The sequence below is a fragment of the Bacillus sp. UNC41MFS5 genome (genome assembly GCF_000686805.1).
On the sequence record NZ_KK366017.1, the window covers coordinates 230,687 to 346,029 of the forward strand.

The following is a 115,343-nucleotide window of genomic DNA, read 5'->3' on the forward strand; positions in this document are numbered from 1 at the left end:
TGCCATGTTTTTATCTGAATTTTCTAGTATTATACTTGAATAGGTTCTTTTCTTTTAATATAATATGTTTAGAAAATTGTTGCAATTTTGTGAATGAACATTCATTCAACTAAGGGGGAGAAATATGAATCTTTTATCAAAGTTTGAAGAATCAGCGAAGAACTTTGCTACTAAACCAGCCTATTATTTTATGAACCAAACATGTACTTATGCTGAATTAGATGGTGTGATTAGTAAATTTGCATCCGGTTTAGAAAAATTAGGGGTAAAGCAAGGGGATCATATTGCATTATTGCTGGGGAACTCGCCGCACTTTGTAATCAGCTTATATGGGGCATTACGATTGGGGGCAACTGTTATTCCCGTGAATCCCATATATACTGCTGATGAGATTGGCTACATATTAAATAATGGTGACGTTAAAGTAGTTATCGGGCTTGACCTGGCAATCCCATTAGTTGAAAAAATCCACACCTCCCTTCCCAAAATAGAGCATTATATTTTTTGTGAAACAGCACCAAATAGCAATGTAGAACCGAAGATTGAAAACCTATCATGCTCCCCAAAAATGAAATCGTTTTCAATGATAATTGCTGCTGGAGACTTAACCTTTAAGGGACCTGAGCTTCAGGACGATGGTACTGCTGTCATTCTTTATACATCTGGTACGACAGGCCAACCAAAGGGTGCAATGTTAACCCATAAAAATTTATATAGTAATGCTAAAGATGTTAGCGAATATTTGAAAATGAATTCCGAAGATAAGGTGGTAACGGTTCTTCCTATGTTCCATGTTTTCTGCTTGACTGTTGCCTTAAATGCACCACTATTAAGTGGGGCAACGCTATTAATAGCACCAAAATTTAGTCCAAAAGAAATTTTTGAACTAGTTAAAGAAAATAGGGCAACTGTTTTTGCAGGTGTCCCAACCATGTATAATTTCCTCCTTCAATATCCTGATGGAAATCCAGAAGACTTAAAATCTTTACGTCTATGTATTTCAGGAGGGGCTTCCTTACCTGTAGCCCTCTTAAAGAATTTTGAACAAAAATTTAGTGTTGTCATTTCTGAAGGCTATGGGTTGTCTGAGGCTTCTCCTGTTACATGTTTTAATCCGCTTGACCGCCCGCGTAAGCCAGGGTCAATCGGGACATCCATCCTCCGTGTTGAAAATAAAATCCTGAATGAGCTTGGTGAAGAAGTCGCTATTGGTGAGGTAGGAGAATTGGTTGTGAGAGGTCCTAATGTCATGAAAGGTTACTATAAAATGCCAGAGGAAACAATAGCGACTATTCGAAATGGCTGGCTTCATACCGGGGACCTTGCCAGAATGGATGAAGATGGGTACTTTTATATTGTCGATCGAAAAAAGGATCTCATCCTAGTGGGCGGCTATAATGTCTATCCGCGGGAAGTGGAAGAGGTTATTTATAACCAGTCAGATGTTGTCGAAGTGGCTGTTCTCGGCGTTCCAGACCCAAATCTTGGGGAGGCTGTAAAAGCCTTTGTTGTCAGCAAGAACCCTGAGTTAACAACAGAACAATTACTAGATTATTGTAAGGAGCACTTAGCTAGATATAAAATTCCATCTTCGATTGAATTCATTGATGAACTTCCAAAGAATACAACCGGTAAAATCTTAAGAAGGGTCCTAAAGACACAACTAGCCCAAACTGTCAGTAACTAATATTTATTTCGGAGGGCAGGTCGTGTTAAACTGCCCTTTTAAGGGGGATTATGGTGGAGCCAATTTTGCTGGAGTTTAATAATCATGTGGCAGTTGTCACAATTAATCGGGCCGATTCTTTAAATGCGTTTAATTATGAGACCTTACTCGACTTACAGAAAACGGTTGAAGAAATTCGAATAAATCCAAAAGTTCGGGCTGTTCTTTTTATTGGTGCCGGTGAAAAGGCATTTAGTGTGGGGGCAGACTTAAAGGAACGAAAAACATTAACGGATGAAGAAGTGAAGCGAAATCTTTATAAAATTAATGAGGTCTTTACAGCGATTGATAGTCTGCCCCAACCGACTATTGCCGCAATAAATGGGTTTGCATTTGGTGGAGGTATGGAGCTAGCTTTGGCTTGTGATTTCCGCTTTGCAGCAAGAGAAGCACTAATGGGGTTAACGGAAACGAGTCTTGCCATCATTCCTGGTGCAGGGGGGACACAACGTCTACCACGTTTGATTGGTCAGGCGAAGGCTTTAGAACTCATTTTGACAGCAAGGCGCTTGTCCGCTGATGAGGCTTTTATCTATGGAATGCTAACAAAAGTTGTGGAGCAGAAGGAATTAATGTCAGAATGTTTAGCTTTTTGTTCGCAATTACTTGCAAATGGCCCGATTGCAGTACAACAGGCAAAGTTTGCCATAAAAAATGGGATGAATACGGATCTAAACACAGGATTACAAATTGAACGAAAGGCATATGAAGTAACACTCCCAACAGAAGATCGAATCGAAGCATTGCAGGCCTTCGCTGAAAAAAGAAAGCCCGCCTTTAAAGGGAAATAACGAACATGGTGCTTGCGCCATGTTTTTTTTGTAGCAATCACTGATATTTAATTCAATTTTTACCATTAGTTCTAATTTGTCCTTTTTTAACTAAACTAAATATAGAGAGTCTGTACACAAAGGGGGACAAATCATGGCGAGAAAAATGGGAGTCTATGCGGTTGTGGGCTACATTCTATATGGATTGATTATTTATTGGTATTTATTCTATTTTGCTGATTCGAGCCTTCCGTTTGAATATGAAGGATCGAAGGCGGACCCGGCCACCTTTTTGAATGGCAGGGAACTTATGTTGAGTGAGGAGTACTCCAAAATAAGAAATTTATTATTTTTCTTATCTACTCCCTTAGAATGGCTCATTTACTTCTTGATATTATTATTCGGCTTATCTAAAGCATTCAAGAATTGGGCTGAAAACTCCTCTAAGTATAAAATGCTGCAAACAGCCATTTATCTAATTTGGTTATCTGTTTTCGCTTATTTGGCAACATTTCCATTAAGCTATATTAGTTTTAAATTATCTAAAACCTATAATATTTCGACCCAGTCGTTTGCTTCCTGGATGAAAGATGAGTTAATCGATTTTTGGATTAATTATGGGACATGGCTGATCATTGTCCCTGTATTATACTGGTTGATGAAGAAAAGTCAGAAACGCTGGTGGCTGTATGGGTGGCTTTTATCTATTCCGTTTACATTATTTATGATGTTTCTCCAGCCAGTTGTGATTGACCCGTTATATAATGACTTTTATCCTTTAAAAAATAAAGCATTGGAAACAAAAATCCTGACACTGGCCGAAAAGGCTCAAATTCCAGCCACTCATGTATTTGAAGTGAATAAGTCAGAAGAAACCAATGCTTTAAATGCCTATGTCACGGGGATTGGTTCTAATGCTCGGATTGTCCTGTGGGATACTACCTTAAATAAACTATCGGATAATCAAATCTTATTTATAATGGCTCATGAAATGTGCCATTATGTTGAAAAACATATTTATTTTGGAATAGCTGGTTACTTGCTGATTTCACTCCTCGGTTTGTATTTGACCTATAGGATAATGAATTGGGCAACCAAACGATGGGGCAACGAATTGAAAATCTCAGATGTAAGAGATATCCGCTCCCTTCCATTATTTTTTATGATCCTTTCGATGCTCCTGTTTGCTGCCAGTCCATTTACCAATTTTACTTCCCGTTATCAGGAAACACGCGCCGACAAATATGCGATTGAAATGACCAAAAATCCAAAAGCAGCGATTACTTCTTTTCAGGAATTAACTCGTTCTGGTTTAAGTCAAGTAAATCCGCCGTTATTAGTAAAAATCTTCAGGTATACCCATCCTTCGATGCTTGATCGGATATCGATGCTTGAAGAGTACGAGGTGAACCACAGAAATAAATAGGTATAAACTACAAAAAAGGCTAAGACATTGTTATATGTCTCCAGCCTTTTTTGTTACATAAAATTACACAACAAGCATTTGATGAACTAAAAAAGCCGTCAGTCATGACGGCAGTTAAAAATTATTTACGTTCCAAACTTTTTGTTAATTTCCGTTAGTTGCCCCGATAACAGTAGAAATGACTTTTTGTCTCGAGAATCAATGGCCGCATCGATTTTTTGCAGTAATTTTTCTCTTTCGACTGTTAGCTGAATTTCGGACAGCAGCATGTCGATGTATAAATCCTGGACAAAGTTCTCTTTCAAGCGATTGCGTTTCATGGCACCAAGTTTCATTAATTCCGTGTATGATTTTTCATTCATGAAAATCACCTCTGATGCTTTTTAAAATTATATGGTTTTTTTTGAAGAATATCATTAGTTTTTAAATTTTCAGATAAATATTTATTTAGCCTAAATTTTGTGAATAATTTAGGAACAGTTTAGAAAAGTAAGGGAATATAAAACAAGGAGTGTTAAGATATGATGGATAAGATGAAAAAGGAGTTGAATAGATTGAAACAAACCGAGATCGAAGATTATGAAATCAATTCACGTACGATGTTTGTAGAACCAGTGGCATATGGAAGTAAAAGTTACTCACGTGTAGTGGAAGTAGAAGATGAATTCTTGCTACCCGTTAAGCCTTTGGATCTAATTAAAAAAAGTTGCAATTATTATGGTGTTGATTACGAAAGCAGGAAAAGAGGAACACGGCAACTAATTGGTTATTTTCGAAAACTCCCAATCATCATTGAACCAACTTACCACATCTATTTTTTTCCTACAGTTTCGCCGCTAAAACCTGAGTGTATTTGGATAGCATTTGAACATGTAGAATGTTATCGACGCGTAGCCGCACAAAAGACAATGATCATTTTCCGCAACAAAAAATCACATATATTTCCTGTTCCGGTTAGTACAATAGAAGGACAGATGTTAAGAACTTCATTATTAAAAACAAAGCTCATGCAAAGAATAGAAAGTAATGGGAGAAAAATCTTTAATAAGGCAAATGGACCCCAGTTAATAAATGCACTGGAAAGCTCCCTAGAATACGATGCCCATTCGAAGGATCCAAAATAAGGTTGATTATTTCTATACAATTAACGGGACAGATGTTTTTTTAATAAATAGGCCTCCATTAATTCTTGGACCTTATTACGTATCCTTGGGTTAAAGTAATTATGGTTTTCTTCGTAGCCTTTATAAATAAACCTGTATAAAGTAAAAGCATCGTCCCGTTTTGTTTTAATTACCTGAAGTTTATTTTTTTTCATATATTGTTTTACTTCCGCCAATTCCTTCTGTATTTCCTTCATCGTTTCCTCAATCAAATCTAAATAGGGTTGTTTTAATTTAAAAGGGCTCTTTTCGACAACGGTTAAATCCCGGTTTAAGATAATTAGAACCATTGGCAAATACATTGCCTTCTCCATTATGTCTCGATCATCTTCGGGGATTCTGGTCATTTTTTCAGTCACACCTTTCGTTACAATAAGAACAAACGTTCTTCTATATTTTACAAAAAAGGAACATCAAAAGCAATAGGACTTTACATAAACAAAACTCGTCATTTGGCGAGTTTTATTTATTGAAAATTGCAGTTGTTATATGAGAAAGTTTTTATTAATAGAAGGATATCTGATGGGGGAAAATGAATTAAATGAAGAAACCCCTAAAGAGAAAAAACAGTCATATAAATAGGAGCATAAAAAACGTGGATGAATAGGTGATAAACAATGAGATCTGATAAACATCAAGTGAAGAAAAAGAAACGATGGCCATCTGTTTTACTGATATTCTTACTGTTAATTGGGGCAGTGGCAGGCTATGCTTTTTTTCAGTACAAGCAGGGCGTTAACCAATCATTAAAAAAAATTGATAAAAACGCATCAAATGTTGCCTATACTTTCGAAGGGCAAAAAGATCAGTATGGGGGGACGAATATCCTTGTGCTTGGAAGTGATGCAAGAGGTAAAGAAAAGTCTCGCGCAGATACAATCATGATTGTTCATTATAATGAAGACAAAGGAACCTTTAAACTAACTTCAATCATGAGGGACAGTTACCTCGAGATACCGGGGCATGGTAAACATAAGGTTAATTCTGCATTTGCACGCGGTGGACCAGAATTAATGAGGCAAACCATTAAGCAAAATTTTGATATTGATCTTCAATACTATGTCATTGTCGATTTTCAAGGTTTTGTCCAGCTTATTGACGAAGCATTCCCTAATGGTGTAGAAATCGATGTAGAGAAAAAAATGTCAAAAAATATTGATGTAACTTTAGAGCCAGGTCTGCAAAAATTAAATGGAGAGGAAATGCTTGGTTACGTCCGCTACCGTCATGATGCCATAGGCGATTTTGGAAGGGTGGAACGTCAACAAAAGGCGGTTAAGGCCATTGGAGACCAATTGATGGGTCTGCAAACGATTCCTAAGCTCCCTAAACTTATTGGCGTAGTATCGCCTTATGTTAATACAAATATGGATACGGGAGACATAACATTTATGGCGAAGGATTTCTTTTCAAATGATCGTGGAAATATTGATACGTTACGAATTCCAGTCGAAAATAGCTATTCTAATGCGCGAATAGCTGGAGAGGGAGCTGTATTAGATATCAATGTCGAAAAAAATAAAGAGGCACTTCATCAATTTATCACAAAGTAATTATTGGCACTGCTAATTCGTAAAAAAATGAGGAGAAATAGGATGGACATTGAATCATTAAGAGCATGGTTTACGCTTGAACATATAATGAATCTAATTCGGGAATATCGAGCCCTTGGCCCCATACCTGGCATAATGCTTATTGTCATTGAAGCATTTTTGCCTTTTCTCCCATTGTTTTTATTTGTAATGGCTAATGCCAGTGCTTTTGGACTTTGGTTAGGATTTTTATACTCATGGCTCGGAGCCTGTATGGGGGCCATGCTCGTATTTTTACTAGTCAGAAGGTATGGGCAGCAAAAGTTATTATCTTTTTTGTCCAAGCACCCTCAGGTTCGTAAATTGATGGATTGGCTGGATCGTCATGGATTCGGCCCCCTCTTTTTAATGCTATGTTTTCCATTTACCCCCTCAGCTGTAGTGAATATAGTTGCAGGTCTTTCTAAAATACGCCTTTCCCAATACATGTTAGCTGTGGTAATCGGGAAGATGGTGATGATATTCACAATTAGTTTTGTGGGCTATGATATCCAGTCATTGCTGACGAAGCCGCTTCGGACTGTTGTAGTACTGCTTATTATATTCATTCTTTGGTTTGTTGGTAAAAGAATTGAAGGCAGAATGAATAAGAGCATAGAAACTGACCATAATGGTGAAATAGATAGAAACTATAAACAGGAGAGACGGAGGAGCGTTAATGAAGATTGAATGGAAAAAGGAAGGCATGGAATGGGCTAAGGCTTTTGCGATTGGAATCATTATTTTTGCTTTTATTCGTACATTTTTCTTTTCAAATTATGTAGTAGAAGGCGAATCAATGATGCCAACGCTTCAGGATGGGAACAAGCTGGTAGTTAATAAGCTTGGTTATCAAGTGGGGGAATTAAATCGATTTGATGTAATTGTTTTTCATGCCAATAAAAAAGAGGATTTTGTCAAACGAATCATCGGCCTGCCAGGTGATAAAATCGAATATCGTGATGATCTGTTGTATATTAATGGTCATAAGTATGAAGAGCCATTTTTAAATGTGTATAAACAAAAATCTCCTGGAATAAGGATTACTGGTGATTTCAGCTTAAAAGAAATTACCGGTGAAAATACAGTCCCTGACGGAAAATTATTTGTTCTTGGTGATAATCGATTAGGAAGTTGGGACAGCCGGCAATTCGGTTTTATAAAAGCTAGTCAAGTAGTAGGCAAAGTAGATTTACGCTACTGGCCATTAAATGAAATGGATGTCCATTTTTAAATAAAGAGATTAAGGCACTATACACGATGAACAATCGTGTTTTTTTTGTTTAAAACCGTAGAATTTACCATTTATGGCTTGAATCTGTACACTGGTATTCCAAACGTTTGTGCTTATTTTGTGATAGAATGAGAGATATAAAGTTTAAGAGTGGTTGTGGAAAGCGGGGTTTTTACATGTCATTAAGAATGGTAATTGGTCGGTCAGGAAGCGGCAAAACAGCTATGTTCCTTGAAGAAATAAAGGAGCGGCTTCAGGAAAAACCAGAGGGTACACCGATTATTTATATCGTTCCAGAACAGATGACCTTTTTATCTGAATATCGCTTGGCAACAGACCCGGCAATCGGTGGAATGATCCGCGCTCAAGTATATAGTTTTTCACGACTAGCGTGGCGGATTTTGCAAGAAACAGGCGGGATTAGCCGAATCCATTTAAGCAGTGTAGGGATGAGCATGCTCATTCGCAAAATTATTGAAGAGCAAAAGGAACAGCTAGGACTTTTTCAGCGTGCTGCTGATAAAACTGGATTTATCAAACAGCTTGAGCAAATGATAACTGAATTTAAACGATATTGTATAAGACCAGAGGAGTTAATTCAGAACGGATTTCAATCAAATGGTGATACAACGGCTGCCAATGCCTTAAATGATAAAATCAAAGATTTAGAAATTATTTATAAAAAGTTCGAGGACGAAATTTTTGGTAAATATATTGATTCAGAGGATTACTTTACACTATTAGCGGAGAAAGTGTCTCATTCAACCTATTTAAAAGATGCAGAAATATATATCGATGGTTTTGATAGTTTTTCACCCCAGGAATATCGGGTAATGGTGGAATTAATGAAGCATTGCCAAACTGTTTCAATTGCACTAACCACCGAGCACTTGTCCGTTGGTTCAGCTCCTGATGAACTAGACTTATTTCGCTTATCCGGTGGAACTTGTTTTTCCATTTATGATTTAGCTAAAGCAAACGGTATCGAGATGGAACAGCCTGTCATTTTAAAAGAGCAAAAAAAATGGACTGAGCCATCATTGCGTCACCTGGAAGAAAAATTTGATACGCGGCCTGTAGTACCATATTTGGATAAGTCCCAAATTAATATTTGCCAAGCAGTAAATCGTAGAGCCGAGATAGAAGGGATCGCCAGAGAGATTCGTGATTTTGTCAGAGCAAAGGGTTTCAGGTACCGGGATATCGCTTTGTTAATCAGAAATGGGGGGGACTATCATGAGATTGTTGAACCAGTTTTCAACGATTATCAGATTCCCTATTTTATTGACCAAAAAAGGACGATGCTTAACCATCCTTTAATTGAATTAATCCGATCAAGTCTTGAGGTGATTAATTCTTATTGGCGCTATGAACCGGTATTTAGAGTGATTAAGACAGAATTATTATTCCCCATTCAGGAAAATACCGCTAAAATGCGAGAGAAAATGGACAAACTAGAAAATTATTGTCTAGCATACGGAATAAACGGAAGTAAGTGGACAAAAAAAGATCGTTGGAGCTATCGACGCATTAGAGGGCTGGAATTAGAAGTTAATTCTCAAACCGATGCAGAAAAAGAAATGGAACAAGAGTTAAATGAATTAAAACTGATGATAACAGCGCCGTTATTACGATTATCTAGAAGATTGAAAAAAGCGGATTCAGGACGAAAACTCTGCGAAGCTATCTATTTATTGCTAGAGGAATTGGATGTCCCAGCAAAACTTGAAAAGTGGAAGGCAGATGCCGAGGAAAAGGGTAATCTTGTAAAAATGCGTGAGCACGAACAAGTCTGGAATGCTGTCATTGATCTGCTCGATCAATATGTTGAAATACTCGGGGATGAGCCAGTCCCATTAAAGGCATTCGCGGCGGTGTTAGAGTCAGGTTTTGAATCCTTACATTTTTCACTTATTCCACCTGCACTTGACCAGGTTTTGGTTGGGGATTTAGAAAAATCAAGGCTGAATGAAATAAAAATTGTCTTTGTGGTGGGTGTCACTGAAGGAATATTGCCTGCGAAAATATCGGATGAAGGGATTCTTTCAGATGAAGACAGGGAAATGCTTTTGGCAGCTGGGGTCAATATCGCACTTAGCAGCAGGACACGGTTGCTCGATGAAAACTATCTAGCCTATAAGGCTTTTACCGCACCATCTGAAGCCCTTTTTGTGTGTTATCCACTTGCGAATGATGAAGGAAAAGCGTTAATTCCTTCCTCGTATATTAAGAGACTAAAAGATATGTTTCCAGATGCTAATGAGCTTTTCTACGTTTCAGATCCATCACAAGTTTCGGAACGGAGCCAACTAAGTTTTATTTCAAATTTTACAACTACGTTGTCTTACCTCAATTCCCAACTGCAATGGAAAAAACGAGGATATCCCATTTCTGATCTTTGGTGGGATGTTTATAACTACTATCTTGAGAGTTCAGGGAAGGACAAGGCCCAAAAAGTGTTTTCAAGCCTGTTTTATTCGAACCCAGCCGTAAAACTTTCTACAGAGACAGCAGATGAATTATATGGCGAAGCCATTCAAGCTAGTGTTTCTAGAATGGAACTATATAACTCCTGTGCTTTTTCTCATTTCGCTCAGCACGGTTTAAAGCTCCGGGACCGCCAAGTATATCGATTAGAGGCTCCTGATATCGGGGAGTTGTTTCATGCGGCCCTAAAACAGATAGCGGATATTGTCAATGAACAAAACCTTTCTTGGGCAGAGCTTTCAAGGAAACAATGTGAAGAGCTCTCGAAGGAAGCAGTCATGACATTAGCTCCTAAACTGCAAAACGAAATATTATTAAGTTCAGAGAGACATCATTATATAAAACGGAAATTGGAGCAAATTATTACCCGAGCCTCTGTAGTTTTAAGTGAGCATGCTAAAGTGAGTGGTTTTTCACCTATTGGTTTGGAATTAGGATTTGGACCAAATGGAAAACTGCCGCCATTATCATTCTCACTGAAAAATGGGAAAAGAATGGAGTTAGCTGGTAGAATTGATCGAGTCGATCAGGCAAAAGCTGCAGATGACAGCGTCTTTTTACGAGTTATTGATTACAAGTCGAGTGAAAAGGATGTCAATTTTAGTGAAGTGTATTATGGGCTTGCACTGCAAATGTTAACCTACCTTGATATTGTCATGACACATTCGAATGAATTGGTAGAGATGAAAGCCAGTCCTGCAGGTGTTCTCTATTTCCATGTTCATAATCCTTTTATTAATACAACCAAAATGTTGACGATTGATGAAATCGAAAAGGAAATGATGAAAAAATTTAAGATGAATGGATTAATGGTAAGTGATCAAAATGTAATCCGGCTTATGGACAAAACACTTGAATCGGGTGATTCACAAATTATTGCGGCTGGTATAAAAAAAGATGGGAATTTATCTAAAAAATCAAAGGTTGCCAGTCTATCAGAGTTTGATGACCTGAAAACTTATGTCCGTAAATTATATCTAAAAACAGGTAACGCTATAATCGATGGACAGATTGATATAGCACCATATAAATTAAAGGATAAAACACCTTGTACATTTTGTTCTTATAAATCAGTTTGTCAATTTGACGAGGCCATTGAGACTAATCAATTCCGGGTTCTCACACCGCACTCGAAAGAAGATGTACTAGAATTGATTAGGAAGGAGGTTCGAGAATCATGAGTAAGGTTGCTATTCCGCCCAAGCCAGAAAATGTAACATGGACTGATGACCAATGGAAGGCAATAATGGCAAAGGATAGAGATATACTCGTCGCGGCAGCGGCTGGTTCGGGAAAGACGGCTGTCCTCGTGGAAAGAATCATTCAAAAAATTCTTTCAAAGGAAGGTCCGATTGATGTTGATGAATTATTAGTAGTGACCTTTACGAATGCATCGGCAGCTGAGATGCGGCATCGAATAGGGGAGGCACTAGAAAAAGCTATTGATGCTGACCCAAGGTCTCGCCATTTAAGAAAACAGCTCAGCTTATTAAACAAAGCATCCATTTCAACGCTCCACTCCTTTTGTATGGAAGTCATCCGAAAATATTATTACTTAATCGACGTAGATCCAGGGTTTCGAATTGCTGATGAAACAGAGGCGCAATTAATCCGCGATGAAGTGATGGACGAGTTATTTGAAGAAGAATATGGCCAAAAAGATAATGAAGCCTTTTTTAACCTAGTGGATTCATTCACTAATGACCGCAGCGATGCTGCCTTAATGGATATTGTTCGGTCTATTTACGATTTTGCTAGCTCAAATCCAGAGCCAGATCAATATTTACGGTCAATAATAAATATGTATGATGTTTCATCGATTCAAAATATAGAGGACCTTCCCTTTATACAGGACCTGCTATTTGATATTGAACTACAATTAGAAGCGGCTAGAGAAATGATAAACCGGGGGCTGGAAGTAACGAAGCTCCCAGGCGGACCAGCACCTAGAGCTGAAAATTTTCTAGATGATTTAATGGTAATTGATACTCTTCTACTTGCCAAAAAGGACTCTTGGGAAACACTTTATCAAGCATTAATGACCTGGTCTTTTTCACGGGCAAAACAAGTGAAAGGTGATCACTTTGATAAAGAACTAACGGAGAAGGCCCAAAAACTCCGCGATAAAGCAAAGAAAAAAATTCAAGATATAAAAGGGGAATTATTCTCTCGAAAACCTGAGAGCTTTTTACGTGATATGGAAGAGATGCGGCCATTAATAGAAACATTGATTCATCTTGTGAAGGAATTTTCTCAGCGGTTTGCAAAGGTGAAAAGAGAAAAAGGACTTGTCGATTATGCTGATTTAGAACATTACTGCCTTGGCATTTTGACAAAGGAAATCTCAACTGAGGGTGAATTTCTTCCATCGGAAGCGGCCCTTGCATACCAAAGGCATTTTAAAGAAGTCTATTGTGATGAATATCAAGACACAAATATGGTGCAGGAAACCATCCTGAAACTTGTAACGAAGAAAGAAGAGCACAATGGAAATATGTTTATGGTCGGAGATGTTAAACAGTCCATTTACCGCTTTCGATTGGCTGAGCCAAACCTTTTCTTAGGCAAGTATACCCGCTTTAAAGTTGATGGAGAGTCAACGGGATTACGTATTGATTTAGCACGAAATTTCCGAAGCAGAAGTGAAGTGCTCGATGCTACCAATTATTTATTTAAACAAATTATGGGTGTCAAGGTTGGCGAAATCGAATATGACGAGGCGGCAGAGTTACGTGCTGGTGCACCCTATCCAGAAGATGAGACCTTTCCGGTTGAACTTCTGCTTATTAACCAAAACGTTGAAGAAAAGGAATCATCAACTGCGACATCTGAAGGTGAGGCAGGGGCAGAGGCGGAACTAGAAGAATTTGATGCAGTTGGACTGGAACAATCCCAACTCGAAGCAAGGGTTATTGCTTCTAAAATTAAGGAATTAGTAGCTACTGGAGCACCAGTATATAATCCAAAAACGAAATCTACTCGGCCGCTCATGTATCGGGATACAGTTATTCTGCTCCGTTCGATGACATGGGCACCGCAGATTATGGAAGAATTCAAGCAGCAAGGGATTCCCATTTATGCCAGCCTCTCAACGGGGTACTTTAACGCAACGGAAGTAGCCATTATGATTTCACTCCTGCGTGTTATTGATAATCCATTCCAAGACATCCCCCTTGCCGCTGTATTACGGTCCCCCATCGTCGGGTTGAACGAGGAGGAACTATCAATAATCCGCATTCAACAGAAACGAGGCTCATTTTGGGAAGCAGTTTCTGCCTTTTGTAAGAGTAAACAAGCTGAAAATACGGCTGCATTTTACGAAAAACTGCGCCGCTTTTATGACTTTTTGACAGAATGGCGCTCTATGGCAAGACAGGGATCTTTGTTTGAGTTAATATGGCAGTTATACAGAGATACCCAGTTTTATGATTTTGTCGGAGGCCTACCGGGAGGAAAGCAGCGTCAGGCAAACCTGCGTGCATTATATGATAGAGCACGGCAATATGAACATACTTCTTTCCGTGGTTTGTTCCGGTTCCTGCGGTTTATTGAACGAATGATGGAAAGAGGAGACGATCTCGGGGCAGCAAGGGCACTTGGAGAGCAAGAGGACGTTGTCCGAATTATGACTATTCATAGCAGCAAAGGGCTTGAATTTCCTGTCGTATTTATGGCGGGAATGGCCCGAACCTTTAATATGGCTGATATACGTAAACCATATATGCTTGATAAAGAATATGGATTTGCTTCTAAGTATGTAAATGCAGAAAAAAGGATTTCGTACCCTTCCTTACCACAAATTGCATTTAAGCGAAAAAAGAAAATGGAAATGCTCGCCGAAGAAATGCGTGTCTTATATGTAGCGATGACTAGGGCTAAGGAAAAACTTTACCTGACGGCAACATTAAAAGATGCGCTGAAAAAAATTGACCAATGGAATGATGTTGCAGCTAATACAGATTGGCTGTTGAAAGATTACGAACGGGCAGCCGTTTCAAGCTATATTGATTGGATTGGTCCGGCCCTTGTTCGCCATCAAAACAGTAACGAATTAAGGATTAATGAAACGATAAATCCCCTTATACCTGAGGAAATCACAAATCACCCTTCCGTATGGAAAATTTCTTTGCTAAGTGCTGAAGAGGTGAAGCAGAATGAAACAGAAGAAGATATAGAAGAAAATCAACTTCTTGAACGTGTGCAAAAAGGTGAACTTGTCGAGACTACGTCACCTTTTGCAGAAGAAATTAAGTCCCGCTTAGATTGGGAATATTCTTTTTCGAATGCTGCGAGCCATCGTTCGAAACAATCCGTTTCTGAAATAAAACGCCAAAGGGAAATGGCGGATGAACAAAGTGGGACCGACCTTGTAAATCACTTTAAAAAATCAATAGTAAAACGTCCTAAATTTATGCAGGAAAAGCAATTAAGCCCAGCCGAACGAGGCTCTGCTATGCATATGGTCATGCAGCACGTCGATTTAACTAAACCAGTGAATCAAGAATCTCTTCAGGAACAATTAACATGGATGGTCAATAATGAATTATTAACCCCCGAACAGGCTGCAGTAATTGATAAAAATTTGATTATTCAATTTTTTGATTCCAATTTGGGGCGAAGGTACTTTAATGCTAAAACAATCAACAGAGAAGTTCCATTTACACTTTCCATGCATGCTCGTGATGTGTATCCTAATTGGAACGAGGAAGATGAATCTGTGTTTGTGCAAGGGATTATTGACTGCATCTTTGAGGATGAAGATGGGCTGGTTTTAGTGGATTATAAGTCAGATCGAATAACTGATCGCTATAAAGGTGGGTTTGACCAAGCCAAGACAATTCTTGAGAACCGCTACAAGATGCAAATTAACTTATATACCCGTGCAATTGAGCAAATCTGGAAAAAAAAGGTCAATGAGAGGTATTTGTTTTTCTTTGACGGTGCTCATATTTTAAAGGTTGAGAAGGATTAAATTCAATAAAAAATGACATAGACCATCTTATGGTTTATGTCATTTTTTTAATTATTACCCACAATTGGCTGATCGATTACTTTCGTATCAAGTACATTTGTACCACTTAATCCTGAATTCGTCACGATGAATCCACCGGTATTAAATGCACCTGAGCCTGCATTAGTCTTAGAGGCACTCTTTGGAGAAATATACACCGTATCGCCGAATTGCACAATACCGCCACCTACGTTAACGATTTGGACAGGACCAATAATCGCTGGCATACCAAACATCCTTTTTAGTAAACTTAGTTATATCCTTAAGAGTAACTTATGCATTTATTGTTGTCCTTGTTCTCCTTCGTTTTCTACATTTCTAGGACTTGGTTGTAAGTGTCGAATATGCTTAATTCTAGCCTCCATGGAAACATGGCTGCTGTTCCCAACGTGTAAGAGGGAAGCTGAAGATATCCCAATAATATCAATTCGGCCAACCTTAATTAAAGGGTTTGGATTTTGTCGGGAGTATGTGAAAGGTTCATTAATAGGTAGAAAAGGAATAGGTTCGGAATAGACTGGGTAATAGGATAAATTCCCTTCATTTCCATAAAACACTTCGACTTCCCTTTGGACCGCGAGTGCTCTAGAAAGACCATTTATAATACAGGAATCCCCTAACTGTACCGTAGAGGAAAAAGAGACGATTTTAATATTAATCGTGTCTACACAAGAGGTTCTCTGCAGCATGTTGTTCACTCCAGTGATAGCGGAACAAAAGGACTTATAATTAATGATTCCGCAGGGGTATCAAAAGTAGAGGCCAACTGGATTGAATCTGTATCGCCTACCATTACTAACGAGGAACTTGACACCCCAGTGATTTTTATGTTTTGGACAAAGAGTTCGCGGTTATAAACTACAAAGTTCATTCTGTTTGCATCCCTTTCAGGTTATCAGGTAAATTACTGAAAAAAACCATTACCCCATTTTGTATTTCCTTTTTTAATGCTTCAATAATTAAATCATCTGACGGGGCATCTTCAATCGTGCGATTGTCCGCAGATTTGGTGTTTAAATGATGTTCGATCCTACTCGGAAGCTGTTTAATGATGTCTTGTTTTATGAATGCTAAATACTCGTCATTTGGTAGAACGTTCAATTCTCTCTGAGTAGCTTCCACGATCGGAGGTAAATCTGATTCTAAATATCTATAAATGGCTTCCTCGATTTTCATTGATCTTTGCATTTGATCTTTTGGTGACATTGGGGTGGATAAGGATTGATTTTGAACTGCAAAATCTTCAATTCCTGCTAATTCGGATGGATTTAGACCAATGTTTAACGTTCCTTCAAGAGTCTCTACCTTTAGTTGATCAAATTTATATTCGATTTTGTCTACATGGATGGCCTGTTTTTCATATAATTGTTTGATTTCTGCTTGCATTTTTTGGAGAGTACTCTCTAAAGACAGAATTCTCTTCTCCTGAGCTTGAATACACATCTGCAGCCATTGAAGATATTGGGAATAATCCTGATACATGTAATCACCTCACAATTATTTCGCCAATAAACGTATCGTTTTTCATAAGATAGGCGGCTTATTTATCCGGTTTTCTTACCGCGGCTTGTAGGGGGACTGCTGGTGTCCCTAATAAAGAGCCTGAAGATTTGACTGTTTGTGGTGCAGGTCCAGTAAATCCGCCAGTGTTATATAAATGAGCCGTGGGTTTAATAATCCCAGCACTGCCTATTTGTAAAACTGAGGAATTGGTAATCCCGCCAATTTTAATGAAATTAATCTGAATGGACTGCTGGATATAAAAGTTCATTTAAAATCACCCATTCATTAAGCATTAAGTGCAATCCCTTGATCGTAAACATCTGAATCAGTTGTATTGGTGGAACTTACATTATTTTGAAGCTGTAAGCTTTCCCCAGTGTTAAAGGAACCAGCGCCAGAAAATGTTTTTGCGGTAGAAAATGGCATGATTTTATATACATCGCCAATATGGAAGACCGAACTGCTGCCAAGTGTAATGACCTGTGCAACTCCAACAATTGCTGGCATTTTCAACACCCTTTTTTTCATAGTATCTTCTACATCCTATGTATGGGCAAAGGTAATGTGATTGATACGCCCAAAATTATTGAAATCAAGAATCGTATACGCTTTTTAATATTCATTTGTAGAGTTATAAATTAAAAATAATAATAATTACCTACTTGTTTGTGCGAAAAATGGTAAATAAGAAGGGTTTTCGATTATTCGAAAAGGGACTATTATATGAGTAAGAGATCAGTCGGAAATAAACACTGTTTCTCGATAAAGGCAAACCTGATGAAAATCAGAGACGCAAAGCTACAGGGGCTAAGGTGCATTTGCACTAGGCCAGCCAGTTACCGAAAGATTAGGGTGTTTCATAATGAATATTCTATGTCTGCATAGGTGTTCTATGTATCTATGGATATTCTATGAATTTTATCCCCCCTTTGGTAAAGGCGGGGCTATTTCTATTTCACGGAGGTGAAAACTAATCAGCTACTTAACCTGTTTTGGACCCATAAATCCCCTTATTTTAGATGAAGATGTTTCAGAGGTTATGGTAAATGGACCTAACCAGGTGTACTGTGAACGAAAAGGAAAATTGGTATTAACGTCAGTACAATTCCGTGACAATGAACATGTCATGACTATGATCGACAAAATTCTTACCCCACTTGGATGGAGAATCAATGAAAGTTCGCCAATGGTAGATGCTAGGCTGCCTGATGGCTTACGTGTTAATGCCATCATTCCTCCCCTTGCATTAAATGGACCAGCCATTACAATCAGGAAATTTTCAAAGGAACCCTACGAGATTGAAGATTTAATCGACTTTGGAACAATGACAGAGGAAGTCGCCATCTTTTTGGATGCATGTGTGAAAACCCGATTAAATATGTTTGTCAGTGGAGGAGCGGGTTCTGGTAAAACAACCACTCTCAATGCCCTTTCCAATTTTATCCCTGATGAAGAAAGAATCGTAACTGTTGAGGATGCAGCTGAGATTCAGTTGGGACAGGATCAAGTAATATCACTAGAGCTTCAACCTTCCGAAATAAAAGGTAAAAGAGCCATTTCGATTCGGGATCTTCTCAAGAAATCGTTACGAATGAGACCTGACCGTGTTATTATCGGAGAAGTCCGAGGTGGAGAAGCGCTTGATATGCTTCAGGCAATGAATTCAGGCCATGATGGTTCACTTGCTACAGGGCACTCATATAGTCCAAGGGATATGATTAGCCGTTTGGAAACAATGGTCCTTTTAGCCGGAGTGAATAATTCTATTAATGCCATACGAGAGCAAATTGCAAGTGCAATCGATGTGATTATACAGCAAACTCGTTTAATGGATGGAACAAGGAAAATTATCAATATTACTGAAGTTCAAGGAATGGAAGGAGAAAATATCGTTCTGCAAGACATCTTTTCCTTTAAACAAAAAGGACTTAATTCTGAGGGGAAAATTATTGGACAACTTATACCGACTGGTGTCCGCCCTAAATTTTATGAACGCCTTGAGGCATCAGGGATTCATATTCCGGCGACATTGTTTAAAGAAAATAAAGTCCAGTGGCATTAATTTATGAATACTAAAGGGCTGATTTCCTAGTAGATTTAGGGTTCGGCCTTTTTTAATAAAGATGAATCCATAATTGATAGATTGTATTCCTATGTTTGTTACTATATTTGACTTACTTTTTTTCGTGTTTATTAACTGTTTATGGTATGATAAGGTTCGAATTAAAAGAAATTTCATACATAAGGAGGAACTATATTGATTCACGGACATATCACGGCTTGGCTTTTAGCATTAATCTTATTTATTGTGGCACTTTTTTTACATAAGGGTGGAAAAGAAAAAGGTGCAAAAATTGTTAAAATGATTTTACGAGTATTATATTTGCTTATTATCGCAACAGGTGTAGGACTCCTATTTTCGGTTTACAAAATTGATGTATGGTATGTTTTAAAAGCGGTTGTCGGACTGTGGGTAATCGGATTATTCGAAATGATTCTTAGCCGTGTGGCTAATAACAGAAGGACTTCTGTATTTTGGATTCAGTTTGTCGTTGCATGGATCCTTGTTTTATATCTAGGTGGAAGATTGCCAATGTCATTTTTACACCCATAATTTTAAAGTTATCTAGTAAAGGCTGTCGAACACTGAGGCAGCCTTTTTATATTTGAGAAAATGATAAACAACGTGACAACTGCTTAGTTTGGTTTTAATATTGAAATAAGTAGAGAGGAGAGGGACCATATGCTCGTAAAAGTGTTTGCTAATCTCCGGCAAATATGTGGAGGGGTAACGGTAGACGTTCAGCCAGATGGTGAACGAGTGATAGATGTACTGGATAAAATGATTGAAATGTTTCCACCTTTAAGAGATGAAATCTTTACAGCAGAAAAGGAACTGCTTCCATTTGTTCATGTCTATGTAAATGGGAGAAATATTATCCATCTCGATGACTTAGACACGAAAGTAGAAGAGATCGATCAATTTGCTCTATTTCCGCCAGTAGCTGGTGGCTGATATGGAAATACGAGATTTAGAGTTTCGTGGGATAAGGATTGAACATCTAGGTATGTATTTTGAAGAACTAGGTGCCAAGCCAGTGACTGATAAGTTCCCTTACATCTATGAAGCGGAAAACTGGAGCGGACATATTCGTTCGGAAGAGGAAATTTCATTTACTTCAAGTTTTAAAGTAAATACAGTAAAAGTTCGATTTTGTGCAAATGACGCTCAGACTCTTGATGAGTTAATCAAAAATTATCGCTATAAAACAACGAGAATAGGGGGGTAACCTCTATCAAAAAAGCTTCTGCACCTTTGAGGGCAGAAGCTTTTTTGATATTTTTCTTAGACTGTTTGCTTTACTTCAGGATCGATAATACCCAATTCACGAAGTTTCTCATCTGTGACGAGGCCGTCTTTCCAGCCGCGAACTTGGTAATATTCTTCAAGCATGATATCCATGCGGCTTACATGACCTGCACTGTTTCCAGATGCTGGTTCTTCCGTAAAACGTTTCGGAAGGAAATCGTCTTCACGTTTATTAAATCCAGCTAGGTTATTGTAATAACGTTCAAGATTATAGATTCTCTCCCCAGCCTTCATCACATCCTCAGCAGTAAGCTGATTTCCTGTCATTGCACTATATTGCTCAGCATAATGCTCTGCATTTTCTGAGAAAGAGGAGAACTTACAAATATTCATAGAATCGGAGAATGCTAGCATGTCTTGGAATATCTTTAATAATTCGCCTTTTCCTTCTGGCTTTAAGCGGTCAGTTGGTTCAGGTATACCGGCAATTTCACTGGCAACCGTGTATCCGCGCAGATGGCAGGCACCGCGGTTACTTGTTGCATAACCAAGTCCAATCCCTTGAATTCCACGTGGGTCATATGCAGGGATAGACTGGCCTTTAACAGACATGGACAGTTCAGGTGTTCCCCAGGCCGCTGCTGCACGTGCTGGTCCTTCAGCAAGAATCCCGCCAAAGCCTTCACGGTGTGCAATCTTCTTGGTTAACTCAATCATGGAATCGGCATCACCCCAGACTAATTCCTCAGAAATGATTCCTTTCTCATAAGCTTCCATTGTAACAGAGAAGCAGTGGCCAAGTTCAATAGTATCTAGGCCATATTCATTACAACGGTCAATCATATATGAAATCGCTTCCGCATCACTTAGTAAACAGTTTGAACCAAGTGACCAGGCGGATTCAAATTCAATACTTTCTACTCGAGTTTTATATTTGCCATCTTTTACTTCTACTTCAATTTTACAGCCAACTGGGCAGGCATGGCAGGTATTATTGGCCACACGTAGATTCGTGTTATAATATTCACCGCTATGTTTCTCTGCTTCATCCCAGTGTGTTAGTTGGGAATTCTTAGTTGGAAGCGCTCCCACCTCATTGATTAAGTTAGTTAATACATTTGTTCCATATACGGATAAACCGCCTTTATTTGGTGCAGTTAAGCCCCCATCAAGGATTGCTTTTACGGCTTTTTTATTGGCATCTTTGTAATCAGTATCCAATTTTGGCTGCGGCATATTGCCTTTTTGAGGAGCTTTAATGACAATCGCTTTTAATTTTTTAAAGCCTGCAACTGCAGCTGTCCCACCGCGGCCTGCTGCCCGGTCATGCTCATTAATAAATGCGGCAAAGCGTACAGTGTTTTCACCCGCTTGACCAATAGTCATCACACTTAGATCTGATTCTCCATGTTCATCTTTCATCGCTTGGATAAAAGCTCTAGTACTAGTTCCCCATAAGTTAGATGCATCGCGAAGCTCTGCTTTGCCATCTTCAATAAATAGGTATACGGGCTTGTCGCTTTTTCCTGAAAAAATAATATTATCCACACCAGCCCACTTTAGACGTGCTGCCGTCCATCCACCGATATGAGAATCTGTAACTGTGCCAGTTAAAGGTGATTTTGTGACAACACAAAGGCGACCGCTCATGGAAGATCGTGATCCTGTGACAGGACCTGTCATGATACATAAAATGTTTTCAGCAGATAATGGTTCGACTTCAGGACCGTTATCTAATACATACTTAACCCCAAGGCCACGGCCGCCTATGTATTTCTTTGCATCTTCCTCATTGATTGCTCGGTAATTAACTACCCCATTAGTTAAATCGACCAATACTTCTTTGTTTTTAAAACCGCCTAGATTCAAAGTTTTTCCCCTCCACTTCTAATTTTAAGGAACAGATATGAATCTCTTATAATAGTAGAAAATGGTATAAAAGATTCCTTCCAAAATTATACTTAAACTTATTTTTATTATATCTCTTTTTGAATGTTTTTAAAATTAAATAATTAATAAACAACAATAATTAATAATTTGGTAAGATAATAGTAGTTTGGAAAAGAGGTGTATTATGAGTGATTTAGAACGCTATTCGAGACAGATTCTTTTTCAACAGATGGGGGAGACAGGTCAAATAAAATTGTTGAATAGCAAAGTGGCCATTGTAGGAGTAGGAGCACTCGGTACGGTGATTGCAAACCATCTTGTCCGTTCAGGGGTTGGCTATATCCGTTTAATTGATCGGGATTTGGTTGAACTTTCTAATCTGCAACGACAGACGCTCTTTGATGAAGAGGATGCAAGCCTACAGCTTCCTAAAGTAATCGCTGCCCAAAAAAGGCTAAATAAAATTAATTCATCTGTTACCATCGATGCACATATCGCTGATATAAACCTTGATAATGCCGAAGAACTATTAACGGGAATGGATTGTATCGTGGATGGCACCGATAATTTTATGACCCGTTTTTTAATCAATGATGTGGCTGTTAAGTATCGAGTCCCCTGGGTTCATGGTGCTGCCGTTAGCTCAAGAGGGATGTTTACTTCCATAATACCAGGAAAAACACCTTGCTATCGCTGTCTCTTTCCAAATGTTCCAACTGGGACAGGGGAAACTTGCGATACCGTTGGTGTATTGTCACCGATAACGGATATTATTGGTTCATTTCAAGCCCTCGAAGCAATCAAAATATTAATTGGGGAAAAGACTACACCTAATTTAGAACAAATTGATATTTGGGATTATTCCACCATGCAAATGGATATTTCCGAGGGGAGAAATCCTCATTGTCCAACATGTGAGAACCATCAATTTGATTTTCTCGAACGATCCTCAGAGCAGCAGATAGCTTATACAACACTTTGCGGACGTAATACTGTCCAAATTAATCCAAGAAATAAACGTGAATTGGATGTAAGAAAGTTAGCCGGAAATCTTAAACAAAGTGGCCCTGTATCAGGAAATGACTATTTGCTCCGCTTTTCTCCAGATGAAGACACTTCAATTGTTGTGTTTAGAGATGCACGTGTATTGATTCATGGTACAAATGATGTGGTCAAAGCAAAATTGCTTTATTCCAAATATATTGGAAACTAAATATGGGGAAAAAAAGGCGTGGATGCCCATGCCTTTTTTCTATGAAATCATTTTCTCTATCACTAATCGTTTTCCCGTATTTAATGTAAATTCAAACCGATCATTCACCTTTTCGTAATAACAAAAATGGTGTTGGACATTACAAATTTGTTCCTGATTATCGAAAACTAAAAAATTTACCCCATCTTTGCGATTTTCATCCGATAAGAAAGATAAATGATTATAACAATAGATGCAATCGTATATGGAAAAGTTTAAGGAGTTTAAAGTGGTAACAAATTGAAAAAAGGCATCATCATTTATCCCATCTAAAAGCCTTTCAAGTGAATAAACTAAATGTTTCCTAATCCTGACTAAATCATGATTCCGAAGCATGGTTGCTTCGTTTCCAATCCGGATTTTTCCTGTTTCATACAATTTACCTTTCTTCCAACGGTTCATTCGGAAGACTTCAATTTCTTGCTGAAGGTAATCATCTAACATTTCAGCTTCTTCCGTTTCCTCATCAAAGAAGATCCATTGGTCATTTATTTGTTCAACAGTTCCTTCTGTGTAGGCTCTTTCCTGAAAATCGTATAGTCTCATTCGTTGTTGTCGATTCATTATTACCCTCCGTGCCAGATGATATCATATTCTTTTTAGACATCTTCATGAAGTTTTATAACTGAAAAATAAAGTATTCTTTTTTTAACTTAAAAATCTGACTTCCTTAAGCAGCCTTCCGCTTTTCTTTTTGGACAATTAACCGATTCCTATGGGCTGAATACTATAAAACATGATTCATGTACAGTAGTTCTGTTAATGAGGAGTGTGAAAGGAAATGTGTGGCATTACAGGCTGGATTAATTTTGATAGGTCACTCAAAAATGAAGTAGAAACATTGACCAAAATGACAAATACTCTGGCAAAAAGAGGCCCTGATGAAACAAACATCTGGTCTGATGCAAATGTGGCTTTTGGTCATAAAAGACTGATTGTTGTTGACCCTGAAGGGGGAAGACAGCCAATGTCCAAACAAAAAGACGGATATTATTACACCATTTGCTATAATGGGGAATTGTATAATACAGAAGATATCCGCAAAGTTCTCCATACTAAAGGATATTCATTTAAAGGTCATTCTGATACAGAAGTTCTATTATCTGCCTATATAGAATGGGCAGAAGAGTGTGTAAATTATTTGAACGGAATATATGCATTTGCTGTCTGGGATAGCAAGAAGGAGCAACTCTTTATAGGACGCGATCGCTTAGGGGTAAAACCTTTATTCTTCAGGGAACACGAAAAAGGTCTGTTATTTGCGTCTGAAATCAAGGCTATATTAGCCCATCCAGAAGTAAAAACTGAAATCAATCAAGAAGGTCTTGCTGAGATCTTTGGGATTGGGCCTTCTAGATCGCCAGGTTCCGGAGTCTTTAAAGGAATAAGTGAGCTAAGGCCGGCACATGCTTTAACATTTTCAAAAAATGGTCTAAAAATTTGGCGTTATTGGAATGTAAAAAGTGAAGAACATAAGGACAGCGTGGAGGAGACGGCTGAAAAGGTCCGCTATTTAGTAACAGATGCTGTAACGAGGCAGCTTGTTTCGGATGTTCCATTAAGTACCTTTTTGTCTGGCGGTTTAGATTCAAGCATCATTACAGCGATTGCTGCGAAGGGTTTTCAGGACCAAAACAAAGGGCAGCTCCATACCTATTCTATTGATTATGAAGGTAATGACAAATATTTTTCCTCAACAGAATTTCAACCAGACGCGGATGGAAAATTCATTCAAATGATTACAGATAAATTTAAGACCATTCACCATAACAAAATTATTACTCAGGAGCAATTAGTTAATGATTTGGTGGAAGCGACCCATGTAAGAGACCTTCCAGGGATGGCAGATGTTGACTCCTCATTGCTTTGGTTTTGTAAAGAAATCAAACAGAATTTTGTAGTTAGCCTGTCAGGGGAATGTGCTGATGAAATTTTCGGCGGGTACCCTTGGTTCCATCGAAAACAAGACTTAGAACGGCCAGGATTTCCGTGGATGCGGTCATTAGCGGAACGACAAAATTTGTTGAAATCACATTGGCGGGATAAACTTAAATTGAATGATTACGTTATGGAAAAGTATAATCAGGCGATCGCCGAAACGCCAAGATTAGATGGTGAAAGTGTGGAAGAATCAAAGCGGAGAGAATTATTTTATATTAATATGATAAGCTTTATGACTACCTTACTTGATAGAAAAGACCGGATGAGCATGGGGGCAAGTCTTGAAGTCAGGGTTCCGTTTGCTGATCACCGCCTTGTTGAATATGTGTGGAATATCCCGTGGGAAATTAAAATGTATCGCGGGAGAGAAAAAGGAATCCTCCGAAAAGCATTTGAAGGTATTTTACCGGAAGAAGTACTGTATCGTAAAAAAAGCCCGTATCCGAAGACACACAATCCTGCTTACACCATTGCCGTCCAAAAACAGGTGGAGAATATTTTACAGGATAAATCCTCCGTTTTACATGAATTTTTTAATAAAGAGCAACTTGAAAATATCGTGAAGTCTGGTGGAAATTCATTTCAAGAACCTTGGTTTGGCCAGTTGATGACAGGTCCTCAATTATTGGCGTACCTTGTGCAACTGCATACATGGTTTAAGGATTATAATATTAACATAGTGAATTAGGTTTGATTTTCTGGCGAAACGAAGAATTTAAATTTGGAATAAAAACTTGATTAGATTAAAATAAGGTAGGGAAGAGGATATCCTCTTCCCTTTTTTAGAGGAGGATTTAACTATATGAAAAAAATTACACTTATTTTAATCTTGTTATTATTTAATTCTTCGCTTTCTGCACATGCGGCCGTTGAAAAGAAAGAACGCTTATGGCAGGATGAATCTGTTTATTCCATTATGATTGATCGTTTCAACAATGGGGATCGGAATAATGACATTGATGTAAATGCAAAAGATCCATTAACATATAATGGCGGAGATATTCAGGGAATCATCGATAAGTTAGATTACATACATGACATGGGATTTACTGCGATTCGATTAACTCCCATTTTTGACAATACAAAGAATGGATACCATGGCTTTTGGGTTAAGGATTTTTACAAAGTTGACGAACATTTTGGAACTATGAAGTCTTTCCAAACGTTAGTAAAAGAAGCTCATAAACGAGAGATGAAGGTGATCTTTGATTTTGTTACGAATAATGTAGCAGCTGACCACCCTTGGCTAAGTGATACCAGTAAGAAGGACTGGTTTAATGCAAAACAAGATATCGCATCTGGAAATGAAAATCAGAAGGAACTTGAGCAAGGATGGATTGATGGATTGCCCGATCTTAATCAGGACAACCCAGAAGTAAAAAAATACTTAATAGACACAGCAAAATGGTGGATCAATAAAACAGATATTGATGGGATGAGCTTACCGGAAGTAAACTATGTTCCAATCAGCTTTTGGACTGATTTTTCAACTGAAGTTAAGATGGTAAAGAAAGACTTTTTTCTGTTAGGGGTCATTTCAAAAGATAATCCTATAGATATGCAAGCATATACAGGTGCTGGGATAGATAGTGTCGTTACGTATCAATATAGTGAAAAATTAAGAAAGACTTTTGCAAGTACAGATCAGTCCTTTAGTACACTATACTCCGATGTAGATAAAAATCAGCAATCATTTTTAAGGGCTAATTTTTTGGATAACGAATATACCACAAGATTTACGAGCGACATTGTCGCAAAGAAACAATTCCCAGGCTCACGCTGGAAAACAGCATTGTTGTACCTTTATACCACCCCAGGAGTTCCTATTATTAATTATGGGACCGAAATTGCATTAAATGGGGGAGGTATTCCTGATAACCGCGGGCAAATGAGCTTCAGGGCTGAAAAAGAACTGATTGATTACATTACCAAGGTGGGCGAATTAAGGAATCAACTTCCATCCTTAACAAGAGGAACCATGGAGATGCTCTATGATCAAAAGGGAATGGCTGTTTATAAACGTGTGTATAAAGGTGAAACATCAATTATTGCGATCAATAATTCGAGTAAGTCTCAAAGCGTAACGTTAACAAATGAACAGATTGAAGACGGAAAAGAACTGAGGGGCTTACTTGGAGGAGATAAAGTTAACAGTCATGATAATAAATATATGATTATTCTAGATCGGGATAATTCGGAAGTGTATGTTGCAACTGAAAAAAGCGGCATCAATTTTCCATTAATTGCAGGGTTAGTTGTTGTTTACCTGTTGTTTATGTTATTTATACTAAAATTAAGAAAAAACAAGCGATAAAATGTCGGGGGCTTTCCCCGACATTTTTTTATCCATTGATAATTTCCCCGCCATTTACATGAATCATTTGCCCACTGACATAAGAGGAGTCAGCTGAGGCAAGAAAAACATAACTAGCTGCTAGTTCATATGGCTGTCCTGCTCTACCCATTGCTGTATTTGAACCAAATGTAGCAACTTGGTCTTCTGTGAAAGTCGATGGGATAAGAGGTGTCCAGATTGGACCTGGGGCAACGCCGTTAACGCGAATCCCTTGAGTTGCGAGCGATAAGGCTAGAGAGCGGGTAAAGGAAACGATTGCCCCCTTGGTTGCGGAATAGTCCAATAATTGTTCATGCCCCTTGTAAGCTGTAATGGAAGCCGTATTTATGATTGATGCCCCCTGTTTTAAAAAGGGAAGAACCATTTTTGTCATATAGAAAAAGGAGAAAATATTTGTTCGGAACGTCTTTTCCAATTGTTGCGAAGTAATTGATAATAAACTTTTTTGCGGGTGTTGCTCTGCTGCATTATTGACAAGTATATCTAACCTGCCAAATTCAGAATGAATTTTATTCACGGTCTCTTTGCAGAAATCTTCACTGCCAATGTCTCCAGAATAAAGCAGGCATCTTCGCCCTTCCGCTTCAATTAATTGCTTGGTTTCTTCCGCATCTTGATGCTCTTCTAAATAGATAATTGCTACGTCTGCCCCTTCTTTAGCAAAATAAATGGCAACTGATTTGCCAATCCCGCTGTCGCCGCCAGTAATTATCGCTGTTTTACCAGTTAATTTTCCACTTGGCTGATAATTGGGATCGACTGAGATGGGCAGAGGATTCATTTCACTTTCAATGCCAGGCTGGTGATTTTGATGTTGTGCTGGAAACGTCTTCTTTTGTTGATTTTGATTGTTGCTCATTACCTAAAACCTCCAAGTGTTTACTCCTTATTAGTTTTAGATAAATGGGTCAAATTATGAAAAATAAAGATGAAAAAAAGCGAAAGGATTTTATAATCCTTCCGCCGGTTTTATTCATCGATAATTTATAAACTGAACATCCACAGTTAAGTCCGCTTCGCGTACGAGGGAGATTATTTTCTGTAAATCATCCCGATTCTTACCGCTAACACGCACTTGGTCGTCCTGTACCTGACTTTTCACCTTGACGCCGCTATTTTTAATTATGGTATTAATTTTTTTTGCATTTTCTTTATCAATACCTTGAACTAGTTTAGCTCGTTGACGAACCGTTCCGCCAGAAGCTTTTTCAACTTTCCCGTAGTCAAGATTTCTAACTGGAACGTTTCGTTTCATTAATTTACTAAATAAAACATCTTTTAGTTGGTCCATTTTATATTCATCATCGGAGACAAGGACCAGTTCCTCTTTTTCTTTATCAAGTGAAACTTCACTTTTACTGCCTTTAAAATCATAGCGTGTACCAATTTCCTTCATTGTTTGGGCAATCGCATTTGACACTTCCGATAAGTCTACTTGAGATACAATATCAAATGAGCTATCTTTGGACATAACAAAACCTCCATTTTATAAACATTATATTAAAACCACACCCGCTAAAGTTTCCCTTTATGGGTACATTATAGTAAAATATAGCAGTTCAAACAACTATTTAAAAAGGAAGCGGACGTTCACAAATGGATTGATAGGAGCGCTCCGAATGAGATAAACTAATTCTCCGTGAAAAGAAAAGAGGAGTTATATATGTCTTTAAATGAATTAATCGGTCAAACAACTACATTAACCGTAGCTCGGAAAGCTTCGTTTGGGTATTTTTTAACAGATGGTAATGAAGATGTATTACTACATTTTAATCAAGCCCATCAAGAATTTGAGGAAAACGATCAGGTAGAGGTTTTTCTTTATGTTGATTCAGAAGGTCGAATCTCTGCTTCAACGAATATTCCTGACATAGCGATTGGACATTATGCTTGGGTGAAGGTAACAGACTTAAATCCAAGGATTGGTGTCTTTTTAAATATTGGACTTCCAAAAGATATCTTGTTAGGTATTGATGATTTGCCTGTACATAAATCCGTCTGGCCCCAACCTGGAGATTTAGTCTATATAACTTTAAAGCTAAGCAGTAATTATCTCCTTTACGCAAAGTTGGCCACTGACCCAGTGATTGAATCTATTTCTGTAAAAGCAACAAGAGCAAATTTTAATAAAAATGTGCAAGGACATATTTATCGAACAGCCAAAGTCGGCAGTTGGATCTACACTATAGAAGGCTTTAAAGGATTCATTCATGAGTCACAAAGACAACAAGAGCCGCGGATTGGAGAAAAAGTTGAAGGACGGATTATTGATGTGAAGGAAGATGGCACGATCAATGTTTCTTTGCTGGCAAGAAAAGAGGAAACGCAAGATGTTGATGCGGAACGGATTTATGAGTATTTGATGAGCAGAAATGGTGCCATGCCATATAACGATAAAAGCATGCCTGAAGATATCCAAGATCGGTTCAGCTTAAGTAAAGGTGCCTTTAAACGAGCGCTTGGAAAACTTATGAAAGAGGGCAGGGTATACCAAGAGGGCAGCTGGACATATGTAAAGAAAGATTAATGTTTTTACATACTCTTTTCAAATTGACAGAAACTAAGTGTGAATCTATTTGAAAGGGGTAAGGTTATGCCGCACACTTCAGACAACGATAAAAAAGCGAAAGACAACAATGCCCTTCGCCATGAAAAGAATATGATGCGCGAGAAAAATCGTCAAGCTGGAAAAAATCAATACTCCAAAAAGACAGATCATAAATAGAGTAATGAAAAATGAGTGAGGTGTTTATACCCCGCTCATTTTTTAATTTGATGAAGGCAGTTCATTTAAGAAGAAAATGGCGACGGTACCAGCACCTGTATGGGACCCTATAGCCGAACCGATTGAGGTCATAAAAACTTCGACCGGATGGAATTCTTCTTCAATCATTACTTTCATTTCTCTAGCGTTTTCTTCACAATCCGCGTGGCTAATTCCAATGACTTGGTTATCCATATCAGCTCCGCGGTCCTTCATGATTTCGATGATCCTTCGCATTACTTTTTTCTTCCCACGTATTTTTTCAATTGGGATAAGTCTGCCATCCTCTACATTGAGGATAGGCTTTATATTCAATAATCCTCCTAGAAAAGCAGAGGCTTTGGAGACACGCCCACCCTTTGCTAAATAATCTAGATCTTCCACTGTAAAAAGATGTTCCATATGAGTACTTCTAAATTGCACATCTTCTATTATTTTTTCTTTTTCAATATTTTTAGCAGCAAGAACGGCTGCTTCTCTAACCACAAGACCAAATCCAAGAGATGCACATTTAGTATCAACAATTGTTAAATTGAAATTTGGATATTTTTCCTTCACTTGGTCAAGAATCATAACAGCAGTAGAATATGTACCAGATAATTCTGAAGAAAAGGCTATGTATATTCCGTCTTCACCTTTTTCTGCCATTTCGGTAAATACTTCCTCGAACAAAAGCGGGGAGACTTGAGAAGTTTTTGGAACAATTCCACTACGAATGGCTTCATATACGGTGTTTGAATCAATTGATTTTACATCTTCGTATTCTTTGCCACTAATCTCAACTTTTAAAGGGAATAGAGTAACATGGTTCTCTTCATAAAAACTCTTTGGTAAATCGCATGCGCTATCAGCTAGTATTCGTACCTGCATATAGCTCACCTGCTTTCAAACTATTTATAGTTTCAGTTTATCGGTTTCATAATAAAAATACAATTATCTATCACAGAAAACGTTTCTACGGATACATAATCTCTCAATAAAGGGGTAATAGATATGATTTGGCTCCAGATAAAGAAACTAGGTGTGGTTGCAGCGGGTTCATTGTTAGGTGCCCTTGCTATGAATTTATTTTTGATTCCTGCAAATATCTATTCAAGTGGATTTACAGGAATAGCCCAATTACTTTCAAAGGTGTTAAGTGACTATACACCAATACAACTTTCGCTAGGTTTATTATTATTATTGCTGAATATTCCTGTGGCCATTTTAGGCTGGAAAAAGGTAGGAAAGTCTTTTACAGTTTATAGCTTTATTAGTGTAGCACTGTCCTCGTTATTTTTAACACTCATCCCGATTAAACAGGTTTCAAATGATATCCTTCTAAATGCAGTTTTTGGTGGTGTCATCCTAGCCGTTGGCGTTGGGATTACGTTGAAATGGGGAGCTTCAACAGGCGGTGTAGATATCATTGCAATGGTTTTATCGAGAATGAAAGACAAGCCGATTGGACCCTATATGTTGGTCATAAATGGACTGATTATTTTAACAGCAGGATTTTTGTATGGCTGGGAAAAAGCTCTTTATACTCTTGTAACTTTATATACTTCGACAAGGGTGATTGACGCCATCCATACTAGGCATGCAAAACTCACAGCAATGATTATTACCAAAAAGGCTGATGTAATGAAAAAAGCAATACAAGAAAAACTTGTAAGAGGAATCACTATCCTTCCTGCCAAAGGGGCATTTTCAAACGAAGCGAGAGAAATGTTAATGGTAGTCATTACACGATACGAACTCTTTGATTTGGAAAGAATCCTTAAGGAAGTGGATCCAAATGCATTCACAAATATCATACAAACAACAAACATTTATGGCTTCTTTCGAAAAGAGTAGAAAAGCGGAAACGCCTTGGCGCTTCCGCTTTTCTATTTAAGTCAGTTGATTAAGCTCTTGTTGCATTTGTTGGAGCTGTGCTTGCTCTGCTACGGTGGAATTTGCATAAGCAGAACTTAATGCATTTTTCGCTTTCGCCACAGCAGAATCAAGTTCAGCAGGGTTGGCCGATTTCGCCATTTCAACAAATCTTCGTGCTTCTTGGAACAATTGGTTTCCCATGATTATATTCCTCCAAGCGAGGATTCTTGCACATTGGCCATCTTCTGAGCTTCCGCTTCAGCATAGGTCATGTGATAGGGAATACGTTCCGCATGTTTACTGACCGTATCCACTCCTTGCTGGACAAAGCGTTTTGATTTGTTTCGTTTACCCATTCGAATCCCTCCAATATGCTCAAGGCTCTTATTGAAACAGCATCGCTGCCTCAAAAAATAGTATGTACCAAAATGGGGATGTTCATTTAGGTAAACAATGGCGAAAAGGGGTTAAAATTTTATATTTAACAAATCTGCCAAATATTTTCCCACTCCATCTTCTTCATTGCTTAAAGTAACATGATTAGCAATGTTTTTTACTTTATCAATGGCATTACCCATAGCAATTCCGTGACCAGCATATTCCAGCATTTCTAGGTCGTTGTCTTCGTCGCCAAACGCAATAACTCTCTCAGCAGGGATACCAAAGTAATCAGACGCTTTTTTTAACCCGACAGCCTTATTTAAGCCAACTTTAATAATCTCAACCACATGCCAAGGTGCTGCCCAACTACGATGGTCAATTACTTCAGCATGGACTGCAGATAAATGATCGCGAATGGACTTTAATTGATCTTCATCTGTATGAATTAACAAACTTGTTGGTGATTCCTTTAAATAATTGGCTAAATCTCCTGTAGTAATGTTAGGATTTCCAAAATTAAAAATGTCTAAAAGCTTTTCATCATGATAGTGGAAATACACATCATCAATTACTTCCGCGATAATATTATGAAAATGAAAGCTTCTACACGCTTCGACAATTTCGTGTGCAACCTTGATATCAAGTGGTTGGTGATAACCCCAGTCTGGCTTTCCGGGGTAATGCATAAACGCACCATTGAAATTGACAATCGGTGTGTCTAAATTCAATTCACGATAATACATCTCACAGGAACGATAGGGCCTGCCCGTTGCAATCATGACGATATGACCTAATTCTTTTGCCTTTTTAATAATTTCTTTTGTTTTTAAAGATATCGTCTTATCATCTTTCAATAAGGTTCCATCTAAATCTAATGCAATTAAGTGTCTATTTGCCATAAGAACTCCTTCTAATAATAATTTCATCACTAATATAAATGGTGCTTTAGGAAAAATTTTATATTCATGATACACTGCTAATATAAATTTTTCATATTTCGAAGACCCTTATTATTTCTATATTCACTATGTTAACAATTTTATAACGAAACTGTAAAAAAATTCACACCTAAAGGTATAAAAAAACTATATACTTTTTTTTATGAAGTCTCAATTTTAACGATAACAAAGTTATTTGCTATAATAATTTTAGGTCAAACATTTGAGGAGTGAAGAAAAATGAATGAAGAACTAAAAGAGAATATATTGGGTGCGTTAGAATTAGTTATTGACCCTGAACTAGGAGTAGATATCGTAAACTTAGGGTTAGTATATGATACGGAAATGGATGCAGAAGGGAACGTAACCATTACGATGACATTAACATCAATGGGCTGCCCTCTTGCGGGTACGATTGTGGACCAAGTTAAACGAGCATTGGCTGATATTCCAGAAGTGAAAGAGGTTGAAGTTAATATTGTTTTCAATCCTCCATGGAATAAAGAAATGATGTCACGTTATGCAAAAATTGCCTTAGGTATTCGCTAAAAACAGCAGAACTTTTCTGCTGTTTTTTTATTCTTCACTAATCAGACATATATATTGGCCGGAATGTGAGATAGTTCACTTTTTTTGAACATAAACACCTTTATAATACAGGTTATTAAGGCTATTTGATTTAAAAGCCAGTATTAGGAGGCACATTCAATATGAATTTTAGCCGAGATTTTAATAAAGACCCATTTATCGTTATTTGGGAACTCACTAGAGCTTGCCAATTAAAGTGCCTGCACTGCCGTGCGGATGCCCAGTATAAAAGAGATCCACGTGAACTATCGTTTGAAGAAGGAAAAAATTTAATTGATCAAATATATGAAATGAACAATCCAATGCTTGTTTTTACAGGCGGGGACCCGTTGATGAGAGAAGATGTTTTTGAAATTGCAAAATATGCAGTTGAAAAAGGTGTACGGGTATCAATGACGCCAAGCGCGACACCTAATGTAACCAAAGAAGCCATTGAAAAGGCCAAAGAAGTAGGTCTAGCACGTTGGGCATTTAGTATTGACGGTCCTAAAGCCGAGATTCATGATCATTTTAGGGGAACGGCAGGTTCCTTCGACCTTACCATGGAAAAAATAAAATATTTGCATGAAGTTGGATTACCCATTCAAATAAATACGGTAATTTCCCGTTACAATATTGACTATCTTGATGAAATGGCAAAAATGGTAGAGGATTTAGGCTGCGTGTTATGGAGTGTCTTTTTCCTAGTTCCAACAGGAAGAGGTCAAGAATCGGATATGATTTCTCCTGTTCAACATGAAAAAGTTTTCAGATGGTTATATGATTTAAGTAAGCGCGTTTCTTTTGATATCAAAACGACAGAGGCAATGCACTACCGACGGGTTGTGATTCAACAAAAAATGCGTGAAGCGAAAGAAACAACGGATGAAATCGAATACTTAAGTGCATTAACAGAAAAAGGATTAACAGGCTCCATTGACGGATTGGGACGTGCTCCAAAAGGTGTTAATGATGGAAACGGATTTGTGTTTATCTCCCATATTGGAGATGTATATCCAAGTGGGCTACTCCCAGTTAAAGCGGGTAATATTCGTGAAACCCCCTTGGCAGAAATTTACCGTGAATCACCAATATTTAAATCATTAAGGAACCCTGACCTCTTTAAAGGAAAATGCGGTGTTTGTGAATTCCGTCATGTTTGCGGCGGATCAAGGTCAAGAGCTTATGCGATGACTGGAGATTATCTGGAAAGCGAGCCATTCTGTGTTTATATCCCAAAAGCATTAAGGGAGAAGCAAGTTCATGAAAATTAGATAAATAAGACAAGGCTGCCCCATTTTTGTGAGACAGCCTTGTGTGAAATGTTATGAAAAATAAAAAATGACGGCATGCCATCCTATTCAATATTGCAATAGACTGCCGAACAATTTTCACAATCGATTTCATTTTTTAAGTATTGTAAATCCAAAATGGTTATTTTCCCTTTTTTAACAGATATGATTTTATCCTTTTTTAGTTCACTTAGAATTCTGTTTGTACTTTCACGTGATGTACCGCAAAAATTAGCCAGTTCTTGGTTGGTTAGCGGAAGGTCAATGAGAATTCCGTTATCTTTTTGGATGCCATAACTATTTGACATGCGGATAAGAGTTGAAAATAGTGCCCCGCGTTTCCCATTTAGGACAAGGTCGCGAAACTTTGTTTGAGTTTTACGGAAATGATCACTCATCCATTTCATGAATTCAAAGGCAAGCTTACTATTTTGAAAAATTTCGCTTTCAAGTACATCCTTTTTTATTGCAACAACTTCTCCTTCCTCAAGAACCATTGCGCTTAATAAATACCTAGGATTATCCGTAAAAAGGGTTAATTCTCCGCAAATATCATTTTCTCCACAAATTCTTAACGAAAGCTCACGACCATCTGATGTGATTTTACTAATTTGAACTTTTCCGGAAATGATTATGAAAAGTTCTTCGGCAACCATTCCTTCTTGAAATAAAAAGCTTCCTCTTTCACTTTTAAATTTCCGATCTGCAAATCTAAGTAATTCTTTTATTTCAATTGAATGAGTTGGTTTCATTGGTATTGTCATCGGATTCACCTCAACGTATCTTTTTAACAACCATTTATTTTCATAATCATCGTAATTTGTTTGTTAGTAATATTTTATCTTATTAGAAGTCTCAAAATAGAAGTAAACAATGACAATATAGTGAAAACTTATGCGGACCTAAAAGTATTTCTTGATTGGCAAACTTCTGCTAAGATAAGATTTAAAGTAATAAGTATTGTAATAGTGAATAAAGTAACAGTCATTTTTATGATCTACTGATATATTTAAAATAGGTTCTTTAAAAATAATGGAGTTGAGATTAATGGAAAAAACCATTATTAAAGATAAATTAAATAGACCCTTGCATGACTTAAGGATTTCTGTAATCGATCGATGTAATTTCCGCTGCCAGTACTGTATGCCAGCAGATCAATTCGGGCCGGATTTTGAATTTCTTCCAAAAAGCGCATTGCTGTCATACGAAGAGATTGAACGCCTTGCGAAAATATTTGTCAGTTTAGGAGTGGAAAAAATTCGCCTAACTGGGGGAGAGCCTCTTCTTCGGAAAGATTTGCCTATTCTTGTTAAAAAACTTTCAATTATTGAGGATTTACATGATATTGGATTAACGACAAACGGTGTGCTCCTGCCGAAATTGGCAAAAGAGTTAAAGGAAGCTGGTCTTAAACGCGTGAATGTCAGCCTTGATACCTTGAACGATGAACTCTTTGGGGAAATTAATGGGCGCGGGGTAGGCACTGGACCTGTATTGGAGGGCATTGAAGCAGCCAAACAAGCTGGGCTTGGGGTCAAAATTAATATGGTTGTAAAAAAGGGTCTAAATGATACTGAAATCATTCCAATGGCAGAATATTGCAAAGAGAATGGACTGGAGTTGCGTTATATCGAATTTATGGATGTTGGCTCTACAAATGGCTGGAAAATGGACGATGTCATTACTAAAAAACAGATCTATTATCTATTAAAAGAACGATTTGAACTCGAGCCAGTAGACCCTGCCTATTATGGGGAAGTAGCAAAACTGTATCGTTATAAGGATAAAGATGTGAATGTTGGGTTCATTACATCTGTATCCGAATCTTTTTGCACAAGCTGTACACGGTCACGTTTATCAGCGAATGGTCAAATTTTTACTTGTTTGTTTAATGGGAATGGGCATGATATTCGAAACTTTATGAGAAATGGTGCCACTGATGAAGAAATCCGGACACGAGTGACTGCGATTTGGAATGGTCGAGATGATCGATATTCAGACGAAAGAACTGCAGAAACGTACAAAAATCGAAAAAAAATAGAAATGTCTTATATTGGCGGTTAAACTCTCTTCATCAGAAGAGAGTTTTTTTTGTTAATGAAAAACAGCCTGGGATACAGGCTGTAATTATCATTAAATATATCTTGGAAATAGTATGTTGTTTTCAAGATGCACATGCATAAAAGTTAATCCCTCTAAGGCTTCTAAACGTGCATAAACAAGACGATACGTACCACAAGCATCTAAAGGAAGAGTGTAGTCAGATGTAACAGCACGAATTTTCCTTAAAATTTCTCCGGCATGGTCATGTTCTTTTTCTAATTCAACAATCATTGCAATAGCTTCTTCACGGTTCTCAACCGTTCCATCTGCTAGCTGCTTAATTAAAGGAAATACAACTGCTTCCTCTTTTGCCATATGTTCCATCAATTCTTTTTTGAATTCATAAAAGAGTTCATTCACCTGTAATAATTCGGGGTGGTTATCACCGTGTACACGTGATACTTTTGTTACATACGGACTAAGCATTGTTAGTTCCTCTTCTGATACACGATGGTAATTGGAGATGACATGATTAATTATTGTAGTTGAATCAGAGTTAGTCCAAACTTCAACGTCTTTTTCGGCATTTTCATATGTTTCAAATACTTCTTTTAATTCATCTAATAACGTATCGAGGTTAAGGTTATTTTGAGTGACAGCAGTTGCTAATGGAATGTTACCTCCACAACAAAAATCAATCCTGTTCTTTTTAAAAACATCACTTGTTTTTGGTAATTCATTTACAATATCTTTAACTAATGAATCTGCAGTAATAGTGAAACTCATCGTATATTTCCTCCTTAAAAAAATCCTATTGAGTAAATCTACGTTAATCATAATTTAAAAAAGCAAAAAAATAGGTGACCTGAATCACACATTCGATATGTTTTACATTTTTATGTCTGAATTCCTTTAAATTGTGACATTTGATATGTTGTTATGTTTCTAATAAGCTTATAATGAAGGATATTCAATGATTAATGGTATATATCAAAAAAGGTATATGTTTATAGCAGGAGTTGATGACTTTGTTTGAAAGAAGAAAACCAGTACCAATTGCTGAAGCCGTTCAAAAAATTATGGAATATCAATTACCGGGTGTGACCGAGCAGGTTTCAATAGATGATAGCTATGGCCGCTTTTTATCGGAGGATTTAATCGCAACTAGTGATGTGCCCCATTTTGATCGTGCTCCCTACGATGGCTTTGCTGTCAGGTCAATCGATACCCGAGATGCCTCACCAACGAATATAGTTGAATTTGAAGTAGTCGATCATATTGGTGCTGGAATGGTTTCTAAAAAAGTAATTGGTGCGTTCCAAGCTGTAAGAATTATGACTGGAGCGATGATGCCAGAGGGTACAGACGCAGTGGTTATGTTCGAACTTGCACAGGGATCCGAAAAGAATGGAATTCCCTTTATGTCAATTAAACGCAGCTTTAAAAAAGGCGATAATGTTTCATTCAGTGGAGAGGATGCCAAGCAGGGCGAAATTTTGGTAAGAAAAGGGACGTTAATCAATCCTGGGATACAAGCCATGCTTGCGACATTTGGATATGAACGTGTAGCCGTAGCAAAAAAACCTCTTGTAGGTTTATTTGCTACAGGGACGGAACTATTAGAGGTGAACGAGCCCCTAGTTCCTGGGAAAATTCGAAACAGTAATTCCCATATGATTGCAGCGCAAATAGAAAGAGCAGGAGGGATTGTCCGCTATTTTGGCAAACTTCCGGATGAGTTTGATACTTGCTTTGAAGCAGTGAAAAATGCTTTAAATGATGTTGACTTGTTAATTACGACCGGCGGGGTTTCAGTGGGTGATTTTGATTATCTGCCTGCTATTTATGAAAAGCTTGGTGCGGAGGTTTTCTTTAATAAAGTTGCCATGCGGCCTGGAAGTGTGACGACAGTGGCACAGTATAATCGCAAACTTCTATTTGGACTTTCGGGAAATCCATCAGCATGTTATGTAGGGTTTGAATTGTTTACTCGCCCAATCATTCGAAGAATGCTTTTTTCAGAAAAACCTCATCTTCGAATTGAAAAAGCTCTTTTAGAGGCGGATTTTCCTAAAGCAAATCCATTTACTAGGTTTGTTCGAAGTTCAACGTCTATCGATGCGGGAAGACTAAAGTCCACACCGAGTGGACTCGACAAGTCTAACATCATTATGAGCCTTTCTGGAGCTAATTCCTTGATGATTCTTCCAGGCGGAACTAGAGGCTATACAGCTGGCAGTGAAGTCGATGTCCTGCTGCTTGAAGATCAAGTTGGTAGTGAATGGCCTTGGTAACTCCTGTCATCTTTCAAGTGGTAGGTTATCAAAATAGTGGAAAGACAACAATCACTTCAAAGTTGATTAACCTTTTAGCAGAAAAAGGGGTAAAAACAGTTACTATAAAGCATCATGGACATGGTGGCAGACCAGAATATCTACCGATGAAAGATACAGAAAAACATGTAAAGGCAGGAGCAATTGCATCAATCATCGAAGGAGACGGAAGTTTGCTCCTCCAAGCTGAGAACCATTATTATTCACTTGAAGACCAAATTAAATTGATGAAATTTTTTCAGCCAGATGTGATTTTAATTGAAGGCTACAAACTAGAGTCTTTTCCAAAGTTGCTGTTATTAAGAGACGAAAATGACCTTTCTTTATTAAAAAGCGTGTCCAATATAGCTGCTATTGTATTCTGGAAAGACAAAATGGATCAGGTAATCACTTTGAAAACCAATATTCCTTGCTTTCATATTGATGATAAAAGGGCGATAACTTGGACTTTGAAATTACTTCAAGAGCTTGTTCATAAAATGGATCAAAAAAGTTAAGAAGATGTCACAAAAAGAAGGCGATGGCCTTCTTTTTTTAGGGTATTATGTGATGTGTTTCACATATATTTTTGCTTAGCTAGCTTATATTTAGGCTAGTCAGGAAAAAGGAGTGAAAATAATGAAGTTATTTTTACCGAAACAACATGGTGCATGGGCAATGCTAATCATCCCTTTTTGGCTTGGTGTCATTAAAGGAGGATTCATATGGCAACATATCCCGTTTTTCATCGGCTGGCTCTTATTGTATTTGGCCACCTATCCGATGCTCCTCTTATTTAAAAGAAAAAAAATCCCTTTTTATACAAAATGGACTATTTTATATTTGATTCCATCGTTACTATTTTTACTTTTTCCTCTGTTGGAAAGACCATCAATTATATATTTCGGCCTTCTGATGCTTCCGTTTTTTATGATAAATGCTTTTTATACTTCAAAGAATCAAGACCGGGCATTTATGAATGATCTCAGTGCAGTTTTTGCCTTTTCCATTGCCGGATTAGCAAGCAGTTATTTAACACATGGAGAAATAAACCTCGAGACAATTGTTTATACCTTTTTAACATCGGTCCTATTTTTTGTTGGCTGTACCTTTTATGTAAAAACAATGATTAGGGAAAAGAAGAACCACCAATTTAAGTGGATTTCATGGTTTTACCATATCATGTTAGTACTATCTTGCTTCGGTTTAGGTATTTGGATTGTTGCCTTAGCATTTTTGCCTAGTTTACTAAGAGCAATTATTTTTTATGGCAGGTCCTTATCCCCAAAACAAATTGGTATTTACGAAATCATTAATTCCGCGATATTCTTTTCGATATCAGCCATTCAAATAGGCTTATTAACATAAAAAAATCGGTCAAATGACCGATTTTTTTCGCCTAAAGAATTCCTAATCCACTTTACAGATTTCTACTGGACAGTCCTCACAATCGATTTCCCTTTTTAAATAGTCTAAATCATGAATGGTAATCGTGCCCTTATCAATGGATACAATTCCGGTCTTTCGTAATTCACTTAACAAACGATTGACAACTTCTCGTGAAGTACCGCAAAAATTGGCTAACTCTTGATTGGTTAGTGGCAGCTCAATTAATATTCCTTTATTGGTTTTGATACCATAACTATTGGAAATACGAATAAGTGTGGAGTACAAAGCCCCTTTTTTACCGTGAAGAACCAGATCACGGAACTTAGTTTGGGTCTTTCGATATTGTTGACTCATCCACTTGATGAACTCCAATGAAAGTGATAGGTTTTGTGATAGTTTTTCTTCAAGCGTGTCTTTCATAATAACGGCTACCTCTCCACTCTCAACAACGCGAGCACTTAATAAATATCTGGAAGAGGGAGAGAATAAATTTAATTCACCGACAAAATCACCATGCGAGCACATTCTAAGAGTGAGTTCTCTTCCATCAGGAATGATTTTGCTGATTTGAAGAATGCCACTTTGTACTATGTACAATTCATCAGCAGCAGATCCTTCCTGAAATAAAAAAGTACCTTTTTCAACTTTCTTTATATGGTGAACTGTATCAAAAAGATGGGACAGTGTTACCGGCATTTCTCTTACTGACTGCATACTCATAACCGCCTTTAAAGGTACGAAAATTTGATTTAAAAAATTGACAGTCAAGGTTGGATTTACATGATAATACTATAATTATATTGTTAACAAAGAATAATTAGCAATAAATGAGCAATAAGTTCATACAATCGTCATAACTTCGTGCCAACTTTGTTTATTTCTTAGGAAATAATGTCGAATAGTATAGGAACTTGTAAGAAATGCCAATAATGACAGAGCCCGAAACGGAAATAATAACATTGTGTAGAAAAGGAGGGAAAAAGAATGGGTCAAAATCGCCAGTTTAAATCTGGGAGTAAAGCACCTAATAATGGTGTTTATATTGAAGTGGGAGATACGGGAAGCAATGTCAATAATCCGAAAAAGATCAAGTTAAAAGCAGGGGATGCCTTCCCAGAGACTTCTAATGATGAACGAGTTTGGACATATCAGCGAAAACCATAAATTTAATACAGAAAAGGTCATCCATTGGGTGGCTTTTTCTTTTGTCTAAACTCTCGACTATAAAATGTATTTTCTAAACCATGAAAATTTCCTTTTTAGATGGGATTGTTTTATAATGAAAACAAAGGTCAAATTTGGTCAAAGAGGGTGTTGAAAAATGGATATGAACCGAATGACAGAACGGTTACAGAAAGGATTGATGGATGCCCAATCGTTAGCGGTAAAGCATAATCATCAAGAGATTGATGAACCTCATTTATTTATATCTTTAATGGAGCATGAAGATAACCTCATTTCTGCCATATTAGAGAGGATGGGAGTGTCTTCTGAAAGAACAAAAAAGAACCTTATGGAATCTCTGTCAAAAAAACCAGTGGTTACAGGCAGTGGTGTTGAACAAGGAAAACTATATATTACAGCAAGGCTGCAGAAGTTACTTGTAAAAGCTGAAGAATATGAGAAAAAATTTTCGGATGAGTATTTATCTGTCGAGCATATTCTGTTAGCTGCGGTTTATTCAGATGACTCAGAAATGCGAAAGATATTACGAACTTTTGGTAAGCAGCCAGATCATGTTTTACAAGTTATAAAGGAGATAAGGGGGAATCAAAGAGTGACATCACAAAATCCCGAAGCAGGATACGATGCCTTAAAAAAATATGGACGGGATCTTGTTGCAGAGGTTAGAGAAGGAAAAATGGATCCTGTTATTGGACGTGATTCTGAAATCCGAAATGTCATTCGGATTTTATCAAGAAAAACAAAGAATAATCCGGTACTAATTGGTGAACCTGGTGTAGGAAAAACTGCAATTGTAGAAGGGCTGGCACAGAGGATTGTTAGAAAAGATGTTCCAGAGGGTCTAAAGGATAAAACCATTTTTTCATTAGATATGAGTGCGTTAATTGCAGGTGCTAAATTTAGAGGTGAATTTGAAGAACGATTAAAGGCTGTATTAAATGAGGTTAAAAAGAGTGAAGGCAGGATCTTATTATTTATTGATGAAATTCATACGATTGTTGGCGCAGGGAAAACGGAAGGTGCAATGGATGCAGGAAATATGTTAAAACCGATGCTTGCACGCGGTGAACTTCATTGTATAGGAGCAACAACGCTTGATGAACACCGAAAATATATTGAAAAAGATCCTGCACTTGAACGAAGATTTCAGCAGGTACTCGTCCAAGAACCAAACGTAGAAGATACTATTTCAATTTTACGAGGCTTAAAAGAGCGGTATGAAGTACACCATGGTGTTAAAATCCATGATCATGCTTTGGTGGCAGCAGCAACATTATCAGATCGTTATATTACGGATCGGTTCTTGCCCGATAAAGCCATTGATCTTGTTGACGAAGCATGTGCGTTAATCCGGACTGAAATAGATTCCATGCCAACAGAATTAGATGAAGTAACACGCAGAGTTATGCAATTAGAAATTGAAGAAGCAGCTTTAAGTAAAGAGGTGGATGAAGGAAGCAAGTTACGGCTGGAAGCACTTCTAAAGGAACTTGCTGACCTTAAAGAGACAGCCAATGAAATGAAGGCAAAATGGCTGCATGAGAAACAAAGTATTCAGAAATTGCAGGAGAAAAGGGAGCAACTGGAGAAACTTCGCAGGGAACTTCAACAAGCAGAGGATAAATACGATTTAAATCGTGCGGCAGAGCTTCGACATGGACAAATTCCGTTAGCAGAAAAAGAACTGAAGGAACTCGAAACCGTAACTGCTAAGGATGAAAAATTACTTCGTGAAGAAGTAACAGGTGAAGAAATATCCAACATCGTATCCAGATGGACTGGAATTCCGCTTTCTAAACTAGTCGAAGGCGAAAGAGAAAAGCTGCTCCGATTAGAATCTATCCTGCATGAAAGAGTGATTGGTCAGAATGAAGCTGTAAATTTAGTGGCAGATGCGGTCCTAAGGGCTCGTGCTGGAATTAAAGACCCTAACCGTCCAATCGGATCGTTTTTATTTTTAGGTCCAACTGGGGTTGGAAAAACAGAGTTAGCAAAAGCCTTAGCGGAGTCTTTATTCGACAGTGAAGAACATATTATCCGGATTGATATGTCAGAGTATATGGAGAAGCATGCCGTTTCCCGCTTGATTGGTGCACCTCCTGGATATGTTGGCTACGAAGAAGGCGGACAATTAACTGAAGCAGTGAGGAGAAGGCCATACTCTGTTATCTTAATGGATGAAATTGAAAAAGCCCATCCTGAGGTCTTTAACATTCTCCTTCAAGCGCTTGATGACGGAAGAATTACAGACTCGCAAGGGCGTGTAGTTGACTTTAAAAATACAGTGATAATTATGACATCAAATATTGGCTCACAATCTTTGCTAGAACGAAGTGAAAATGAAAGTGAAATTTCTGATGCGGTTCGAGAAAAAGTGATGAGTCAATTGAGGGGGCATTTCCGGCCAGAGTTTTTAAATCGCATAGACGAGACAATTCTCTTTAAGCCACTATCACTAGAGGAGATAAAGAATATAGTTGCAAAAATGATGAGAGAATTGCAAAATCGTTTAAAACATCAACAAATAGATATTCTCATCAATGAGGAAGCTAAAGAATTTATTGCTTTAAATGGATTTGATCCAATATATGGTGCTAGACCGTTAAAACGTTTTATCCAAAGAAATATCGAGACAAAACTTGCTCGTGAAATAATTGCTGGAAAGTTACATGATCAATCCAAAGTGGAGATAGGTATCAGCAATGGAGAAATTTCATTAGCTGTTAAATAGAAATCCATATAAAAAAAGTCATCCGCTTGGATGACCTTTTTTTAATGTTTTGAAACTGGCTCGTTTGGAATCAATGCAGTTACTACATAAATTAGAATAGTTACACCAACTGCAGCAACAGTACCAGTAACGAAATCATATTTTGCACCTGCAGTCATTGAGCTCACTACATATGTAAGCATTTGCACTAATAGAAATGACCAGAAAAGGGTCCAAAAAAATCGCATTATTCTTCACCTCTAACAACCTATTTTACATCTTTAATTATATTATCATATGATTCAGAAATGATAAAGCGAAACTTCGTCTCGTGGTAAGTTGTCCTTTCTGGTTTACATTGCATTTCTTCTTTTTTACCTACTTGAATTCCATATGTGCCATGTAAAAATAGGCAAACCCCCGTTCAACTTTAATATGGCGGCATATAATACTGTGAGGAAATATGGAAAAGGAGATTTAACGATGGAAAATCGTAATTTTCAGATGGATACCCAATGGAATATTATTCATTACCCAGAGAAGCCCACAGGATTTGGGATCTTAATACTTGGAGATGAAAGGCATTTTGTCGATGACTGTAAATGCTTTTGGACACAAAATGAAGGTAAGTTGGCAATTATCAACCAGCTGAAAGAAAAAGGGTACACCATTTTTTCCTCGAATCTTTATGGGCGAAACTGGGGGAGCGAGAATGCTGTTGAACTCGCAGAGAGGTTATACCAGCATGTAATCCGAAGCGAGATTCTTAATAACAAAATTCATGTTTTGGCAGAAGGTATGGGGGCATTGGTTGCTTTGAAATTAATGGAAAAAATGAAGACCAGGATTAGGTCGATCATATTACTTAGTCCAATTCTCTCCTTAAAACATCATCTTGAACAAGAAAAGGAACATAAATTTTTTTATAAGAAACTACTGAGGGAATTATCATTAGCGCATCAAATGGAGCAGAACGTACTCGAAAACACTATTCTTAGCAGGGAAGAAACCATTAAGCAACCATTTGACTGTCCAGTTAAAATAATCCATGTCCTGGCTGGGGCAAAATCTTATAACCAGTCTAAATTGTATCAACAATTAATTAGTGGGTCCGAAATAAGTCCAACGTTTATTCTTCCAGAAAAAAAACAACAACTAGCGATAATTATGATAAAGTTCTTCAACCGCCATGAATCGGTCTTATAAACTTCATCCTCCCTACAAGAAATAATTCCTTAACGATGCGCATAGGATTCATTAAGGTTAGTGTGGGGAGGAAAAATATATGGACAAGGCAATTCTTTTTGGTATGTTTGACTTTGTGAATTTTCATATTTGCAAGAGTTTGTTAAATAAAGGGGTAGAGGTAAAAGGTATTCATCTAGAAGAGACGGATCCTATAGCTTTTCTAGAAGAAAAAAGGCTTGAAGTGGGCCGAAATGCAAACTTAATTGAACAATCCATATCCGAGTGGGAGAGTGACCAAGAAAAATCCATACCTAATACTAGTCTGATCATCTCAATATATGATCTTTTTATGAGCAAAAAAGAACAAATTTTACAGGATGGAAACGTAACTAAGCCGATGATTCAATATCTGGAGGTCAACAAGCACGAAGTCAATACTGTTCTAATTCTTCCCGTCCAAATGCTGACTAGTACATTTAGGGGCAAGGAAATAAAGGGATTCCTAGATTTGATCAAAGGAGTAGGAAAGAATACGCAGTATATTTACTTACCCGCCGTTTATGGCCCGTGGCAAACGTCTTCTTTTTTATTTCAAAAAGTATTAATTTCAAAATATCAAGAAATAAAGATTAAAGCTGATGAACGGGAATGGTCCAATGATGTCCTTTGTATTAACGATGCGCTAGAGTCAATTGTAGATATAATGGAAACGGGAGAGGCAGGCAGTTACGTGCTTGAGAGTGGCAAAAAGAATCAATGGTTGAAATGTGCAGAATATCTAAATATCACTGAAAATCATCGGATTAAAAATGATTTTGAATCATTGGCTTTGAATTCTGAAATTGTAAAAGTTTCCGTAAAAAAAGGTACCCCATTAAAAACATCTATTCAGGAACAAAAGGATCATGTCCAACGATTATATGCAAATCTGTTGTAAAGTGTCCTGATTTTTGTATAGAATATGTTGGAAATAGGGATGATGAAAGAAGGGATTCATTTCTAAAGACATTTAGAAGGAGATAATATGATAAGTCAAGATAAATCTTTAGAATTTATGCAGATCGCAATGAAATACTTACCTGAGGCTAAAGAAGAATTGGACAAGGCTGGCGTTGAATTATCAATGGAATTAATCCAGCCGTTTATGAACCTTTTTACAAAGGTTATGCAAGAAGCATACGAACTCGGGTTAGCTGAAGGACGTAAAGAAATGTAAAAAGAAATAAGCTCTCAGACGCGGGAGCTTATTTCTTTTTTAATATTTGCCCTAAACAGTTGCTTAAAATAGACTTTATTTGATAAAATTAGTACCAAGTCATAATAATTGATATTAAACAATAGGATATAGAATCTTGTCATAAATAAAAGGAGATGGACGGTGTGAGAGCAGGGATTGTAGGTATCGGTAGATATTTACCAGAGAAAATTGTCACCAATAAGGATTTAGAAAAAACATTGGATACATCTGATGAATGGATTCGTACAATGACAGGAATTGAAGAGAGGAGAATCGCAGCCGATGATGTTGACACTTCGGACATGGCTTTTGAAGCGGCCCAAAAGGCGATTCAAGATGCAGGGATTACTGCTGAAGAGATTGATTTAATTTTGGTAGCTACGGTTACTCCTGACACTCCTTTTCCTTCGGTTGCATGCAGAATTCAAGAAAGGCTGGGAGCAAAGAAGGCAGCAGCAATGGATGTCAGTGCAGCTTGTGCTGGTTTTATGTACGGCATTGTGACAGGTAAACAATTCGTTGAAACAGAAGTTTATAAATATGTCCTAGTTGTTGGAGTGGAAAAACTTTCGAAAGTTACAGACTGGTCTGACCGAAATACAGCCGTTTTATTTGGGGACGGGGCTGGAGCAACAATTATCGGACCTGTTTCAGAAGATCGTGGAATTCTATCCTTCGAACTTGGGGCTGATGGGACAGGATCTAAGCATCTATACCAGGATGAATATATTATTATGAATGGTAGAGAAGTTTTCAAATTTGCTGTTAGGCAAATGGGGGAAAGCTGTATTAATGTTCTCGAAAAAGCAGGTTTATCAAAAGATGATGTCGATTTCCTGATTCCTCATCAGGCAAATATTCGTATTATGGAAGCGTCTAGACAAAGATTAGAATTGCCAGTTGAAAAAATGTCAAAAACCATTAATAAATATGGTAATACGTCTGCTGCGTCGATTCCCATTTCAATAGTAGAAGATTTGGAAGAGGGAAGAATTAAGGATGATGACCTCATTGTCATGGTAGGTTTCGGTGGAGGATTAACTTGGGGTGCGATTGCCATCAGATGGGGAAGATAAAGAACAGAATTAGCAAAAAGATAAGAAATGAAGGAGATAGATAACATGGAAAAGCGCAGGGTTGTAGTAACAGGCATAGGTGCAGTAACACCGCTTGGAAATGATGCCGAAACTACTTGGAAAAATATTTTAGAAGGGAAATCTGGGATTGGGCCGCTGACAAGAGTTAATGCTGATGAATATCCGGCAAAAGTTGCTGCAGAATCAACTGATTTTAATCCTGAAGCATTTATGGATAGAAAAGATGCACGCAAAATGGACCGTTTTACCCAATTTGCTGTTGCATCGGCATTAATGGCAGTGAAAGATGCCAATTTAACAATTAACGAAGAAAACTCCCATCGTGTTGGAGTATGGATTGGTTCTGGAATTGGCGGAATGGAAACCTTCGAACAGCAATTTGAAATTTTTCAAAATAGAGGATATAAGCGTGTCAGTCCATTTTTTGTTCCAATGTTAATTCCGGATATGGCAACTGGACAAGTTTCCATTACATTAGGTGCGAGAGGCTTCAATTCATGTACGGTAACCGCTTGTGCAACTGGAACAAATTCGATTGGTGATGCCTTTAAAGTCATTCAACGCGGCGACGCGGATGCAATGGTTACAGGCGGAGCGGAAGCACCCATTACAAGAATGTCAGTCGCAGGCTTCTGTGCGAATACTGCTCTATCCACCAATCCAGACCCAAAAACAGCTAGCAGACCATTCGATAAAAATCGTGATGGATTTGTAATTGGTGAGGGTGCAGGGATTATTGTCTTGGAAGAACTTGAACATGCTTTAGCGCGTGGTGCCAAAATCTATGCTGAAATTGTCGGTTATGGGGCAACAGGTGATGCCTACCATATTACCGCACCGGCACCAGGTGGGGAGGGCGGCGCTCGTGCTATGAAAATGGCCATCAATGATGGCGGGTTAAAGCCGGCTGAAATTGATTATGTTAACGCCCATGGGACTAGTACAGAATATAATGACAAGTTTGAAACTCTTGCAATGAAAGAGGTATTTGGTGAGCACGCTTATAACTTAGCTATAAGTTCAACGAAATCGATGACGGGGCATCTTCTTGGTGCTGCAGGCGGTGTGGAAGCGATCTTTACGGTATTAGCGATAAGAGACAGCATGCTTCCACCTACCATTAACTATGAAACACCTGATCCAGAATGTGATTTAGATTATGTACCAAATAAAGCACGTCAAAAGGAAATCAAAGCAGCAATGAGTAACTCATTAGGTTTTGGCGGACACAACGCAACGATTGTATTTAAAAAATACGAATAAGCACTTACGAACGACCAGACAAATTTGTCTGGTCGTTTTTTTTACCATTTTATCTATGAACCTCTTTCGATAACCTTCATAAACTGTTCAGAGAGGTTAGGTAAATGGGGTGTAGGAATGGGAATCATTCGAACGGATCATTGGATTGAAGAGGAGTTTGACAGACCTGTTAAGCTGTGTGAGAAACTAGAGCCATTTTTTAAAAAGCAAACGCCAAAGGAAATATACAATCAATTATTGAATTTTGGTATGTACCGGCCGTCTCGATCCGCTCGGATTATTGTTGATCGAATGAAAGAACAAAAGGCTTGGGATCAAGTGGAACAACTCTTTCATCACTATAAAGAGAAATGGAATGGTCCTGACATACCGGTATTTCTTTTTCCCGTAGCACAAGCCGGCGGGCTCTTTCTCAGAGAAGTTAAAAGTAAGGCTGGTGTCTCGTTTCCTGATAAAATGTTTCTATTTCTCTCGGATTTTGAGGATCCGAAAGAAATAGAGGCACTATTGGTCCATGAATATCATCATGTCTGCCGACTAAGACTGTTGAATAAAAGAATGGAAGACTATAACTTGCTTGATTCGATCATCATTGAGGGACTAGCAGAATATGCTGTTTTAAAAAACTGTGGACCGGAATATTTAGCCTCTTGGTGCCGTATGTATAATGAAAAGGAGCTAATGAAATTCTGGGATAAATATATAAAAAAACAACTTAAAACGAAAAAGAGTGAAAGATTACACGATGAGTTACTTTATGGACAGGGAAGGCTGCCTAACCTACTCGGTTATGCTATTGGATATAATATTGTAAACCATTTTTATAAAGCCAATCATTATTCTACGAAACTTTCTTTTACAAGTTCCCCTAGAAAATACTTAGATTACTATAATCTTCAAATTGAAAAAAACCAATAAATTAAAGCTTTTCCTGATGAGTTAGTTATCAGACATTGGTAAATATTCAAAAAAATCTTGCAATTGTAACAATTCCGTAATAGAATTTCAATTAAATAGAGTCAATAGACAGAATTATTCAAAAAGTTAGAGGGTGTACTATGAGCACAAAAAAATCGCTGCACAAAGAGGCACCATTGCTCGAGGTGAAAAACATAGAGACGGCATTTGATATTGACGGAACTGATTATAATGCAGTAGATAATGTTTCATTTAATGTTAAGCCAGGACAAATTGTTGGAATTGTTGGAGAGTCTGGTTGTGGCAAATCCGTTATGAGTCTCTCCATTATGAAGCTTTTACCTAAGGGAAGCGGAAAAATTAAAACAGGTGAGGTTATTTTTGATGGAATAAATCTAGAGAAAATGTCCGAATCTCAAATCAATAAAATTCGTGGGAAAGACGTCTCGATGATTTTCCAAGAGCCGATGACTTCATTAAATCCAGTTTTTACAATAGGCTATCAACTACAGGAAGTCCTTTTTAATCATTTAAAAATTACGAAGCAAGAAGCCAGGCTAAAATCTATCGCCCTATTAAAAAGTGTCGGAATCTCACGACCTGAAAACCTGGTTGATGAGTATCCACATCAACTATCCGGCGGGATGAGACAAAGAGTGATGATTGCGATTGCCATTGCTTGTCAGCCTAAATTATTAATTGCTGATGAACCAACGACTGCGCTTGATGTTACTGTTCAGGCTCAGATATTAGAACTTCTAAAGGAAATTCAAGCAGTAAATGACATGTCTGTAATTTTAATAACCCATGATTTAGGTGTGATTGCTGAAATGTGTGATGAAGTTATGGTGATGTATGCCGGAAGGATAGTTGAACGTACGGATGTTGATACGCTTTTCCATAATCCAAAACACCCATATACTAGTTTACTATTGGGGGCAATCCCGAAAATGGATGGACAAGAAGAACGGTTAAGTTCGATTAAAGGTATCGTCCCATCGCTTATTAATATGCCAAAAGTGGGCTGCCGTTTTGCGAATCGATGTCCAAAAGCAATGCCTGAATGCACGACAATTACCCCTTTACTTGAAGATGTAGAACATGGCCATGAAGTTGCATGCTTACTCTATGAAACAAGTAAACCAATTAAAGGGGTGAGATCATGAGTACCGTTTCAATACATAAACAGGGTGCCCCTTCTCCCTTACAATCAGAAAATCTATTAGAGATTAAAAATCTTAAAACCTATTACCCTGTTAAAGGTGGATTTTTGAAACGCACAATTGGAAATGTAAAAGCAGTGGATAATATCTCTTTTGAGATAAAAAAAGGAGAAACGCTAGGGCTAGTTGGTGAATCTGGCTGTGGTAAATCAACTGCAGGGAGAACAATACTTCGACTACTAAAACCCACAGAGGGCCAAATTCTCTTTAATGGTAAAGACATTACCAAAGTATCAGGTAAATCACTTCGCGAGATTCGGAAAGATATGCAAATGGTTTTTCAGGATCCATATGCTTCTTTGAATCCTATGCAAATGGTAGGGGACATTATCGCCGAGCCGATATATAACTTCTCTAAAAGAACAAAGGTGGAATTAAAACAGGAAGTTATGGATTTATTAAATAAAGTAGGGTTACCGGCAGATGCTTATTATAAGTATGCACATGAATTTTCTGGCGGTCAGCGCCAAAGAATTGGAATTGCTAGAGCGCTGGCACTAAAGCCCAAATTAATAATTGCCGACGAACCTGTTTCAGCACTCGACGTCTCAGTCCAATCTCAGGTTTTAAATTTGTTAAAAGATTTACAAGAAGAATTTAACCTTACTTTTCTTTTTATAGCACATGATTTAAGTGTTGTTAAACACATGAGTGATCGAATTGGGGTCATGTATCTAGGTAATATGGTTGAGGTTGCAGATAAAACCGATTTATATGCTGAGCCTCTCCACCCATATACACAAGCGTTAATTTCAGCAATTCCATCTCCAGATCCCAGGGTGAAAAAAGAGCGGATTATCTTAACAGGTGATGTGCCAAGCCCAATTAAACCTCCAACGGGATGCTCATTCCATCCGCGCTGCCCCATGGCAATGGAGCAATGCTCAAAAAGTAAGCCGGTATTAAAGGAGGTGAAGCCCTCTCATCGGGTAGCTTGCCACCTTTACTAGAAAAGCGGAAGCGCCTGAACGCTTTCACTAGACAGTAACGAAAGGAAAAATACAAATTATAGGGGGGTAAACAATGAAGAAGAGAAGTTTGCTTATGCTAGCAGCATTGATGCTGGTTCTATCCGCATTTTTAGCGGCTTGCAGCGGCGGAGAAAAGACAGGGACAAGCAAAAACGAAGATGAGGGTAATACTGGTGAAACTGCTGGAAAACCTCAAGATGGCGGGACACTAGTTTATGCACTTGATTCTGCACCGGAGGGTAAATTTAACTACTCATTTTATGGAAATGCAAGCGATCAGTATGTCATTGATTTCTTTGATGAAAACCTAATTGATTATGATGAGAATCTAAAGGCACAGCCACATATCGCCTCATGGAAAACAGCAGATAATAAAGTGTTTGATTTCGAAATCAAACAAGGTGTAAAGTGGCACAATGGCGAAGAATTATCAGTGAAAGACTGGGAATTTGCATTGAAAGTTATCGCTGATAAGGATTATGATGGTCCACGTTTTGATAACGTAAGAAACATTGAGGGTGCACAAGATTATCATGATGGAAAAGCGAAAGAAATCGCTGGTATTAAAGTAGTGGATGACTATCACATCCAAATCACTTTTGATAAAGCTCGTGTAAACAACTTGGATAATCTTTGGACATACCCGATGAATCGTACGGAATTTAAAGGACTTGCAGTAAAAGATATGATGGCATCCGAACAAGTTCGGACTAAGCCTGTTGGTTTAGGGCCATTTAAAGTAACGAAAGTAATTCCAGGTGAATCCATAGAAATGGAACGCTTTGATGATTACTTTGGCGGCAAACCGCATATAGAAAAAGTAGTTATTAAAGTGATCGATCCATCTCTTTCTGTTGGAGAACTTAAAAACGGAACGCTTGATATGACTTCTTTCCATCCAAGTATTATTGATCAAGTCAAAGCACTTGATAATGTAAATGCTGTAACCTATCCAGGCGTAAGCTACTACTATGTTGGTTTCAGATTAGGTACTTGGGATGGCGAGAAAAACATCATGAACGAACCTAAATATCAAGAGAAAAAGCTTCGTGAAGCAATGTATTATGCAATCAATCGTGAAGAATGGGTTAAGGCGTTCTTCTTTGGTGTAGGTAAGCCAGTAAACCGTCCTATTCCAACAAACCATTGGATTGCAGCACCAAATGAAGATTTAGAACAATACAAATATGATCCTGAAAAGGCCAAGGCATTATTAGATGAAGGTGGATACAAAGATATTGATGGCGATGGCTTCCGTGAAGATCCAAATGGGAAGAAATTTGTTGTTAATTTCAGCCACTATGCAACTGATAACCCTACATTTGAATCGCGCGCTAAGGCAATGACTCAATATTGGGAAGCAGTTGGTTTGAAAACGAAATTAACAATGACAGATGTAAACCTATATTATGAAATGCTTGATAAAGCTGATAAATCAATGGAAGTATTCTTCGGTGGCTGGTCAACTGGTGCAGACCCAGATCCGACTCCACTTTGGGGATCAAAAGCTGTTTGGAACTATCCACGCTGGGTAAATGCTGACAGTGATAAATTGTTAGATCAAGCACTTGATATCAGTGTTGTAGGAACCGATAACGAAAAGCGCAAGGAGCTATATGTAGAGTGGCAAAAACTATTCATGAAAGATTTACCAGCTTTACCAATTGCTGAACTAGAAGAAACAATGGCAGTCAGTAAGCGAGTGCAGGACGTTAAATTTGACGTATCTGGTATGAATCGTCCAAACGAATGGTGGATTAAGCAATAGGATCTTCTAAAAAATACTAACTCAATCTTAAACTTCAAATGGGAGAAGGCTTACTTCTCCCATTTGAATAAGTTGGTAATGATGATTAACACAGTTCATGTGTACCAAAGCTAATCAGACAAGGAGAATGCACATGCTGAAATATGCATTTCGAAGAATATTGGGAATGATTCCAATGTTACTCCTTACCTCCATTGTAGTATTTACATTGGCAAAATTAATGCCAGGCGATTCACTAAGTGGAGAAATAGATCCTCGAAATACAAATCCAGAGTATATCGCAGATATGCGTGAGAAATTGGGTTATAATGACCCACTGCCTCAGCAGTATTTCCGTTGGATTGGTGGATTCGTTGAGGGGGATTTTGGAAAATCAACACGTTTCAAAATAGAGGTATCCGAGGTTATTGGTGAGCGTCTCCCTAACACGATACTTTTAGGGTTTTCCTCCATTTTAATAACCTATATTCTCGCATTTATAATGGGTTCCTATGCAGGACGAAAGCCATATACCTTAACGGATAATCTAATTGGAGGATTAAACTACATAGGTTTGGCTATCCCATCTTTTATTGCTGGGGTATTCGCCATTTTCTTCTTTTCATTTACACTAGGCTGGTTTCCATCAAATGGTTCAGTCGATATTAGTGTGACAGATGGAACCATTGAATGGTGGTTAAGTCGATTACATCATGTCTTTCTGCCTGCAGTCGTACTTGGATTATTAAGTACAGCTAGTTATACTCAATTTTTACGTAACGATATTATTGAAAATAGCCGCAAGGACTATGTACGTACAGCACGTGCAAAAGGCACGCCGGAACGAAAGATTTATAATGTTCATATTTTAAGAAACTCAATTATTCCGCTTATAACCTTTTTAGGATTTGATATTGTTGCCATTATTAGCGGTGCTATTATTACTGAGACAATTTTTACCTATCCTGGTCTGGGACAACTATTCCTACAATCAGTAGGGACGAGGGATTATCCAGTATTATTGACGTTGACAATGTTATTCTCCTTCTTAACACTAATCGGCAATTTAATAGCTGATGTCTTATATGGTGTTGTAGATCCGAGAATTAGGCTAGATTAAGGGGGAGAATAAAATGCAAATAGCAACACAAAAGAAGAAAAATGTTTTAGTAACACCCCCAAAAAAAAGTTTTTCTCCTTTTGCAATAGCACGAAAGAAATTTGTGAAAAATAAATTGGCAATGATTAGTCTTTTCTTTTTATTGATTGTTACGATTGTTTCTATCCTCGCACCCTATATCACAACGGCAGATATTACGAGAATCAATATTGGGCAAATGTCGTTAGAGCCAAGTGGTGAACATTGGTTGGGAACAGATAAATCTGGACGGGATGTATTTACAAGATTACTCTATGGCGGACGTATATCTTTGTTAGTGGGCATCAGTTGTACATTATTTGTTATAATACTGGGAACGTTAATCGGCTCAATCTCAGGCTATTTCGGCGGGGCGGTTGATAGCTTATTAATGAGATTTACCGATTTTATCTTAAACTTTCCATTCCTTGTATTTGTCATTGTTCTAAATGCCATCCTTTTTGGAAAAGTTAATGGATTATGGGTTTTAATTGGGACAATAAGCTTGCTAAGTTGGGGGGGGATTGCCAGGATTGTCCGTAGTAAAATCCTTGCCGAAAAAGAAAATGAATACATTACAGCAGCCATTTCTATTGGTTGTTCACCTGCAAAAGTTATTGGGAAGCATCTTCTTCCAAACATTTTATCTACCATTATTGTTCAAGCGACGATTACGTTTGCAACGATGATTGTTGCTGAAACAGGATTAAGTTTTCTTGGCTTTGGTGTACCGCAAGAAATTCCGAGCTGGGGAAATATGTTGAATTCAGCAAATGAGCCGGATGTTCTTCAATTCAAACTTTGGATTTGGGTTCCGCCAGCACTAATAATCACAATAACCATCTTATCAATTAACTTTATCGGAGAAGGTCTAAAGGATGCGTTTAATCCAAAATCAAAACGTTAAAAATCTGCCATTAACATGGTGGATTTTTTTTGTTGGCGTGTCAAAGGTCATTGTTGATTGAAGTACATAAATGTAATTGGAGCAAAATATATATAAAGGAATAATTTAACTAAGGTCTGCCCATACTGATTTACAAACAGTTTCTTGAAGTGAGGGGTTGTACAATGTTGTATCTTCATGATGTATGGGTAAATTGGTTTGAAGGGGAAGAAAATGGTTACAATGTATGCCATTTCCATGAATGGCGCAAGGATGATGGCGTGGAGTTATTAGACCAAGTGCCATTGATGAAAGTTGAACCGATTTTGTTTAATTACATTGAAAATGATTTGTCTGAATTACCTCAACAGCTCTTAGATGATATCTATCAGAAAGCTTATTTGAGGAAGAATCACGAAAGAGTTCAACTTGACTATTGCTTTGTAGTCACAGATGGAATTGGTATATTAGCCATTGATACAATTGGATATAATATTCCGATCCGTAAAAGCCGGTTAATTCCAAGGCAAGAGCAGTTAGTTTATGAAATGATAAGTCAACATGAGGCTAATAAATACCACTTTTATGAGCAGCCAAAAATAAAGGACTATCACATTCTCTCACCTGAACCGGAATTGATGAGAGGTTTAACAAGAAAAGAACGCCAACTAAAACAACTATTATTTATGGCACTTGACCAATTACTCTCATCGAGTAATGAAGCAGAAGTAAGGTATTGGTACACTGAATGGTGTCCGGAGAATTATTCAACGATTCAAGCTTTAAATTTTGAAGCAGCATGGGAACAGTTATTTGAGGAAACAAAGGACGGCTGGTCGAAGAGGCATGAAACATTTTGTGAAAATCTAATAAAAGGACAGCCGTTTTTTGAAAAACTTTGGGAAATGGAACACGGTCCGAAAGTAAATTAAAAGCCGGACCCAAAAGATATAAACAACATATCTTTTGGGTCCAGGCTTTTTTTATGCTATCTTTTCTTACGACCTAACCCCATAGCATTTTCCATTTTCTTTAAAGTCTTATTAGCCACTAAATTTGCTTTTTCTGCACCCTCATCCAATATACGGTCAAGTTCGGGTGAGTCAAGTAATTCATAGTATCTTTCTTGTATTGGTGTAAAGAAATTGACAACGACATCCGCTAGGTCACTTTTAAAATCACCATAGCCTTTCCCTTCATACATTCCTTCAATTTCAGATATAGATTTTCCACCCAAGATAGAGTAAATCGATAATAAATTTGATATGCCAGGTTTGTTTTCTTTATCGAATTTAACAATCCCTTCGGAATCGGTCACAGCACTCTTAATCTTTTTCACCATTTGCTTTGGATCATCTAAAGGTGTGATATTAGCTTTTTGGTTTGGATCAGATTTGCTCATTTTTTTGGTTGGTTCTTGCAGAGACATAATTCTTGCACCAACCTTAGGAATACTTATTTCAGGAATGGTTAAAATGTCGCTGTATTTTTTATTAAATCTTTCTGCTAAGTCACGTGTTAATTCCATATGTTGCTTCTGATCTTCTCCAACAGGTACTAAATCCGTATTATATAGAAGAATGTCAGCTGCCATAAGAGGAGGATAGGTCAATAAACTGGCCTGTACTGCTTCCTTCCCTGTTGATTTATCTTTGAATTGAGTCATTCTTTCTAATTCACCGATATAGGCTACACACTGCATCATCCATCCCGCTTGAGCATGAGCAGGAACTTCTGATTGAACAAACAATGTGGCTTTGTTTGGATCAATTCCAACTGCTAAATATAACGCAGCTAAACTTCGGATATTTTTACGCAGTATTCCTGGATCCTGCGGAACGGTAATGGCATGCTGGTCCACGATACAAAAAAAGCAATTGTATTCGTTCTGCATTTCTACAAACTGTTTCAACGCTCCAATATAGTTACCAAGTGTTATTGTTCCACTAGGCTGAATACCAGAAAAAATCGTTTTCATAATAATTTCCTCCTAAAAAATATATAAAAAAAAACCATTCATCCCCTAAAACGAATAGGGACGAATGGTTCGCGGTACCACCCTAAATTACTCAAAAAAGAGTCACTCATTGCCAAAATCATCTCGAAGACAATTTAGCCACCTTTTAACGCAAGGTTACGTCTAATCCTACTTATAATATAGTACATAAAATTAATTTGTTCAGATAGAGGCTCCAAAGTCCATTCCGTATTTATTCGTGTTTGTTTCCACCACCCACAAACTCTCTGTTCCGAATGTAAATACGTACTACTCTTTATCATCGCCTTTTAAGCAACTATACAATTGTACTTATTATAATGAAACGAATAATTATTTTCAAGTCAGTTAAAAATAATATATGACAAGGGCAATAAGCATGAACAGCCCATTAATAAGCCCGTAAAAAACTAGGGGTTTTTGGTTGAATGTTACAAGTTCTGATAAAGGAGGTATTTCATCAAATCGTCTTTTATTATGGCCTCTTTGAAACGCAAAACTAAAAGATCTTGAAATGACGTCATAGAAGCCTGAATGGATAGTATAAACAAGCAAAGAGGTAAGCAAAAGTCCTGCTGAGAAATAAAAAGATATATTGATATAGCTTAACAAAGAAACTTTGTGATAATTAAAGAACGAAATTAAAATAATCACTAGTTGTGTGAATGCTAAAATTAAGAGTTTTTTCTTAAGTTGATAATTCACTAAATAACCTCCAAAAGATTGATTTAATAGGGGTTCACTTAAGTATATTATATTAAAAATCTGTATAAGTATAAATTATAACACAGGGAAATGTAATGAAAACGTAAAGATTGTTGCTAATATGTAAATAAAGTTCAAAAAAATAATGTACAATTTGTAGAAAATATGTATAATAGAGAATGTAGTAATTTTTCAGAATAATAGAAAAGGGAGGTCTACTAGTGAAGAAATCAAAACTTTCACTACTATTAGTACTATCACTAGTTCTTAGCATGTTCCTTGCAGCATGTTCGGGCGGAAACAAGAATGAAGGTACGTCCAAAAATGAAGGCGATAACAAAGCCGGCACTGAAGAAACTCAATTAGCAGATGAGCAAGTTCTAAATGTTCTTGAGTCTGCAGAAATTCCTTCAATGGACAGCGTAATGTCTCAAGACGTATTGAGCTTCACAATGTTAAATGCTACAAACGAAGGTTTATATCGTTTAGATCCAGACCAAAAAGTTATTCCTGGAGTTGCTGAAGCAGCACCAACTTATAATGATGATAAATCAGTTATCACAATTAAATTAAAACAAGATACAAAATGGTCTAATGGTGACCCTGTAACTGCACATGACTTTGTTTTTGCATGGCAACGTGCAATTGATCCGAAAGTTGCTGCTCCATACGGTGCATACTTCATGGAAGGCAAAATCAAAAATGCATCTGAAATTGTTGCTGGTAAAGCAAAACTTGATGATCTAGGTATTAAAGCTCTAGATGATTATACTTTGGAAATTACCTTAGTAAGACCACTTCCATACATTGAATCTTACTTAACTTTCCCATTGTTCTTCCCGCAAAACAAAAAGTTTGTTGAAGCGGAAGGTGCTAACTATGCGAAAGATGCTACTCACCTACTTTACAATGGTCCATTTAAAATGACTAAGTGGGATGGTCCTACTGGTACTGAGTGGGTATTAGAAAAGAACGGTGATTATGTAAATGCAAAAGACGTTACTTTAGAGAAAATTAACTTTAACGTTTCTAAAGATCCACAAGCTTCTGCAAACGCATATACTGCTGGTGAAGCTGATATCACACCAAAACTTGCACAAGCTGCAATCCTTTCTCAATTTGAAGGACAAAAAGATTTACTTCGCTATCAAGAGCCATCAATCTGGTGGTTAAAAATGAACGAAAAGAACCCAGCATTGAAGAATGTTAATATCCGTAAAGCAATTGCTTTAACTGTTGACAAAAAAGCTTTAACAGAGGATGTATTAGCAAACGGATCAATCCCTGCTGATTTCTTAGTGCCAAAAGGATTCTCTTATGACACAAATAATAAGGATTTCCGTGACACTACTGGAACATACCTAAGCACGAATAAAGAAGAAGCTAAAAAGCTTTGGGAACAAGGTCTTAAAGAAACTGGTCTTAAAGAAGTTAAGTTTACTTATGTAGGTCAAGATACTGAAACTTCAAAAGTAACTGATGCATTCGTTAAAGATCAGTTAGAGAAAAACTTACCAGGATTAAAAATTACAATCGAAGCAGTTCCTTTCAAAATTCGTATTGCTCGTGAAGATGCTGAAGATTATGATTTATTAATGGGTGGTTGGGGACCTGACTACGCTGACCCAATGACATACATGGATTTATGGGTTACTGGCGGCGGACAAAACCACATGAGCTATGGTAATCCTGAATTTGATAAGTTAATCAAATCAGCTAGTGAAGAACTTGTAGCTAAGCCACAAGATCGTTGGAAAGCTCTTCAAGATGCAGAAAAAATCTTGTTAGAAGATGATGCGGCAATCGCACCACTTTACCAACGTTCCGTGAACCTACTAATCAATCCTAAGGTTCAAGGTTTTGCTCACCATGCATTTGGTCCTGACTATAGTTACCAGTGGATTAAAATCACAAAATAGTAACTATAACTAATCAAATAAGAAGAGAGTATATTTACCAATATACTCTCTTTTTACCTGTGTGAGAATTGTCGTAAGATGTCGAAAATTCAAAATAATTAGGAGGTGTAGGCATGGTCAAATATATACTAAAACGTGTTGGCTATATGATTATTACACTTTTTATCGTAACATCGCTTACCTTTTTCCTCATGAAGCTAATTCCAGGTAGTCCCTTTAATAACTTCGAAAAGCTTTCTGAAGTTCAGCGAAATATTTTGCTGGATAAATATGGCTTGAACGACCCCCTGCCTGTTCAATATTTTAACTATATGATGAACTTGGTGAAAGGGGATTTAGGAGTTTCCTTCCAATTTGATAATACCCCTGTGACAGAACTTATTGCTAATCGCCTGGGGCCTTCTGCACAATTAGGTTTTCAAGCTATGGTTGTAGGTTCAATTTTAGGTATCTTATTAGGTGTAGTTGCTGCGTTAAAGCAAAACACTTGGATAGATTACGGTTCTACTTTTATCGCAGTAGTTGGTAAATCGATCCCATCATTTATTTTTGCTGGATTAATGCAATATTATATTTCGGTAAAATTAGGATGGCTTCCAGTAATGTTATGGAAAGGTCCTGAATATACGATCCTTCCTACAATTGCACTAGCGATGTTCCCAATCTCGATTGCAGCGCGTTTTATGCGTACTGAAATGGTTGAAGTATTAGGGTCTGATTATATTACTTTGGCGAGAGCTAAAGGTGCGAGCCGCTGGCAGATTAGCTTTAAGCATGCCTTAAGAAATGCCTTAATACCTGTTGTAACTGTATTAGGACCTTTAGCAGTTAGCTTAATGACTGGGTCCCTTGTTATTGAGCAAATTTTTGGAATCCCAGGAATTGGAGAGCAGTTCGTTAAATCAATTAATATGAATGATTACCCAGTTATTATGGGTACTAACATTTTATTTGCGGTCCTATTTATCGTAGTAATCTTAATTGTTGATATTCTTTATGGAATCATCGACCCACGTATTCGTGTATCGGGGGGGAAAACTAAATGAGCAACAAAGACATAACAATTTCAAAGGATATGTTTGCTCCTGTCCATATTGATCCATCAAAAAGTGAAAAAATTGCGAAACCAAGTTTAAATTTCTGGCAGGATTCATGGCTTAGAGTTCGGAAAAATAAAGGTGCTGTAGTCAGCATGATCATCCTAGTTATTATGATTATCATGGCCTTTGTTGGACCAATGATTACGCCATATTCCTACGATACACAAAACACTAAACATAATAATTTGCCACCGCGAATACAAGGTTTAGAAGATGTTCACTGGCTTCCGTTTGATGGAACATTGTCAAGAAGAGATGGTACAGTTTATAACGCTTATGAAGTTCGTAAGGTGGATGCCTATTATTGGTTTGGTACAGATGGTTTAGGCCGAGACCAATTTGCACGTGTTTGGAAAGGTACACAAGTATCGTTATTTATCGCTTTTATGGCTGCGTTAATTGATATGGCTATTGGGGTTGCATATGGAGCAATCTCAGGATATCTTGGTGGACGTATAGATAGTGTTATGCAGAGGATCATTGAAGTAATTGTTGGTATACCGAACCTGATTGTTGTTGTTTTGATGATTCTCGTGTTAAAACCAGGTATTATCCCAATTATTATCGCCTTAACCATCACCGGATGGACAAGTATGGCCCGTGTGGTACGTGCCCAAGTATTAAAATTTAAAGGTCAAGAATTTGTTTTGGCTGCTAAAACTTTAGGTGCTTCAAATTCGTCAATTATTTTTAAACATATGATTCCAAATATGTTTGGTGTAATTATTATTAATACGATGTTTTCCATCCCGAATGCCATTTTCTTTGAAGCATTTTTAAGTTTTATCGGGTTAGGATTACAGGAACCTCATGCATCCCTTGGAACATTAGTAAATGCAGGATTTAAATCGATGATTGCTTTTCCTTATCAAATGATTATTCCTTCCATTATGATTGCGTTAATCATGGTATGCTTCAACCTTGTTGCAGACGGATTACGTGATGCGTTGGATCCAAAAATGCGTGATTAGAAGGCAGGTGGATGTAAATGGAGAAAATTTTAGAAGTAAAAGACTTAAATATATCGTTTCATACCTTTTCAGGTGAAGTTAAAGCTATCCGTGGCGTAAGTTTTGATTTATATAATGGTGAAACCTTAGCCATTGTAGGTGAATCTGGTTCAGGTAAATCTGTAACAACCAAATCAATCATGCGTTTACTTCCTGAGCACAATTCAGAAATTAAAGGCGGCCAGATTCTATTTGATGGTAAGGATTTAACAAAATTAAAGGATAAGGATATGCAAAAAATCCGTGGGAAAGATATATCAATGATTTTCCAGGATCCGATGACGTCTTTAAATCCAACCATGAAAATTGGCAATCAGATTATGGAACCTCTTATTAAACACCAAAACATGAGCAGACACGCAGCAAAGGAAAGAGCAATTGAATTATTAAAGCTAGTTGGTATTCCTAAGGCGGAGTTACGTGTGGATCAATATCCTCATCAGTTCTCTGGGGGTATGAGGCAAAGGGTTGTTATCGCTATTGCTTTAGCATGTAACCCGAAAGTTCTTATTGCTGATGAACCGACAACTGCACTTGACGTAACCATTCAAGCACAAATTCTTGAATTAATGAAAGATTTGCAAAAGAAAATTGATACATCAATTATCTTTATTACGCATGATCTTGGTGTGGTTGCAAATGTAGCCGATCGTGTTGCTGTTATGTACGGAGGAAAAATAGTTGAAATTGGGACTGCTGATGAGATTTTCTATAATCCAAAACATCCATATACATGGGGATTAATTAGTTCAATGCCTGATATGGATACCCAAGATGATGAACTATTCTCTATTCCGGGAACACCACCAGATTTATTAGATCCACCAAAAGGTGATGCGTTTGCACCACGTAATCCATTTGTTATGAAGATAGATTTGGAGCAAGAACCACCATTCTTCAAAGTGTCGGATACGCATTATGCTGCAACATGGCTGCTGCATCCGGATGCACCTAAGGTTGAACCGCCTGCTGCAGTACTAAGACGCCAAAGTCAATTTGCAGGTAAACCTGGAGTTGTGTCAGTAGGAAAGGCAAGTCAAGCTGCATTCCCTGGAATAAAGGAGGGGAAATAAATGGCTCAAAGTGAGAAGTTACTTGAGATTAAAAACCTAAAGCAATATTTTAATGAAGGTAAAACAAATGAAGTAAAAGCTGTTGATAATGTATCCTTTGATATTTATAAAGGCGAAGTAATGGGCCTTGTTGGTGAGTCTGGCTGTGGCAAGTCCACAACTGGACGTACAATTATCCGTTTGTATGATGCTACTGGCGGAGAAGTTTTATACGATGGAGTAAATGTTCATGGGAAAAAATCAAAGAAACAATTAAAAGAATTCAACCGAAAAATGCAAATGATCTTCCAAGACCCTTATGCATCTTTAAATCCTAGATTAAAAATAGCAGATGTTATTGCCGAGGGAATTGATATACATGGTTTAGCAAAGTCTAAGGAAGACCGGATGGAGCAAGTGTATGAGCTCCTAGAAACCGTGGGCTTGAATAGAGAGCATGCAAACCGCTATCCACATGAATTTAGTGGTGGTCAGCGTCAAAGGATTGGGATTGCACGTGCCCTAGCTGTACAACCGGAATTTATTATTGCCGACGAACCGATTTCAGCCTTGGATGTTTCTATCCAAGCTCAGGTCGTAAACCTAATGAGAAAACTGCAAAAAGAGAAAAGCTTAACCTATCTGTTTATTGCTCATGATCTTTCAATGGTTAAATACATTAGTGACCGGATCGGTGTTATGTATTTTGGTAAAATGGTTGAGCTTGCGCCTGCGGATGTACTCTATAAAAACCCACTTCATCCGTATACTCAATCACTTTTATCCGCAATTCCATCTCCAGATCCAATCAGTGAACGGACTCGTAAACGGAGATCTTATGACCCAGCAAGTCATAACTACGAGCCTAATGAACCTGTGGAATTTAGAGAAGTTACACCAGGACACTTTGTATTATGTTCTGAGAAAGAATTCAAACAATTCCAAGCACAATCTAAATAAACATAAAAAAAACGATCTCCCTGTTGAGATCGTTTTTTCACCTGTTAACGGCAATTATTAAGTATTCTTATTTCCGATTTCCTCCAACAGTTTTCCATCCAGTCTGGTATTTGGCACTTTCATCAACAAATTCACTTCGATTTTTACCACCGAATACCTTTTCTCCAAAACTGTTTGTAATTACACCCATTAAGGCTGTGATTCCTACAATTAATAAAGCAACAATCGTTAAATCCAATATGTATGAGCCCATGGTAATAACCCCTCCATTAATTAGATATTTGTGGTGCAAATTTAAATATCCCCTACTTTATTGTAAAAGAACTTACTGTTGATTTAAAGAGGAAATTAAATTACATTGATAAGTTTTCAAAACACAATGAATGCGTTTTCATTTCGAATTTTTAATTGAGAATACATTTATGGTTTAATTTTCTTAAAAATAGGGTAACTCATTATTATAAGTAATTTATTTCATGAAGACCCTTGCTGTTTCAATCATTGTTGACGAACATTATAACAGATGAATAATTATTAGTGCAAAATTACAGATAAAATAATTAAAAAACATGAAACTTTTAGAAGAATTATTCGTCTAATATAGTGTAATCGAAATTTTTGAATGTTTTGCTCTTACAATATTTTTTGGAAAAAAGGATACACTTTTAAGAAACAGTGGTGTATAATCAATGATATAAATTACTTATTTATAATTATTATTGAAATTGGTACTACCTGATTACAACCAAATCGCTTGATTCAATATAATGGATATTAAATAATAGTCTCAAATAAAAGAGGAGTGTGAAGATCGGATGGTAACACTATACACTTCACCAAGTTGTACATCATGCAGAAAAGCAAAATCATGGCTAGAAGAACATGAAATTCCATACACAGAGAGAAATATTTTTTCAGAGCCATTAACCATGGAAGAGATTAAAGAGATTCTTCGAATGACCGAGGATGGTACCGATGAAATTATTTCTACAAGATCAAAGACATTTCAAAAATTAGACGTTAACCTAGATGCAATGCCGTTACAAGATCTATTTGGTTTGATCAAAGAAAATCCAGGGCTATTACGACGCCCGATTATCATTGATGAAAAACGATTACAGGTTGGGTATAATGAGGATGAAATCAGACGATTCCTTCCAAGAAGAGTTAGAACGTTCCAGCTGCGCGAAGCACAGCGAATGGTTAATTAAATAAATAGGCCTTCATTTAGGAGGTCTTTTTTTGTATATAAAAATTATATGTTATCATTTGTAGTTTCGGTGTCACTTTGCTACAATAAAAAGAATATCGTACCGCTAATTTTAGGCAGTATCACGGTTTTTAGATTTTAGCCTTTTTTATTTCCCTTATTAGTACTTTTATCATAAAATAAAGTACATGAGTATTTACTTTTTGCCCTTTGAAAATTCTTATGGATTTAAGTAAATGCTAAGGCAGTATCTGCTTGGGGGTATTTAGTCCCTTCAATCTGGAAAACGGAAGGGAGAGGTTTAGATGGAGATTGAACGCATTAATGAAAATACAGTGAAATTTTACATTTCATATGGTGATATAGAAGAACGAGGCTTTGACCGTGAGGAAATCTGGTACAATCGGGAACGAAGTGAAGAACTCTTTTGGGAAATGATGGATGAAGTTCATGATGAAGAAGAGTTTGTAATTGAGGGTCCTCTTTGGATTCAAGTTCAAGCTCTTGATAAAGGTTTAGAAATCCTTGTCACTAAAGCACAACTATCAAAGGATGGTCAAAAGTTTGAATTACCCATTCCAAATGACAAACTAAAAGATCTGCCAGTTGATGAGCAAATTGATGAGATTCTGGATCATCATTTCAATCCAAATCATACAAATGAGGAAGGTATATTACTTGAGGAAGAAACATTAGAATTCCTCATTGGTTTTAAAGATTTTGAGGATGTCATTAGTTTATCCAATCGGGCAGGTTTAGATGACTTAGTGACAAAGCTTTATCATTTTGAAGGGAAATATTATCTATTTACAGAATTTCCTGAAGACTTATTTGAAGAAGATGAAATTGACGATATATTAAGTATTTTGCTTGAATACGGTGTTGAGACACAACTTACAATACATCGAATTCAAGAATATGGTAAAGAGATAATTTCTGATAATGTTTTTGCTGAATTACGAAAACATTTTCGCTAACTAATGTACCGATTTCAATATTGAAATCGGTATTTTTAGCATTAATTATTTTGGAAATAAATTCTGGCAGGTGAGGACACTGAAAAACACAGTAAGGGTTATTTTATTTTTGTTGCTATTATCCATACTATGGTTTTTCTTTAAGGATCGTTTAGCTAGTGGAATTTTTGGTATCCTGAGTGTACTTGTTACACTGTCGGTCATATTCATAGGTTTTGTAATTTTCCTTGAGAACCGCCGCCATCCAACACAAACGATTACATGGTTAGTGGTATTAGGCAGCTTTCCATTAGTTGGTTTTATTTTTTACCTCCTCTTTGGAAGAAATTATCGTAAGGAAAAGATGTTTAGAAAAAAATATTTTCTAGATAAACAAGCTTTTTTGACCGTTGAAGGGGAAGAAGATCCGAGAAATGATGAAAAACTTAGTTTAATGGGTGAACATCAAGGGAAATTATTTAACTTGGCTCAAAAACTAGGGAATAGCCCAATCTCCTTTGACACTGCTACAAAAATATTAACAAACGGTGAGGAAACCTTTCAGCATATTATTGAGCAATTAAAAAAGGCAAGACATCATATCCATATGGAATATTATATTGTTCGTCACGATCGTATAGGGCAGGAAATAAAAAATCTATTGATTGAGAAAGCCCATCAAGGTGTTAAGGTGCGTTTTTTATATGACGCAGTGGGTTCTTGGCAGCTTTCAAAATCTTATATTAATGAACTTAAAAATGAGGGGATTGAAATGGTTACTTTTGGACCTGTAAAACTCCCATTTTTAAATAATAAATTTAATTTCCGGAATCATCGTAAAATGATTATCATTGATGGAAATATCGGCTTTGTAGGCGGGCTAAATATTGGGGATGAATATCTGGGGAGAAATAAGCAGATAGGGTTTTGGCGTGATACTCATTTAATGCTTCGAGGTGAGGCAGTAAGAACGCTGCAGTTAATTTTTTTACAAGACTGGTATTATATGACCAGTCACAGTTTCTTAACAGCCGAATACCTATCACCTCAGATTAATGATGAAAGTCACGGTGGGGTGCAGCTAATTGCTGGGGGACCGGATAATGAGTGGAGTGTAATTAAGAATATTTTTTTCTCCATGATTGCAAGCGCAGAGAAATCAGTTTGGATTGCATCCCCTTATTTTATACCGGATGAAGATATTTTTTCAGCCATAAAAGTAGCTGCACTTAGTGGTATTGATGTACGACTTCTTGTACCAAATAAACCAGATAAACGGATTGTCTTTCATGCTTCAAGGTCATACTTTCCGGAACTTTTGGACGCAGGGGTTAAAGTTTATGAATATGAGCGGGGGTTTATGCACAGTAAGATTGTCATTGTTGATTATGAATTAGCCTCGATTGGGACATCGAATATGGATATGAGAAGTTTTCATTTGAATTTCGAGGTAAATGCTTTCTTATTTCGTACAAATAGCACACAAAAGCTTGTTGAGGAGTATTTAAATGACCTTGAATTTTCCAAACAATTGGATAAAGCAACCTTTGATGACAGACATCTTGGTTTTAAGGTACTTGAATCGACGGCAAGACTACTCTCGCCTTTACTCTAAACTAATAAAAAACTCGTCAAATTGGCGAGTTTTTTTATGTTCTAAAAGGAATTTATCGAATTTTGACGAATTTACATAGAGAAAGGAGGATGAAATAATTGTTAACGGCTCAAACCAAAATGGGTGAATGTATCTGTCTCGGCCTGGATTATAAAAAAGATACTCTTTTAGAACTTCGCAGTAAAGAAGAATTTTTTTGCCCTATTTGCGGGGAAAGCGTTTTGCTCAAATTAGGGGATCAGCGTATTTTTCATTTTGCCCATAAGCAAAGCGGAGTTTGTCGTGATTTTTATGAAAATGAATCAATATACCACATGGAGGGCAAACGTCAGCTCTATCAGTGGCTGGTGGAACAAAAGGTCCCTTCAATATTAGAGTACTATGATAAGGAAATTCAGCAAAGACCTGACATAATGTTCAAGTTTAATGGAGAGAAATTTGCATTAGAGTATCAATGTTCAACGATTCCAGAAAGTATACTTATCAAAAGGACCAATTCATATCTTCAGAACGGTTATCATCCCATATGGATTATATCTAGCAACCAAATCCGTACGAAAAGAAATAATATGGTTGCTTTGTCCAACTTTCAATACCTATTTTTACGAACAACTGCTGCAGGAAAGTTTTATATACCATCCTATTGCCCCGAAAAACAGCAATTTCATTTTATTGGATCCATTACCCCTTACTCGACAAGAAATGCCTTCGCTCATCATACTTTTTACCCAATAAGGAATATGGACATGAATGATTTATTAGAACCAAAGATCAACAATCAAATAGATTTTTCTAGTTGGAACAATCAAATTGAAAAATTTCTTCTTAATTGGACCCTCCATCCTAGTAAACAGCATCATTCATTTCTCCATGAAATTTATAACAGAAATCTTAATCTCTTCCTTTTACCGACAGAAATTGGCCTTCCAATCCCTCATTCGCTAGTCATTCAAACTTCACCGATTATTTGGCAAACCTACTTATTTATTGATTGTATTGTCAACAAATATGTTGGTGATTTAATAACCCTTCAGGAATTGTCTTTCCATTTCAATAAAAGGATTCGTAGAAAAGAAATTGTCTTAAGAAATTTACCACAGGTTACAACAGGGACATCGTTATCTGCCATCCTTGACTATCTTTTATTGTTAGAGCAATTGGGTATTATTACGAAAATGGGAGAAACCACATTTCAATTGAAACGGAAAATATTTATTCCTAGGACAAATAGAGAAAAAGAAGAAGCGAAGGTTTTATTTTTTCAAAAATATCAGCGTTTCCTATCGAATAGATAAATGAAAACTAACAGAAGGGCATACTATTAGAGGTGTAAATAGTTTCCTTTCTGTCAATTGCTAAAAGGAAATTGGAAAGATAAGGAGAATACTATGTAATGATACTTTCTATCACAGGTAAATATAGAATGGAGGATGAAGGATGGCAAATGAAACAGCAATAAAATCACTTCCAGCAAGAAGTGAAATCCCTGAACAAGATACATGGAAATTAGAAGATATTTTTTCGAATGATCAGGAATGGGAAAAGGAATTTCAAGAAGTAAAAAGCCAAATCCCAGGAATTAAAGAATTTGAAGGGAAATTAGGTGAAAGTGCAGAGACACTTTATAAAGCGCTACAATTCCAAGACAAACTGTTAGAACGAATTGGAAAGCTTTATACATATTCGCATATGCGTTATGACCAAGATACCACAAACTCTTTTTATCAAGGCCTGGATGACAGAATGAAAAATATGTATTCACAAGCAGCCAGTCAATTAGCTTTTATTGTCCCTGAAATTCTTTCTTTAAATGAGAACCAAGTAACCAGTTTCTTAAGTGAAAAATCGGAATTAAAGCTCTATGAGCATGCACTAGCTGAAATTAACCTGCAAAGACCACATGTCCTCACGGCAGAACAGGAAGCATTGCTAGCAGAAGCCAGCGAGGTAATGGATGCTTCTAGTAATACATTTGGGATGTTGAATAATGCAGACCTTGAATTTCCATCTATTAAAGATGAAAATGGTGCTGAGGTTGAAATTACTCATGGCCGCTATATTCGCTTCTTGGAAAGTGAAGACCCACGGGTAAGACACGATGCATTTAAAGCTGTATACAAGACATATGGTGATTTTAAAAATACATTTTCAAGTACGTTAAGTGGCAATGTGAAGAAGGATAATTTTAATGCACGAGTAAGAAAGTATGATTCAGCTAGACATGCTGCGCTTTCTGCGAACAATATCCCAGAAAGTGTGTACGATAACCTTGTAAATACGGTAACCGATAATCTTCATTTATTACATCGATATATAAAGCTTCGTAAAAAAGTTCTGGGTCTTGATGAACTTCATATGTATGATTTATTTACACCTCTAGTCAAAGATGTGAAAATGGAAATCAAATACGAAGAAGCGAAGGACTTAGTCATTAAAGGATTAGCCCCACTAGGTGATGAATATTCAAAAATATTAACTGAGGGCTTTGAAAATCGCTGGGTTGATGTTCATGAGAATAAAGGAAAGCGGAGCGGCGCCTATTCATCAGGAGCATATGGGACACATCCATACATTTTAATGAACTGGCAAGATAATGTAAATAACTTATTTACACTTGCCCATGAATTTGGCCATTCCGTGCACAGTTTCTATACTCGGAAATCACAGCCGTATCCTTACGGCAATTATTCCATTTTCGTTGCAGAAGTGGCTTCTACTTGTAATGAAGCACTTTTAAACGACTATTTATTAAAAACAATTGATGATGAACAAAAACGTATATACTTACTTAACCATTACCTAGAAGGCTTTAGAGGGACCGTGTTCCGTCAAACTATGTTTGCTGAGTTTGAACATATGATCCATCAAAAAGCACAAAATAACGAAGCCTTAACTGCTGATGCATTAACAGAAAGTTATTACGCATTAAATAAAAAATATTTTGGCGAAGAAGATATTGTAATAGATGAGGAAATCGGATTGGAATGGGCGAGAATTCCACATTTCTATTACAATTATTATGTTTATCAGTATGCTACTGGATTTAGTGCAGCTACAGCACTAAGCAAGCAAATTTTAGAAGAAGGCGAACCAGCGGTGAAAAGGTATATTGACTTCCTAAGTGCAGGAAGCTCAGATTATCCGATTGAGGTTTTGAAAAAAGCTGGAGTCGATATGACTAGTGCCGAGCCAATAAAAAATGCTTGTAAGGTTTTTGAAGAAAAACTGAATGAATTAGAGCAATTATTAACGCAAGCATAATGAAAGGGATGGTGCCAAACTGGCTGCCATCCCTTTCTAAAATCCTCTAAACTTTTTCCGGTCATTAAGGTAATTGATGAAGATAAATATCGCTACAAATAATATAGGGGTACTGAACAATAAAGGGAAAATCTTTAACAGTGCAAGGATTTGAAGAAAAAAGGCAATTAAAATAAAAACAATCATAAGCGTTAAAGGGAATTTTCTCATATATAAAGGCCACCCTCATAAAAGTGAGTTTTCATTTCTCTTACTACTATGTCTATTGTCCATTCCATGAATTTATGATAATTTGACAATTATGTGAAACAAAGCACATACTTATTGCCGTACATAGAATTAGCATGCTATATTATATACATGAAGTTGATCACAACAAACACAAACCCCTTTGTTTGACCGTGAAAAATTTCTCCCATCCCCTTTGTTCGTATAATAGAAAAATGCCTTGCAGTAGAATCTGCAAGGTATTTTTGTTTATTTAAAAGGTTAGGTTAAGCATATTGTTTATTTTGGCACCCTGTTGATTGGAGCGGAAGGCACGAAGACTCCTGCGGGAGAACGGGGCAGGGGAGACCCCGCAGGAGCGCAGCGACGAGGAGACTCCCCGGACCGCCCGCGGAAAGCGAAGTGCCTGGAGCGGAAATCAACAGGCAAGTGTGACAGAGCTATTGAAAAAATAAAGCACGCCGTTATAACGGCATGCATCTTATTGTTCGATATATCTCCAAAACGTACCATACTTAGCTGGAATTTGTTCCACCACTTGCTTTAAAAGAAGTTTTTTCATTTCCTTTTCAATTTGTGAAATCGACATATTATAAACAACAGCAATTTCTTTTGATGCTACAAATTTAAAAAATTTCAAAAACGATTCTAATGGCGGTGGAGGAGATTGGATTGGTTTTTCAGAAAGCATTTCTTCTAATATTTGGACATATACCTCATAGGGGTAGGAACCAGTAATCTTAATCCCTTCATCCTCCACATTTTCATTAAAAAATACTAAGGTAGGAATCTCTTGTACATCCATTTCAGAAGTAATTTTCAGATCACATTGGAAAGCTTTTGCTGCACTTTCAGAATGGATATCATACATGAATTCCTCCACATCCAACCCAAGGCTCCGAGCGCAATCTTTTAACACCTCAAGATTAGAAACATTTAGTTTCTCTAAAAATAATCCTTCTTGGATTCTCCGTAAAAAACGGAGTCCAGCCCGTCGCCCTTGTAATTCTGCTGCTTTTAAAGCGATGGAAACAGTATAAGGAGAATCGACAGGATTCTCTAACCATAGGCTTCCATCACATGACATTCCTGACCTGCTAGCAGTTTTCTCCCACACCTGAGCGATATTCTCGAAATTCTTTTTCTTACTTATATTTAAATCGGCTAATCGTCCACTTAAAATATGCTTAATTGAAAAATAACGTCCATATTCGATTTGCAACTTCTTTAAAATCGGCTCTAATGCCCAACATTCAGGACATAAAGGATCAATAAACATGTAAATCTCAATCGGCTTTTTATCACTGCATTGCCGCTTTGCACTCGAAGATTTTGAACTATTCACTATCTTCACCTGTGGTCTCGTCATCGTTAGGCGTATTAATCATATGTTGTGCCGTAAGATAAAGTCGTGAATAAAATTCATCTCTTATGGGACCCTCCAAGCCTATTTTGTCCATTGCTTGTGACATGCATGCTAGCCAGGCTTTGGCACGTATAGGAGTAACTGGAAATGGCAAATGACGTGCACGCATCATAGGATGGCCATGTTCTTCAGTATACAATGAAGGACCGCCTAAATATTGAGTTAAGAATTGCTTTTGTTTCCGAGCAATTTCTGTAAATTGATTTGGGAATATTGGAGCTAGGTCAGGATGTTGTGCAACAAGGCCATAAAAAGTGTCCACAAGACGGTGTAATGTTTCTTCACCAATGGATTCAAATGGTGAAAGCTTTCTTTCAATCATGTTGCCAACTCCCTTAAATGTAGTATGTAGATTTATTTTATCAATGCATATTTCATATCTCAAATGAATTGCTTTGAAAATGGAAATTTGTCAATTAAACATATTAATAATGTATGCCATGTGAGCAGTTCTTAATAGAAAAAGCAGGAATTAGGAAGTTGAAAATATCTCCAATTAAATTAAATCTACATTCAAATACATTTAAGATCCATTACCATTTGATTGAAGGTATTTTCGGTAATAGAAACGGCGAATTTTATTTTCTGTTAAACGACCAGGAATCTTAAATTGTTCAAGCAGTTCAAAGAAGAGTTTCTCTCCAGTCTGATAGTTTTCAACCTCATATTCTAATTCATAATCTTCAGTTTCTAGATAGATACTGTGGTCCAATACCAATAATCCTTGCTTATACTCGAATTCAACTCGCTCGGTTATTAATGACCCAAAATATTCAAGTGTTGAAAAAGAAATATCACTTTCCTCTATAAGACGTTGAATGATTCCTGTTGGAAGTTTTCCAAAGTGAATGGCCAATTGTGCTTCATCTTCACTGATTGTCTGATTGGTCTCTAGAAGACCTACCTCTGCTGGCTGTTTTAAGGTCATTTCGTAGTTTAAGCCTTTTTTTCGAATCCTTAGCGCGGTATCTTTACTCTTTAAAGCAAAATTTGGTGTATCAAAGTAATGGTTTTCCTGTTTAAAAATTTGATTTTTATCTACCTTAAAAAACTTAAGCAAATGTTCATATTCATTCTTTGTTAGGATGTTTTTAAATTCAATTTCAATATTTTGTGTCACGTGTTCATCAACCTTTCTAAAGGGGGATCTTCTTTATTAGCTCTTTTCAACCTCAACATCAATCCTTGGGAGAAATCGTGAATTATGCTAAAATAAGGGGGTGAATAATGGAGGTATCAATGATGAAGAAAAGAATGATAATTGAAAAGTCATACATAATTGAAGAGAAACTAATGTTAGAAACAAATGAGAGCATCCTTGAATTAGTTCCTGGAGAACAAATTCTTGTAGATTCTGACCAATTTTCTTTCATTTACTTAATGGAAGATAAAGATGATTATACATATATCGTTTTACATGAACAAATCTGGCCACACTTAAAAATTGCAAACGAAAAAAAATTACCGGTATGGGTTACTTTTAACGAAGAGAAAAAAGAACTAGAAAACTTCCAGGATGAATTTGATTATGTGCTAACTAATATTACGGGTAATAGTAATTATGGGAAAGAAATGGTTACAAAAGTTGAGCATATTTTCTTAACATAACTTGTTTTAGAGGTGAAATTATGAAGCATTGGGACCAATTTCTAGCCCCATACAAACAGGCAGTTTCAGAGTTAAAAGTAAAATTAAAGGGGATGAGAGGTCAATTCGAACTTGATGCTACTCATTCACCGATTGAATTCGTTACGGGAAGAGTTAAACCAATTGCAAGTATCCTTGATAAGGCAAATCAAAAAGGGATACCACTTGAAAGATTAGAAGAAGAAATGCAGGATATTGCGGGAATGCGCATTATGTGTCAATTTGTTGATGACATTCACACAGTCGTCGATTTAATAAGAAACCGTAATGATTTTGAAGTAGTTGAAGTTAGAGATTATATCTCACATAAAAAAACAAGCGGTTATCGGTCGTATCATGTTGTTATTCGCTATCCAGTTCAAACCATTCATGGCGAAAAGAATATTCTTGCGGAAATTCAGATACGAACGCTTGCTATGAATTTTTGGGCGACAATTGAACATACATTGAGCTATAAGTACAAAGGGATATTTCCTAGTGATATTCAAATGCGGCTGCAAAGAGCAGCTGAAGCAGCGTTTCGATTAGATGAGGAAATGTCATTAATTCGCGGTGAAATACAGGATGCTCAAGCCTTTTTTACAAGGAAGAAAGAATTGAAACAGGAAGAGAAGAACTGAGCAATTTGACGTCGATATAAACGCCATTCTCACAAGGAGCCAAAAATTTATGAAATTTGCGATTACATCAAAAGGAGATCAAAAATCAAATATATTAATGCACAAAATGCGGACGTATTTACTTGATTTCGATCTTATATACGATGAAGACCAACCTGATATAGTTGTGTCCATTGGTGGTGATGGCACGCTTCTTTATGCATTCCATCGCTATAGCAGCCGTTTAGATAAAACTGCTTTTGTTGGAATACATACCGGACATCTTGGATTTTATGCTGATTGGATTCCGGATGAAATTGAGAAACTAGTGATTGCGATTGCGAAAACACCTTATCAGGTTGTCGAATACCCTCTGTTAGAGGTCATAATTCGTTATTCTCATGCTGGAAAGGAATCAAGGTATCTTGCCTTAAATGAGTCAACTGTAAAAAGTGTCGAGGGGACATTGGTTATGGATGTGGAGATTCGTGGACAGCATTTCGAACGGTTCCGTGGTGACGGCTTATGTGTTTCAACCCCTTCAGGAAGTACTGCCTATAATAAGGCCCTTGGAGGAGCGATTATTCATCCATCAATTGCAGCCCTTCAAATTGCGGAGATGGCATCGATTAATAATAAGGTTTTTAGGACGGTTGGCTCGCCGTTAATCCTTCCTGCTCACCATAATTGTATGCTTAAACCAGTCAATCGGTCAGATTTCCAGGTTACAATTGACCACCTGACAATGCTTCATAAAGATGTTAAATCCATTCAATTTAGGGTGCCAGAAGAAAAAATCCGCTTTGCTCGCTTCCGCCCATTTCCGTTTTGGAAAAGAGTTCATGATTCCTTTATTTCAGATTAAGAGGCAGGTGTCGTTGTAATGTCTCAGCAATTTCAAATGAAGTGGGTCATTGGTGAAAGCGATGCAGGAACATTGATTAGGGAATTTTTAAAAGAGAAAGAAATTTCTCGGACGGCTTTAACGGATATTAAGTTCAAAGGTGGTAATATCCTAGTAAATGGAGAAGAAGTAAATGTCCGCTATCGTTTAGCATCAAACGATAAATTAACCGTGATTTTTCCCAGTGAAAGTCCGAGCGAGGGGCTTTCTGGTGAAAATATTCCTTTATCGATTCTTTATGAAGATGAGTATTTGTTGGTAGTAAATAAACCAGCAGGAATGAACACGATTCCGTCGCGAGAACATCCTGTAGGCAGTTTGGCGAATGCACTGATTGGCTACTATCAGCGTTGCGGTCTGCAAGCTACTACTCACATTATCACACGGCTTGACAGGGATACTTCAGGAATTGTTCTGATTGCTAAACACCGCCATGTACATCATTTGTTTAGTATAATGCAGCAGAGCGGTCAAGTTAAGCGGACATATGAAGCATTTGCTGAGGGTGAGATGCAACAAGATAATGGTAGAATTGTGGCTCCTATTGGCCGTAAAGATGACAGTATCATCGAGAGGGAAGTTCGTAAGGATGGAAAATATGCTTGTACTCATTATCAGGTTCTTGCGAGATATAATGGGTTTACGCATTTGGAACTTACGCTTGAAACGGGACGAACCCATCAAATTAGAGTTCATATGTCTTTTTTGAAGCATCCCTTACTTGGTGACGATTTATATGGAGGAAATGTATCAAAAATAAATCGACAAGCACTACATTGTAAAAAAATATACTTTATTCACCCATTTTTAAACGATGAGATGATATTTACGGCACCATTACCTAAAGATATGGGGAACTTATTAAAGGCTGACCTGCTTGATTAAGAGGCAGCCTTTTTTGTGTATTTCAATACTCCTAATCAAATTGTTTAAATTTTTCCTCCACATATGGCATAGTAGATGTAACTGACACCAATTCCATTTCGGGATATCTTAAGGCCGTAAGTTTCCCGCCAAAGACTGCGCCCGTATCAATATTGTAAGTATTATTTATATACCTAGGCTCTATTACGGGCGTATGTCCATAAATGATACATGGCTCACCATGATACTCCTTCGCCCAATCTTTTCTGATTGGAGACCCATCCGGGTGTTTTTTACCTGTGATATCCCCGTAAAGAACAAATTCCTTAACTTTTCCATGGGATTGTCCGATAAATTCTTGTTTAATCCCTGCATGGGCAATTACAAGCTTCGTATTGTCTAATACTAAATAGAGTGGAGCTTTTTCGTATAGTTCAGTAAATTTTTTTCGAATGGATTGCTGTTCTTTTTTATGTAATGATTCATACTCAGCAACCGTTGTTTCAAGCCCATGTGCAATCTGAACTTTGTTGCCTAGGAAGAAGCGGTATAACTTATTGCAATGATTCCCTGGGGTGTAATAAGCTTTTTTTTCTCTCATCACCAACTTCCAAACAATTTCGATTACATGAAGTGAAGCAGGTCCACGGTCTGTTAAATCACCAAGAAAACCAAGGACTCTGTTTTCGTGAAGGGGTATTCCATTCGCCCAACTATAGCCAAGCTTCAACGTGAGTTCCTTAAATTCAGTTAAACATCCATGGATATCACCGATTACATCAATTTTCATTGGATCACTCCTTATCCCCCATATTTTTAGTCGAAGCGTTTGATTTTATAAAAAGAATTCCCACTTATTGATTGAAAGGAGTCATGATTAGAAATCATATCGGCGAAGATGAGGGGGAGACTAATTTGCGAGACCTCTTAATTATTTTTGAAAAAGGCTATTTAACAGCGCCTTGAAAAAATGTAAACTTTTCATTTATGACAAATTAGTGTAAAATTAGTACCAAGTACTAATATCATGTGTAATTGTAGGAGGACTTTTTCAATATGAATCTTTCTTTATCTGGAAAAACGTACGTTGTAATGGGTGTAGCCAATAAACGCAGTATTGCGTGGGGAATTGCCCGCTCGCTGCACAATGCAGGAGCAAGATTAATTTTTACCTATGCAGGTGAAAGGTTAGAAAGCAGTGTCCGTGAACTGGCAGGTTCTTTAGAAGCCGATGGGACACTTGTATTACCTTGTGATGTGACAAACGATGAAGAAGTTGCAAAATGCTTTGCTGAAATCAAAGAATCAGTTGGTTCCATTCATGGAATAGCACACTGCATCGCATTTGCAAATAAAGAAGAACTAAGCGGAGAGTATTTAAACACAACCAGAGAGGGCTTCTTGCTCGCTCACAATATCAGTGCATATTCCTTAACTGCTGTAGCGAAAGAAGCACGAGGATTATTGACTGAAGGAGGAAGTATTGTCACATTGACATACTTGGGCGGCGAACGTGCCATCCCGAACTATAATGTTATGGGAGTAGCCAAAGCTTCTCTTGATGCTAGTGTTCGTTACTTAGCTGCAGACCTTGGTAAAGAAAATATTCGTGTTAATTCGATTTCTGCAGGTCCTATTCGAACCTTATCCGCAAAAGGAATAAGTGATTTTAATTCCATCTTAAAAGAAATTGAAGAAAGAGCTCCATTACGCCGAGCAACCACTCCAGAAGAAGTTGGCGACACTGCTGTGTTTCTTTTCAGTGATCTATCAAGAGGAATTACTGGAGAAAACATTCACGTTGATTCCGGATACCATATCCTATAACTTTGAAGGCCCGTATTTACTACGGGTCTATTTTTATGCAGAAAATTTCTTTTCTTTGAATTTTATTGTGACCTGTGTGGGCATCTAGCATAAATATAATCTAAAGGTTTATGTAAATGGAGGTGCAGAGAATGTCCGAAGAAAAGAGTAAAGGACCATTATTATTTATACAACAGCCGTTTGTAAGAACTCCTTCTACAAACATGCAGGACACATATACGATCAAACACGAACTATTGGAACTTGACGAAGAAAAGCCGAGCGAGGAGGATGGTAAGATTAAAATCTCACTTGCAAAAAAGGAACTGGAACCAGAGCAAATAATTAAAGACGCAGCTAAAATAGAAAATCCACCGACAACACCACACACGAATTCACAGGAAACAACATCTAAACCACCTCAAAAAAGGCAGCATTCATCATTAAAGAAGGTAAAGCCTTTTAAAGAAATGAGTATAGAAGAACGCATAGAATATTTAAAGAACTATCCGAAGGTCCTCCCGCCTGCTCCATGCGTTTTTGTTACCGAGGAAAATAACTATCAAGGGTATCTGATCGATTACGATGGTCATGATGTGACGATTCGATTTCATGATAAAACAACTAAAACTGTGCCCGTACTTGCACTTACGAATATTTTCTTGATTGGGATAGGGAAATAGTGGAACATAAAAAAGCCAGCCGTTTTACCGACTGGCTACATTTTTAGTTACAAATTCCTAAGTTTACATCAGCGATACATTGCACTGCACAGAAGCAACTTAAGTCAACTGTAATACAGTCGTTACTTGCGCGGAAGCGTTCAACCTGACAAACTTTATCAAGATTGATGCAGCATTTATCTCCACCTGAAACCAAGTTAACTGGACAGAAAGTTCCACCTTCGCGGCGTCCTGGTACTAACACACGAAGTGTAGCGCAGCAGTTATCAAATACATCTTCTACGCGGAAGTAGATAGACACACATGCATTGTTTTCGTTACTAAAGAATGCATGGAATGGAGAGCCATCTGCAGTACTTAATACAAATACGCGTGTATCGACAGGATCTCTCCTTACTGGTGATACCAGTGACCCAAGAGGCTCATTAAAACAACTGGAACATTCTGGGCAATCGTCTTCTTCTACTGCATTGTCCTGAATATCTTTAATAGCACGAACGACTTCGCAAACGCAATTTCCGTGACGAAAATCATGATTATTTCCACAACCCATTTATATTTCCTCCTTAATCCGATATTTATCTTACAATACTAAGATATTTATCAGAGCAGTTTTGGGACACGGACAATCGCCTTATTTAAGTAAATTAGGCTTAGAAAAGGTCTTTGAAAGGATTCTCTAATATGAAAATAACCTTATTAAACTTGCTTCTTCTCTCGCTGGCGAGCTTTAGGCTGACAAGGTTACTGGTTTTTGATAAAATTACCGAGTTTATTCGGGTTCCATTTTTTAATGAAATAAATGAAGAAAATGAGTACGGAGAAATGGAAGTTTATTACGTACCGAAAGAAAAGGGAGCCAAAAAATTTTTCGGAGAACTTCTTAGCTGTTATTGGTGTACAGGAATATGGACTTCCATAGGAATTGTTAGTTTATCAATGCTATTCCCAGACTTTTCGTTCCCACTTATCTTAATTTTGGCGGTTGCGGGATTTGCCTCCATAATCGAGTCGATTGTGCAGTTTTTTATCGGAAAATAGTGGTGTCCGCTGAGACAAGGCTTATAGGTTGTTCATATTTTATAGCAGTGGACATAGAATTGACAGCAAGGGAGAGAGTATCATGAGCCAAAAGAAAAGGGGAACTCAATCAACTGAGTATTCACACTCAACTGAGTATTCACAATCAATTCAATCATCACAATCGACTAACATGTATCAACCATCAAAATCGATAAAGCAAAAAGGAACAGGTTGTGGCTGTGGAAAAAAAACTTCAAGGTAAGTAAGAGGAACTGTCAGATTATCTGGCAGTTTTTTATTTTCTTCCAAAACAATAGATAAATTGCAAGTTACTCCTCATAATTTTAACCATTGTCGAAAAAACTACATAGTAGCGGTAAATATAAAATGGAACAAGGGATGGGAATCATATGAGAGCAATTCATCAATGGGTATTACTCGCTTGTTTATTGTTACTTTCCTCCTGTGATCAAAACCAACAGATAAAGGATAGCCAATTAACTCTAATCAAAACAACGAATCCTAGCCCAATCGTAACACAAAAGAATAAAAGTAAAGATCATGTTAAAGACATTGAGCAGGATGTCAGCTCATTTCCCGAACTATATGATGTGGCCGTTGTAAAAGGAAAGAAAGATACACTAGTTGTTTATAAGGTTAAACATTTGCATCGATTTAGAATGAAAAAAATTGAAAAAGATATCAACAAAATGCTGGAGCAAAAATATCCAGATGAAAACTTTACAATCTCAAGTGACTATAAAATTTTTCTCGAAACAGTCAGACTTGATGAGAGAATGAACTCCTCTAAATATACAGCTAAGAAAGCTGAAAACCGTTTTAACCAAATCGTTAACATGACAAAAGATTTAAAGTAAGAAAGGAAGAAAATAGATGGCAACGAGTAAACAAAAAAATATGACGCCCCAGCAGCGCAAATATCAACAACTTCAACAGAAGCATGAAATTAAACGGCCTGTTCTGAAGAACTGTATTAAGGCATTTTTTGTTGGAGGAATTATTTGTGTAATCGGTCAGGCCATCAGTTATTTTTATATTTATTTTTTTGATTTTACCGAACAGAGTGTAGGAAATCCAACAGTGGCAACAATGGTCTTCTTATCTATGCTATTGACTGGATTTGGAGTTTACGATCGTCTTGGACAGTTTGCCGGAGCAGGAAGTGCTGTGCCCGTTACCGGCTTTGGTAATGCCGTAATCTCTGCATGCATTGAACATCGAACAGAAGGCTTTGTTTTAGGTGTAGGTGGAAATATGTTCAAGCTAGCTGGCTCAGTAGTTCTCTTCGGTGTTTTTTCAGCCTTTATTGTAGCACTTATTAAAACGCTGCTGGTAATGTGGGGGGTTTTGTAATTGTTAAAAGGACATCAATCATGGATTTTTACTAATCGACCAATGATCACCTCTACCGGGGTTACTGGTGGACCGTTTGAAGCCAATGGTAATTTAGCAGAGGATTTCGATTTATTATATGAAGACTTATGGATGGGGAAAGAAACTTATGAAAAAGCACACCGGTTACTATTGGAAGAGGCAATTAAAACAGCATTAAAAAAAAGAAATATGGAAAAAGAACAGATTCAATTTTTATTTGCTGGAGATTTAATTAATCAAATAACACCAACAAGTTTTGCCGCAAGGACCTTACAGATTCCTTATTTTGGTCTTTTCGGTGCATGCTCAACATCCATGGAAGGGTTGGCTCTGGCTTCATTCATTGTAAATTACCAGGGAGCAAATTATGTCTTGACAGGTGCATCCAGCCATAATGCAGCTGTAGAGAAACAGTTTCGCTACCCAACAGAGTATGGAGGTCAAAAACCGCCGACTGCACAATGGACGGTAACAGGAGCAGGCGTGGGACTTGTGCAGCCTAATGAGCCTGGGCAGGTATTTCCGGTTACAACCGCGGCTACGATCGGAAAAGTGATTGATATGGGATTAACAGATCCCTTTAATATGGGAGGGGCTATGGCTCCTGCCGCAGCCGATACCATTATTGCTCATTTCCGTGATTTGCAAATAGACCCATCCTATTATGACTTGATTGTTACAGGGGACCTAGGCAGGGTCGGTCATGATACAGCCTTTGAACTAATTAACAAAAGTGGTCTCGAATTAGAACGAAAACAATTCCAGGATTGCGGGTTATTAATGTATAAGGATAATCAGCCAGTACAGTCTGGGGGAAGTGGGGCCGGGTGCTCAGCAACAGCCTTGTACGGACATTTATTGAACCAATTGAAAAAGGGTACATATAAACGGATTTTAGTAGTCGCAACAGGCGCATTGCTGTCCCCGCTCAGCTTTCAGCAAAACGAATCAATTCCATGCATCGCACATGCCGTTGCCATTGAAATGAATGGAGATAAGGGGTGATCCTATGTTAGCAATGTTTTTTTGGGCATTTGTAATTGGCGGGCTAATCTGCGTGATCGGGCAGCTTTTATTTGATGTTGCAAAGCTTACTCCTGGCCATACACTGAGTTTGCTCGTTGTGATTGGCGCTGTATTAGATGGTTTCGGTCTTTATGAACCACTCGTTGACTTTGCTGGGGCAGGTGCTACCATTCCAATTACCAGTTTTGGTAATTCCTTAGTTCATGGGGCAATGCAGGATGCAGAGAAACATGGCCTTATTGGGGTATTGACTGGGATGTTTCAAGTGACAAGCTCAGGAGTCTCAGCAGCAATTATTTTCGGATTTATCGGTGCATTAATTTTTAAACCTAAGGGTTAAACTACATTTTTAAATCCAATTTACTAAAATCGATGTCGCGCCTACACACAGTATAGGGTAATTTCATATGTTATTAATGAGATTACAGAAGTGAGGTGACATTCTATGTTTGGATATGGCGGATGTGGTGGTTACGGTTACGGCGGTGGATACGGCTACGGTTCAACTTTTGTATTAATCGTCGTATTATTCATCCTTTTAATCATTGTTGGTGCAAGCTTCTATTAATAGATAGTGCTTGCTTAGGGAAATGGGTTGGCCTGCAAAAGGAGCCAGCCCTTTCGCTTTGTTTCCTGAAAAGTGCCTAAAGGCACGTACGCTTTTCCAATTTTTTATTCACCAAATTATCCATCCTTCATACAATAAAAGTAGTTTATGAAGGAGCGTGATCTTTGAACATGGATAATGGATTTTTTAAAAACATTGAAAAGAAAACGGGCGTTAATATGAAAGATATCTTTGAATTAGCTAATTCATTACAAAATGCTAACTTTAAAGATGAAGAAACAGTCCGTAGAGTAATCTATCGTGTTTCTGATATTGCCAAAAAACCGGTAAGTAAAGAAATGGTAGAGCAAATTGTTAAGTCCATTGTTAATGATGGCAAGCAACTTGATCTCAATACGATTTCTAATATGCTTAATAAAAAATAAAAAGAGAAGACCTCCTTCCTAAATTAGGATGAGGTCTTCTTCTTTTTAGTTAGAGGTGCAATAAACCGCGAGCGATGTGCTTTTTTTCCTCGTCTATTTTCTGGAACGGAGATAAAAAGCTGATCCTTAGCTCGAGTCATCGCCACGTAAAATAATCTTCTTTCTTCTTCAAGTGCGGTAAAGTCGCCATTACGATAGGCTTCTAGTGCAAAATCGTGCGGTAAACTGCCGTCGACCGCACCGATTATATAAACCGTTTTGTATTCGAGACCTTTCGAGCGGTGAATTGTACTAAGACTGATGGCATCATGAAAATGTTTACTTAAATTTTTAATTTCCTTGTTCATCGCCGACATATGCTCTGCATGAGCTAGGAACGCCTCAATTTTATCGAAACTTTTTGCAGCCACTTTTAAGTCTTTAAGATCGTCAGAGCCTTTTTCAAGCTTATTTGACTCGTTACCCCGTTTTTTCAAAAAATCAAGAAAGCCAATATCTTTTTCGACTTTTTCAAGTGCTGAGTGTGGGGATGAATGCTTCAATCCCCGAATAATCGTGACCGCTTTTTTTAATTTCTTTTCCTGAAAAGCATGGGCGGTGGCTAAGTGGCTAAGCGCTTCAAGCAGACTGCAGTCCTTTAGAATGCTTTGTGCTTTTAATTCTTTTAGGACTGTTTGCTTTAGAAATAGCAAAGGTAATATCTCAGACATAGCTTGTGGGTCATCCTCATTTAAGCTCACCTTTAGAAAGGAAAGGGCACTTCTAACGATATAACGATCGTAAAAAGCTTCTGCATCTAGATCAATCTTAAATGGAAGGTTAGAGCCGGCCAGTCTTTCAAACACCGCACGTGAGCCGGCATTGGTCCGATAAAGAATGGCAAAGTCGGAAGGGTTTGCTCCAAGAGATATCTGCTCTTGTATATCTGTGACAACCATCGTTGCTTCTTCCTCTTCATCATAGGGGAAAAATAACTGTGGAAGTGTTCCTGAAGAAAACTGTGCCTTCATTTTCTTTGATCTTCGGATTTTATTCGCTGCAATCATCTGGTTCGCAGATGAAACAATTTCATGTGAGGATCGATAATTTTGATCAAGTGTGACCATTTTTGCATAGGGAAAATCTTTTTCAAACTGTAGTAAATAACTTGGGTCACTTCCTCTAAATGAATAAATGGCTTGATCATCGTCACCAACCGCACAAACATTTTTATGTTTTCCAGATAATAGTTTGATGAGTTCGTATTGGACCTTATTTATATCTTGAAACTCATCAATTAAAAAATAATGAAAACGATTTTGATACTGTTCAAGAAGGGAGGGGGAAGAGACAAACAGATGATAACAGCCAATGAGCATATCATCAAAATCAAAGAGCCCTTCTTTTTTCTTATAGTTTTCATATTTTTTATATAAAAAGACGGTTTTTTCTTCCCAGTCAGAAGTGGGCTTCACTTCATCTGGCATTAGCAGAGAGTTCTTCCATAGGCCGATTTGCTGAAGAGCTAAATCATAGGCAAACTCTTTTTCAGATAAATCAAGTTCTTTTCCAGCTTCCTTCAGGATTTTGTCTCGCTGCCATTCTTTTTTTAAAAGTTTGCCTGATGACCAATTAAGTGCGTCGTGGAACATCAGAATGCGATAAAAAATACTGTGAAAAGTACCAGTAACGAGTTGATTAATTTTATCGCGATTTATTTGCGGATATGAAAGCAGCCGATGCTTCATTTCTGCGGCCGCTTTTGATGTGAAAGTGACAAGCATGATTGTTTTCGGGTCGATAAGTTTTTCAGCCAGCATATACGCTGTTCGTACTGTTAATACCCGAGTTTTTCCACTTCCGGCACCAGCAAGTACCAACAGAGAGCCATCTGTCTCTTTGACAGAGGCAGCCTGACTTTCATCAAGAACAACTCCATTTCCTGCAAGTCGTCGTAAAAAAGGTGAGAGTTCCTCCTGATTGTTATTATCTGGAAGGTTAAACGGAACAGAGTATTCAATCGTTTTGGCGGCTTTGAATTGGTCAATGCTTTGCGGGGTTTTTGTAATCGACCTACCCTTTGGGATGCTAAATCCATTCAATTCAGTAGTTGGTTGTTGTATATCAGTTTTGTCGAGCACGTCTTCTGGCTCTGGACAATGTTTTTCAGATGAATGTGTATGGAAAAAATGTGGTTCCTTGTGAATACCTAAAAACAAGCGAATGTTTTCGCTACAGATAGGACAGTTCAAATGACCATTTTTTCCGGCGAGAAATATTTTCTGATACTGGTCCCTGCTTAATTGCTCAAGGACAATATTCTGATTTTGATAAATCGCTGTTTTCATAATTTTTTATCCTCTATATCCTAAAAATCAAGACATGTTCTATCATATCAAAACCTTGGAGGAACTAAAAGAGGTTCTTTGACATTGATGGAATTACCAAAAAAGCACTTGGCGCTAACCGCGCCAAGTGCTTCAAAAGGTTATATTTTTTTCACCATCGTTTTATGTGGAATTCCTGCATCCATGAATTCTTCTGAAACGATCTCATAACCAAGTCCAGAGTAAAAAGGAATGGCCTGGGTTTGAGCATTAAGCTTTAATTGATGAATATCGTTTACCCGTGCATAATTTTCAATCGTATTCATAATTTCTTTTCCGGCCCCAGTTTTTCTTGCCTCTTTCAAGACACAGATTCGTTCGACTTTTCCATAGCCGTCAACGAAACGAAAGCGACCAGCACCAACTGGAGAACCTTCATGGTACATGATAAAATGTTTTGCATCGTTTTCGTAGGCGTCGATTTCCTCTTCAAGTGGGACCGCCTGTTCTTCAACGAAAACAGTTTTCCTAATAAAATAGGCATCTTCAAGTTCTTTTTGATTTTCAACAATCTTTACTGTCACTTAAACTATTCCTTTCCAAGACGAAATGTTTCATAAACGGTCCAGGAACCATTTTCTAATTGATAAAGAAGATGGAAACGATCAATCGATTCTTCATGGTTAATCGCTGTCATACGTAGTGAGCCAAATACATCAGAATGCTCATCATTGGAAAGTTGTTGACCAATGGTGATATGCGGAACAAATGCATAATCTAAGTTTTGCTCTGTAAATTCTTGATTAACTTCATTATGCAAAGCGGTGAGTTCGTCCGATTTGTCGACTTTAAAATAAATAACATTGTTTACGGGCTTAAATGAGCTGATTTTCGAAGTTTTTAATGTAAATGCATGGTGATGGGCAGCCAATCTTCTTAATTTATCAGCATATTCCTTCGCTTCTTCTTCGGACGCCTCAAATGCATTTTTCAAGGTTAGGTGCGGCGTAATTAAAGCATAATGCGGGTCATAACGTTTTCGATAGGAATTAGCTAAATCCTGTAGTTTTTTTGATGGAAAAATAACAACTCCAAATTTCATACGTATACCTCCATTTAGTTGAACTTTCCTTTTTACACTATAAACAAAAATTAACCTTCCTAATATTATAGCAAATTTTCAAAATATATTAAATGACTTATCATGTTGTTGATATTATTGAAATTAAAACAACATTTTAAGGGCGCGCCGTAAATCAGGCTGCCAGTACTTCCAGGTATGATTTCCACTAAACTCTTCATAAAAATATGTAATGGGTTTCTCAGAAATCATTTTTGAAAGCTCCCTGTTCGGGGTTAGGAAATCTTTAAGGCTGCCGTCCGTTGTCTGAACTTCCGTTTCTTGATTCCCAATCACATGGTAGAGTTGTAATAACTGTCCCTCCGAGAAGTTCTTAACCGCGCTCAAAATATTTTCATCCACATATGGAGAGTGTAAAAGAACTTTTCCGAATGTATGTGGATATTGAAGCGCTGTCATTAATGAAACGGCACCACCGAGGGAGTCGCCAATTAGTGCTCTTGTTGAGCCCATATGATAGGTAGGAAACTCTTGATCAAGAAAAGGAACTAATTCATGGGCTAGGAACCGGATGTATTGTTGGTTCTGAGAGCCATTTGGATGGTATTTCTTGCGGCGGTCTTCTACATTTTTATAGGGTACCCCCACAATGATTAAATTTTCAATTTCTCTTTGAAAAAGAAACTCGTCTGCCAATCGCGCGATTCTACCGAGCTGAAAATAGTCTCGGCCATCCTGGGCGATTAACAGCGAGTATTTATATAGCGGTGAGAAGTTTGCTGGCAGATAGATAAGGAGTTGGATATCCTCTCCAAGTTCAGCACTATAAATGGTAAGTTCTTTGATGGATCCTTTTGGAAACTGCATGTGATAAATCCCCCCGTGATTCGATCTCTACCACTGCATTATAACAAAACTAAAGTGGAAATGCTTTTAATAATAGGGAGAGGAATATGGGTGTGAGGATTAGTGAAGGTAGCGGTAGTTGGTACGGGATTCAGGCATAATGGATAATATATTTTCACGTTTGAAGGTGCGCATTTGTTTTCGGAGCAGACAAAAGGCGCGAATATATTCGTCATTCACTTCCTTCACAATCAATTTCCGTTGGGATAATTCTTGGTTGTCGGCTAGGTAAATCATTTCTAATGGAATATTTTCCTCGATTGAACGCATGAAAAGCCCATCCATGTGGATCACTCCTTCCTTGTTTTTAGTACTATTATATCCAAACGTTTGTTCTTTATTCAAGGATAAAAGAACTAATGTTCTTATTTGAATTAGCATTGGTTAAAAGGGATATTTATATGGAAAACTAAAATTAGTATTGACTTTTTTATTATTTTTACTATAATTAAATTTGTAGTTAAATAAGAGATCTGTTAGCTCAGCTGGGAGAGCGCAACCTTGACAGGGTTGAGGTCGGGGGTTCGAACCCCTCACAGGTCATCCGGACGGTAGAAACGTTGATACGACGGTGTTCTACCGTTTTTTATTGTCGGTGACTTATGCGTTAATCGCAGGGTAGCGCTGGGTTTATGTGTCTTTTGTTCCGTTGTCTTAACGAACAGGATGAGCTTTTATTTTGGCTGATAAATGAACAGGAAAAAGACGTCGGCCTTGGAGACGTTCTTTTTTTTTATCCACATTTAGAATATTTGTTCGTATATAATAAGAACGAAGAAGGTATTCATGTTAAGCCTGGCGAATTCGAACGGGTGGACTTCGTAGATGTGTGCGCAGTTACTGTCGTAGATTAGACAAAAAAAAGGGTCAATCTCATTTGAAGGGAGAATGACCGAAATGAAAAAATAAGCTATTGAAATTAGAATAACAGAAATGTCGGATGATGTCGATTTATTTGTCGAAAATAGTCGTTTATACCTAAGTGATATTATATTTATACCTACTGGGGGTATACGGTAGAGGGGACGAAATATTTCGAGATATGTGCGGGTCATTATACATAAACGCTGAGAAATAACGGAGTAGCTACCGCAATAGATGCCATCATATAAGCGCTGCATACAATCGTGCATAATGAATTTATCCCAAATTCCTAGTTGACATATTGGATTAGTGGAGTTTATTATATGTAATAGATTCATAATATTAAAAAAATATTTTACTTATGAGCATAGCTGATCAGTCAACTGAAGGCTGCTCCCACTAAAACGGGAGCAGTCTTTTTTATTTTAAGTGTTTAGGAGGCAGCAGAAGGATGCTAGAAGTATTTATTAAAAATAGGAAACAACGTGAGTGGCTGGAGCGTTTGACGCCTTTAGAAGTGGAATTTAAACAACGGTCCGCCTTGATTGACGAGGAAGGCAGCTTCCCTCATGAGAATATTCATGCCTTACGAAAAATTGGTTACACCAAGGTAACCTTGCCTGAAGAATTTGGCGGGTCTGGTTTTTCTCTTTATGATGCCCTTCTTGTACAAGAAACACTGGGCAGCTTTGATGGCAGTACAGCATTGTCAATTGGCTGGACATTAATGACCGTTGGAGAATTATTTGAAAACCGCTATTGGGAACAGGAAAAGCTAGCTTTTTTTGCAGAAGAGGTCAATAACGGTGCCATCATTAACCGGGCGGTGAGTGAAATCGCGACAGGCAGTCCAATTCGCGGCGGCCGGCCGGGGACCAATGCCAAACAATTAGATGGCAATTGGGTGATTAATGGGCGTAAGAGCTATACAACCTGCTCACCGGAACTGGATTACTTCCTAACTTCTGCCTGGATAGAAGAAAAAGAAACAGTTGGCTTTTTCCTTATTCCAAAAGATGCCGAAGGTCTATCCATCGAGGAAAATTGGAATGTGATCGCGATGCGTGGGACTGGCAGCCATGATCTGGTATTAAAAAACGTGGTGGTGGATGAGTCAGATTTAGTCGAAATTCCAATCTACAATACGGGGTTTAAATTGAATGGATGGGGTCTGCTAATCCCCGCAGCCTATTTAGGAATAGCGCAGGCAGCCAGGGACTACGCGCTCCATTTTGCCAATACCCACTCTCCCAATAGTATAAAGGGTACGATTGCAGGGCTACCGAATGTGCAGGCATTGTTAGGCGAGATGGAATTGGAATTATACAAAGCCAGATTTGCGCTTTATGGTGCAGCAGAAGCTTACATGGATGAGGAACGTAATAAAACCATTACGAATGAAGCGCTTATAGCAAAACATATCGTGACCAATTCATCTATTACAGTCGTTGACAAGGCTATGCGGTTAGTGGGAGCAAAAAGCTTGCAGCTGACCAATCCCTTGCAGCGTTATTACCGGGATGTCCGGGCAGGACTGCACAATCCGCCAATGGATGATTTAACCATTTCAAAATTAGCTCAAACAGCTATTCAACAATATGAATCTAAGGGAGGAAAAAACAATGAAAATTAATAAGTTATTAAAAATCGCAGCAACAGGAGCAGCTTTAGTTACCCTAATTTCAGGATGCGGTTCCACGACAACAACAGGAGCAAAGTCAGATTCAGGAGATGCTAAGAAAGAAGTCAGAACAGTAAAAGTAGCGTTTGATCAAGGCGGTAAACCAATCGGGTATGTAGATGAAAAGGGAAATCCGACTGGATATGAACTTGAAGTGATGAAATTAGTGGATAAGGCACTTCCAGAATACAAATTTGAATATGTGCCAACATCAAGTGAGGACTTATTGGTAGGGGTACAGCAAGGCAAATACCAAGTAGGGGTAAAAAATGCCTGGTTCACGGAGGAAAGAACGAAAAGCTATATTTTTCCGAAAGAATTCCTCGGACTTAGCGGTGTCGGCCTTTTAATGAAAAAAGAAAATAAAGATGTCAAAGATTTATCCGATTTTGCGAAAAAGAAGTTTTCTTTAGCGCCTATAGCGGCAAGCAATGCTCAATATACCATCGTGGATGAATATAACCAAGCTAATCCTGATAATAAGGTCAAACTGGAGGCCGGAGATGCGTTCTCAGTGGATGTTGTTCAATGGGTTAATGAAGGACGTGTAGATGGCGGTATTTATTTAGGAGCAACGTACGAAAAGCAAGTTCTCGCTAAGGATGGTCCCTATCATAATTTAGTAGATCAGGTTGTCTATAATGAGTTTACGGTTGTCAAAACCTGGCCATTATTTAACAAAAAAGAACAGGAATTTGCTGACGCCTATGACAAAGCCATTAAGAAATTAAAGGAAGAGAAGAAGACGAATGAAATTATGGTGAAATTCTATAATACTGATTTATTCAAACTATTGGATACTGTAAAAAGATAATAACTAAAATGGAGGCAGCATATGCAAAAGTATTTTGATGTTTCCTACCTTTGGGGTACAATACCACAGCTTGTTCCATTTTTAAAAGTAACATTTATGGTTGCGGGTCTATCGGTTTTGTTCGGAACGATTTTAGGCTTTATCTTAGCTTTGATGAAGCTTGGATCGAGTAAAATAGCGAAAAAAACCGCCAATGGTTATACCACCATTATTAGATGTACCCCATCTATTGTTCTGCTATTTTTGGTTTATTATGGACTTCCGGCCATAGTTGGTAATTTTGGTACAGACTTGAATACTCTACATACCGCTGTCTTTGTTATCATCACCTTTTCGCTTCAATTTGGTGCATTGATGTCTGAGGTGATGCGAACAGCCTATGAATCTATTGACAGAGGTCAATTTGAAGCAGCCGTTAGTGTCGGGCTCAGCCCGGCCCAGGCATTTAGGAGAATCGTTTTACCGCAGGCATTTGTAGTAGCATTGCCCAATTTCGGTAACAGCTTTCTAGAATTAATGAAAGAAGGCTCGTTAGCCTATACCATTGGGCTGGTGGATATTATGGGTAAGGCAAGTCTCATTTTATCTAATAACTATAATTCCCATTCCTTAGAAATTTATCTTGGATTATCGCTTATATACTGGATTCTATCCATATTAATAGAACAATTCTTCTCCAAGCTGGAAAAAATATTCAGTAAGGGTAAGCAGGTAATCAAAACAACGTAAGGGGGTGACAGAGTGTCGGTCGGCTTAGATTATCAGTTTTTAGTTAAAACGTTTTTTGTTGCGTTATCCGGGGTACCTACAGCATTAATCATTACCATTGTTTCGCTGTTGATCGCACTTCCTTTGGGATTTTTGCTTGCCTTATCGAGGATCAATCAAATTCCTGTCATCAGCCAGCTATCGCGGGTGTATGTTTCGTTTGTAAGAGGGACACCTGTTATTGTGCAAATTTTTATTATTTTTACCAGTGTGCCAATACTATTGAAACCGATATTTGAAGAGTACCAGGTTCAAACGAATATATACGATATAAATCCGATTTGGTATGCATTCATTGTTTTTTCTTTAAATACGACTGCTATATTAATAGAAGTATTTCGCTCCGCTATCAGCACAGTGAGCAAGGGGCAGCTGGAGGCTGCATATTCAGTGGGGTTGAACAATGTGCAGGCATTCAGGAGGATTATCATTCCCCAAACATTGGTCGTTGCATTGCCCAATATTTGCACAGCAACCGTCAATCTCATCAAAGCTACCTCATTAGGATATGCATTGTCTTTAAGAGAGATAACGTTACGAGCCCAAGTGGCAGCCAATGTCGGCTACAATTATATTGAAGCGTACATAGATATCTTTCTCGTCTATCTTCTTTTATGCAGTTTAGTTGAATACTTATTTAAGCTGTATGAAAAGCGGTTAAGAAAGTATAAAGCAGTGGATGCCTGAATCAGTATTGGAGGCAAAATCATGTTAGAGATTAAGAATATCCATAAATCCTTTGGTAAGAATGAGATTTTAAAAGGAGTAGATTTAAAGATTGAAAAAGGGGATGTGGTGGTCATTCTTGGCCCAAGCGGTTCAGGGAAGACAACCTTACTCCGGTGTATCAACTTTCTTGAACGGGCCGATGAGGGGCAGGCCATTTTTGGGAACATGGATGTTAACCTCAAATCGGCTTCCCGAAAACAAATTCACCAAATAAGGCAAAAGACCGCTTTTGTATTTCAGAATTATAATTTATTTAATAATAAAACAGCATTAGAGAATGTGACAGAAGGTCTTATAATTGGAAGAAAGGTTCCGAAAGCAGAAGCCAATAAGATTGGGAAGCTGGCATTGGAGAAAGTCGGTTTATCAGATAAAATAAATTCCTACCCCAGCCAGCTGTCCGGCGGCCAGCAGCAGAGGGTAGGAATAGCTAGAGCCATTGCTTTAAATCCCGATATTATTTTATTTGATGAACCCACTTCCGCTCTCGATCCTGAATTAGTCGGCGAAGTATTAACCGTCATGAAGACCATTGCAAAAGAAGGCACAACCATGTTAGTCGTGACTCACGAAATGTCTTTCGCAAAAGATGTAGCAAACAAAGTCATCTTTATGGACGGCGGTGTCATCGTAGAAGAAGATGCCCCTGAAGAAATTTTCTCAAGACCAAAAGAAGAAAGAACTAAGCAGTTCCTAAAACGGGTGATTCCCGAGGATTATATCTATAATATTTAGGCAGGGGGAAAGTTCTCTGCTTCAGGAGCCACTCAATGGCTGGAACAATCATTAAGCTGGACAGTTTTGTTGTTTTTTGTGTTTCACTCTAATGAAGATAAGCTTCTAAGAGCCTAACAAAAAAATTTAATTGTATTGTAGATGGAGGTACCCTGATCAAGGAAGTACCTCTTTTTATTATTTATTTTTATAAAAAAGCCATTTCTATTTAGAATTCACCAAAAGATGCACCAGAAAATGATTTATTGATAGAAATCAGCAAAAATGATAAATTTAAGATAAAGTTAATTCGTTTAATAAACAAATTAATTTGAGGGTGTTTATAACAATTGTATTAGGATGAGTAGTTCATCATTAAATCAAGTTCAGTTGAAAAGAAAATAAATGAAACCTCACCTAAAAAAAACACAAATTATCCTAAAAAAACAGCATTTTAAAAGATTCATATGATTCGTACAATTAAAGACAAGAAAACGTTTTCAGCTAGGGGGGATCATATGAATTTTATCAAAAAGGTGTGCCTTTTCATCGATTCAGTTTTTGAAAAATTCACTCTTTTATCATTAGTCTTATTAATCTTTGTCGTAACTACTCAAGTCATGACCCGAAAATTATTAAACTTCGTCTTTTTCTGGTCAGAGGAAGTGACCCTGCTTTTACTTGCCTGGTTTGCTTTTATGGCTATCGCCATTGGTTTTCGCGAGTATATTCATTTGGGGATTGATTCTTTTACCAACCTTTTTCCAAAAAGATTTAATAAAGTCCTAGATAAAATCATCAGTGCTAGCATTTTTGCTTTTGGTTTTTATTTAGTGATTCAAGGTTGGGACTTTACTGTATTGATGATGGATTCCACACTACCAGCTACGAAACTTCCAAGTAGTGTTACCTATGCGGCCATGCCAATCACAGGAATAATGATTTGCGGTTATTCAATTTTGCATTTCTTAAATATTAACACAAGCCGACATCAAGATGTAGAGGAGGGCATGTAACATGGACAGCAACACGATAGGTATTATCATCTTACTTTCAAGCTTTGTTATCTTAATTTTATTTCGCTTTCCGATTGCCCTTACACTCGTTGCTTCATCATTGCTGACTGTCATCTATCTGGGGATACCCCTTCCGGTCATAGGACAGCAAATGATACAAGGTGTCAATTCTTTTTCATTGCTTGCCATCCCGTTCTTTATCCTGACAGGACAAATAATGAGCGAAGGAGGACTCGCCAACAGAATTGTAAATTTTGCAAGTTTATTAGTTGGAAGAATTCGAGGCGGTCTGGCAATGGTAAATAGTGTTGCTGCTTTGTTCTTTGGTAATATATCGGGATCTGCCGTCGCTGATGTTTCCTCTGTAGGGTCAGTTATGATTCCAATGATGAAAAAGAATGGATACGAAGCTGATTACGCTGTAGGTGTTACCATTGCCTCCGCTATTCAAGGTGTAGTAGTTCCACCTAGCCATAATCTAGTTTTATATTCACTAGCTGCTGGAGGAGTTTCAATCGCTAGTCTATTTATGGCTGGAATAGTTCCCGGAATCATTATGTTGATTGCTTTAATGATTACGGGCTACCTCATTGCCCGAAAAAGAGGATATGGAAAAGCGGATCCTGTGCCAAAATCTCAAATCGGCGGTATCCTTCTTCACGGAATTTTGTCTTTAAGTCCAGCCGTCATTATTTTAGGCGGTATCTTAACAGGTTGGTTTACGGCAACAGAGTCAGGTGCATTAGCATGTTTGTATTCTTTTATTCTAGCTTTCGGTATTTATAGGGAGGCACCGGTATCTAGTATTTGGAAAATTTTGATCAGAACAACGAGAACGGTGTCCATGGTTTTTTTCTTGATTGCCGCTTCTGCAGCCTTTGGCTGGATCTTAGCATATTTGCAGATCCCGGGAATGGTAACAGATTTATTCTTAAATATTTCTGATAATCCACTAGTAATTTTATTAATTATTAATATTTTATTGCTTCTCCTTGGTGCACCAATGGACATGGCGCCAATGATCTTAATAATGACTCCAATTCTCCTTCCAGTAGTAACGAACTTAGGAATGGATCCTGTTCACTTTGGAATTGTCCTTATTTTAAATGCTGGGATTGGTCTTTTAACACCACCGGTAGGAACGGTGTTGTTTGTCGGGTGTGCCATAGGGAAAGTCTCCATTCAGCAGGGAACGAAAGCTATGATGCCATTTTTCTATGCATTACTTGTTGTTTTGTTAATTATCACCTATATACCTGAGGTTGTTATGTGGCTACCGCATTTGTTAGTCAAGTAACCGAAGGAATAGGTGAAAATATAAAAAAATTCAAGGGGGTTTCAAGAATGATAAGAAAAAAGGTTACAGGAGTTTTAGCAGCGACGCTTTTAATGGGTACCATCCTGGCTGCCTGTGGGAAAGATGAAACTGCCTCCACCAAAGATGGAGGATCTAAAGCGGAGGAAGCCAAGTATACATTTCGCTTAGCAGATAACCAGCCGCCAGATTATCCGACTGTTGTAGGGGACAAAAAGTTTGCTGAATTAGTAGAAGAAAGATCTGATGGAAGAATTAAAATTGAAGTATTTCCATCCGCTCAATTAGGGGATGAAAAATCTGTTTTGGAACAGGTGCAGCTTGGGGCTATTGAGTTTACTAGAATCAATTCCAGCCCATTAGCAGAGTTCAACGATCAGTTTGCAGCACTTTCACTCCCATATGTATTTGAAAGCGATGAACATCTATGGAAATTCCTTAACGGTGATATGGGGACAAAATTGCTTGATGGACTTGAGCAATCCAAAATGAAAGGGCTTGCTTATTACGATTCAGGATCTCGGAGTTTTTATTCTACCAAACCTCTTAATAGTGTAAAGGATTTAAAAGGACAAAAGATTCGTGTACAACAGAGCAAAATCAACATTGATTTCATGGCTGCTTTAGGGGCAAGTGCGACACCAATGCCATATGGTGAAGTATTCAGCGCCCTTCAAACAGGAATTATCGATGGAGCAGAAAATAACCTGCCAAGCTTAGACTCCTCCAACCATTATCAGGAAGCCAAGAATTTTATCTTAGATCACCACCAACGTATTCCTGAAGTATTACTCATTAGTAAAGCGGCGTGGGATAAGCTATCAGAAAAAGATCAAAAAATTATTAAACAAGCAGCGTTAGATTCTGTCAAAACCCAACGAGAAGAATGGGCGAAGTGGGAAGAACGTTCAGAAAAGAAATTGAAAGAAGCTGGAGTGAAATTTGTTGACGTTGACGATATGACACCATGGAAAGAGGCAGTCAAGCCAATGGTTGATAAATACTCCAAAGATTATTCAGAAGTAATGGACGCAATTGATAAAGCACGTCCATAGTTTTTAACTAGTAACAAGCCTAGCTGGTAAATGTATCCATTTACCAGCTGGGTCTTTTCTATTTATTTATCCTAGAGAAAAAATCGCGGAAATTTTACCTAATTGGGATGGTTGAAAAATGAAAAAGCAATGGAGAAAAACAGCAGAATTTATTAATCGCTACCTTCTATTAAGAGATCAATCACTAATGACAAAGCTTTGCGCATTCTCCAGTGTTCTGGTTATTTTTCCTGTTCTTTCAGTTGGATTTATTTCATACAAGCGTTCATCCATTGAGCTGGAAAATGAGCTTAGTCAATCCAGCAGGCAGGTGATTGATCAAGTTGAGACTCATATAGAATATTATTTACAAGATTTTGAGATTACAAGCTTAAAAATAATTAACTCTCCTGAATTTTCCAGTCTTTTGAAAATGCGGACACAAGTAGTTGAAAATAAAGAGGCCACTCGTGAATTGGCTCGTAATACCTTGAAGTCAGCGGAATATTCACGAGCTGATATATCAAATATTACAGTGATTCTTGATAAAGGACAGGTAATTGATACCCTCGGGACAAGAAATTATTATCCTGCATCCAAAATAAAGGATGAATATTGGTATTCTTCTGTCCCACTTAATGGAATGAGTATGTTGGTAACTCGAACGCTAAAACTACAAAATAAAGAGGAGCCGGTAATTTCCCTTGTAAGAAGGCTATATAATCCTGTAACTCTCCTGCCAGTGGGAATGTTAATTATTGATATTAATTTCAGAAGGATTGAAGAAATCTCAAACAAGGTAACGATCAGTGAAAATGGCTACTTTTTTATTCTAGATGCAAAAGGTCATTATGTATATCATCCCGATTATTCGAAACTTGGAAAAAAAGTAGAATTCAATCAACTTTCTAAACTGAAAACAGAAGGGAGCAGTACGAAAATTTTAGAAAACGAACGGAAAGATTTCGTCACCTATACGTTTTCCCGAAACCTTGGCTGGGGTTTTTTCACCGCCGTCCCATACCGAGATGTAACGGGGGGAATTATTCAAATCGGAAGAACAATTGTCTCAACGATACTTATCTCATTAATCATTGCCTATCTGATTGGTTTTGGTTTTGCTACTAGCATTATTCGCCCGATTCGGCGGTTGCAACAATATATGAAAGAAGTTGAAATTGGAAATCTTAATTTTAGAGTACGAGTGGAATCTAACGATGAAATTGGACAACTGACCAAAGGTTTTAATAATACAGTTGAAAAGCTATCAAATCTGCTTGAAGAAGTATATGTCTCGAAGTTAAGAGCGGCAGAAATGTCACTCAAACAAAAGGAAATTGAATTAAAAATGCTTCAGTCACAAATGAACCCTCATTTTTTATACAATTCTCTTGAAACGATCAGAGGCATGGCTTTGGAACAGAATCAGGAAAATATTGCTGATATGTCTTCCGCATTAGGAAAGCTGCTTCGCTATAATTTAAAAAATAGCTCATCTACAGTAAGTCTGGGTGAAGAGATTAAATTTTGCCAAATGTACCTGCAAATTCAGAAATTTCGCTTTGACGACCGGTTTGAGTTTTTGTTTGATATTCCAGAATGGGCAATGAATCTTAAGGTTGCAAAGTTTTCATTGCAGCCATTAATAGAAAATTGTTTTGTTCATGGATTTGGTCCGAATATTTGGAAATTGAAAATAATCATTTCTGTGTTTCGTCAATCCGAAACTTCTTTTATTATTCGCATTTCAGACACAGGTGCTGGAATAAAGGAACAAATTCTAGAGCAGATCATAAAGAAGATTGAACAAAAAACTACTTCCAGTGAAGGAATTCATATCGGGGTAATAAATGTACACCAAAGAATTCATTATTTGTTTGGTCCTGAATACGGGATTTCAATTCACAGTGAACATGGGGCAGGGACAGAAATCGATATGCATTTACCAATCATAGATGAACAGGAGGAAGGGGAACAAGTATGAAAAATATCTTGTTGGTTGACGATGAGAAATGGGTTCGAACAGCTCTGAAGTGGACGATTAACAAGTTAAACCTTCCCTTGCATGTGGTCCACGAATGTGAAAACGGATTAGCCGCATTAGACTGGTTAAAGCTACATGAGGTTGACCTGATTATGACGGATATTCGTATGCCGATAATGGATGGGCTTTCATTGGTGAAGGAACTGGACCAATTAAAGAGAAATCAGGATGTAGTCGTTATCACTGTTCATGATGAGTTCCAGTTTGTACAACAAGCAATGCGGAGCGGGGTAACCGATTACCTCCTTAAACCGATAGAGGAGACTGAGTTAAGAAGATGTCTTGAAAAGTGGTTAGATAAATGTATTAACGAAGAACAGAAAAGGAACATTGCTCATTATGAGAATGAAAACCTTCCTTCCTCAACGATCGACCGGGTGTTGCATTATTTAAAAATAACTCCATTAGACCAAATAACGCTAAAGGATGCAGCAGAGAGTGTACACATGAATCCTAGTTACCTCAGTCAATTGTTCAAGCAGCAGCTTAGTAAAAAGTTTGTTGATTATATTACCGAACTTCGAATTGAGGAGAGTAAACGTTTGTTACAAAATACAACATTAAGAATGTCGGAGATTGCCGAAAGAGTGGGATATTCTGATTTAGCCTATTTCAGTAATAACTTTAAGAGAATTACGGGTTGTTCCCCCTCAGAGTTTCGAAAATCTGCAATATAAAATGAATTGTTACATCCTAAATGAAGAAGATTAGCGTAGTCAATAATCTTAAGATTACTGACTATTTTTTTTGCTGAAACTAATTCGAAACTTTTAAATTGGAAGGTTACAGGTTGTAACTATAAGTCTTTTATCATAGGACAATATAACCGAATATTACGAATCTTAAAAAAACACAAATCCACCTAAAAAATCTCCCTATTATCTATTACAAATTGAAATGTACAATCAATTTGTGATGAAAGCGTTTACGTGAGTTGGGAGGTGTTCTAGCAGAACTGGTCCATTTACTAATTTTTTGGCAGTGTTTATCTGAAATGGGGGAAAAGAGGATGAATGTATTTTCAAATCATTTTAAAAAGGCAGCATCGATATCGCTTGCAGCGGTGATGCTAACATCGCTTGCTGTACCATTCGCAAGTGCAGAACCAGAAAAATCGAATGGCAACAAGCAAAATGCACCTAAGATCGAAGCAACCGCCAAGAATGTCCTTGTTCAGGGGGGCAAAAAATTCAAAGACTTAAATGGGAACAAAAAAGTGGATCAATATGAAAACTGGCAGCTCCCTACTCAAGTACGTGTAAAGGATCTTGTCAAACAGATGACACTTGAGGAAAAAGCTGCAATGATGCTTATTACTGAATTTCCGAGTTTTAAGGATGGGAAGTTACAGCCCAATAAGTTAATTAATCAAAATACACGCTACTTCATCTTCCGTCAAACTCCGACAGCAGATGTTATAGCCGACTATAATAATCAGCTGCAAGAGGCAGCGGAGGGTTCAAGATTAGGTATTCCAATTGTGATCACATCAAACCCGCGGAATCATGCCTCAATAGATTATACGAATAGTAGTGAAGGCTCTGGAATGTTTTCCTTTTGGCCGGGTCCATTAGGTCTCGCAGCAACGCGTGATACGAATCTTGTAAATGAGTTCGCTCAAATTGCTGCAAAAGAATGGAGAACTTCTGGTATTCGCAAAATCTACGGCTATACGGCGGATGTTGCCACAGACCCGTTATGGGCAAGAATTGAAGATACATTTGGAGAACATCCTGAGCTTGCTGCAAACATGATTTATAACACGATAAAAGGTTTTCAAGGCGATGCACTTGGGCCAGACAGTGTTTCGATCACGACGAAGCATTTCCCAGGAGGCGGGGCACGTGATAATGGTTTGGACCCACATTTTGTGGAAGGTAAATTTAATCCTTATCCGACCGAAGGGAGTCTACTTAAGTATCATATTCCGCCCTTTAAGGCTGCAATTGCAGCGGGTACATCGGCTATCATGCCTTATTACGCGTATCCAAGCAACACTAGCGCTGATCAAGGATTGCCATGGTATGCACAAGATAAGCAATTTGAAGAGGTTGGCTTTGCGTTGAATAAAGGGTTTATAACAGATTTCTTGCGTGGAGAGCTTGGATTCAAAGGCTATGTAAACTCCGACACGGGTGCGATTGGAAATAACGCTTGGGGGGCTGAAAACTTAACGCCAGAGCAAAAATTTGCGAAAGCAATCGATGCAGGGACAAACATTATTTCTGGAGCATCCGATCCAACTCCCATAATTAGTGCAGTTAAAAACGGTTTGCTTGATGAAGAGAAAGTAAACGAATCGGTCACGTTTTTGCTGACAGAAATGATGAAATTGGGGCTATTTGAAAACCCTTACGTAAACCCACAGAATGCACTTAATGTTGTAAATAATCCAGCATCACAGCAAAAAGCTGATGAAGCCCATCGTAAGTCCATCGTCCTTTTACGCAATGATCAAATCAATGGCGAAAATCTATTGCCTTTGAGGGATGAAAAAGTGAAAAATGTAAAGCTTTATGTGGAAATGTTTCCAGGTGGAAATGATGAAGCAAGTACCAAGAAATTAAAAGAGACTATACAAAACTACGATCCATCTATCAGAGTCACAAATAATATAGATGAAGCCACACATGCATTTGTTTGGGTCCGTCCTGTTCAATCGAACTGGGATAATAATCCACGGATAACAATCGGTCCGGAAACAGGGATTACCAATGTCGATAGAATTATTGAGATACAAAAAAAGGTGCCGACTATTACGGCGATAAACATGACAAATCCTTGGTTGATTGATCAAATTGAGCCAAATGCCGCAGCTGTCATAAGCACTTTTGGTGTGAAAACTGAGGCAATTGTTGATGTTATCCGTGGAAAATTCAATCCTACTGGGAAACTTCCGTTCACTATCCCTGCTAATAAGGACGCTGTAGATAACGAAGTCGGAGATATTCCTGGCTATGTAGAAGCTCCGTCTTATACTTACAAGAACAAAAATGGTGACACGTACGGGTTCGATTTTGGTTTGTCATATAAATAAGAAAACTTCTTTAAACAAGATGAAAACACCAGCCTTTTAGTGCTGGTGTTTATTTGATTTAATAGAGAACACGCCATAGATAAAAGGTTGCATAAGATTCCCAATTTCTCCATGGGATAGAAAACTTTAAGATATCCTCCTTGGTCGGCTTTCTATCCATATTAAGTATTGTTTTAATGGCATTGAGTAAACCTACATCATCGATTGGGAAGGCGGTAGGGAAGCGCAGGCAGCGCATCAGCACATAATTAGCTGTCCATGGACCAATCCCACGTATTTTCATTAATCTTTTTTCGACAACCTTAAAATTACCGACTTCCATTAATTTTTCTTTGGATAATTCACCGCTGGCCATTAATTGCGCAATCCCAATAATATATTCACTCTTTTTCACGGTCATTTTTATTTCCGCCAGATCGATGGGTGTGAGTTTAGCAATTCGTTCGTAGGAAGGAAAAATCCAATATTTTTGTCCTTCCCATTCGATTGACTCACCGAATTTTTCAACAAATTGCTTCTTTAATGTGTAGGCGAAGCTTAAGTTAATTTGCTGCCCTAAGACTCCCCAACAGAGTGCCTCAAACAAATCAGGGATTCCGATGAGGCGTAATCCAAAAAATTTTTCTACGGGCATTTTAAGTAATGGATCAGCTTTCGCCATCTTATAAAAGGAGGTTAAGTCGTTATCGAGGTCAAACCATTCATGGATATAGCGGATTACATCAGAAGTCTCGCATGGTTTACCTGCTAAAAAGTGAACAATCATTTGGTTCTTATCGTTTACATTTATTTGTACAAGAGTTCGAATTTCTCCAATTGCGATAACCCTTGTAATGGTATTTTTTTCTATTTCATACATACATTCATTTTTATTCCGCTCTAGATAACTAAGGTTTACTTTGAGATTAAACTCTTCTGGCAGTGTAATAATGAGATCTTCATCTTCGAACTTACTTCTAATTTTAGTCACGTTATCTCCCCCGGTTATCTGCTATATTCTATTATTATCATAAAAGTATAAAAAATAATGTTTATATCTTGATCTTATGATCAAAAATCTATTATTTTCCACTTAGTTAAGTGTATATTGAATATATGTTAATTGCTTCTATGAAGAATCTACAAATGAAGGTGAGGAATCTTTGATGAAACCAAAAGTTATTGTCTATAATAAAGTCGATCCAACAGTTTTGGCATATGTTCGTGAAGCCTGTGAAGTAATTTACTTTGAAAACTTGGATGCGCAGACACTTCCTGACTTTTATCAAGAATTAAAGGAAGCATATGGGATTCTAGGCTCGGGATTAAAAGTAGATGAGCAGTTTTTAAAGCAGGCGCCTCATTTGAAAATTATTAGCAATATCTCGGTCGGCTACGATAATTTAGATATTCCTGAAATAAATAAACGAAAAATTATGGCTACCAATACCCCGGATGTATTAAATGATAGTGTAGCTGATACTATTTTCGGTTTACTACTTGCAACCGCAAGAAGAATGCCAGAATTACATCAGATGGTCAAGTCAGGGAAGTGGACATCGAAAATTAGTGAAGAGCAATTTGGCGTAGATGTTCATCATAAGACATTAGGTATTATCGGAATGGGAGGGGTAGGCTCGGCAATTGCTAAACGGGCTCATTTTGGCTTTGATATGCCTATTTTGTATCATAATCGGACAAGAAATATAAAAGCTGAACAAACCTTTCAAGCAACCTATTGTTCACTTGAAGACATATGCCAGCAAGCTGATTTCATTTGCTTAATGACGCCGCTAACTCCAAACACTGTAAAGTTAATAGGGGAAAAGGAATTTAAATTAATGAAGAAATCGGCCATTTTCGTCAATGGTTCGCGCGGGGCAACAGTTGATGAAGATGCCTTAGTTCGGGCTCTTCAAAATAAAGAGATTTTAGCTGCAGGACTTGATGTGTTCACACAAGAACCAGTAAATCCAGACCACCCGCTATTATCACTGGATAATGTAGTCACATTGCCTCATATCGGTTCTGCTACCTATGAAACACGATTGAAAATGGCTAAACTTGCAGCGGAAAATCTAGTACTTGGTCTCAAGGGAAAACAGCCGCCTTCCTTAATAAATCAAGAGATTTTAAGCGAAGTTCGATAAATAAAAGGCGTGAAGTATCATTTGAAAAAAGGTGATTCTCTACGCCTTTTTTTCTAAGATGAGGGGAACATCCTCAAAAATTTCATCAAATTTCGGGAAATTGGTAATATACAACAGTCATTTTCAGGTGCCTGACACCATTTATTATGATAATCTAAATATGGTATGATAGTATTAAATTTGTTTAGAATTACTTCTTAGGAGAGGATATTATATGAGTAATAATGAGATACCTTCTCTACAGAAGGATGGAAGGTCTATAATATTAAATCAACGAAATCTATCTAGTATATTGACTGATCTAAAGTTACTATTTAAAGCAAATGTTTTAACCGCTAATGTCCTGCCGGTTTTTGCGGGATTTTGGTTAGCCTTATATTTTACGGATGTCTCTCTTACAAGTAATTTGGATATATTACTGTTGACCATTTTCGGAAGTACAATGGTGATTGCCGGGGCACTTGCACTCAATAACTGGTACGATGTTGATATTGATACAGTAATGGATCGAACAAAGAATCGTCCAACGGTGACTGGGAATTTCTCACTGAAGCAAGTATTAACAATTGGAATTTCACTTACCGTAGTTGGATTTATTTTATTACTGTTTACGACGTTCGAAGCGGCGTTATATGCTTTCGTAGGCTGGTTTACTTATTGTTTTCCATATACCATGTGGTCGAAACGAAAGTATACCTTTAATACCATAATTGGCAGTGTGTCTGGTGCGGTTACACCTTTAATTGGCTGGACAGCGATTGCACCTGGATTTCAAAAGGTACCAATGATTCTATTTTTAATTTTGTTTATTTTTCAAATGCCCCATACCTTCGCGATAGCCATTAAGAAATATAAAGAATATAAAGCGGCTGGGGTGGCGATGCTTCCCGTTGTTCGTGGTCTCTCCGTAACTAAACGGCAAATGGTCTTGTATATTGCCTGCTTGTTTCCATTACCATTCTTTTTAGAGACACTTGGAACATCATTTGTTGTCATAGCTACTTTGCTTAACGCAGGGTGGTTAGTTGTCAGTATCAGTGGATTTTTTATAAAAGATAACCTGAAATGGGCACAAGTGAATTTTTTATACTCTGTTAATTATATAACCATTATCTTCCTCATGATGATCGTGGTTACCTTGCCGATTTTCCATCGCTAAGGGGAATTTATGAAAAAGTCTGATCGTTGTAGGCAAATACAAAGCCTACAATCGATCAGACTTTTTTTTATTAAACGGATTTCTCAAAAATGTATTTATTTTTTTAATGAAAAGATGTGTGATGCGGTTCACTACACTGTGAATTGTTCCCAATTATGATATAAGTATGAAAATCACAAAGGGGATGATTCGGAATGGGAGCTGGAAAAGGAAACAATAAAAAGGAGTCAGAAGAAGTTCATGAAGCACCGTTAAAAGGAACATGGATTTCCGTAAGTGTTGTGGGAGTAGTCATTCTACTTACGTATTTCTTATTATATGGACTTTATATGTCTAGAGTATAGGGGGGATTTGGAATGAAGATGCATCTTGATGAAAAGATTTGGCTGACTTTAAGTTTTGGGATAATCATGATTTTCATGTTTATCACAGGCTATCAAGCATTTGCCTTAGATATGGCTCCACCAAGCAATAAGGAAATTATTGACCCTCAAAAAGTGGATCAAATAGCTCCATTCGATAAACCGGGTGTTACTAAAGTTGGTGAAAATGAATTTGAGGTTGTTATGACCTTACAAGTATTCAGCTTTAATCCAGGAAATTTTGAAGTCCCTGCTGGTTCCACAGTCCATTTTACCCTAACCTCCAAAGATGTGGTCCATGGATTTGAAATTGCTGGAACCAACGTGAATGCGATGGTTATGCCAGGGCATATTCAAAAAATTACCCAAAAGTTTGATAAACCAGGCACTTACTTAGTGCTATGTAATGAATATTGTGGTGCTGGTCACCAAGCAATGAGTACAACGATTACGGTTAAATAAAGGGGGGAAAGAAAATGCAAACAGCAAAATCACATACACTCAAAGATAGAGCAAATAAAGTAATGGGTATCAGTAGGGAAGATGCCATTTTAACAAAAACATATATCTTTGTAGCTTTTACAGCATTACTTCTGGGCGGAATATTAGGACTGCTGCAAGGACTAAATAGGTCAGGACTTTTAGAATTGCCATCATGGCTTAACTATTATCAAGTATTAACAGCACATGGTTTATTATTAGTTGTTGTCTTAACTGCCTTCTTTACGATTGGATATTTTTATGCATCACTTTCCCATACTTTAGGGGGGCTGCTGCCAAGAGTAAGGAAGATTGCTTGGATTGGTTTTGGAATCAAGATTGTCGGCTTTGTTTTATGTATAGTGCCCATTCTAATGAACGAAGCATCAGTTATGTATACATTTTATCCGCCGATGGCAGCTCATCCGGCCTTCTATATTGGGTTAGTCTTCATAGCTTTAGGTGTTTGGATGTGCTGCATTGGGGCGTTTATCAATGTCGCCAATTGGAGAAAAAACAACAAAGGGCAACATGTTCCTATTCTTGCCTACTTTGCAACGGGCGTGTTCATCCTTTTGTTCTTTGCTCTAATCCCAGTTGCAATAGAAGTTTTAACAATTATTCCATGGGCCTTTGGCTGGGTTGAAACAATCAATGTCATGGTTGCTCGGACACTATTTTGGGCGTTTGGACATACGCTGGTAAATATTTGGTATTTAACGGCCGTGTCTGCATGGTATGCTGTTGTACCAAAAATTATCGGTGGAAAACGTTGGAGTGATACATTAACACGTGTTGTTATTATCGCCTTAGTTGTAATGAACATCACTGGTGGATTCCATCATCAGATTATCGACCCAGGAATTTCAGAAGCAGTTAAATTTATGCATGTATTTATGAGTTTAGCAATTGGTTTCCCATCATTAATGACTGCATTCGCTATGTTTGCTGTATTTGAGCGGACTGCCAGGAAACAAGGTGGAAAAGGTCTAATTGGCTGGTATCAGAAAATGCCATGGGGAGATGTTCGTTTCCTAGCACCATTTATTGCAATGGTTGCCTTTATTCCAGCAGGTGCAGGCGGGATTGCTCAAAGTACGAACCAGCTAGACCAGGTCGTTCATAATACCATGTGGATTGTTGGGCATTTCCATTTAACACTAGGAATGTCAGTTGTAATGACTTTCTTTGGAATTAGTTATTGGCTAGTTCCGTATATTTCAAAACGTGTTTTAACTCCACAAATAAATAGATTAGGTGTTATTCAAACTTGGATCTGGACAGTCGGTATGATATTTATGTCAGGTGCTATGCATTGGGTTGGATTACTTGGTTCTCCGCGAAGAACTTCCTATACAACCTACGGTGATAATGCAACAGCATTAAGCTGGGATCCGTATTTAATGTGCTTAGCTGTGGGAGGAACACTGTTAATTATCGGTGTCATTCTTCAAGTGTATGCTGTAGTTAATATGATGTTCTTTGCACCAAAAGGTGAAACAGAATTTCCGATTGCAGAAGAAGAAGAAAATGCAACCACAACACCATATTGGACAGAGCGTTGGGGCCTATGGATTGTTGTCATGTTATTAGTTGTGGCGATGGCCTATGTTATCCCATTAACGGAATTTATCGTCAATGCACCTCCTGGTTCACCACCGTTTAAAACATGGTGATTACGAAAAGCTAAAAGCCCTTGGCGCTGTAGCTAGACAGTTTTCAAATAAAGAGATAGCTCGTTTGCTAGGGCTATCTCTTTATACTTCAAAAAATAGATTTGGGAAGTGATCTTCATGATCAAAAATAGACATAATACATTTGCGTGTTTGCTTGTTATCTTATTTGGCTGTGTGCTGTTTTATTTCGGAACAGATGGTTTCACAGCCTTCACGGCAGAAACTGCGCGGGTAAAGGAACTAATTGACGATAAACCCAAATTCCCTGACGTAACTTTTGAGGATAGCAAAGGGAGGGAATATTCTATTTCTGAATTTGAGGGTAAATATGTATTTATTACCTTTCTGTATACATCCTGTACAACTGTTTGTCCTCAATTAGAAATGAATATGTCGAAGGTTTATGATAAGGTACCAAGCAAATATATGGGCAAAGATATTGTCTTTTTAAGTATCAGCTTCGATCCTTCTAGGGATGACCCAGCCACGTTGGAAAAATACCGAGGCTATTTTAATAGTGATGGTGAAACATGGAGGATGGCAAGAATAGCAAATCAAAGAGAATTAGATGCATTGTTAAAAGCATTTGGTGTTATTGTCATTCCTGATGAATATGGTAATTTTACCCATAATTCGGCTTTTTATATAGTTGATAAAAAAGGCAGACTTCTAAATGTTTTAGATTACAAAAAGACTGATGAAGCTGCTAAAAAGCTTACAGGTATTCTTGACAAGGAAGCGGGGGAATAGTTATGAAGCAATCACTATATGGCTTATTGATCCTCCTATTCCTTGCACTGCCTCCTGTGGCAAACTTAATGGAATCAGTCATGATTATTCACATGCATATGCAAATGCCTATGTTAATTTTTACTGGATTTCTCCTTGCCCGTATTTTTCAATTACAATTCCCACGCTTTTTTGAAAAATGGAACGGAAATGGAATACCAGGAATCATCTTGTTTGTCATCATCGTCACTTATTGGACACTGCCAAGGTCAATGGATGAAGCATTAACTTCACAGAGTATGGAAGTGTTTAAATTTATTAGTTTACCCTTACTGGCAGGGATCCCACTAAGGGTTAGTTGGAAAATGCTTAAGCCTCGTGATAAAAATATCACTTTTTATTTTTTTATTATCATATTTTCCGCTATGGGGTGGTTATATATCGATTCCCCCGTGCAATTATGTAACAACTATTTAATTATTGAACAAATTACCCTAGGCTGGGGATTTATAACAACCGCAATCTGTATGGTCATTTATTTGCTCTATATTGCTTTTGTTGATCCAAAGAAATACGAGTAACTTTTTGTGATTCACGCATAAAAACATAAAAAAAACTGTTAGGGACATTGATCCTAACAGTTTTTTGCATTCGATATTTTTTTAGAGACTCTTATGGTTCGTTTGAAAGGGTTGCCCTTTTTCGAGCCTGCAGAAACTTGATTACATTTAAAACGATGGTCTTGACTACAGCATAAAACGGTACTGCCAAAACCATTCCCAAGATGCCAGCTAAATTTCCGGCAGCGAGCAAGACGATAATGATTGTCGCTGGGTGGGTATCAAGTGATTTTCCAAGGATGAGCGGAGATAAAACATTCCCTTCCACTTGCTGGGCAATCACAATAATCAAAATAACTAATAATGCTTTTGTCGGCGAATCAAATAAAGCAACGATCACAGCGGGTGCACCGCCTAGAATGGGGCCGACATAAGGAATGATGTTGGTAAACGCCACAATTAATGCCATAACTAGCGCAAATGGCAGATCAATAATCAGGTATCCAATAAAAGCAAGTGTTCCTACAGACAGGGCAACAATAACTTGTCCTTGAATATAGGAGGAAAGTGTCTCACCTGTCTCTTTCAACATAAGCAATCCTGCTTCTCGATATGAAATAGGAAGGAATTTAGTTACAGCCCTAGGGAACTTATGTCCGTCCTTAAACATATAGAACAGTAAAAATGGAACGGTAGCTAGAATGACAGCAATATTGGCAAACACACCAAGGATATTCGTAATACCGCCAGTGATCCTGTCCGGCAAGGTATTTGCATAGGCTATCAATTTTTCTTTACCGGTTTCCAAAAGATCATTTTGCTCTTCCATGATCCATTTGAATTCAGAACTTCGGGATAGCTTATCAAAATACTGCAAGGTCTTGTTGGCATAATCAGGAAGTGCATTCGCAAGTGCGGTAAATTGTTCTGTGATGGCAGGAACCAGGTTGCCAATCGCTAAAACAAGAATACCAATAAACACTACATAAATGATTAGGATGGCAAGAATTCTTGGCACTTTTTGGCGCTGAAGAAAATTTACGATTGGATTTAGTAAGAAAAAGAGAAATCCCGTAATCAGAATTGGGAAAAAAAGAGTAGAGAAAAAGATACCGATCGGCATAAATAAAAATGAAATCTTTGTTGAAACAAAGATGATGGTTAATATTAGAAGGATCTGGATTAACCCATATTGGAATTTTCTTTTTGACATTACATTCCCCTTTTTTCAAATAGTATAAATAAAATTATATCAAAAACTTGGAATAGAAGACAAATAATAGTATTTCTTTGGTGTCAGGCACCAGAAGGGTATTTTGAAAAAAATGAAACTTTCGGCTTAGTTTGTCGTATACTTAAATGGAATAATTTACATTAATGGAGAGAAGGGGTGTTAGATATGGAATTGCAAACAGATGTAAATATACAAAAAGAGAATCCTAGGTTATTAGGAATGTTTACGAGTCCAGGGGTACAGTTTGAGCGGATTAAGCAAAGTCCGAAAATTTGGGTACCACTAACTATTATTAGTATCCTTTATGCCATTGGGATGGCGTTTATGGCACTATCACTAGACGCAGCTACTTTAATTGCTCAAGGAGTGCCAGAAGATCAAGTTGATTTGGTGTTAACCATTACAAAGGTAACGGTTGCAGTTACGGGCATCATTACGCCTATTATAGGTGTTTTAGTTAGCAGTGCTATTCAATTAGCGATTGCAAAAATCGCTAGTTCCACTGTTTCTTTTAAACAATTATTATCTATGAATACTTTTATCATGATTATCGGGGCAGTAGGACTTATATTGAATATGGGAATCAGATATGCCATCGGCGGGGATCCAGAAATATATATTACTAGTTTGGCAGGGCTTCTCAATCAGGATAAAGCTGGTGTTTTAGGTTCCATCGAGGTATTTGGGATCTGGTCCGCTATTTTGACTGCCTTGGGACTTCATAAAACAGCGCAAATTTCTAAGGGGCTGGCATGGACAATTGCGGTGATTTTCTTCGTAGTTAGTATTGGATTTGCTTTGGTCGGTACCCTTTTACAGGGAGCGCCGAAGCTATAATGAAGAAGAAAATTTGGATTAGTATAGGTGTAATTTTTTTAATTATCATGATGATTTCTGTAAGTGTCTATCGGCAGGTCCTTGCAAAGGGGCCTTCCGTTAAGACCACGGAAATCAGCCAAGAGGAAATCTCCTCTCTCTTAATGATTCCAGGAACAGTGAAGCTCCCTCAAGAACAAATTGTATATGCGACACCAGACAAAGGGGAAATCAAGAAATTGCTGGTCAAAGAAGGACAGACGGTCAAGAAAGGTGCTGTCTTGGTCAAATTAGAAAATCCTCAGCTTGAGTTGGAGATTGAGCAGAATAAATTAGCGGTCGAATCTGCTAATTTAAAAATAAACCAAATCGAAAAGAAATTAGAGCAACTCGAAGATAAAGAAAAGACGTTAGAGGAGCAGGTTGGAAAAAAGGAAGCGAAGAAACAGCTTTCTCCAGAATTTGAACAGCTTGAGATGGAAAAGAAGCTAGCTAACATCGAGCTTAAACAAACAGAGCTTCAAAAAAATCTGATAAGTAAACGACAGGACGAATTAGAGATTAAGAGTACAATGGCTGGTATTGTTTTAACAGCCAAAAAGCCAGCAACATCGCTTGATGCAGCAAACGAGCCAGTTATACATATCGGGAAATTAGCAGGGATGACAGCTTTAGGACTACTGTCAGAATACGATACGCTTAAAGTTAGCAAAGGTCAAAGAGTGATCATCAAATCAGAGGCGTTGCCAGGCAAAGAGTGGCTGGGTGAAATTACAAAGACATCTATTTTGCCAGAACAGAACCAAGCCAGTTTGCAAAATGGTACACAGGCTGTACAGTATCCTGTCACAGTAAAGATTTCCGGTGACACAAAAACGTTAAAGCCAGGTTTCCAAGTCATTATGGAGATAGAAACAGATAAAAAGACAGCGCTGGTCCTGCCGCTCGATGCTTTATTTGATGAGGGGGATCGACCCTTTGTATATCTTGTCAAAAATGGAAAGGCCCACAAACAGAATGTCAAAACGGGTATTACATCAGGAAAGAAGATTGAAATCCTTGAAGGTGTTACAAATGGAGACAAAGTTATCATTAATGGACCTGACAAAATAAAGGATGGGTCGGAAGTGACAGTTAAATGATCCAGCTTGAATCCATCTTTAGATCGTTTTTATTGGGGAAAGAAAGTGTGCCTGTCCTAAATGGTATCAGTCTATCGATTCGTGAAGGTGAATTTGCTGCCATTATGGGTCCATCTGGCTCAGGAAAGTCAACCTTAATGAATATTATTGGCTGTTTGGATAAACCAACTGCTGGAGAGTATTATCTTGGCGGGGAAAATGTCTCTCATTATAATGAGAAGGAATTGGCTAGGGTTAGAAATCAATCGATTGGCTTTGTTTTTCAGCAGTTTCATTTGCTCCCGCGTTTGACGGCCTTAAAAAATGTTGAATTACCAATGATTTATGCAGGAATCTCCAAAAAAGAGCGCCAGGCCCGTGCAGAAGAGGCATTAAAGAAAGTAGGTCTTGCGGACCGAATGAATCATCTTCCTAATGCTCTATCTGGAGGACAGAAGCAACGGGTTGCTATAGCGAGAGCCATTGTCAATACACCTAAGATTATTCTTGCAGATGAACCCACAGGTGCCCTTGATTCGAAAACAAGCAAGGACATTATGGAACAATTTAGAGAATTGAATGATGAAGGAGTTACAATCATTACTGTTACCCATGAATCAGAAGTTGCAGAGTATGCGAACAGAACAATCCTGGTAAGGGATGGTATGATTCACTCTCCTTCCGTGGATGTTAGGGGGCCAGTCGTATGAGTTTTATGGAAAATCTTATGATGGCTCTAAGTTCACTAAAAGCCCACAAGATGCGGAGTATTCTAACGATGCTTGGGATTATTATTGGGGTGGGTGCTGTTATCATTGTCGTGGCTATCGGACAGGGCGGGGAAGCGATGCTGAAATCACAAATTACCGGTCCAGGGAATACGATTGAGTTATTTTATCAGCCTTCCGATGAAGAAATACGCGCGAACCCTAATATATTTCAGCAAGCCCCGTTCAAACAAGAGGATATCAGAGCGCTGGACCAAATTTCAGAAATTAAAAGTGTCGTGGCATCAAGCACCAAATTGTCTTCTGTTAAATTTCAAAAGGATACTGTGGATGCCTCTTCGACTGGAATTAATCAGGCCTATATAAAATTAAATGAGTTGGAAGTTGCTAAGGGAAGGAATTTTTCAGCCTCTGATTTTCTTGGCGGCCGCCGTGCAGCACTAGTCAGTAATAAATTGCAAGAGGAACTATTTAAAGGGGAAAATCCAGTTGGTAAGGTTGTTATGGTTGCCAATCAACCGATTGAAATCATTGGGGTTTTAGAGAAACCAACTGGACTTCTATCATTCGGGTCAATGGAGGTATATCTGCCTTTCCAAACGTGGAAAACCATCTACGGAAGCAGTGATTTTACCCAAGTAACTCTGCAAGCAGCGTCAGCTGAACAACTGCAGGTAGCTGGTAAAAAGGCTGCTAAGTTGCTAAATAATCTGCATAATACTGAAAAATCCTACCAAGTTATCAATATGGAAGAAATCGCTCAAGGGGTAGGACAAATTACAAAAATCATGACATTAATTATCGGGAGTATAGCAGGAATCTCATTATTTGTTGGTGGAATTGGTGTCATGAATATCATGCTCGTATCCGTGACCGAAAGAACAAGGGAAATCGGGATTCGTATGGCGTTAGGCGC

General features: G+C 37.7%; 120 protein-coding genes, 1 tRNA gene, 1 riboswitch and 1 other annotated feature (1 of these 123 cut by a window edge). Of the genes, 86 read left to right on the top strand and 35 right to left on the bottom strand.

Features of this window, described 5'->3' with window-relative positions; translation table 11 throughout:
* Positions 1-124 precede the first annotated feature (124 nt).
* The 3 genes from BR30_RS0117435 (at position 125) to BR30_RS0117445 (ending at position 3,922) form a co-directional block, all read left to right on the top strand.
* The gene (locus tag BR30_RS0117435) at positions 125-1,687 is read left to right on the top strand and encodes a fatty acid--CoA ligase family protein (RefSeq protein ID WP_026566081.1); all 1,563 of its coding nucleotides are present in this window, start codon (positions 125-127) and stop codon (positions 1,685-1,687) included.
* A 53-nt stretch (positions 1,688-1,740) separates the two neighbouring features.
* Entirely contained in the window at positions 1,741-2,517 is a 777-nt protein-coding gene (locus BR30_RS0117440) for an enoyl-CoA hydratase-related protein (protein ID WP_026566082.1), read from the top strand.
* A gap of 133 nt (positions 2,518-2,650) precedes the next feature.
* Positions 2,651-3,922 carry a M48 family metallopeptidase gene (locus BR30_RS0117445; protein WP_026566083.1) on the top strand — a complete coding sequence of 424 codons (1,272 nt, stop codon included), beginning with the start codon at positions 2,651-2,653 and terminating at the stop codon, positions 3,920-3,922.
* Between the two features lie 125 nt (positions 3,923-4,047).
* Here the strand turns inward: BR30_RS0117445 and BR30_RS0117450 are convergent, their stop codons facing one another.
* Entirely contained in the window at positions 4,048-4,284 is a 237-nt protein-coding gene (locus BR30_RS0117450; protein WP_026566084.1) for an IDEAL domain-containing protein, read from the bottom strand.
* 159 nt (positions 4,285-4,443) lie between these two features.
* On the opposite strand from BR30_RS0117450, the gene BR30_RS0117455 reads away from it, so the two are divergent.
* Positions 4,444-5,046: a competence protein ComK gene (locus BR30_RS0117455; RefSeq protein ID WP_231507745.1), complete on the top strand. Its 603-nt coding sequence runs from the start codon at positions 4,444-4,446 to the stop codon at positions 5,044-5,046.
* A 20-nt stretch (positions 5,047-5,066) separates the two neighbouring features.
* Here the strand turns inward: BR30_RS0117455 and BR30_RS0117460 are convergent, their stop codons facing one another.
* Positions 5,067-5,432 carry a YhjD family protein gene (locus BR30_RS0117460; RefSeq protein ID WP_026566086.1) on the bottom strand — a complete coding sequence of 122 codons (366 nt, stop codon included), beginning with the start codon at positions 5,430-5,432 and terminating at the stop codon, positions 5,067-5,069.
* A gap of 270 nt (positions 5,433-5,702) precedes the next feature.
* Between BR30_RS0117460 and BR30_RS0117465 the strand changes: the two genes are divergently transcribed.
* From BR30_RS0117465 to addA, 5 genes are all read left to right on the top strand, one after another.
* Positions 5,703-6,638, top strand: a complete 936-nt coding sequence (locus tag BR30_RS0117465) for an LCP family protein (RefSeq protein WP_026566087.1) — start codon at positions 5,703-5,705, stop codon at positions 6,636-6,638.
* A 42-nt stretch (positions 6,639-6,680) separates the two neighbouring features.
* Complete coding sequence (locus BR30_RS0117470; RefSeq protein WP_026566088.1) at positions 6,681-7,346, top strand: TVP38/TMEM64 family protein; 666 nt, start codon at positions 6,681-6,683, stop codon at positions 7,344-7,346.
* Positions 7,336-7,890, top strand: coding sequence for a signal peptidase I (lepB, locus tag BR30_RS0117475; protein ID WP_026566089.1), 555 nt, complete (start codon positions 7,336-7,338; stop codon positions 7,888-7,890). Before BR30_RS0117470 ends, lepB begins: the two co-directional genes overlap by 11 nt.
* 176 nt (positions 7,891-8,066) lie before the next feature.
* Positions 8,067-11,558, top strand: coding sequence for a helicase-exonuclease AddAB subunit AddB (gene addB / locus BR30_RS0117480; RefSeq protein ID WP_026566090.1), 3,492 nt, complete (start codon positions 8,067-8,069; stop codon positions 11,556-11,558).
* The gene (gene addA / locus BR30_RS0117485; protein WP_035445725.1) at positions 11,555-15,349 is read left to right on the top strand and encodes a helicase-exonuclease AddAB subunit AddA; all 3,795 of its coding nucleotides are present in this window, start codon (positions 11,555-11,557) and stop codon (positions 15,347-15,349) included. Before addB ends, addA begins: the two co-directional genes overlap by 4 nt.
* 47 nt (positions 15,350-15,396) lie before the next feature.
* Here addA and BR30_RS0117490 read toward each other — a convergent pair whose 3' ends face one another.
* The 6 genes from BR30_RS0117490 to BR30_RS0117515 are packed head-to-tail and all read right to left on the bottom strand — an operon-like array spanning position 15,397 to position 17,398.
* The gene (locus BR30_RS0117490) at positions 15,397-15,615 is read right to left on the bottom strand and encodes a spore germination protein (protein WP_026566092.1); all 219 of its coding nucleotides are present in this window, start codon (positions 15,613-15,615) and stop codon (positions 15,397-15,399) included.
* Positions 15,616-15,669: 54 nt separating this feature from the next.
* On the bottom strand, positions 15,670-16,077 hold the full coding sequence (locus tag BR30_RS0117495; protein WP_026566093.1) for a spore germination protein GerPE: 408 nt from the start codon (positions 16,075-16,077) through the stop codon (positions 15,670-15,672).
* A 5-nt stretch (positions 16,078-16,082) separates the two neighbouring features.
* On the bottom strand, positions 16,083-16,259 hold the full coding sequence (locus tag BR30_RS0117500) for a spore gernimation protein GerPD (RefSeq protein WP_026566094.1): 177 nt from the start codon (positions 16,257-16,259) through the stop codon (positions 16,083-16,085).
* Entirely contained in the window at positions 16,256-16,870 is a 615-nt protein-coding gene (gerPC, locus tag BR30_RS0117505) for a spore germination protein GerPC (protein WP_026566095.1), read from the bottom strand. Before gerPC ends, BR30_RS0117500 begins: the two co-directional genes overlap by 4 nt.
* A gap of 58 nt (positions 16,871-16,928) precedes the next feature.
* The gene (locus BR30_RS0117510) at positions 16,929-17,159 is read right to left on the bottom strand and encodes a spore germination protein GerPB (RefSeq protein WP_026566096.1); all 231 of its coding nucleotides are present in this window, start codon (positions 17,157-17,159) and stop codon (positions 16,929-16,931) included.
* 17 nt (positions 17,160-17,176) lie between these two features.
* Entirely contained in the window at positions 17,177-17,398 is a 222-nt protein-coding gene (locus tag BR30_RS0117515) for a spore germination protein (protein ID WP_026566097.1), read from the bottom strand.
* A gap of 250 nt (positions 17,399-17,648) precedes the next feature.
* Positions 17,649-17,735: riboswitch (cyclic di-GMP riboswitch) on the top strand.
* A 156-nt stretch (positions 17,736-17,891) separates the two neighbouring features.
* On the opposite strand from BR30_RS0117515, the gene BR30_RS33900 reads away from it, so the two are divergent.
* The 4 genes from BR30_RS33900 to BR30_RS0117535 all read left to right on the top strand — a co-directional run bounded on the left by BR30_RS33900 (position 17,892) and on the right by BR30_RS0117535 (position 20,181).
* Entirely contained in the window at positions 17,892-18,953 is a 1,062-nt protein-coding gene (locus BR30_RS33900; RefSeq protein WP_442852988.1) for a TadA family conjugal transfer-associated ATPase, read from the top strand.
* A 195-nt stretch (positions 18,954-19,148) separates the two neighbouring features.
* The gene (locus BR30_RS0117525) at positions 19,149-19,505 is read left to right on the top strand and encodes a YisL family protein (protein ID WP_026566098.1); all 357 of its coding nucleotides are present in this window, start codon (positions 19,149-19,151) and stop codon (positions 19,503-19,505) included.
* Between the two features lie 129 nt (positions 19,506-19,634).
* Positions 19,635-19,907 (top strand): ubiquitin-like small modifier protein 1, encoded by a 273-nt coding sequence (locus tag BR30_RS0117530; RefSeq protein ID WP_026566099.1) that lies wholly within the window; start codon positions 19,635-19,637, stop codon positions 19,905-19,907.
* A gap of 1 nt (position 19,908) precedes the next feature.
* Positions 19,909-20,181, top strand: coding sequence for a MoaD-like domain-containing protein (locus BR30_RS0117535; protein WP_026566100.1), 273 nt, complete (start codon positions 19,909-19,911; stop codon positions 20,179-20,181).
* 56 nt (positions 20,182-20,237) lie between these two features.
* On the opposite strand, the gene BR30_RS0117540 is transcribed toward BR30_RS0117535, so the two are convergent.
* Entirely contained in the window at positions 20,238-22,070 is a 1,833-nt protein-coding gene (locus tag BR30_RS0117540; RefSeq protein ID WP_026566101.1) for an aldehyde ferredoxin oxidoreductase family protein, read from the bottom strand.
* A gap of 205 nt (positions 22,071-22,275) precedes the next feature.
* Between BR30_RS0117540 and BR30_RS0117545 the strand changes: the two genes are divergently transcribed.
* Positions 22,276-23,304 carry a ThiF family adenylyltransferase gene (locus BR30_RS0117545; protein WP_026566102.1) on the top strand — a complete coding sequence of 343 codons (1,029 nt, stop codon included), beginning with the start codon at positions 22,276-22,278 and terminating at the stop codon, positions 23,302-23,304.
* Positions 23,305-23,343: 39 nt separating this feature from the next.
* Here the strand turns inward: BR30_RS0117545 and BR30_RS0117550 are convergent, their stop codons facing one another.
* Entirely contained in the window at positions 23,344-23,907 is a 564-nt protein-coding gene (locus tag BR30_RS0117550) for a DUF2777 domain-containing protein (RefSeq protein ID WP_026566103.1), read from the bottom strand.
* 217 nt (positions 23,908-24,124) lie between these two features.
* Between BR30_RS0117550 and asnB the strand changes: the two genes are divergently transcribed.
* Positions 24,125-25,972, top strand: a complete 1,848-nt coding sequence (gene asnB / locus BR30_RS0117555) for an asparagine synthase (glutamine-hydrolyzing) (RefSeq protein WP_026566104.1) — start codon at positions 24,125-24,127, stop codon at positions 25,970-25,972.
* Positions 25,973-26,086: 114 nt separating this feature from the next.
* Entirely contained in the window at positions 26,087-27,598 is a 1,512-nt protein-coding gene (locus tag BR30_RS0117560; protein ID WP_026566105.1) for an alpha-amylase family glycosyl hydrolase, read from the top strand.
* 28 nt (positions 27,599-27,626) lie between these two features.
* Here the strand turns inward: BR30_RS0117560 and BR30_RS0117565 are convergent, their stop codons facing one another.
* Both BR30_RS0117565 and BR30_RS0117570 read right to left on the bottom strand, forming a co-directional pair.
* Complete coding sequence (locus BR30_RS0117565; protein WP_026566106.1) at positions 27,627-28,499, bottom strand: SDR family oxidoreductase; 873 nt, start codon at positions 28,497-28,499, stop codon at positions 27,627-27,629.
* A 114-nt stretch (positions 28,500-28,613) separates the two neighbouring features.
* Entirely contained in the window at positions 28,614-29,111 is a 498-nt protein-coding gene (locus BR30_RS0117570) for a YajQ family cyclic di-GMP-binding protein (RefSeq protein ID WP_026566107.1), read from the bottom strand.
* Between the two features lie 192 nt (positions 29,112-29,303).
* Here BR30_RS0117570 and BR30_RS0117575 point away from each other — a divergent pair, with 192 nt between their 5' ends.
* Both BR30_RS0117575 and BR30_RS36040 read left to right on the top strand, forming a co-directional pair.
* Positions 29,304-30,167, top strand: a complete 864-nt coding sequence (locus BR30_RS0117575) for a CvfB family protein (RefSeq protein ID WP_026566108.1) — start codon at positions 29,304-29,306, stop codon at positions 30,165-30,167.
* Between the two features lie 66 nt (positions 30,168-30,233).
* Entirely contained in the window at positions 30,234-30,365 is a 132-nt protein-coding gene (locus tag BR30_RS36040) for a DUF3941 domain-containing protein (protein ID WP_081825501.1), read from the top strand.
* A gap of 42 nt (positions 30,366-30,407) precedes the next feature.
* On the opposite strand, the gene BR30_RS0117585 is transcribed toward BR30_RS36040, so the two are convergent.
* Complete coding sequence (locus BR30_RS0117585) at positions 30,408-31,274, bottom strand: DegV family protein (protein ID WP_026566109.1); 867 nt, start codon at positions 31,272-31,274, stop codon at positions 30,408-30,410.
* 123 nt (positions 31,275-31,397) lie between these two features.
* On the opposite strand from BR30_RS0117585, the gene BR30_RS0117590 reads away from it, so the two are divergent.
* Positions 31,398-32,240: a YitT family protein gene (locus BR30_RS0117590; RefSeq protein ID WP_026566110.1), complete on the top strand. Its 843-nt coding sequence runs from the start codon at positions 31,398-31,400 to the stop codon at positions 32,238-32,240.
* Between the two features lie 36 nt (positions 32,241-32,276).
* Here BR30_RS0117590 and BR30_RS0117595 read toward each other — a convergent pair whose 3' ends face one another.
* From BR30_RS0117595 to BR30_RS0117605, 3 genes are all read right to left on the bottom strand, one after another.
* On the bottom strand, positions 32,277-32,462 hold the full coding sequence (locus BR30_RS0117595; protein ID WP_026566111.1) for a DUF3813 domain-containing protein: 186 nt from the start codon (positions 32,460-32,462) through the stop codon (positions 32,277-32,279).
* Between the two features lie 2 nt (positions 32,463-32,464).
* Positions 32,465-32,617 (bottom strand): hypothetical protein, encoded by a 153-nt coding sequence (locus BR30_RS37380; protein ID WP_166258563.1) that lies wholly within the window; start codon positions 32,615-32,617, stop codon positions 32,465-32,467.
* Positions 32,618-32,728: 111 nt separating this feature from the next.
* Positions 32,729-33,541, bottom strand: coding sequence for a Cof-type HAD-IIB family hydrolase (locus BR30_RS0117605; protein ID WP_026566112.1), 813 nt, complete (start codon positions 33,539-33,541; stop codon positions 32,729-32,731).
* A gap of 279 nt (positions 33,542-33,820) precedes the next feature.
* Here BR30_RS0117605 and BR30_RS0117610 point away from each other — a divergent pair, with 279 nt between their 5' ends.
* Positions 33,821-34,129, top strand: a complete 309-nt coding sequence (locus BR30_RS0117610; RefSeq protein WP_026566113.1) for a metal-sulfur cluster assembly factor — start codon at positions 33,821-33,823, stop codon at positions 34,127-34,129.
* A 161-nt stretch (positions 34,130-34,290) separates the two neighbouring features.
* Complete coding sequence (locus BR30_RS0117615) at positions 34,291-35,421, top strand: TIGR04053 family radical SAM/SPASM domain-containing protein (RefSeq protein WP_026566114.1); 1,131 nt, start codon at positions 34,291-34,293, stop codon at positions 35,419-35,421.
* Positions 35,422-35,504: 83 nt separating this feature from the next.
* Here the strand turns inward: BR30_RS0117615 and BR30_RS0117620 are convergent, their stop codons facing one another.
* Positions 35,505-36,203 carry a Crp/Fnr family transcriptional regulator gene (locus BR30_RS0117620; RefSeq protein WP_026566115.1) on the bottom strand — a complete coding sequence of 233 codons (699 nt, stop codon included), beginning with the start codon at positions 36,201-36,203 and terminating at the stop codon, positions 35,505-35,507.
* 283 nt (positions 36,204-36,486) lie between these two features.
* On the opposite strand from BR30_RS0117620, the gene moaA reads away from it, so the two are divergent.
* Positions 36,487-37,503, top strand: coding sequence for a GTP 3',8-cyclase MoaA (gene moaA, locus BR30_RS0117625; RefSeq protein WP_026566116.1), 1,017 nt, complete (start codon positions 36,487-36,489; stop codon positions 37,501-37,503).
* Between the two features lie 69 nt (positions 37,504-37,572).
* Here moaA and ric read toward each other — a convergent pair whose 3' ends face one another.
* Positions 37,573-38,268 carry an iron-sulfur cluster repair di-iron protein gene (ric, locus tag BR30_RS0117630; protein ID WP_026566117.1) on the bottom strand — a complete coding sequence of 232 codons (696 nt, stop codon included), beginning with the start codon at positions 38,266-38,268 and terminating at the stop codon, positions 37,573-37,575.
* A gap of 242 nt (positions 38,269-38,510) precedes the next feature.
* Here ric and BR30_RS0117635 point away from each other — a divergent pair, with 242 nt between their 5' ends.
* The 3 genes from BR30_RS0117635 (at position 38,511) to BR30_RS0117645 (ending at position 41,162) form a co-directional block, all read left to right on the top strand.
* On the top strand, positions 38,511-39,776 hold the full coding sequence (locus BR30_RS0117635; RefSeq protein ID WP_026566118.1) for a molybdopterin molybdotransferase MoeA: 1,266 nt from the start codon (positions 38,511-38,513) through the stop codon (positions 39,774-39,776).
* Positions 39,764-40,312 carry a molybdopterin-guanine dinucleotide biosynthesis protein B gene (gene mobB / locus BR30_RS0117640; RefSeq protein ID WP_026566119.1) on the top strand — a complete coding sequence of 183 codons (549 nt, stop codon included), beginning with the start codon at positions 39,764-39,766 and terminating at the stop codon, positions 40,310-40,312. The genes BR30_RS0117635 and mobB overlap by 13 nt, the downstream gene beginning before the upstream one ends.
* Positions 40,313-40,433: 121 nt before the next feature.
* Positions 40,434-41,162, top strand: a complete 729-nt coding sequence (locus BR30_RS0117645; RefSeq protein WP_026566120.1) for a YwiC-like family protein — start codon at positions 40,434-40,436, stop codon at positions 41,160-41,162.
* Positions 41,163-41,204: 42 nt separating this feature from the next.
* Here the strand turns inward: BR30_RS0117645 and BR30_RS0117650 are convergent, their stop codons facing one another.
* Positions 41,205-41,897 (bottom strand): Crp/Fnr family transcriptional regulator, encoded by a 693-nt coding sequence (locus tag BR30_RS0117650; RefSeq protein WP_081825502.1) that lies wholly within the window; start codon positions 41,895-41,897, stop codon positions 41,205-41,207.
* A 270-nt stretch (positions 41,898-42,167) separates the two neighbouring features.
* On the opposite strand from BR30_RS0117650, the gene BR30_RS0117655 reads away from it, so the two are divergent.
* Positions 42,168-42,347: a YjzC family protein gene (locus BR30_RS0117655; RefSeq protein ID WP_026566122.1), complete on the top strand. Its 180-nt coding sequence runs from the start codon at positions 42,168-42,170 to the stop codon at positions 42,345-42,347.
* A 157-nt stretch (positions 42,348-42,504) separates the two neighbouring features.
* Positions 42,505-45,099, top strand: a complete 2,595-nt coding sequence (clpB, locus tag BR30_RS0117660; RefSeq protein ID WP_026566123.1) for an ATP-dependent chaperone ClpB — start codon at positions 42,505-42,507, stop codon at positions 45,097-45,099.
* A gap of 41 nt (positions 45,100-45,140) precedes the next feature.
* On the opposite strand, the gene BR30_RS0117665 is transcribed toward clpB, so the two are convergent.
* Positions 45,141-45,326, bottom strand: coding sequence for a YjzD family protein (locus BR30_RS0117665; RefSeq protein WP_026566124.1), 186 nt, complete (start codon positions 45,324-45,326; stop codon positions 45,141-45,143).
* Between the two features lie 235 nt (positions 45,327-45,561).
* On the opposite strand from BR30_RS0117665, the gene BR30_RS0117670 reads away from it, so the two are divergent.
* From BR30_RS0117670 to BR30_RS0117725, 12 genes are all read left to right on the top strand, one after another.
* On the top strand, positions 45,562-46,284 hold the full coding sequence (locus BR30_RS0117670; protein WP_026566125.1) for an alpha/beta fold hydrolase: 723 nt from the start codon (positions 45,562-45,564) through the stop codon (positions 46,282-46,284).
* Positions 46,285-46,363: 79 nt separating this feature from the next.
* Positions 46,364-47,203: a hypothetical protein gene (locus tag BR30_RS0117675; RefSeq protein ID WP_026566126.1), complete on the top strand. Its 840-nt coding sequence runs from the start codon at positions 46,364-46,366 to the stop codon at positions 47,201-47,203.
* Between the two features lie 90 nt (positions 47,204-47,293).
* Complete coding sequence (locus BR30_RS0117680; protein ID WP_155928787.1) at positions 47,294-47,482, top strand: ComZ family protein; 189 nt, start codon at positions 47,294-47,296, stop codon at positions 47,480-47,482.
* Positions 47,483-47,646: 164 nt separating this feature from the next.
* Positions 47,647-48,579 (top strand): beta-ketoacyl-ACP synthase III, encoded by a 933-nt coding sequence (locus BR30_RS0117685; protein WP_026566128.1) that lies wholly within the window; start codon positions 47,647-47,649, stop codon positions 48,577-48,579.
* A gap of 45 nt (positions 48,580-48,624) precedes the next feature.
* Positions 48,625-49,863 carry a beta-ketoacyl-ACP synthase II gene (gene fabF / locus BR30_RS0117690; protein ID WP_026566129.1) on the top strand — a complete coding sequence of 413 codons (1,239 nt, stop codon included), beginning with the start codon at positions 48,625-48,627 and terminating at the stop codon, positions 49,861-49,863.
* Positions 49,864-49,980: 117 nt separating this feature from the next.
* Entirely contained in the window at positions 49,981-50,781 is an 801-nt protein-coding gene (locus BR30_RS33905) for a DUF2268 domain-containing putative Zn-dependent protease (protein ID WP_051633670.1), read from the top strand.
* A gap of 140 nt (positions 50,782-50,921) precedes the next feature.
* A complete protein-coding gene (locus tag BR30_RS0117700) occupies positions 50,922-51,947 on the top strand; it encodes an ABC transporter ATP-binding protein (protein WP_026566130.1) in 1,026 nt (341 codons plus the stop codon).
* Positions 51,944-52,954, top strand: coding sequence for an ABC transporter ATP-binding protein (locus tag BR30_RS0117705; RefSeq protein WP_051633671.1), 1,011 nt, complete (start codon positions 51,944-51,946; stop codon positions 52,952-52,954). Before BR30_RS0117700 ends, BR30_RS0117705 begins: the two co-directional genes overlap by 4 nt.
* Before the next feature lie 73 nt (positions 52,955-53,027).
* Complete coding sequence (gene opp4A / locus BR30_RS0117710; RefSeq protein WP_026566132.1) at positions 53,028-54,743, top strand: oligopeptide ABC transporter substrate-binding protein; 1,716 nt, start codon at positions 53,028-53,030, stop codon at positions 54,741-54,743.
* Between the two features lie 133 nt (positions 54,744-54,876).
* Positions 54,877-55,842: an oligopeptide ABC transporter permease gene (opp4B, locus tag BR30_RS0117715; protein WP_026566133.1), complete on the top strand. Its 966-nt coding sequence runs from the start codon at positions 54,877-54,879 to the stop codon at positions 55,840-55,842.
* A 13-nt stretch (positions 55,843-55,855) separates the two neighbouring features.
* On the top strand, positions 55,856-56,767 hold the full coding sequence (gene opp4C, locus BR30_RS0117720; RefSeq protein WP_026566134.1) for an oligopeptide ABC transporter permease: 912 nt from the start codon (positions 55,856-55,858) through the stop codon (positions 56,765-56,767).
* Positions 56,768-56,931: 164 nt separating this feature from the next.
* Complete coding sequence (locus BR30_RS0117725) at positions 56,932-57,678, top strand: YjbA family protein (protein WP_026566135.1); 747 nt, start codon at positions 56,932-56,934, stop codon at positions 57,676-57,678.
* A 56-nt stretch (positions 57,679-57,734) separates the two neighbouring features.
* On the opposite strand, the gene trpS is transcribed toward BR30_RS0117725, so the two are convergent.
* A complete protein-coding gene (trpS, locus tag BR30_RS0117730) occupies positions 57,735-58,727 on the bottom strand; it encodes a tryptophan--tRNA ligase (protein ID WP_026566136.1) in 993 nt (330 codons plus the stop codon).
* A gap of 50 nt (positions 58,728-58,777) precedes the next feature.
* Positions 58,778-59,035, bottom strand: a binding site (T-box leader).
* A 55-nt stretch (positions 59,036-59,090) separates the two neighbouring features.
* Positions 59,091-59,447, bottom strand: a complete 357-nt coding sequence (locus BR30_RS38895; protein ID WP_051633672.1) for a DUF3899 domain-containing protein — start codon at positions 59,445-59,447, stop codon at positions 59,091-59,093.
* A gap of 221 nt (positions 59,448-59,668) precedes the next feature.
* Between BR30_RS38895 and BR30_RS0117740 the strand changes: the two genes are divergently transcribed.
* The 5 genes from BR30_RS0117740 to BR30_RS0117760 all read left to right on the top strand — a co-directional run bounded on the left by BR30_RS0117740 (position 59,669) and on the right by BR30_RS0117760 (position 65,488).
* Positions 59,669-61,366 carry a peptide ABC transporter substrate-binding protein gene (locus BR30_RS0117740; protein ID WP_026566137.1) on the top strand — a complete coding sequence of 566 codons (1,698 nt, stop codon included), beginning with the start codon at positions 59,669-59,671 and terminating at the stop codon, positions 61,364-61,366.
* Positions 61,367-61,479: 113 nt separating this feature from the next.
* Positions 61,480-62,412, top strand: coding sequence for an oligopeptide ABC transporter permease (gene opp3b / locus BR30_RS0117745; RefSeq protein ID WP_026566138.1), 933 nt, complete (start codon positions 61,480-61,482; stop codon positions 62,410-62,412).
* Entirely contained in the window at positions 62,409-63,437 is a 1,029-nt protein-coding gene (opp3C, locus tag BR30_RS0117750; protein ID WP_026566139.1) for an oligopeptide ABC transporter permease, read from the top strand. Before opp3b ends, opp3C begins: the two co-directional genes overlap by 4 nt.
* A gap of 17 nt (positions 63,438-63,454) precedes the next feature.
* On the top strand, positions 63,455-64,549 hold the full coding sequence (locus BR30_RS0117755) for an ABC transporter ATP-binding protein (protein ID WP_026566140.1): 1,095 nt from the start codon (positions 63,455-63,457) through the stop codon (positions 64,547-64,549).
* The gene (locus BR30_RS0117760) at positions 64,550-65,488 is read left to right on the top strand and encodes an ABC transporter ATP-binding protein (protein ID WP_026566141.1); all 939 of its coding nucleotides are present in this window, start codon (positions 64,550-64,552) and stop codon (positions 65,486-65,488) included. It abuts the gene before it with no gap.
* 67 nt (positions 65,489-65,555) lie between these two features.
* On the opposite strand, the gene BR30_RS0117765 is transcribed toward BR30_RS0117760, so the two are convergent.
* Positions 65,556-65,741 (bottom strand): hypothetical protein, encoded by a 186-nt coding sequence (locus tag BR30_RS0117765; protein WP_026566142.1) that lies wholly within the window; start codon positions 65,739-65,741, stop codon positions 65,556-65,558.
* A gap of 562 nt (positions 65,742-66,303) precedes the next feature.
* Between BR30_RS0117765 and spxA the strand changes: the two genes are divergently transcribed.
* From spxA to pepF, 5 genes are all read left to right on the top strand, one after another.
* Positions 66,304-66,699 (top strand): transcriptional regulator SpxA, encoded by a 396-nt coding sequence (gene spxA, locus BR30_RS0117770; protein ID WP_026566143.1) that lies wholly within the window; start codon positions 66,304-66,306, stop codon positions 66,697-66,699.
* A 304-nt stretch (positions 66,700-67,003) separates the two neighbouring features.
* Positions 67,004-67,675: an adaptor protein MecA gene (mecA, locus tag BR30_RS0117775; RefSeq protein WP_026566144.1), complete on the top strand. Its 672-nt coding sequence runs from the start codon at positions 67,004-67,006 to the stop codon at positions 67,673-67,675.
* 79 nt (positions 67,676-67,754) lie between these two features.
* A complete protein-coding gene (gene cls / locus BR30_RS0117780; RefSeq protein ID WP_026566145.1) occupies positions 67,755-69,269 on the top strand; it encodes a cardiolipin synthase in 1,515 nt (504 codons plus the stop codon).
* 98 nt (positions 69,270-69,367) lie between these two features.
* Complete coding sequence (locus BR30_RS0117785) at positions 69,368-70,564, top strand: competence protein CoiA (RefSeq protein WP_026566146.1); 1,197 nt, start codon at positions 69,368-69,370, stop codon at positions 70,562-70,564.
* A gap of 142 nt (positions 70,565-70,706) precedes the next feature.
* Complete coding sequence (gene pepF / locus BR30_RS0117790; RefSeq protein WP_026566147.1) at positions 70,707-72,530, top strand: oligoendopeptidase F; 1,824 nt, start codon at positions 70,707-70,709, stop codon at positions 72,528-72,530.
* Positions 72,531-73,239: 709 nt separating this feature from the next.
* Here pepF and BR30_RS0117800 read toward each other — a convergent pair.
* The 3 genes from BR30_RS0117800 to BR30_RS0117810 form a co-directional block, all read right to left on the bottom strand.
* Complete coding sequence (locus tag BR30_RS0117800) at positions 73,240-74,127, bottom strand: ClpXP adapter SpxH family protein (RefSeq protein WP_026566148.1); 888 nt, start codon at positions 74,125-74,127, stop codon at positions 73,240-73,242.
* A complete protein-coding gene (locus tag BR30_RS0117805; protein ID WP_026566149.1) occupies positions 74,096-74,506 on the bottom strand; it encodes a globin domain-containing protein in 411 nt (136 codons plus the stop codon). The genes BR30_RS0117800 and BR30_RS0117805 overlap by 32 nt, the downstream gene beginning before the upstream one ends.
* A 201-nt stretch (positions 74,507-74,707) precedes the next feature.
* The gene (locus BR30_RS0117810; RefSeq protein WP_026566150.1) at positions 74,708-75,304 is read right to left on the bottom strand and encodes a CYTH domain-containing protein; all 597 of its coding nucleotides are present in this window, start codon (positions 75,302-75,304) and stop codon (positions 74,708-74,710) included.
* Positions 75,305-75,411: 107 nt separating this feature from the next.
* On the opposite strand from BR30_RS0117810, the gene BR30_RS0117815 reads away from it, so the two are divergent.
* Genes BR30_RS0117815 through BR30_RS0117830 form a run of 4 tightly spaced genes read left to right on the top strand, consistent with a single transcriptional unit; the run spans position 75,412 to position 78,219 of the window.
* Positions 75,412-75,792: a UPF0738 family protein gene (locus BR30_RS0117815; RefSeq protein WP_231507746.1), complete on the top strand. Its 381-nt coding sequence runs from the start codon at positions 75,412-75,414 to the stop codon at positions 75,790-75,792.
* Positions 75,793-75,812: 20 nt separating this feature from the next.
* Entirely contained in the window at positions 75,813-76,451 is a 639-nt protein-coding gene (locus tag BR30_RS0117820; RefSeq protein WP_026566152.1) for a GTP diphosphokinase, read from the top strand.
* 49 nt (positions 76,452-76,500) lie between these two features.
* Positions 76,501-77,295 carry an NAD kinase gene (locus tag BR30_RS0117825; RefSeq protein WP_026566153.1) on the top strand — a complete coding sequence of 265 codons (795 nt, stop codon included), beginning with the start codon at positions 76,501-76,503 and terminating at the stop codon, positions 77,293-77,295.
* 18 nt (positions 77,296-77,313) lie between these two features.
* Positions 77,314-78,219: an RluA family pseudouridine synthase gene (locus tag BR30_RS0117830; RefSeq protein WP_026566154.1), complete on the top strand. Its 906-nt coding sequence runs from the start codon at positions 77,314-77,316 to the stop codon at positions 78,217-78,219.
* 31 nt (positions 78,220-78,250) lie between these two features.
* Here BR30_RS0117830 and prpE read toward each other — a convergent pair whose 3' ends face one another.
* The gene (gene prpE, locus BR30_RS0117835) at positions 78,251-78,988 is read right to left on the bottom strand and encodes a bis(5'-nucleosyl)-tetraphosphatase PrpE (protein ID WP_026566155.1); all 738 of its coding nucleotides are present in this window, start codon (positions 78,986-78,988) and stop codon (positions 78,251-78,253) included.
* Positions 78,989-79,254: 266 nt separating this feature from the next.
* Between prpE and fabI the strand changes: the two genes are divergently transcribed.
* Both fabI and BR30_RS0117845 read left to right on the top strand, forming a co-directional pair.
* Positions 79,255-80,025: an enoyl-ACP reductase FabI gene (gene fabI / locus BR30_RS0117840; protein WP_026566156.1), complete on the top strand. Its 771-nt coding sequence runs from the start codon at positions 79,255-79,257 to the stop codon at positions 80,023-80,025.
* Positions 80,026-80,156: 131 nt separating this feature from the next.
* Positions 80,157-80,687 carry a CotO family spore coat protein gene (locus BR30_RS0117845; protein WP_026566157.1) on the top strand — a complete coding sequence of 177 codons (531 nt, stop codon included), beginning with the start codon at positions 80,157-80,159 and terminating at the stop codon, positions 80,685-80,687.
* 43 nt (positions 80,688-80,730) lie between these two features.
* Here the strand turns inward: BR30_RS0117845 and BR30_RS0117850 are convergent, their stop codons facing one another.
* Positions 80,731-81,240, bottom strand: a complete 510-nt coding sequence (locus tag BR30_RS0117850; protein ID WP_026566158.1) for a CotY/CotZ family spore coat protein — start codon at positions 81,238-81,240, stop codon at positions 80,731-80,733.
* Positions 81,241-81,371: 131 nt separating this feature from the next.
* Here BR30_RS0117850 and BR30_RS0117855 point away from each other — a divergent pair, with 131 nt between their 5' ends.
* From BR30_RS0117855 to BR30_RS0117890, 7 genes are all read left to right on the top strand, one after another.
* Positions 81,372-81,728, top strand: a complete 357-nt coding sequence (locus BR30_RS0117855) for a DUF1360 domain-containing protein (RefSeq protein WP_026566159.1) — start codon at positions 81,372-81,374, stop codon at positions 81,726-81,728.
* Between the two features lie 392 nt (positions 81,729-82,120).
* The gene (locus BR30_RS0117865) at positions 82,121-82,588 is read left to right on the top strand and encodes a YhcN/YlaJ family sporulation lipoprotein (RefSeq protein ID WP_026566160.1); all 468 of its coding nucleotides are present in this window, start codon (positions 82,121-82,123) and stop codon (positions 82,586-82,588) included.
* Between the two features lie 16 nt (positions 82,589-82,604).
* Positions 82,605-83,084, top strand: coding sequence for a stage V sporulation protein AC (gene spoVAC, locus BR30_RS0117870; protein WP_026566161.1), 480 nt, complete (start codon positions 82,605-82,607; stop codon positions 83,082-83,084).
* Positions 83,085-84,110, top strand: a complete 1,026-nt coding sequence (gene spoVAD, locus BR30_RS0117875) for a stage V sporulation protein AD (RefSeq protein WP_026566162.1) — start codon at positions 83,085-83,087, stop codon at positions 84,108-84,110.
* Between the two features lie 4 nt (positions 84,111-84,114).
* Positions 84,115-84,471 carry a stage V sporulation protein AE gene (spoVAE, locus tag BR30_RS0117880; RefSeq protein WP_026566163.1) on the top strand — a complete coding sequence of 119 codons (357 nt, stop codon included), beginning with the start codon at positions 84,115-84,117 and terminating at the stop codon, positions 84,469-84,471.
* Positions 84,472-84,576: 105 nt separating this feature from the next.
* Complete coding sequence (locus tag BR30_RS36045) at positions 84,577-84,699, top strand: YjcZ family sporulation protein (protein WP_081825505.1); 123 nt, start codon at positions 84,577-84,579, stop codon at positions 84,697-84,699.
* A 170-nt stretch (positions 84,700-84,869) separates the two neighbouring features.
* Entirely contained in the window at positions 84,870-85,124 is a 255-nt protein-coding gene (locus BR30_RS0117890) for a sporulation-specific transcription regulator SpoVIF (protein ID WP_026566164.1), read from the top strand.
* A gap of 23 nt (positions 85,125-85,147) precedes the next feature.
* On the opposite strand, the gene BR30_RS0117895 is transcribed toward BR30_RS0117890, so the two are convergent.
* The 5 genes from BR30_RS0117895 to BR30_RS0117915 all read right to left on the bottom strand — a co-directional run bounded on the left by BR30_RS0117895 (position 85,148) and on the right by BR30_RS0117915 (position 89,702).
* Entirely contained in the window at positions 85,148-87,451 is a 2,304-nt protein-coding gene (locus BR30_RS0117895) for a UvrD-helicase domain-containing protein (RefSeq protein ID WP_026566165.1), read from the bottom strand.
* A 140-nt stretch (positions 87,452-87,591) separates the two neighbouring features.
* Positions 87,592-88,014 (bottom strand): GNAT family N-acetyltransferase, encoded by a 423-nt coding sequence (locus BR30_RS0117900; protein WP_026566166.1) that lies wholly within the window; start codon positions 88,012-88,014, stop codon positions 87,592-87,594.
* Between the two features lie 5 nt (positions 88,015-88,019).
* On the bottom strand, positions 88,020-88,532 hold the full coding sequence (locus tag BR30_RS0117905) for a YjcG family protein (protein WP_026566167.1): 513 nt from the start codon (positions 88,530-88,532) through the stop codon (positions 88,020-88,022).
* A 123-nt stretch (positions 88,533-88,655) separates the two neighbouring features.
* Positions 88,656-89,378 carry an alpha/beta hydrolase gene (locus BR30_RS0117910; RefSeq protein WP_026566168.1) on the bottom strand — a complete coding sequence of 241 codons (723 nt, stop codon included), beginning with the start codon at positions 89,376-89,378 and terminating at the stop codon, positions 88,656-88,658.
* A 99-nt stretch (positions 89,379-89,477) separates the two neighbouring features.
* Complete coding sequence (locus BR30_RS0117915) at positions 89,478-89,702, bottom strand: hypothetical protein (protein ID WP_026566169.1); 225 nt, start codon at positions 89,700-89,702, stop codon at positions 89,478-89,480.
* Between the two features lie 185 nt (positions 89,703-89,887).
* On the opposite strand from BR30_RS0117915, the gene BR30_RS0117920 reads away from it, so the two are divergent.
* From BR30_RS0117920 to BR30_RS0117980, 13 genes are all read left to right on the top strand, one after another.
* A tRNA-Val gene (locus tag BR30_RS0117920) sits at positions 89,888-89,960 on the top strand.
* Positions 89,961-90,058: 98 nt separating this feature from the next.
* Positions 90,059-90,271 (top strand): hypothetical protein, encoded by a 213-nt coding sequence (locus BR30_RS38005; RefSeq protein WP_155928710.1) that lies wholly within the window; start codon positions 90,059-90,061, stop codon positions 90,269-90,271.
* A 461-nt stretch (positions 90,272-90,732) separates the two neighbouring features.
* Positions 90,733-91,914, top strand: coding sequence for an acyl-CoA dehydrogenase family protein (locus BR30_RS0117930; protein WP_026566171.1), 1,182 nt, complete (start codon positions 90,733-90,735; stop codon positions 91,912-91,914).
* Entirely contained in the window at positions 91,904-92,776 is an 873-nt protein-coding gene (locus BR30_RS0117935; RefSeq protein WP_026566172.1) for a transporter substrate-binding domain-containing protein, read from the top strand. Before BR30_RS0117930 ends, BR30_RS0117935 begins: the two co-directional genes overlap by 11 nt.
* Before the next feature lie 21 nt (positions 92,777-92,797).
* Positions 92,798-93,505, top strand: coding sequence for an amino acid ABC transporter permease (locus tag BR30_RS0117940; protein WP_026566173.1), 708 nt, complete (start codon positions 92,798-92,800; stop codon positions 93,503-93,505).
* Between the two features lie 12 nt (positions 93,506-93,517).
* Positions 93,518-94,231, top strand: coding sequence for an amino acid ABC transporter permease (locus tag BR30_RS0117945; RefSeq protein ID WP_026566174.1), 714 nt, complete (start codon positions 93,518-93,520; stop codon positions 94,229-94,231).
* A gap of 21 nt (positions 94,232-94,252) precedes the next feature.
* The gene (locus BR30_RS0117950) at positions 94,253-95,008 is read left to right on the top strand and encodes an amino acid ABC transporter ATP-binding protein (RefSeq protein WP_026566175.1); all 756 of its coding nucleotides are present in this window, start codon (positions 94,253-94,255) and stop codon (positions 95,006-95,008) included.
* A gap of 497 nt (positions 95,009-95,505) precedes the next feature.
* Complete coding sequence (locus tag BR30_RS0117955) at positions 95,506-96,003, top strand: TRAP transporter small permease (RefSeq protein ID WP_026566176.1); 498 nt, start codon at positions 95,506-95,508, stop codon at positions 96,001-96,003.
* 1 nt (position 96,004) lies between these two features.
* Positions 96,005-97,300 carry a TRAP transporter large permease gene (locus BR30_RS0117960; RefSeq protein ID WP_026566177.1) on the top strand — a complete coding sequence of 432 codons (1,296 nt, stop codon included), beginning with the start codon at positions 96,005-96,007 and terminating at the stop codon, positions 97,298-97,300.
* Positions 97,301-97,347: 47 nt separating this feature from the next.
* The gene (locus tag BR30_RS0117965) at positions 97,348-98,373 is read left to right on the top strand and encodes a TRAP transporter substrate-binding protein (protein WP_026566178.1); all 1,026 of its coding nucleotides are present in this window, start codon (positions 97,348-97,350) and stop codon (positions 98,371-98,373) included.
* Between the two features lie 118 nt (positions 98,374-98,491).
* Positions 98,492-100,336 carry a sensor histidine kinase gene (locus BR30_RS33920; protein ID WP_035445729.1) on the top strand — a complete coding sequence of 615 codons (1,845 nt, stop codon included), beginning with the start codon at positions 98,492-98,494 and terminating at the stop codon, positions 100,334-100,336.
* Entirely contained in the window at positions 100,333-101,073 is a 741-nt protein-coding gene (locus tag BR30_RS0117975; RefSeq protein ID WP_026566179.1) for a response regulator transcription factor, read from the top strand. The genes BR30_RS33920 and BR30_RS0117975 overlap by 4 nt, the downstream gene beginning before the upstream one ends.
* A gap of 332 nt (positions 101,074-101,405) precedes the next feature.
* Positions 101,406-103,433, top strand: coding sequence for a glycoside hydrolase family 3 protein (locus BR30_RS0117980; RefSeq protein ID WP_051633673.1), 2,028 nt, complete (start codon positions 101,406-101,408; stop codon positions 103,431-103,433).
* Between the two features lie 58 nt (positions 103,434-103,491).
* On the opposite strand, the gene BR30_RS0117985 is transcribed toward BR30_RS0117980, so the two are convergent.
* The gene (locus tag BR30_RS0117985) at positions 103,492-104,394 is read right to left on the bottom strand and encodes a DNA-3-methyladenine glycosylase 2 (RefSeq protein WP_026566181.1); all 903 of its coding nucleotides are present in this window, start codon (positions 104,392-104,394) and stop codon (positions 103,492-103,494) included.
* Between the two features lie 184 nt (positions 104,395-104,578).
* Between BR30_RS0117985 and BR30_RS0117990 the strand changes: the two genes are divergently transcribed.
* From BR30_RS0117990 to BR30_RS0118020, 7 genes are all read left to right on the top strand, one after another.
* Positions 104,579-105,562 carry a 2-hydroxyacid dehydrogenase gene (locus tag BR30_RS0117990; protein WP_026566182.1) on the top strand — a complete coding sequence of 328 codons (984 nt, stop codon included), beginning with the start codon at positions 104,579-104,581 and terminating at the stop codon, positions 105,560-105,562.
* 214 nt (positions 105,563-105,776) lie between these two features.
* On the top strand, positions 105,777-106,721 hold the full coding sequence (gene cyoE / locus BR30_RS0117995; RefSeq protein WP_026566183.1) for a heme o synthase: 945 nt from the start codon (positions 105,777-105,779) through the stop codon (positions 106,719-106,721).
* Positions 106,722-106,915: 194 nt separating this feature from the next.
* Entirely contained in the window at positions 106,916-107,065 is a 150-nt protein-coding gene (locus BR30_RS36815; RefSeq protein ID WP_155928714.1) for a cytochrome c oxidase subunit 2A, read from the top strand.
* A gap of 12 nt (positions 107,066-107,077) precedes the next feature.
* Entirely contained in the window at positions 107,078-107,545 is a 468-nt protein-coding gene (locus tag BR30_RS0118005) for a cytochrome c oxidase subunit II (protein ID WP_026566184.1), read from the top strand.
* 14 nt (positions 107,546-107,559) lie between these two features.
* Entirely contained in the window at positions 107,560-109,239 is a 1,680-nt protein-coding gene (locus tag BR30_RS0118010) for a cbb3-type cytochrome c oxidase subunit I (protein WP_026566185.1), read from the top strand.
* A 117-nt stretch (positions 109,240-109,356) separates the two neighbouring features.
* Positions 109,357-109,989: an SCO family protein gene (locus BR30_RS0118015; RefSeq protein ID WP_026566186.1), complete on the top strand. Its 633-nt coding sequence runs from the start codon at positions 109,357-109,359 to the stop codon at positions 109,987-109,989.
* 2 nt (positions 109,990-109,991) lie between these two features.
* Positions 109,992-110,549 carry a hypothetical protein gene (locus BR30_RS0118020; RefSeq protein WP_026566187.1) on the top strand — a complete coding sequence of 186 codons (558 nt, stop codon included), beginning with the start codon at positions 109,992-109,994 and terminating at the stop codon, positions 110,547-110,549.
* 91 nt (positions 110,550-110,640) lie between these two features.
* Here BR30_RS0118020 and BR30_RS0118025 read toward each other — a convergent pair whose 3' ends face one another.
* Positions 110,641-111,741, bottom strand: a complete 1,101-nt coding sequence (locus BR30_RS0118025; protein ID WP_026566188.1) for an AI-2E family transporter — start codon at positions 111,739-111,741, stop codon at positions 110,641-110,643.
* Positions 111,742-111,927: 186 nt separating this feature from the next.
* Between BR30_RS0118025 and BR30_RS0118030 the strand changes: the two genes are divergently transcribed.
* The 4 genes in view from BR30_RS0118030 to BR30_RS0118045 are tightly spaced (each overlapping or abutting the next) and all read left to right on the top strand, a layout consistent with a single transcriptional unit that may run on beyond the window.
* A complete protein-coding gene (locus BR30_RS0118030; RefSeq protein WP_051633674.1) occupies positions 111,928-112,599 on the top strand; it encodes a YknW family membrane protein in 672 nt (223 codons plus the stop codon).
* A complete protein-coding gene (locus BR30_RS0118035) occupies positions 112,599-113,720 on the top strand; it encodes an efflux RND transporter periplasmic adaptor subunit (RefSeq protein WP_026566190.1) in 1,122 nt (373 codons plus the stop codon). Before BR30_RS0118030 ends, BR30_RS0118035 begins: the two co-directional genes overlap by 1 nt.
* Positions 113,717-114,409, top strand: coding sequence for an ABC transporter ATP-binding protein (locus tag BR30_RS0118040; RefSeq protein ID WP_026566191.1), 693 nt, complete (start codon positions 113,717-113,719; stop codon positions 114,407-114,409). Before BR30_RS0118035 ends, BR30_RS0118040 begins: the two co-directional genes overlap by 4 nt.
* Positions 114,406-115,343, top strand: partial view of an ABC transporter permease gene (locus BR30_RS0118045; RefSeq protein ID WP_026566192.1) — the 5' portion only. The gene runs 256 nt beyond the window's last position; only the first 938 of its 1,194 coding nucleotides appear in the window; its start codon is at positions 114,406-114,408; its stop codon lies off the right edge, out of view. The genes BR30_RS0118040 and BR30_RS0118045 overlap by 4 nt, the downstream gene beginning before the upstream one ends.

Bases quoted from the DNA above. Each gene is read 5' to 3' on its own strand.
- BR30_RS0117850 (WP_026566158.1), bottom strand. From the start codon at position 81,240: ATGGGTTGTGGAAATAATCATGATTTTCGTCACGGAAATTGCGTTTGC.
- BR30_RS0117865 (WP_026566160.1), top strand. From the start codon at position 82,121: ATGAGAGCAATTCATCAATGGGTATTACTCGCTTGTTTATTGTTACTT.
- BR30_RS0117800 (WP_026566148.1), bottom strand. From the start codon at position 74,127: ATGACGAGACCACAGGTGAAGATAGTGAATAGTTCAAAATCTTCGAGT.
- BR30_RS0117460 (WP_026566086.1), bottom strand. From the start codon at position 5,432: ATGACCAGAATCCCCGAAGATGATCGAGACATAATGGAGAAGGCAATG.
- BR30_RS0117705 (WP_051633671.1), top strand. From the start codon at position 51,944: ATGAGTACCGTTTCAATACATAAACAGGGTGCCCCTTCTCCCTTACAA.
- BR30_RS0117570 (WP_026566107.1), bottom strand. From the start codon at position 29,111: ATGTCCAAAGATAGCTCATTTGATATTGTATCTCAAGTAGACTTATCG.
- mecA (WP_026566144.1), top strand. From the start codon at position 67,004: ATGGAGATTGAACGCATTAATGAAAATACAGTGAAATTTTACATTTCA.
- BR30_RS0117650 (WP_081825502.1), bottom strand. From the start codon at position 41,897: ATGCAGTCAGTAAGAGAAATGCCGGTAACACTGTCCCATCTTTTTGAT.
- gerPC (WP_026566095.1), bottom strand. From the start codon at position 16,870: ATGTATCAGGATTATTCCCAATATCTTCAATGGCTGCAGATGTGTATT.
- spoVAE (WP_026566163.1), top strand. From the start codon at position 84,115: ATGTTAGCAATGTTTTTTTGGGCATTTGTAATTGGCGGGCTAATCTGC.
- opp4C (WP_026566134.1), top strand. From the start codon at position 55,856: ATGCAAATAGCAACACAAAAGAAGAAAAATGTTTTAGTAACACCCCCA.
- BR30_RS0117700 (WP_026566130.1), top strand. From the start codon at position 50,922: ATGAGCACAAAAAAATCGCTGCACAAAGAGGCACCATTGCTCGAGGTG.
- BR30_RS0118025 (WP_026566188.1), bottom strand. From the start codon at position 111,741: ATGTCAAAAAGAAAATTCCAATATGGGTTAATCCAGATCCTTCTAATA.
- BR30_RS33905 (WP_051633670.1), top strand. From the start codon at position 49,981: ATGGGAATCATTCGAACGGATCATTGGATTGAAGAGGAGTTTGACAGA.
- opp4B (WP_026566133.1), top strand. From the start codon at position 54,877: ATGCTGAAATATGCATTTCGAAGAATATTGGGAATGATTCCAATGTTA.
- BR30_RS0117620 (WP_026566115.1), bottom strand. From the start codon at position 36,203: ATGACAATACCAATGAAACCAACTCATTCAATTGAAATAAAAGAATTA.
- BR30_RS0117890 (WP_026566164.1), top strand. From the start codon at position 84,870: ATGGATAATGGATTTTTTAAAAACATTGAAAAGAAAACGGGCGTTAAT.
- BR30_RS0117535 (WP_026566100.1), top strand. From the start codon at position 19,909: ATGGAAATACGAGATTTAGAGTTTCGTGGGATAAGGATTGAACATCTA.
- BR30_RS0117845 (WP_026566157.1), top strand. From the start codon at position 80,157: ATGTCCGAAGAAAAGAGTAAAGGACCATTATTATTTATACAACAGCCG.
- BR30_RS0117940 (WP_026566173.1), top strand. From the start codon at position 92,798: ATGCAAAAGTATTTTGATGTTTCCTACCTTTGGGGTACAATACCACAG.
- BR30_RS0117960 (WP_026566177.1), top strand. From the start codon at position 96,005: ATGGACAGCAACACGATAGGTATTATCATCTTACTTTCAAGCTTTGTT.
- BR30_RS0117855 (WP_026566159.1), top strand. From the start codon at position 81,372: ATGAAAATAACCTTATTAAACTTGCTTCTTCTCTCGCTGGCGAGCTTT.
- moaA (WP_026566116.1), top strand. From the start codon at position 36,487: ATGGAAAAAACCATTATTAAAGATAAATTAAATAGACCCTTGCATGAC.
- BR30_RS0117530 (WP_026566099.1), top strand. From the start codon at position 19,635: ATGCTCGTAAAAGTGTTTGCTAATCTCCGGCAAATATGTGGAGGGGTA.
- BR30_RS36040 (WP_081825501.1), top strand. From the start codon at position 30,234: ATGCCGCACACTTCAGACAACGATAAAAAAGCGAAAGACAACAATGCC.
- BR30_RS0117915 (WP_026566169.1), bottom strand. From the start codon at position 89,702: ATGGATGGGCTTTTCATGCGTTCAATCGAGGAAAATATTCCATTAGAA.
- BR30_RS0117595 (WP_026566111.1), bottom strand. From the start codon at position 32,462: ATGGGAAACCAATTGTTCCAAGAAGCACGAAGATTTGTTGAAATGGCG.
- BR30_RS0117550 (WP_026566103.1), bottom strand. From the start codon at position 23,907: ATGAATCGACAACAACGAATGAGACTATACGATTTTCAGGAAAGAGCC.
- BR30_RS0117980 (WP_051633673.1), top strand. From the start codon at position 101,406: ATGAATGTATTTTCAAATCATTTTAAAAAGGCAGCATCGATATCGCTT.
- BR30_RS0117560 (WP_026566105.1), top strand. From the start codon at position 26,087: ATGAAAAAAATTACACTTATTTTAATCTTGTTATTATTTAATTCTTCG.
- BR30_RS37380 (WP_166258563.1), bottom strand. From the start codon at position 32,617: ATGGGTAAACGAAACAAATCAAAACGCTTTGTCCAGCAAGGAGTGGAT.
- BR30_RS0118015 (WP_026566186.1), top strand. From the start codon at position 109,357: ATGATCAAAAATAGACATAATACATTTGCGTGTTTGCTTGTTATCTTA.
- lepB (WP_026566089.1), top strand. From the start codon at position 7,336: ATGAAGATTGAATGGAAAAAGGAAGGCATGGAATGGGCTAAGGCTTTT.
- BR30_RS0118020 (WP_026566187.1), top strand. From the start codon at position 109,992: ATGAAGCAATCACTATATGGCTTATTGATCCTCCTATTCCTTGCACTG.
- BR30_RS0118040 (WP_026566191.1), top strand. From the start codon at position 113,717: ATGATCCAGCTTGAATCCATCTTTAGATCGTTTTTATTGGGGAAAGAA.
- BR30_RS0118010 (WP_026566185.1), top strand. From the start codon at position 107,560: ATGCAAACAGCAAAATCACATACACTCAAAGATAGAGCAAATAAAGTA.
- BR30_RS0117725 (WP_026566135.1), top strand. From the start codon at position 56,932: ATGTTGTATCTTCATGATGTATGGGTAAATTGGTTTGAAGGGGAAGAA.
- BR30_RS36045 (WP_081825505.1), top strand. From the start codon at position 84,577: ATGTTTGGATATGGCGGATGTGGTGGTTACGGTTACGGCGGTGGATAC.
- clpB (WP_026566123.1), top strand. From the start codon at position 42,505: ATGGATATGAACCGAATGACAGAACGGTTACAGAAAGGATTGATGGAT.
- BR30_RS0117820 (WP_026566152.1), top strand. From the start codon at position 75,813: ATGAAGCATTGGGACCAATTTCTAGCCCCATACAAACAGGCAGTTTCA.
- BR30_RS0117955 (WP_026566176.1), top strand. From the start codon at position 95,506: ATGAATTTTATCAAAAAGGTGTGCCTTTTCATCGATTCAGTTTTTGAA.
- cyoE (WP_026566183.1), top strand. From the start codon at position 105,777: ATGAGTAATAATGAGATACCTTCTCTACAGAAGGATGGAAGGTCTATA.
- opp3C (WP_026566139.1), top strand. From the start codon at position 62,409: ATGAGCAACAAAGACATAACAATTTCAAAGGATATGTTTGCTCCTGTC.
- BR30_RS0117610 (WP_026566113.1), top strand. From the start codon at position 33,821: ATGAATGAAGAACTAAAAGAGAATATATTGGGTGCGTTAGAATTAGTT.
- BR30_RS0117495 (WP_026566093.1), bottom strand. From the start codon at position 16,077: ATGCTGCAGAGAACCTCTTGTGTAGACACGATTAATATTAAAATCGTC.
- addA (WP_035445725.1), top strand. From the start codon at position 11,555: ATGAGTAAGGTTGCTATTCCGCCCAAGCCAGAAAATGTAACATGGACT.
- spoVAC (WP_026566161.1), top strand. From the start codon at position 82,605: ATGGCAACGAGTAAACAAAAAAATATGACGCCCCAGCAGCGCAAATAT.
- BR30_RS0118030 (WP_051633674.1), top strand. From the start codon at position 111,928: ATGGAATTGCAAACAGATGTAAATATACAAAAAGAGAATCCTAGGTTA.
- BR30_RS0117990 (WP_026566182.1), top strand. From the start codon at position 104,579: ATGAAACCAAAAGTTATTGTCTATAATAAAGTCGATCCAACAGTTTTG.
- BR30_RS0117565 (WP_026566106.1), bottom strand. From the start codon at position 28,499: ATGAGCAACAATCAAAATCAACAAAAGAAGACGTTTCCAGCACAACAT.
- BR30_RS0117910 (WP_026566168.1), bottom strand. From the start codon at position 89,378: ATGCAGTTTCCAAAAGGATCCATCAAAGAACTTACCATTTATAGTGCT.
- BR30_RS0117575 (WP_026566108.1), top strand. From the start codon at position 29,304: ATGTCTTTAAATGAATTAATCGGTCAAACAACTACATTAACCGTAGCT.
- spxA (WP_026566143.1), top strand. From the start codon at position 66,304: ATGGTAACACTATACACTTCACCAAGTTGTACATCATGCAGAAAAGCA.
- BR30_RS0117490 (WP_026566092.1), bottom strand. From the start codon at position 15,615: ATGCCAGCGATTATTGGTCCTGTCCAAATCGTTAACGTAGGTGGCGGT.
- mobB (WP_026566119.1), top strand. From the start codon at position 39,764: ATGGCCTTGGTAACTCCTGTCATCTTTCAAGTGGTAGGTTATCAAAAT.
- opp4A (WP_026566132.1), top strand. From the start codon at position 53,028: ATGAAGAAGAGAAGTTTGCTTATGCTAGCAGCATTGATGCTGGTTCTA.
- BR30_RS0117455 (WP_231507745.1), top strand. From the start codon at position 4,444: ATGATGGATAAGATGAAAAAGGAGTTGAATAGATTGAAACAAACCGAG.
- BR30_RS33920 (WP_035445729.1), top strand. From the start codon at position 98,492: ATGAAAAAGCAATGGAGAAAAACAGCAGAATTTATTAATCGCTACCTT.
- BR30_RS0117905 (WP_026566167.1), bottom strand. From the start codon at position 88,532: ATGAAATTTGGAGTTGTTATTTTTCCATCAAAAAAACTACAGGATTTA.
- BR30_RS0117815 (WP_231507746.1), top strand. From the start codon at position 75,412: ATGGAGGTATCAATGATGAAGAAAAGAATGATAATTGAAAAGTCATAC.
- BR30_RS0117590 (WP_026566110.1), top strand. From the start codon at position 31,398: ATGATTTGGCTCCAGATAAAGAAACTAGGTGTGGTTGCAGCGGGTTCA.
- BR30_RS0117830 (WP_026566154.1), top strand. From the start codon at position 77,314: ATGTCTCAGCAATTTCAAATGAAGTGGGTCATTGGTGAAAGCGATGCA.
- BR30_RS0117450 (WP_026566084.1), bottom strand. From the start codon at position 4,284: ATGAATGAAAAATCATACACGGAATTAATGAAACTTGGTGCCATGAAA.
- BR30_RS0118035 (WP_026566190.1), top strand. From the start codon at position 112,599: ATGAAGAAGAAAATTTGGATTAGTATAGGTGTAATTTTTTTAATTATC.
- BR30_RS0117465 (WP_026566087.1), top strand. From the start codon at position 5,703: ATGAGATCTGATAAACATCAAGTGAAGAAAAAGAAACGATGGCCATCT.
- BR30_RS0118005 (WP_026566184.1), top strand. From the start codon at position 107,078: ATGAAGATGCATCTTGATGAAAAGATTTGGCTGACTTTAAGTTTTGGG.
- BR30_RS0117665 (WP_026566124.1), bottom strand. From the start codon at position 45,326: ATGCGATTTTTTTGGACCCTTTTCTGGTCATTTCTATTAGTGCAAATG.
- fabF (WP_026566129.1), top strand. From the start codon at position 48,625: ATGGAAAAGCGCAGGGTTGTAGTAACAGGCATAGGTGCAGTAACACCG.
- BR30_RS0117760 (WP_026566141.1), top strand. From the start codon at position 64,550: ATGGCTCAAAGTGAGAAGTTACTTGAGATTAAAAACCTAAAGCAATAT.
- BR30_RS0117670 (WP_026566125.1), top strand. From the start codon at position 45,562: ATGGAAAATCGTAATTTTCAGATGGATACCCAATGGAATATTATTCAT.
- BR30_RS0117935 (WP_026566172.1), top strand. From the start codon at position 91,904: ATGAAAATTAATAAGTTATTAAAAATCGCAGCAACAGGAGCAGCTTTA.
- BR30_RS0117675 (WP_026566126.1), top strand. From the start codon at position 46,364: ATGGACAAGGCAATTCTTTTTGGTATGTTTGACTTTGTGAATTTTCAT.
- BR30_RS0117515 (WP_026566097.1), bottom strand. From the start codon at position 17,398: ATGCCAGCAATTGTTGGAGTTGCACAGGTCATTACACTTGGCAGCAGT.
- fabI (WP_026566156.1), top strand. From the start codon at position 79,255: ATGAATCTTTCTTTATCTGGAAAAACGTACGTTGTAATGGGTGTAGCC.
- BR30_RS0117930 (WP_026566171.1), top strand. From the start codon at position 90,733: ATGCTAGAAGTATTTATTAAAAATAGGAAACAACGTGAGTGGCTGGAG.
- BR30_RS0117975 (WP_026566179.1), top strand. From the start codon at position 100,333: ATGAAAAATATCTTGTTGGTTGACGATGAGAAATGGGTTCGAACAGCT.
- BR30_RS0117895 (WP_026566165.1), bottom strand. From the start codon at position 87,451: ATGAAAACAGCGATTTATCAAAATCAGAATATTGTCCTTGAGCAATTA.
- BR30_RS0117950 (WP_026566175.1), top strand. From the start codon at position 94,253: ATGTTAGAGATTAAGAATATCCATAAATCCTTTGGTAAGAATGAGATT.
- BR30_RS0117585 (WP_026566109.1), bottom strand. From the start codon at position 31,274: ATGCAGGTACGAATACTAGCTGATAGCGCATGCGATTTACCAAAGAGT.
- BR30_RS0117500 (WP_026566094.1), bottom strand. From the start codon at position 16,259: ATGAACTTTGTAGTTTATAACCGCGAACTCTTTGTCCAAAACATAAAA.
- BR30_RS0117645 (WP_026566120.1), top strand. From the start codon at position 40,434: ATGAAGTTATTTTTACCGAAACAACATGGTGCATGGGCAATGCTAATC.
- BR30_RS0117435 (WP_026566081.1), top strand. From the start codon at position 125: ATGAATCTTTTATCAAAGTTTGAAGAATCAGCGAAGAACTTTGCTACT.
- BR30_RS36815 (WP_155928714.1), top strand. From the start codon at position 106,916: ATGGGAGCTGGAAAAGGAAACAATAAAAAGGAGTCAGAAGAAGTTCAT.
- BR30_RS0117605 (WP_026566112.1), bottom strand. From the start codon at position 33,541: ATGGCAAATAGACACTTAATTGCATTAGATTTAGATGGAACCTTATTG.
- BR30_RS0117655 (WP_026566122.1), top strand. From the start codon at position 42,168: ATGGGTCAAAATCGCCAGTTTAAATCTGGGAGTAAAGCACCTAATAAT.
- BR30_RS0117445 (WP_026566083.1), top strand. From the start codon at position 2,651: ATGGCGAGAAAAATGGGAGTCTATGCGGTTGTGGGCTACATTCTATAT.
- BR30_RS0117510 (WP_026566096.1), bottom strand. From the start codon at position 17,159: ATGAACTTTTATATCCAGCAGTCCATTCAGATTAATTTCATTAAAATT.
- opp3b (WP_026566138.1), top strand. From the start codon at position 61,480: ATGGTCAAATATATACTAAAACGTGTTGGCTATATGATTATTACACTT.
- BR30_RS0117755 (WP_026566140.1), top strand. From the start codon at position 63,455: ATGGAGAAAATTTTAGAAGTAAAAGACTTAAATATATCGTTTCATACC.
- pepF (WP_026566147.1), top strand. From the start codon at position 70,707: ATGGCAAATGAAACAGCAATAAAATCACTTCCAGCAAGAAGTGAAATC.
- prpE (WP_026566155.1), bottom strand. From the start codon at position 78,988: ATGAAAATTGATGTAATCGGTGATATCCATGGATGTTTAACTGAATTT.
- addB (WP_026566090.1), top strand. From the start codon at position 8,067: ATGTCATTAAGAATGGTAATTGGTCGGTCAGGAAGCGGCAAAACAGCT.
- BR30_RS0117470 (WP_026566088.1), top strand. From the start codon at position 6,681: ATGGACATTGAATCATTAAGAGCATGGTTTACGCTTGAACATATAATG.
- BR30_RS0117805 (WP_026566149.1), bottom strand. From the start codon at position 74,506: ATGATTGAAAGAAAGCTTTCACCATTTGAATCCATTGGTGAAGAAACA.
- ric (WP_026566117.1), bottom strand. From the start codon at position 38,268: ATGAGTTTCACTATTACTGCAGATTCATTAGTTAAAGATATTGTAAAT.
- BR30_RS0117825 (WP_026566153.1), top strand. From the start codon at position 76,501: ATGAAATTTGCGATTACATCAAAAGGAGATCAAAAATCAAATATATTA.
- BR30_RS0117965 (WP_026566178.1), top strand. From the start codon at position 97,348: ATGATAAGAAAAAAGGTTACAGGAGTTTTAGCAGCGACGCTTTTAATG.
- BR30_RS0117615 (WP_026566114.1), top strand. From the start codon at position 34,291: ATGAATTTTAGCCGAGATTTTAATAAAGACCCATTTATCGTTATTTGG.
- BR30_RS0117765 (WP_026566142.1), bottom strand. From the start codon at position 65,741: ATGGGCTCATACATATTGGATTTAACGATTGTTGCTTTATTAATTGTA.
- asnB (WP_026566104.1), top strand. From the start codon at position 24,125: ATGTGTGGCATTACAGGCTGGATTAATTTTGATAGGTCACTCAAAAAT.
- BR30_RS0117545 (WP_026566102.1), top strand. From the start codon at position 22,276: ATGAGTGATTTAGAACGCTATTCGAGACAGATTCTTTTTCAACAGATG.